This is a genomic window from Enterococcus sp. DIV2449a, from assembly GCF_051711225.1.
In the GTDB taxonomy this organism is placed as follows: Bacteria; Bacillota; Bacilli; order Lactobacillales; family Enterococcaceae; genus Enterococcus_D; species Enterococcus_D casseliflavus.
This window is the reverse complement of record NZ_JBIOME010000001.1, coordinates 3,340,344-3,455,000: the sequence shown is the minus strand read 5'-3', so window position 1 is coordinate 3,455,000 and position 114,657 is coordinate 3,340,344. Positions and strand designations below refer to the sequence as shown.

General features: G+C 43.4%; 97 protein-coding genes, 1 pseudogene and 1 riboswitch (2 of these 99 running past the window's edge). Of the genes and pseudogenes, 73 read left to right on the top strand and 25 right to left on the bottom strand.

Features of this window, described 5'->3' with window-relative positions; all coding sequences use genetic code 11:
- The 20 genes from rsgA to IGI76_RS16360 all read left to right on the top strand — a co-directional run.
- A protein-coding gene (gene rsgA / locus IGI76_RS16455; RefSeq protein ID WP_115233033.1) for a ribosome small subunit-dependent GTPase A crosses the window boundary here: on the top strand, window positions 1-390 show its 3' end. The gene continues 495 nt to the left of window position 1, outside the view; 390 of the gene's 885 nt are visible here — the last part of the coding sequence; its start codon lies beyond the left edge, outside the window; the stop codon is at window positions 388-390.
- 9 nt (window positions 391-399) lie between these two features.
- A complete protein-coding gene (rpe, locus tag IGI76_RS16450) occupies window positions 400-1,053 on the top strand; it encodes a ribulose-phosphate 3-epimerase (RefSeq protein WP_438781732.1) in 654 nt (217 codons plus the stop codon).
- Complete coding sequence (locus IGI76_RS16445; RefSeq protein WP_194185753.1) at window positions 1,054-1,686, top strand: thiamine diphosphokinase; 633 nt, start codon at window positions 1,054-1,056, stop codon at window positions 1,684-1,686.
- Window positions 1,687-1,828: 142 nt separating this feature from the next.
- Entirely contained in the window at window positions 1,829-2,686 is an 858-nt protein-coding gene (gene mreC, locus IGI76_RS16440) for a rod shape-determining protein MreC (RefSeq protein WP_010748844.1), read from the top strand.
- 2 nt (window positions 2,687-2,688) lie between these two features.
- Complete coding sequence (gene mreD, locus IGI76_RS16435; protein WP_005230239.1) at window positions 2,689-3,198, top strand: rod shape-determining protein MreD; 510 nt, start codon at window positions 2,689-2,691, stop codon at window positions 3,196-3,198.
- 185 nt (window positions 3,199-3,383) lie between these two features.
- Window positions 3,384-4,745 carry a C40 family peptidase gene (locus tag IGI76_RS16430; protein ID WP_194185752.1) on the top strand — a complete coding sequence of 454 codons (1,362 nt, stop codon included), beginning with the start codon at window positions 3,384-3,386 and terminating at the stop codon, window positions 4,743-4,745.
- 69 nt (window positions 4,746-4,814) lie between these two features.
- Entirely contained in the window at window positions 4,815-6,563 is a 1,749-nt protein-coding gene (locus tag IGI76_RS16425) for a PTS mannitol transporter subunit IICB (RefSeq protein WP_194185751.1), read from the top strand.
- Window positions 6,544-8,574, top strand: coding sequence for a BglG family transcription antiterminator (locus IGI76_RS16420; RefSeq protein ID WP_194185750.1), 2,031 nt, complete (start codon window positions 6,544-6,546; stop codon window positions 8,572-8,574). Before IGI76_RS16425 ends, IGI76_RS16420 begins: the two co-directional genes overlap by 20 nt.
- 12 nt (window positions 8,575-8,586) lie before the next feature.
- Complete coding sequence (locus IGI76_RS16415) at window positions 8,587-9,021, top strand: PTS sugar transporter subunit IIA (protein WP_005232954.1); 435 nt, start codon at window positions 8,587-8,589, stop codon at window positions 9,019-9,021.
- Between the two features lie 313 nt (window positions 9,022-9,334).
- The gene (locus tag IGI76_RS16410) at window positions 9,335-11,107 is read left to right on the top strand and encodes a PTS mannitol transporter subunit IICBA (protein WP_074536328.1); all 1,773 of its coding nucleotides are present in this window, start codon (window positions 9,335-9,337) and stop codon (window positions 11,105-11,107) included.
- A gap of 15 nt (window positions 11,108-11,122) precedes the next feature.
- Complete coding sequence (locus tag IGI76_RS16405) at window positions 11,123-11,560, top strand: PTS sugar transporter subunit IIA (RefSeq protein ID WP_015510630.1); 438 nt, start codon at window positions 11,123-11,125, stop codon at window positions 11,558-11,560.
- A 22-nt stretch (window positions 11,561-11,582) separates the two neighbouring features.
- The gene (locus IGI76_RS16400; protein WP_010748851.1) at window positions 11,583-12,731 is read left to right on the top strand and encodes a mannitol-1-phosphate 5-dehydrogenase; all 1,149 of its coding nucleotides are present in this window, start codon (window positions 11,583-11,585) and stop codon (window positions 12,729-12,731) included.
- 626 nt (window positions 12,732-13,357) lie between these two features.
- Window positions 13,358-14,803 carry a M81 family metallopeptidase gene (locus IGI76_RS16395; RefSeq protein WP_194185749.1) on the top strand — a complete coding sequence of 482 codons (1,446 nt, stop codon included), beginning with the start codon at window positions 13,358-13,360 and terminating at the stop codon, window positions 14,801-14,803.
- A 17-nt stretch (window positions 14,804-14,820) separates the two neighbouring features.
- A complete protein-coding gene (locus tag IGI76_RS16390) occupies window positions 14,821-16,194 on the top strand; it encodes a M24 family metallopeptidase (RefSeq protein ID WP_333718842.1) in 1,374 nt (457 codons plus the stop codon).
- Window positions 16,195-16,340: 146 nt separating this feature from the next.
- Window positions 16,341-17,129 carry a MurR/RpiR family transcriptional regulator gene (locus IGI76_RS16385; RefSeq protein WP_194185569.1) on the top strand — a complete coding sequence of 263 codons (789 nt, stop codon included), beginning with the start codon at window positions 16,341-16,343 and terminating at the stop codon, window positions 17,127-17,129.
- Between the two features lie 110 nt (window positions 17,130-17,239).
- A complete protein-coding gene (locus tag IGI76_RS16380; RefSeq protein WP_194185568.1) occupies window positions 17,240-18,670 on the top strand; it encodes a glycoside hydrolase family 1 protein in 1,431 nt (476 codons plus the stop codon).
- Window positions 18,671-18,750: 80 nt separating this feature from the next.
- Window positions 18,751-19,194, top strand: coding sequence for a PTS sugar transporter subunit IIA (locus IGI76_RS16375; protein ID WP_194185567.1), 444 nt, complete (start codon window positions 18,751-18,753; stop codon window positions 19,192-19,194).
- A gap of 21 nt (window positions 19,195-19,215) precedes the next feature.
- Entirely contained in the window at window positions 19,216-20,037 is an 822-nt protein-coding gene (locus tag IGI76_RS16370) for a PRD domain-containing protein (protein WP_416230193.1), read from the top strand.
- A gap of 143 nt (window positions 20,038-20,180) precedes the next feature.
- Complete coding sequence (locus IGI76_RS16365) at window positions 20,181-21,614, top strand: PTS transporter subunit EIIC (RefSeq protein WP_194185565.1); 1,434 nt, start codon at window positions 20,181-20,183, stop codon at window positions 21,612-21,614.
- A gap of 998 nt (window positions 21,615-22,612) precedes the next feature.
- On the top strand, window positions 22,613-22,912 hold the full coding sequence (locus IGI76_RS16360; RefSeq protein WP_194185564.1) for a hypothetical protein: 300 nt from the start codon (window positions 22,613-22,615) through the stop codon (window positions 22,910-22,912).
- Window positions 22,913-23,047: 135 nt separating this feature from the next.
- Here the strand turns inward: IGI76_RS16360 and IGI76_RS16355 are convergent, their stop codons facing one another.
- Window positions 23,048-23,560, bottom strand: a complete 513-nt coding sequence (locus IGI76_RS16355) for a type 1 glutamine amidotransferase domain-containing protein (protein ID WP_005230261.1) — start codon at window positions 23,558-23,560, stop codon at window positions 23,048-23,050.
- Window positions 23,561-23,684: 124 nt separating this feature from the next.
- On the opposite strand from IGI76_RS16355, the gene IGI76_RS16350 reads away from it, so the two are divergent.
- The 3 genes from IGI76_RS16350 (at window position 23,685) to IGI76_RS16340 (ending at window position 25,625) form a co-directional block, all read left to right on the top strand.
- Window positions 23,685-24,236: a hypothetical protein gene (locus tag IGI76_RS16350; RefSeq protein WP_194185563.1), complete on the top strand. Its 552-nt coding sequence runs from the start codon at window positions 23,685-23,687 to the stop codon at window positions 24,234-24,236.
- 181 nt (window positions 24,237-24,417) lie between these two features.
- Window positions 24,418-24,861 carry a hypothetical protein gene (locus tag IGI76_RS16345; protein WP_060791861.1) on the top strand — a complete coding sequence of 148 codons (444 nt, stop codon included), beginning with the start codon at window positions 24,418-24,420 and terminating at the stop codon, window positions 24,859-24,861.
- An 8-nt stretch (window positions 24,862-24,869) separates the two neighbouring features.
- Complete coding sequence (locus tag IGI76_RS16340) at window positions 24,870-25,625, top strand: DUF6681 family protein (RefSeq protein WP_005230266.1); 756 nt, start codon at window positions 24,870-24,872, stop codon at window positions 25,623-25,625.
- 56 nt (window positions 25,626-25,681) lie between these two features.
- Here the strand turns inward: IGI76_RS16340 and IGI76_RS16335 are convergent, their stop codons facing one another.
- Window positions 25,682-26,089: an Hsp20/alpha crystallin family protein gene (locus IGI76_RS16335; RefSeq protein WP_005230267.1), complete on the bottom strand. Its 408-nt coding sequence runs from the start codon at window positions 26,087-26,089 to the stop codon at window positions 25,682-25,684.
- Window positions 26,090-26,263: 174 nt separating this feature from the next.
- On the opposite strand from IGI76_RS16335, the gene ispE reads away from it, so the two are divergent.
- Window positions 26,264-27,115 carry a 4-(cytidine 5'-diphospho)-2-C-methyl-D-erythritol kinase gene (ispE, locus tag IGI76_RS16330; protein WP_034858541.1) on the top strand — a complete coding sequence of 284 codons (852 nt, stop codon included), beginning with the start codon at window positions 26,264-26,266 and terminating at the stop codon, window positions 27,113-27,115.
- A gap of 171 nt (window positions 27,116-27,286) precedes the next feature.
- Here ispE and IGI76_RS16325 read toward each other — a convergent pair whose 3' ends face one another.
- Window positions 27,287-27,466 (bottom strand): hypothetical protein, encoded by a 180-nt coding sequence (locus IGI76_RS16325; RefSeq protein ID WP_005230269.1) that lies wholly within the window; start codon window positions 27,464-27,466, stop codon window positions 27,287-27,289.
- 306 nt (window positions 27,467-27,772) lie between these two features.
- On the opposite strand from IGI76_RS16325, the gene IGI76_RS16320 reads away from it, so the two are divergent.
- The 7 genes from IGI76_RS16320 to thiT all read left to right on the top strand — a co-directional run bounded on the left by IGI76_RS16320 (window position 27,773) and on the right by thiT (window position 34,755).
- Window positions 27,773-28,732 carry a metal ABC transporter substrate-binding protein gene (locus IGI76_RS16320; RefSeq protein WP_153884023.1) on the top strand — a complete coding sequence of 320 codons (960 nt, stop codon included), beginning with the start codon at window positions 27,773-27,775 and terminating at the stop codon, window positions 28,730-28,732.
- A gap of 12 nt (window positions 28,733-28,744) precedes the next feature.
- Entirely contained in the window at window positions 28,745-29,425 is a 681-nt protein-coding gene (locus IGI76_RS16315) for a metal ABC transporter ATP-binding protein (protein WP_005232967.1), read from the top strand.
- Window positions 29,398-30,228 carry a metal ABC transporter permease gene (locus IGI76_RS16310; protein WP_005230272.1) on the top strand — a complete coding sequence of 277 codons (831 nt, stop codon included), beginning with the start codon at window positions 29,398-29,400 and terminating at the stop codon, window positions 30,226-30,228. Before IGI76_RS16315 ends, IGI76_RS16310 begins: the two co-directional genes overlap by 28 nt.
- Before the next feature lie 151 nt (window positions 30,229-30,379).
- Window positions 30,380-31,204 carry a pur operon repressor gene (gene purR, locus IGI76_RS16305; RefSeq protein ID WP_005230273.1) on the top strand — a complete coding sequence of 275 codons (825 nt, stop codon included), beginning with the start codon at window positions 30,380-30,382 and terminating at the stop codon, window positions 31,202-31,204.
- 179 nt (window positions 31,205-31,383) lie between these two features.
- Window positions 31,384-32,757, top strand: a complete 1,374-nt coding sequence (gene glmU / locus IGI76_RS16300) for a bifunctional UDP-N-acetylglucosamine diphosphorylase/glucosamine-1-phosphate N-acetyltransferase GlmU (protein ID WP_194185562.1) — start codon at window positions 31,384-31,386, stop codon at window positions 32,755-32,757.
- 115 nt (window positions 32,758-32,872) lie between these two features.
- Window positions 32,873-33,847, top strand: coding sequence for a ribose-phosphate diphosphokinase (locus tag IGI76_RS16295; RefSeq protein ID WP_005230276.1), 975 nt, complete (start codon window positions 32,873-32,875; stop codon window positions 33,845-33,847).
- 181 nt (window positions 33,848-34,028) lie between these two features.
- Window positions 34,029-34,130, top strand: a riboswitch (TPP riboswitch).
- A gap of 52 nt (window positions 34,131-34,182) precedes the next feature.
- Window positions 34,183-34,755, top strand: coding sequence for an energy-coupled thiamine transporter ThiT (gene thiT, locus IGI76_RS16290; protein WP_015510621.1), 573 nt, complete (start codon window positions 34,183-34,185; stop codon window positions 34,753-34,755).
- A 55-nt stretch (window positions 34,756-34,810) separates the two neighbouring features.
- On the opposite strand, the gene IGI76_RS16285 is transcribed toward thiT, so the two are convergent.
- Window positions 34,811-35,599, bottom strand: coding sequence for a hypothetical protein (locus IGI76_RS16285; protein ID WP_081117081.1), 789 nt, complete (start codon window positions 35,597-35,599; stop codon window positions 34,811-34,813).
- 231 nt (window positions 35,600-35,830) lie between these two features.
- Here IGI76_RS16285 and IGI76_RS16280 point away from each other — a divergent pair, with 231 nt between their 5' ends.
- The 18 genes from IGI76_RS16280 (at window position 35,831) to gor (ending at window position 55,893) form a co-directional block, all read left to right on the top strand.
- Window positions 35,831-36,547 carry a class A sortase gene (locus tag IGI76_RS16280; protein ID WP_005230283.1) on the top strand — a complete coding sequence of 239 codons (717 nt, stop codon included), beginning with the start codon at window positions 35,831-35,833 and terminating at the stop codon, window positions 36,545-36,547.
- 75 nt (window positions 36,548-36,622) lie between these two features.
- Window positions 36,623-38,287: a patatin-like phospholipase family protein gene (locus IGI76_RS16275; RefSeq protein ID WP_074536315.1), complete on the top strand. Its 1,665-nt coding sequence runs from the start codon at window positions 36,623-36,625 to the stop codon at window positions 38,285-38,287.
- Window positions 38,280-38,495: a YdbC family protein gene (locus IGI76_RS16270; protein ID WP_005230288.1), complete on the top strand. Its 216-nt coding sequence runs from the start codon at window positions 38,280-38,282 to the stop codon at window positions 38,493-38,495. The genes IGI76_RS16275 and IGI76_RS16270 overlap by 8 nt, the downstream gene beginning before the upstream one ends.
- A gap of 27 nt (window positions 38,496-38,522) precedes the next feature.
- Window positions 38,523-39,407: a YicC/YloC family endoribonuclease gene (locus IGI76_RS16265; protein ID WP_194185561.1), complete on the top strand. Its 885-nt coding sequence runs from the start codon at window positions 38,523-38,525 to the stop codon at window positions 39,405-39,407.
- Between the two features lie 13 nt (window positions 39,408-39,420).
- Window positions 39,421-39,702 (top strand): hypothetical protein, encoded by a 282-nt coding sequence (locus tag IGI76_RS16260; RefSeq protein ID WP_005230307.1) that lies wholly within the window; start codon window positions 39,421-39,423, stop codon window positions 39,700-39,702.
- 124 nt (window positions 39,703-39,826) lie between these two features.
- On the top strand, window positions 39,827-40,441 hold the full coding sequence (gene gmk, locus IGI76_RS16255; protein WP_005230308.1) for a guanylate kinase: 615 nt from the start codon (window positions 39,827-39,829) through the stop codon (window positions 40,439-40,441).
- Between the two features lie 5 nt (window positions 40,442-40,446).
- Window positions 40,447-40,752, top strand: coding sequence for a DNA-directed RNA polymerase subunit omega (gene rpoZ, locus IGI76_RS16250; protein ID WP_194185560.1), 306 nt, complete (start codon window positions 40,447-40,449; stop codon window positions 40,750-40,752).
- 128 nt (window positions 40,753-40,880) lie between these two features.
- On the top strand, window positions 40,881-43,283 hold the full coding sequence (gene priA, locus IGI76_RS16245) for a primosomal protein N' (protein ID WP_194185559.1): 2,403 nt from the start codon (window positions 40,881-40,883) through the stop codon (window positions 43,281-43,283).
- A 10-nt stretch (window positions 43,284-43,293) separates the two neighbouring features.
- Window positions 43,294-43,785 carry a peptide deformylase gene (gene def, locus IGI76_RS16240; RefSeq protein WP_005230314.1) on the top strand — a complete coding sequence of 164 codons (492 nt, stop codon included), beginning with the start codon at window positions 43,294-43,296 and terminating at the stop codon, window positions 43,783-43,785.
- Window positions 43,778-44,731: a methionyl-tRNA formyltransferase gene (gene fmt, locus IGI76_RS16235; protein WP_010748863.1), complete on the top strand. Its 954-nt coding sequence runs from the start codon at window positions 43,778-43,780 to the stop codon at window positions 44,729-44,731. Before def ends, fmt begins: the two co-directional genes overlap by 8 nt.
- The gene (gene rsmB / locus IGI76_RS16230) at window positions 44,721-46,079 is read left to right on the top strand and encodes a 16S rRNA (cytosine(967)-C(5))-methyltransferase RsmB (RefSeq protein ID WP_438781725.1); all 1,359 of its coding nucleotides are present in this window, start codon (window positions 44,721-44,723) and stop codon (window positions 46,077-46,079) included. The genes fmt and rsmB overlap by 11 nt, the downstream gene beginning before the upstream one ends.
- A gap of 14 nt (window positions 46,080-46,093) precedes the next feature.
- On the top strand, window positions 46,094-46,834 hold the full coding sequence (locus IGI76_RS16225) for a Stp1/IreP family PP2C-type Ser/Thr phosphatase (protein ID WP_005230317.1): 741 nt from the start codon (window positions 46,094-46,096) through the stop codon (window positions 46,832-46,834).
- A complete protein-coding gene (pknB, locus tag IGI76_RS16220; RefSeq protein ID WP_333718839.1) occupies window positions 46,831-48,828 on the top strand; it encodes a Stk1 family PASTA domain-containing Ser/Thr kinase in 1,998 nt (665 codons plus the stop codon). The genes IGI76_RS16225 and pknB overlap by 4 nt, the downstream gene beginning before the upstream one ends.
- Before the next feature lie 226 nt (window positions 48,829-49,054).
- The gene (locus tag IGI76_RS16215; RefSeq protein ID WP_005230319.1) at window positions 49,055-49,522 is read left to right on the top strand and encodes a CtsR family transcriptional regulator; all 468 of its coding nucleotides are present in this window, start codon (window positions 49,055-49,057) and stop codon (window positions 49,520-49,522) included.
- Between the two features lie 5 nt (window positions 49,523-49,527).
- Window positions 49,528-52,008, top strand: coding sequence for an ATP-dependent Clp protease ATP-binding subunit (locus tag IGI76_RS16210; RefSeq protein ID WP_010748867.1), 2,481 nt, complete (start codon window positions 49,528-49,530; stop codon window positions 52,006-52,008).
- Between the two features lie 269 nt (window positions 52,009-52,277).
- Window positions 52,278-53,198: a peptidase U32 family protein gene (locus tag IGI76_RS16205; RefSeq protein WP_074934236.1), complete on the top strand. Its 921-nt coding sequence runs from the start codon at window positions 52,278-52,280 to the stop codon at window positions 53,196-53,198.
- A gap of 13 nt (window positions 53,199-53,211) precedes the next feature.
- Window positions 53,212-54,453 (top strand): peptidase U32 family protein, encoded by a 1,242-nt coding sequence (locus IGI76_RS16200; RefSeq protein ID WP_008381725.1) that lies wholly within the window; start codon window positions 53,212-53,214, stop codon window positions 54,451-54,453.
- A gap of 93 nt (window positions 54,454-54,546) precedes the next feature.
- Entirely contained in the window at window positions 54,547-55,893 is a 1,347-nt protein-coding gene (gor, locus tag IGI76_RS16195; RefSeq protein WP_194185555.1) for a glutathione-disulfide reductase, read from the top strand.
- 162 nt (window positions 55,894-56,055) lie between these two features.
- On the opposite strand, the gene IGI76_RS16190 is transcribed toward gor, so the two are convergent.
- The 4 genes from IGI76_RS16190 to IGI76_RS16175 all read right to left on the bottom strand — a co-directional run bounded on the left by IGI76_RS16190 (window position 56,056) and on the right by IGI76_RS16175 (window position 60,179).
- On the bottom strand, window positions 56,056-57,042 hold the full coding sequence (locus IGI76_RS16190) for a polyprenyl synthetase family protein (RefSeq protein ID WP_081117091.1): 987 nt from the start codon (window positions 57,040-57,042) through the stop codon (window positions 56,056-56,058).
- A gap of 11 nt (window positions 57,043-57,053) precedes the next feature.
- Window positions 57,054-57,614, bottom strand: coding sequence for a Gx transporter family protein (locus tag IGI76_RS16185; protein ID WP_005232987.1), 561 nt, complete (start codon window positions 57,612-57,614; stop codon window positions 57,054-57,056).
- A 10-nt stretch (window positions 57,615-57,624) separates the two neighbouring features.
- Window positions 57,625-58,032 (bottom strand): NusG domain II-containing protein, encoded by a 408-nt coding sequence (locus IGI76_RS16180; protein ID WP_010748871.1) that lies wholly within the window; start codon window positions 58,030-58,032, stop codon window positions 57,625-57,627.
- 206 nt (window positions 58,033-58,238) lie between these two features.
- The gene (locus tag IGI76_RS16175) at window positions 58,239-60,179 is read right to left on the bottom strand and encodes an NAD(P)/FAD-dependent oxidoreductase (protein ID WP_005230327.1); all 1,941 of its coding nucleotides are present in this window, start codon (window positions 60,177-60,179) and stop codon (window positions 58,239-58,241) included.
- Between the two features lie 270 nt (window positions 60,180-60,449).
- Between IGI76_RS16175 and pplA the strand changes: the two genes are divergently transcribed.
- The 4 genes from pplA to IGI76_RS16155 all read left to right on the top strand — a co-directional run bounded on the left by pplA (window position 60,450) and on the right by IGI76_RS16155 (window position 65,395).
- A complete protein-coding gene (gene pplA, locus IGI76_RS16170) occupies window positions 60,450-61,388 on the top strand; it encodes an extracellular electron transfer flavoprotein PplA (RefSeq protein WP_016608361.1) in 939 nt (312 codons plus the stop codon).
- A 264-nt stretch (window positions 61,389-61,652) separates the two neighbouring features.
- Window positions 61,653-62,729 carry an FAD:protein FMN transferase gene (locus tag IGI76_RS16165; protein WP_005230331.1) on the top strand — a complete coding sequence of 359 codons (1,077 nt, stop codon included), beginning with the start codon at window positions 61,653-61,655 and terminating at the stop codon, window positions 62,727-62,729.
- A gap of 12 nt (window positions 62,730-62,741) precedes the next feature.
- Window positions 62,742-63,695, top strand: coding sequence for a 1,4-dihydroxy-2-naphthoate polyprenyltransferase (gene menA, locus IGI76_RS16160; protein ID WP_015510612.1), 954 nt, complete (start codon window positions 62,742-62,744; stop codon window positions 63,693-63,695).
- A 149-nt stretch (window positions 63,696-63,844) separates the two neighbouring features.
- Window positions 63,845-65,395 carry an IS1182 family transposase gene (locus IGI76_RS16155; RefSeq protein ID WP_194185553.1) on the top strand — a complete coding sequence of 517 codons (1,551 nt, stop codon included), beginning with the start codon at window positions 63,845-63,847 and terminating at the stop codon, window positions 65,393-65,395.
- Between the two features lie 395 nt (window positions 65,396-65,790).
- On the opposite strand, the gene IGI76_RS16150 is transcribed toward IGI76_RS16155, so the two are convergent.
- Window positions 65,791-66,753, bottom strand: a complete 963-nt coding sequence (locus IGI76_RS16150) for a biotin--[acetyl-CoA-carboxylase] ligase (RefSeq protein WP_081117227.1) — start codon at window positions 66,751-66,753, stop codon at window positions 65,791-65,793.
- A gap of 433 nt (window positions 66,754-67,186) precedes the next feature.
- Between IGI76_RS16150 and rpoB the strand changes: the two genes are divergently transcribed.
- Window positions 67,187-70,804 carry a DNA-directed RNA polymerase subunit beta gene (gene rpoB / locus IGI76_RS16145; RefSeq protein WP_008381746.1) on the top strand — a complete coding sequence of 1,206 codons (3,618 nt, stop codon included), beginning with the start codon at window positions 67,187-67,189 and terminating at the stop codon, window positions 70,802-70,804.
- Window positions 70,805-70,891: 87 nt separating this feature from the next.
- Window positions 70,892-74,542, top strand: coding sequence for a DNA-directed RNA polymerase subunit beta' (rpoC, locus tag IGI76_RS16140; RefSeq protein WP_015510610.1), 3,651 nt, complete (start codon window positions 70,892-70,894; stop codon window positions 74,540-74,542).
- Between the two features lie 230 nt (window positions 74,543-74,772).
- Here rpoC and IGI76_RS16135 read toward each other — a convergent pair whose 3' ends face one another.
- Entirely contained in the window at window positions 74,773-76,179 is a 1,407-nt protein-coding gene (locus IGI76_RS16135; RefSeq protein ID WP_333718837.1) for a helix-turn-helix domain-containing protein, read from the bottom strand.
- Window positions 76,180-76,477: 298 nt separating this feature from the next.
- On the opposite strand from IGI76_RS16135, the gene IGI76_RS16130 reads away from it, so the two are divergent.
- On the top strand, window positions 76,478-82,669 hold the full coding sequence (locus tag IGI76_RS16130; protein WP_438781718.1) for a Spy0128 family protein: 6,192 nt from the start codon (window positions 76,478-76,480) through the stop codon (window positions 82,667-82,669).
- An 81-nt stretch (window positions 82,670-82,750) separates the two neighbouring features.
- On the opposite strand, the gene IGI76_RS16125 is transcribed toward IGI76_RS16130, so the two are convergent.
- On the bottom strand, window positions 82,751-83,422 hold the full coding sequence (locus IGI76_RS16125) for a prepilin peptidase (protein ID WP_081117230.1): 672 nt from the start codon (window positions 83,420-83,422) through the stop codon (window positions 82,751-82,753).
- Window positions 83,423-83,547: 125 nt separating this feature from the next.
- Here IGI76_RS16125 and IGI76_RS16120 point away from each other — a divergent pair, with 125 nt between their 5' ends.
- Complete coding sequence (locus tag IGI76_RS16120) at window positions 83,548-84,036, top strand: Dps family protein (RefSeq protein WP_005230382.1); 489 nt, start codon at window positions 83,548-83,550, stop codon at window positions 84,034-84,036.
- A 41-nt stretch (window positions 84,037-84,077) separates the two neighbouring features.
- On the opposite strand, the gene argH is transcribed toward IGI76_RS16120, so the two are convergent.
- Entirely contained in the window at window positions 84,078-85,457 is a 1,380-nt protein-coding gene (gene argH / locus IGI76_RS16115; protein ID WP_081117231.1) for an argininosuccinate lyase, read from the bottom strand.
- A gap of 54 nt (window positions 85,458-85,511) precedes the next feature.
- Window positions 85,512-86,726, bottom strand: coding sequence for an argininosuccinate synthase (locus IGI76_RS16110; protein ID WP_005233014.1), 1,215 nt, complete (start codon window positions 86,724-86,726; stop codon window positions 85,512-85,514).
- A gap of 406 nt (window positions 86,727-87,132) precedes the next feature.
- Between IGI76_RS16110 and rplM the strand changes: the two genes are divergently transcribed.
- The 3 genes from rplM (at window position 87,133) to IGI76_RS16095 (ending at window position 88,584) form a co-directional block, all read left to right on the top strand.
- Complete coding sequence (gene rplM / locus IGI76_RS16105) at window positions 87,133-87,579, top strand: 50S ribosomal protein L13 (protein ID WP_301280258.1); 447 nt, start codon at window positions 87,133-87,135, stop codon at window positions 87,577-87,579.
- 15 nt (window positions 87,580-87,594) lie between these two features.
- The gene (gene rpsI, locus IGI76_RS16100) at window positions 87,595-87,987 is read left to right on the top strand and encodes a 30S ribosomal protein S9 (protein WP_003128901.1); all 393 of its coding nucleotides are present in this window, start codon (window positions 87,595-87,597) and stop codon (window positions 87,985-87,987) included.
- Between the two features lie 363 nt (window positions 87,988-88,350).
- Window positions 88,351-88,584, top strand: coding sequence for a helix-turn-helix domain-containing protein (locus IGI76_RS16095; RefSeq protein ID WP_010748885.1), 234 nt, complete (start codon window positions 88,351-88,353; stop codon window positions 88,582-88,584).
- On the opposite strand, the pseudogene IGI76_RS16090 reads toward IGI76_RS16095, so the two are convergent.
- A pseudogene (locus tag IGI76_RS16090) lies at window positions 88,567-88,695 on the bottom strand (helix-turn-helix transcriptional regulator); the annotation flags it as partial. The gene IGI76_RS16095 and the pseudogene IGI76_RS16090 sit on opposite strands and share 18 nt — an antisense overlap.
- A 610-nt stretch (window positions 88,696-89,305) precedes the next feature.
- Between IGI76_RS16090 and IGI76_RS16085 the strand changes: the two are divergent.
- The 12 genes from IGI76_RS16085 (at window position 89,306) to IGI76_RS16030 (ending at window position 104,706) form a co-directional block, all read left to right on the top strand.
- Window positions 89,306-91,264: an alpha-glucuronidase gene (locus IGI76_RS16085; protein ID WP_333718831.1), complete on the top strand. Its 1,959-nt coding sequence runs from the start codon at window positions 89,306-89,308 to the stop codon at window positions 91,262-91,264.
- A 139-nt stretch (window positions 91,265-91,403) separates the two neighbouring features.
- Window positions 91,404-92,729, top strand: coding sequence for an ABC transporter substrate-binding protein (locus IGI76_RS16080; RefSeq protein WP_010748888.1), 1,326 nt, complete (start codon window positions 91,404-91,406; stop codon window positions 92,727-92,729).
- 91 nt (window positions 92,730-92,820) lie between these two features.
- Window positions 92,821-93,705, top strand: a complete 885-nt coding sequence (locus tag IGI76_RS16075; RefSeq protein ID WP_010748889.1) for a carbohydrate ABC transporter permease — start codon at window positions 92,821-92,823, stop codon at window positions 93,703-93,705.
- A complete protein-coding gene (locus IGI76_RS16070) occupies window positions 93,706-94,581 on the top strand; it encodes a carbohydrate ABC transporter permease (RefSeq protein ID WP_010748890.1) in 876 nt (291 codons plus the stop codon).
- Window positions 94,582-94,590: 9 nt separating this feature from the next.
- The gene (locus IGI76_RS16065) at window positions 94,591-95,307 is read left to right on the top strand and encodes a hypothetical protein (protein WP_010748891.1); all 717 of its coding nucleotides are present in this window, start codon (window positions 94,591-94,593) and stop codon (window positions 95,305-95,307) included.
- Between the two features lie 27 nt (window positions 95,308-95,334).
- Window positions 95,335-96,969: a glycoside hydrolase family 43 protein gene (locus IGI76_RS16060; protein ID WP_081117106.1), complete on the top strand. Its 1,635-nt coding sequence runs from the start codon at window positions 95,335-95,337 to the stop codon at window positions 96,967-96,969.
- 613 nt (window positions 96,970-97,582) lie between these two features.
- Window positions 97,583-98,575: an ABC transporter permease gene (locus IGI76_RS16055; protein WP_081117105.1), complete on the top strand. Its 993-nt coding sequence runs from the start codon at window positions 97,583-97,585 to the stop codon at window positions 98,573-98,575.
- Window positions 98,576-98,590: 15 nt separating this feature from the next.
- Window positions 98,591-99,475: a carbohydrate ABC transporter permease gene (locus tag IGI76_RS16050; protein WP_010748894.1), complete on the top strand. Its 885-nt coding sequence runs from the start codon at window positions 98,591-98,593 to the stop codon at window positions 99,473-99,475.
- A 48-nt stretch (window positions 99,476-99,523) separates the two neighbouring features.
- Entirely contained in the window at window positions 99,524-101,131 is a 1,608-nt protein-coding gene (locus IGI76_RS16045) for an ABC transporter substrate-binding protein (RefSeq protein ID WP_002323465.1), read from the top strand.
- Window positions 101,132-102,616 carry a glycoside hydrolase family 32 protein gene (locus IGI76_RS16040; RefSeq protein ID WP_081117104.1) on the top strand — a complete coding sequence of 495 codons (1,485 nt, stop codon included), beginning with the start codon at window positions 101,132-101,134 and terminating at the stop codon, window positions 102,614-102,616.
- A 176-nt stretch (window positions 102,617-102,792) separates the two neighbouring features.
- Window positions 102,793-103,785, top strand: coding sequence for a LacI family DNA-binding transcriptional regulator (locus IGI76_RS16035; RefSeq protein WP_015510589.1), 993 nt, complete (start codon window positions 102,793-102,795; stop codon window positions 103,783-103,785).
- A gap of 51 nt (window positions 103,786-103,836) precedes the next feature.
- The gene (locus IGI76_RS16030; protein WP_010748897.1) at window positions 103,837-104,706 is read left to right on the top strand and encodes an ROK family protein; all 870 of its coding nucleotides are present in this window, start codon (window positions 103,837-103,839) and stop codon (window positions 104,704-104,706) included.
- A gap of 432 nt (window positions 104,707-105,138) precedes the next feature.
- Here IGI76_RS16030 and IGI76_RS16025 read toward each other — a convergent pair whose 3' ends face one another.
- The 11 genes from IGI76_RS16025 to IGI76_RS15975 all read right to left on the bottom strand — a co-directional run bounded on the left by IGI76_RS16025 (window position 105,139) and on the right by IGI76_RS15975 (window position 113,674).
- A complete protein-coding gene (locus IGI76_RS16025; RefSeq protein ID WP_010748898.1) occupies window positions 105,139-105,678 on the bottom strand; it encodes a DUF1697 domain-containing protein in 540 nt (179 codons plus the stop codon).
- A gap of 274 nt (window positions 105,679-105,952) precedes the next feature.
- On the bottom strand, window positions 105,953-107,344 hold the full coding sequence (locus tag IGI76_RS16020) for an oxaloacetate decarboxylase subunit alpha (protein WP_010748899.1): 1,392 nt from the start codon (window positions 107,342-107,344) through the stop codon (window positions 105,953-105,955).
- Window positions 107,341-107,895, bottom strand: a complete 555-nt coding sequence (citX, locus tag IGI76_RS16015) for a citrate lyase holo-[acyl-carrier protein] synthase (protein ID WP_026008125.1) — start codon at window positions 107,893-107,895, stop codon at window positions 107,341-107,343. The genes IGI76_RS16020 and citX overlap by 4 nt, the downstream gene beginning before the upstream one ends.
- A complete protein-coding gene (gene citF / locus IGI76_RS16010) occupies window positions 107,876-109,408 on the bottom strand; it encodes a citrate lyase subunit alpha (protein WP_010748901.1) in 1,533 nt (510 codons plus the stop codon). Before citF ends, citX begins: the two co-directional genes overlap by 20 nt.
- Before the next feature lie 2 nt (window positions 109,409-109,410).
- A complete protein-coding gene (citE, locus tag IGI76_RS16005) occupies window positions 109,411-110,298 on the bottom strand; it encodes a citrate (pro-3S)-lyase subunit beta (RefSeq protein WP_005230463.1) in 888 nt (295 codons plus the stop codon).
- A complete protein-coding gene (gene citD, locus IGI76_RS16000; protein WP_005230465.1) occupies window positions 110,286-110,594 on the bottom strand; it encodes a citrate lyase acyl carrier protein in 309 nt (102 codons plus the stop codon). Before citD ends, citE begins: the two co-directional genes overlap by 13 nt.
- A 12-nt stretch (window positions 110,595-110,606) precedes the next feature.
- Window positions 110,607-111,602, bottom strand: a complete 996-nt coding sequence (gene citC, locus IGI76_RS15995; protein ID WP_081117101.1) for a [citrate (pro-3S)-lyase] ligase — start codon at window positions 111,600-111,602, stop codon at window positions 110,607-110,609.
- Window positions 111,603-111,614: 12 nt separating this feature from the next.
- On the bottom strand, window positions 111,615-111,740 hold the full coding sequence (locus tag IGI76_RS15990; RefSeq protein ID WP_008381833.1) for an OadG-related small transporter subunit: 126 nt from the start codon (window positions 111,738-111,740) through the stop codon (window positions 111,615-111,617).
- Between the two features lie 24 nt (window positions 111,741-111,764).
- Window positions 111,765-112,880 (bottom strand): sodium ion-translocating decarboxylase subunit beta, encoded by a 1,116-nt coding sequence (locus tag IGI76_RS15985; protein WP_010748903.1) that lies wholly within the window; start codon window positions 112,878-112,880, stop codon window positions 111,765-111,767.
- Window positions 112,881-112,903: 23 nt separating this feature from the next.
- Window positions 112,904-113,317, bottom strand: a complete 414-nt coding sequence (locus tag IGI76_RS15980) for an acetyl-CoA carboxylase biotin carboxyl carrier protein subunit (protein ID WP_005230471.1) — start codon at window positions 113,315-113,317, stop codon at window positions 112,904-112,906.
- Between the two features lie 9 nt (window positions 113,318-113,326).
- A complete protein-coding gene (locus tag IGI76_RS15975; RefSeq protein ID WP_010748905.1) occupies window positions 113,327-113,674 on the bottom strand; it encodes a hypothetical protein in 348 nt (115 codons plus the stop codon).
- Window positions 113,675-114,105: 431 nt separating this feature from the next.
- On the opposite strand from IGI76_RS15975, the gene IGI76_RS15970 reads away from it, so the two are divergent.
- On the top strand, window positions 114,106-114,657 hold the 5' portion of the coding sequence (locus IGI76_RS15970) for a CitMHS family transporter (RefSeq protein ID WP_010748906.1). The gene runs 795 nt beyond the window's last position; only the first 552 of its 1,347 coding nucleotides appear in the window; it begins with the start codon at window positions 114,106-114,108; its stop codon lies off the right edge, out of view.

The window sequence follows — 114,657 nt, the reverse complement described above, 5'->3', positions numbered from 1 at the left end:
GCTGGAAAGTCGACATTGCTGAATCGGATCGTCCCAGAATTGGCATTGGAAACAGGAGTGATCTCAGAATCTCTCGGGCGGGGGAAACATACGACCCGTCATGTGGAGCTCTTGCCGATTTGTGATGGATTGGTTGCCGATACACCAGGATTTAGTTCGATCGACTTTTTGGAAATCGAAGCGGTGGAGTTACCCAAACTATTTCCTGACTTTTTAGCGGTAGCTGCCAACTGTCGTTTTAGGGAATGTATGCACCTTAATGAACCTGATTGTGCAGTTAAGCAGGGGGTTGCAGCAAATGAGATTGCCGAGACTCGTTATAAGAATTACGTGCAATTTTTAGAAGAGATTGAAAACCGACGTCCGGTTTATAAAAAGAAGAAAAGGTGAGGGAAAAGCATGATAAAACTAGCACCATCTATTTTAAGTGCCGATTTTGCAAATCTTCAAAGAGACATTGAGTTGGTAGAGCGCCATGGCGCAGATTATATTCACGTAGACGTGATGGACGGTCATTTCGTCCCTAATATTACCTTAGGCCCAAACATCGTTAAAGCGATTCGCCCAGTTACCAAACTGCCGTTGGATGTTCACCTAATGATCACCGAACCAGAAAAGTATATCCATGCCTTCGCAGAAGCTGGGGCAGATATCATTGGGATCCACGAGGAAGCAACACCTCATATCCATCGTGCGATCCAAATGATTGTGGCAGAAAATGTCAAAGCAGAAATCGTCATCAACCCAGGCACACCAGTATCAGCCATTGAACATGTTTTATCCATGTGTGATCAAGTGTTAGTCATGACGGTCAATCCAGGGTTTGGTGGGCAATCCTTTATTGAAGAATCACTAGAAAAAATTGCGGCGTTGGCTGCTTTAAAAGAAGAAAAAGGCTACCATTATGATATCGAGGTAGATGGCGGGATCGTTCCTGAGACAGCCAAACGTTGCCTGGAAGCAGGTGCAAATGTCTTCGTAGCAGGAAGCTATATTTACGATGCCGATGAACCTGCAGCACAAATCAGAGCCTTGAAAGAAGCTTTGCAATAAATGAAGATTTTGTTAGCAGCAGGGGGGCGCCCTGAAAATTGGCCACCGCTGATGACGTATGACAAATACATTGGGATTGATCGCGGGGCACTGTTTTTGCTTCAGCACCAACGGCCAGTCAATCTAGCAATCGGTGATTTCGACTCTTTGACCGCAGCCGAACTGCAAGCGGTCAAACAACAAGTCAACACAGTGATCCAAGCCCCTGCTGAAAAAGATGATACAGATACCCAATTGGCATTGGTGGAGACGTTGCGTCGCTATCCAGAAGCGCAAATCGACTTGATTGGTGTAACAGGAGGACGTCTCGACCATCTTTTAGCCAATCTATGGCTGCCTTTAGAAGATCGGTTTCGTCCATTTGCCCCAAATCTGCGTTTTTTAGATCGTCAAAATGTCGTTCAGTTCTTTTTACCAGGCACCTATCAATTAGAAAAAGAACCCGAGATGCAGTATTTGGCGTATTGCTGTTTGACGCCGGTAACAGATTTGACGTTGACAGGTAGCAAGTATTTATTAGAAAACGTCCAAGTGCCGTACCCAACTTCTTATGCCAGCAATGAATTTCTGACACAAACAGCAGGTTTTTCCTTTAGCAGCGGGATGATAGCAGTCATTCAAAGTTGTGATTAAGAGACGGAACGTCTCTTTTTTTTGTTGAAAATTTCAGAAACTTAATTACAAAAAAAACATTAAGACGGTCAACTTAGCTTTTGTTTGCAGGGTATTAATGGTAAAATTGGAACTACAGTTTGGAATTATTTGAGGTGTCTTTGTGAAAAAGTTTAATCCTAATAAAAATATTATCATCACATTGATTATTGTGATTTTAGTTGTCACCGTATTAAGCGTGACGATCGCCCGCAGAGCTGCGGGAAACTCCACCAATGTTGTGCAATCAACGGTCAATGACTCCGTTGGCTTTATCGATAAAGTGATTACGGCGCCTTTTCGTTGGATCGAAAATGGGGCGAATTCAGTCAAAAACTTGTTTGTGACGTATGAAGAAAATGAACGTTTAAAAGAGAAATTGGACAGTTTTGATGAACTGGAACAAGCGAAGGACAATGCGCAAAGAGAAATCGATGCCTTGAAAGAAGAGCTAGAGCTGAATGCGACCTTGACGAATTATGAACGGATCTCCGCCAATGTCATCAATCGGTCACCTGATACTTGGCAAGATATGCTGATCGTGGATCGAGGCTCAAGAGACGGCGTTGAGGTCAACATGGCGGTCATGTCGCAAAAAGGCTTGATTGGTCGTGTGATAGAAGTCAATGCAGCTTCTTCTAAAATTGAACTTTTGACTTCTGAAAACCAGAATTCTAACCACTATCCGGTTCGGATCAGCGGCGAAGATGGGTCAAACTTTGGGATTCTAAGTAGTTACGATCAAAAAGAACGTTCCTTGGTCATTACCCAGTTGACAGGGGACAATGAGCTGAAGGAAGGCGATGTCGTGCAGACCTCTGGATTAGGAGGAAACTCACCTGCCGACTTAGCGATCGGAACAGTGATCCGTACCACCAAAGATGAGTTTGGTCTTGATACCCAAGTGTTTGTAAAACCGTATGCCCAAATGTATGATATTCAAGCAGTAACGATTATCAAACGCTTGGCAGGTGAGGAATAGCCATGAAAAAGCATGACTACATCAAATACCTGGCAGCGGGCGTCTTCTTTTTGATGATGTTGGCAGATGGACAACTGACGCGTTTTTTGGAAAAATGGACCCAAGACAATTATATCGCCAGTGCGCATCTTTTATTGATCGCCCTTTTATGTGGCGCGAAGTATTTGCCGAAAAACTTTTTGATCACCACGGCGCTTGTGATCGGCTGCCTCTATGACGTGTATTATGTCGGTGTGATCGGCATCTACACGGTGGCGTTTCCCTTGATCGTATGGATCATGTATATTTTGAAAAATACGCTTTATCAAAATGTATTTACCATGTTTTTCGGAATGATCATCTTTGTTACAAGCTTAGAAGTTGTGACGTTGGGCGTCCAGTTGCTATTTAAGATCGCATCAGTTAGCACGTCATTCTTTGTTTCCCGCTTTTTAGCACCAACGCTTTTATTGAACATCATTTTGTTTATCCTTTTAGTCGTTCCATTCATGAAGCTATTCAAAGACGAATAGCTTCGTTTTTTTTGCGTTTGACTGTATAAAAATAACAGCGATTGAAATGTTTTTGTAATATTCCTTTTATCTCTCTGACATACGGCTGTGTTACAATCACACTATCGTGAAGGACTTTAGGTATTCTTAAGCATTTATACATAAAAAAACCATATTAGGGGAAGCAACAGCCGGAGGAATGAAGAGTGAAAAAGCGAATTTTATCTTTATTGTTAGTAAGTTCAATTGTTCTTACTTCTGCAGCAGCACCGACACTTGTCTTTGCATCAGATTTTGACAATAAAATTGAAGAAAAAAATAAAGAGATCTCTGACTTGCAAAACCAGCAAGCGAGCATCCAGTCACAAGTAGCAGCACTTGAAAGCGACGTGGCAGCAATCAATGAAAAGGCCCAAACTTTGTTGCAACAACAAGGTGATTTGCGTGCGGATTCTGAAAAGTTGAAGCAAGAAATTGCTGATTTGAAAGTCAGAATCGAAAAGCGTGAAGAAGCGATCCAAAAACAAGCCCGTGACGTTCAAGTCAATGGTCAAAGCACGAACTTTATTGATGCAGTATTAGAAGCTGACTCTTTAACAGATGCTATTGGCCGTGTGCAAGCAATGACGACGATCGTCAATGCTAACAAAGATCTTGTGGATCAACAAAAGGCAGACCAAGAAGCAGTTGAAGCGAAAAAAGCGGAAAACGACGATAAATTGGTAGAAATCGCAGCGAACCAATTTGAATTAGAAACACAATTAGGGGATCTACAAGCCAAACAAGCCGATTTAAATGTTTTACAAGCGGAATTGGCTGTTCAACAAGCATCTAAAGAAGATGAAAAAGCTGATTTAGAAAAACAAAAAGAAGAATACGAAGCAGAACAAGCACGCATCGCTGCAGAAGAAGCGGCGGCAGCAGCCGCTCGTGAACAAGCAGCACAAGAGGCAGCGGCTCAAGAAGCGGCAGCAGCTGAAGCAGCTACTCAGGAAGCAGCATCAAGCGAGTCTTCAACGTCGAATTCAACGACATCAAACTCAACAACAAATTCTAGTACGACGACTGATACTACGCAAGGCAGTTCATCACAAGGTGGCGGTTCAACAAATACGACACCATCGACTCCTGCCAACAATAACAATAGCAATAACAACCAAGGATCGAACAATAGCGGCAATGGTGCAAGCAATACTCCTGCACCCGCACAAACGGTCAACGGTTCAGCAATCGTAGCAGAAGCAATGAAATATATTGGTACTCCTTATGTATGGGGTGGTACGACACCAGACGGCTTTGACTGTTCTGGCTTTACACAATATGTATTTGCTAAAGTTGGGATCTCATTACCACGGGTAACGTACGCACAAGAATTTTCTGGTACGGTGATTTCGATCAATGAAGCAAAAGCTGGTGACTTGTTATTCTGGGGTAGCCGCGGAAGCACACACCACGTGGCGATCGCTATGGGTAACGGACAATACGTTCATGCACCAACACCAGGTCAAAATGTTTCTGTTAGCAGTTACTCTTATTACTCACCAGATTTCGCGGTACGCGTAAACTAAATCAATTGAAGCTATTTCAAAAGCTGGCGTTTTACGTCAGCTTTTTTTGATTTCTGTTTTAAAAAACGTATGCTTTTTTTGTTTTCAGTCTTGCCAGAACATCTTATAATAGAGAAGAGAAAGGAAGCGGATAAAATGAACAAGACCTCGTCTTCCAGAGAAAAAATGATAACGGTTAAGTTTTATACGAATTATCTTTCTCGCATGATGATGCCGAATTTAAGTATTTTTATTGCGTGGATGCTGATTTCATTCCTGCTGCCTTTTTTCTCAGTCGATCAACAAGTGATCCAGCAAATGGAACAAGGGGTCTTGACTGTGCTGCTGCCCCTCATGATCGCCTATACAGGTGGGCAGATGTTGGCGCCTGAACGAGGTGGGGTCGTAGGAGCAGTGGCGGTCTTAGGGGCTATTCTCGCAACGGATATTCCCCAGGTCTTTGGGGCGATGCTGCTGGGACCGCTAGCGGGCTGGCTATTGTACCGCAGTGATTCGATCGTGAGCAAAGTCAAAAGTGGCTATGAGATGCTGGTGCGCAATTTTATTGCAGGTGCGTTTGGCGGACTCCTCTTTTTAGGCAGTTACTTCCTATTGGCGCCGCTTTTTAATTGGTTCAGTCTCGGCAGCTATCAGCTCGTTGATTATTTTGTTCAGCAAAACGTTTTGCCCTTTATTCATATCATTGTAGAACCATTGAAGGTTTTGTTTTTTAATAATATTGTCAACCATGGTCTATTTACACCGCTAGGGATCGAAGCAGCGGCACTCAATGGTCAGTCGGTTTTATTTTTGATCGAGGCCAACCCCGGTCCAGGATTAGGAGTCTTAGCGGCGTATCTTTTTTTTGGTTCAAAGCGAAACCGAACGAATGCCGCAGCATCCGTTTTTGTGCAGGCTATTGGTGGGATTCATGAAGTGTATTTCCCGTTTGTTCTGCTCGATCCTTGGGTGTTGCTCGGTCCGATCGTTGGTGGTTTCAGTGGCACGCTGATCTTCCAATTTTTAGGGGTAGGCTTAAGAGCGCCTGCGTCTCCGGGCTCGATCTTAGCGATTTTACTCAATACACCGCCGTCTATGATCCTAGGTGTCTTAGCTGGGATTGTCGTCAGTACGGTCGTATCGTTTGCGATCGCTAGTGTGCTGTTAAAACGGAAGTCCAATACAGAAAATGAGGAGCGTAAGATGCCGAAAATGAAGAAAGTCACGGAGATCGTCGTGGCCTGTGACGCAGGGATGGGGTCCAGTGCGATTGGTGCCAGCATACTAAAAAAACAGTTACAAGAAGCCCAGCTAACGTTTCCTGTCCGCTATCAATCGATTTATCGTGTGATCGATGATCCCGCGCTTTTGGTGATCACCCAACGGGAATTAGCAGCTATTGCCCAAAAGCAGACACCACACGCACAGCATTATGTGTTAGATAATTTTTTGGCGGCTGATGAGTATGCCCCGCTGATCCTAGAATTACAAAGAAGAGAACAGGATCCGCAAAAATCGCTGCAAACCGAGGCAGCAAGTTCGTTAGGATTTTCAACGATCATCTTTTTGTATACTGGAAAAAAACGCGGTTCACAAACGATGGCAGTGGAGATACTAAGCAAAATGGCCCGCCAACAAGCGCTGTCTTTGACCATCAAAAAAATGGCGTATGAAGGACAAGCTCTTGACCCTACGGCAGTCTATATCCTCCCGAAAGAACTTGCAGAAAAGTGCCCGATCCCAGATGTTCCTTTGCTGGTGGTGGATGATTTATTGACGACAGATGCGTATCGTCAGTTACTGACAGAAGGAGTCGACTATGTTTTTGACCAATCGTGAAACACTTTTATTAACGGAATTGATGAATAGTACCGGTCCAGTTTCTTTAGATCGCATGATGCAAGTCTTAAAAGTCAGTAAACGAACGGTGTACCGTGAACTGGCTAATTTAGAAAAATCGCTGGAAACAGTAGGAGCTACCTTAGAGAAGGTCGGTCGTGGTCATTTCCAAATTTTTGCATCAGAAACGAGCATTCGCCAATTGCAAGAAGCCATTATGGCAGATACCGATCAAGAATTCGCGGCTAGTGAGCGACAACATCGTATTTTGCTGCAACTGACTACCGCCACGAAGCCTGTATCTAGTCATTTCTTCTTGGATCGCTACCAAATCAGCAATACGACGTTTTTTTCAGATATCAAACAGCTAGAAGAAAGTCTCGCACGGCTGCCGTTAAGGATCGTGCGCAATCAAGGGTATGAGATCGAAGGCTCCGAAAAATATCGGCGGTTGATCACAGCCAATACACTAGTGATGGAGATCAATGAGTACCAATTTTTCCATTTACTGGAAACCGATGATGAAGCCCCGTTTATTTTTCAATTTCTGTCCCGTGACCATCTATTGCTAGCCCAGCGGCTGATTCGAGAAACCATCGAGCCGCAGTTCAAGGAACTTAGTGACCGCAAATTGGCGTTTATCGTCTTGATGCTGGCGCTAGCCATGGATCGGGTAGCTTTGGGCTACACGGTGGAAGAAGAGACGTACCCGAGTCAGATCAACAAAGACTTGCTGAAGGTGGCGAAAAAGATTTTTGCTCAGATCGCCGAAAAGACGAAACTGCTTTATTCCATCAACGAAATCGTCTTTTTTGCCGTGTTACTAGGTGATTTTGCTAATTCCTTTGATCGTGATTTTTTTGATGACAATTTTGATACTGACTTGGCTTATCGTGTGAAACGCTTGATCGAATTGGTCAGTGAGCAAACGGAAGTGGCGTTTTATGAAGATACGAACTTGTATAAAATGCTGCTGACCCATATCTCAGGAGTGATGACGCGGGCGATTTTAGAAGAAGATCATTTGAACAACCCTATCCTAGAAAAAATCATGAACCAGTATGTCGAGATCGCCAGCGGGATTCGCAATCATCTGCCGCAGGTCTTTCCTCAGCAGCAGTTCTCGGAAGAAGAAATCGCCTATATGGTCCTGCATTTTGCCAATTCGTTGGAAAAAAATCCGAAAGTGTTAGAAGTCAATATTGCAGGGATCTCTCCTAGCGGATTAGCCTCCATCAGTTTATTAGAGATGCAGCTGCGGAAACATTTTCCCTTTATCAATCAAATCACCTTCTTTCGAGTGGGAGATGTCAAACGGGAAAATATCGAGGAGACCTATGACTTGGTGATCTCGACTTCCTTGCTGCCAGGGTATCAAGGAGAGTACAAACTCGTTTCACCGATCCTGCTAGAAGAAGATATTCAAGAGTTGAAGAAGGCCTTCCAAGCCATTAGTCAGAAAAAACGTTCCGCCAAAAAAGCGCCCTCTACTTTGGTCAAAGAGGAATCCTATGAAGCGGTCTTGGCTTTTATCGAAGCCATTAACCAGCTATTGGCGCTGTTTCAAGTGCAGGCCATTGATAACCCCGCGGACTTGGAAGAAACGTTGCAGCTGGTGCTGACGTCTTTTGATGAACATGTTGTTTTGGATCGTGAGAAAGTCGTTGATCGTCTCTTACGGCGCTACTTCCAAGCGCCAGTGGGCATTCCTGACACTCACTTTGCCTTGTTTCACGCGGCGAGCTCGGCGATCCTGCAACCAGTTTTTCGTATTTTCGACTTGAAACAACCTTTGCCTCTTTTAGCGATGGATAAAAAAGAAATCGCTGTTACCCGTTTATTAGTCATGCTTGCGCCGTATCCTATCAATGAAACAAGCTCTCAGATGTTAGGAAAAATCAGTGGTTCGATCATTATGAATGATCTAAATACGGAGATTTTTAATTCGGGCAATGATTCGATTATTTATCAGTTGCTCTCTTCGCTCTTGATTGAAGAAGTAAAACAATAGGAGGGATCAGCGATGTATATTCCACAGGAGCGGATTTTGTTGGATCAACACTTTACCGATGCCACAGAGGCTCTGACAAAAATTGGCGAGTACTTAGTCAACCAGGAGATCGTTTCCTTGCCCTATGTCAAAAGCCTTTTGCGTCGCCATCAAAAAACAGGTGTTTACATCGGCAACTTTGTGGCATTGCCCCATGCGGAAGAAGAAGCCCAGCAATGGATCAAGGAAGAAGGACTCTTTTTGATCCAAGTGCCTGATGGCGTCGACTTCGGCACGAAGGAGCAGCCCAAAATCGCTACGATCCTTTTCGTAGTCGTCCTAAAAGAGCAGCAATTAGCTGTTTTGCAAGAAATCGCCTTTTTTTGTTCTGATATGCAAAATGTTCGGGCGCTTAGTGATGCCGAATCGGTTGAAGAGATCCAACAGATTTTGCTGGCAGAAGAATAAGCGATCAGCAGCAGACTGGCTTGCAACAAGAGCAGCGAACGAAATACATGAATGAGCTGCCTCCGTGTACTTGCTCTTTCTACCTTGTGTAGAAGGAGCGGGTACACGTTTTTTTTTGCGTTTTGGCAAAATCCAAAAAAATGCTCCACGTGAAACATAACAAAAATAAGCGAGTGCAGGGGCTTCTCCCGTTTTTTTGTTCTATCCGTTTGGCTACAAGTTTTGGCACAGTTTTTTGTGCCAAAGTACGACTTTCGAGCTTTTTGGGAAGCGCCTACAATAAGGGTGTAAGCAGACGAGAGGAGAGAAAAAAATGGAACAGACACAAAAAGCAGCCAAATCATCAGTCAAAGCAAAAGTTCAAAAATTAGGCAGTACGTTGTCGAGTATGGTAATGCCGAATATCGGCGCATTGATTGCATGGGGTGTATTAACGGCATTATTTATTCCAGATGGGTATTTACCAAATGAAGCCTTTGCAACGATGGTCGGTCCAATGCTAACGTATTTGATCCCAATCTTGATCGGGTATACTGGCGGGAAAGTGATTGCTGGTGACCGCGGAGCCGTGGTTGGGGCGATCGCAACGATGGGGGTCATCGTCGGAACGGATATCCCAATGCTATTGGGTGCGATGATCATGGGTCCTTTAGGCGGTTGGGTCATCAAGAAATTTGACGAGATCTTCCAAGACAAAGTTCGCGCTGGCTTTGAAATGTTGGTCAACAACTTTTCATCAGGTTTGATCGGTTTTGCTTTAGCATTACTGGGCTTTGTAGCAATCGGGCCAGTTGTTAACACCTTGACAGAAGCAATGGCAGCAGGGGTCGAAGTGATCGTCAATGCCCACTTGATTCCATTAGCCAATATCTTTATTGAACCAGCAAAAATCTTATTCTTAAACAATGCTATCAACCATGGAATTTTGACACCATTAGGTACTGAGCAAGTCAGCGAATTTGGGAAATCGATCCTTTACTTATTAGAAGCCAATCCTGGACCTGGTTTAGGAGTCTTGCTAGCCTTCACTTTCTTCGGAAAAGGAGCAGCGAAATCTTCGGCACCTGGAGCGATCATCATTCACTTTATCGGTGGGATCCATGAGATCTACTTCCCATACGTCATGATGAAACCATTGATGTTCTTAGCAGTGATTGCCGGCGGTGTATCAGGAAGCTTTACCTTCCAATTGCTAGGTGCAGGCTTACGGGCACCTGCTTCACCAGGTTCGATCATTGCGATCTTAGCAATGACGCCATTCAACTCAGTGATGAGTGTCGTTTCTGTCTTAGCCGGAATTGCCGTAGGAGCAGGCGTGTCCTTTATCGTCGCTGCCGCGATCTTGAAAGCGGATGCGAAGGATACGGTGGATAATTTTGAAGAAAAAGTACAACAAACGCAAGCAGCAAAACTCAGCTCAAAAGGCTTGGCGGCTCAACCAATGACTGGCATCAATCGTATCATCTTCGCATGTGATGCAGGCATGGGCTCCAGTGCTATGGGGGCATCGATCTTACGTAAAAAAGTCAAAGAAGCGGGTCTTCCACAAAATGTCTCGAATTCCGCCATCAACAATTTGACGGACGATGCCAATACGCTGATCGTCACTCAAGAAGAATTGCAAGAACGTGCCAAACAAAAAGCGCCAAATGCGACCTTTGTCGCGGTTGAAAATTTCCTGAACTCTCCACGGTACGATGAAATCGTAGCCACATTGTCAGGGACTAAGACAGCGGGGGAGACAGCAAAAAAGTCTGAAGCAGGCAACCAGATAGATGTTCCTTCCGCCAATGACCTTAAGCAAGTCAGTGAAATCATTTTGGCCCACGATGATCGCAAAGGTTCGGCAACGATGGCTCAGAAAGTTTTCCAAGATCTTTTAGCCAAAGAAGCTCTGACGATGCCAATCAGAAAAAGCCATATCAATGATCTCCATGCCAACGCCTCTTCACTGGTGATCACAAAAGAAGCCCTAACGCCGCAAGCGCAAACGTCAGCGCCAGAAGCGATCCACCTATCTGTCAATAATTTGATGGGAACGACGAACTATCAACGGATCGTGGCATCGATCAAAGCAGCGAATTAAGAAAGGATGAGCCGAATGCAAGTATTAGAAAAAGACATGATTGAATTGAACAAACAATTTGCGACCAAAGAAGAAGCCATTCGTTACTGCGGCGAAAAATTGCTGGCGGCAGGTTGTGTGGAAAAAGAATACGTCGATGCCATGCTTGAGCGTGACGAGATGCTCTCAGTCTATATGGGGAACTTTATTGCGATTCCTCACGGCACGGATGAAGCCAAAAAATACGTCAAAAAATCTGGTATCTGTATCGTGCAAGTACCTGATGGCGTGAATTTCGGTACAGCGGACGAAGAAAAAATCGTCACCGTCCTTTTCGGCATCGCGGGCAAAGGGGAAGATCACCTGCAATTGGTCCAACAAATCGCCCTCTTTTGCAGCGATATCGATAACGTTGTCGAATTGGCGGATGCCTTAGATAAAGAAGAAATCGCCCAAAGTTTGACCGTAGCATAAGGATTTAAGGAGGAGACAAGACATGAAGGCAGTTCACTTTGGTGCAGGTAATATTGGTCGCGGCTTTATCGGCGAGATATTGGCTGCCAACAACTTTGAAATCACATTTATTGATGTCAATGAAACGATCATTGACGCCTTAAAAGCAAGACAAGGGTATACCATCGAATTAGCCGATGAGACCCAAGAACAGATCCACATTGAGCATGTGACGGGATTGAACAATGCCAAAGAACCAGAAGCGGTGATCCAAGCGATCGCCGAGGCAGACATCCTTACGACCGCCATTGGTCCCAACATTTTGCCGCATATCGCTGAGCTGATCGCCAAAGGCTTAGAAGCACGTCAGCAACACCCAGACAAGCCAGCCATTGATGTGATCGCCTGTGAGAACATGATCGGCGGATCGACCTTTTTAAAAAGCGAAGTGCAAAAATACGTTGCGGATTGGTCCGCGTTAGAAGCGACGGTTGGTTTTCCAGATGCAGCGGTGGACCGCATCGTACCGCTGCAACATCATGAAGATCCCTTATTCGTTCAAGTAGAACCTTTTTGCGAATGGGTGATCCAAGAGTCAGGGATGAAATCCTCGATCCATCTGCAAGGGGTCCATTATGTGGCGGACCTGGAACCGTACATTGAACGGAAATTATTCAGTGTCAATACGGGTCATGCTACGGTAGCGTACACAGGCGCCCTCCAAGGCTATCAGACGATCGATGAAGCGATGCAGGACCATTTAGTGGTGATCCAATTAAAATCCGTTCTCGAAGAAACTGGGCGGCTTTTAATTGAGAAGTGGGCCTTTGATCCCGAAGAACATGAACGGTATATCGAAAAAATCATCCAACGCTTTAAAAACAAGCACATTTCCGATGCTATCACACGGGTGGCACGGACACCTGTCCGCAAATTAGGAACTGAAGAACGCTTTATCCGACCAGTCCTTGAGTTAGAAAAACGCAACATGCAGCCAGATCATCTCTATGAAACGATCGGCATGATCTTCAACTACAAAGATCCGGAAGATGAGCAAAGCCAACAATTGCAAGCACTTTTGGATGAAAAATCACTACCGGAAGTCATTGCAGAAATCACTGGCTTACAAGATGAAGACATGATTGAAACGATCCGACAAAACATTGAAAAATATGCGTATGTTGCCGCATAAAAACGAGTAACACACAGAACAAGCAGATAAATTGCAGTTCCTACTCAAAAGGCTTACTTTTGGATGGATTTGTAAAAAAACTAGACAATTAGCTAAGAGAATATTTGGAATTCTTTACAACGTTTTTAAAAATTGATAACCAAAAAAGAGTATATTAATCTAGTTTCAAGGGAAGATTCAACCTATATTGACTAGTCCTCTTTAAGTCTGATTGATATCTCTGAAATGATCATTGTTGATCTACTCTCATTTTATTGTTTTATAACTAGAGCATAGGAGAAATTGTTATGATATAGTTCACGACACTCATGGATGAAAAAAAGAACGAATCGATAAATTGATTCGTTCTTTTTTGTCTTTATATCTACTTGAGTTCGAGAGGATGACCCTAAACTTAAAGTCAGAATTAAAGAAAAGAATCCACTTATTATATTTATAAGGTATACTTGAAAATCTTGATGATATCCTGTAAAAGCAAGTTCTAGCTCATTTTTAGTTGGTTACAAGGTTCCTCTCCTTTTTTGACTTCACATTATGATTCAAAAAGTGAAGCATTTTCCTCTTTTCTTTTTTGTATACTGAAGTTGCATAAGAGAAAACGATATAAAAAAGGAGAGAGAGTATAAGTGAAAATTTTTGTTTCCAAATTTGTATTAGAAGCAAACGAGAACATTCCCATTAAAAGTGATTTAAGACATATGGATATTTGTTATGACAATGAGTGCATCAAAAGAATGCAAATAGAGCATATTTGCAATGATAATGAGATTGAGGCAATTCCGGGTATTTATGCTGATGCGGCATCTACCGGTGTCATGAAAAAAGCGGCTTTTGATTATATTGCTTCCACAATGCTGACAACGCTTAAACAGCACTTACACGAAATAGATGGAATTTATTTGCATCTACATGGAGCAAGTAAAGTAGAAGGTGTAGGTTCAGGAGATCATTACTTGTTAAAAGAAATTCGTAAAATTACAGGTCCGTATTTCCCAATCGCAATTACTTGCGACCCTCATGGGAATTTGAATCATCAGTATGTTGAACAAGCGACAATAATTCGTAGTTATCGTCAATCTCCTCACACGGATATAAATGAGACGATTGAATTTGTTTTTAAAAAGTTGATAGAAATCATGACCTATCGCAGGATGATAACACCAGTTTATCGTAAGTTGCCTTTATTGCTCGGTGGGGAGCAAAGCGTATCTACTGACGAACCGGTTTGCAGTATTAATCGCTATATGGATACATTAGAAGAGGACCCAAGATTAATGAGCGTGTCTTGGCATGTCGGCTATATTCGCCATGACACCCCTAATGCAGGCTGTGGAGTTGTTGTTGTTCCTTCAGAAAATATTTATCGAGAGTATGCAGTTGAAGTGGCCGATTCTTTATCTCAGTTTATCATGGACAAAAAACATGAGTTTCATTATACCGGATTAACAGAAGCACCAGAAAAAGCATTGCGTACGGCATTACAGTTTCCAGAAAGTCCTATATTCATAACCGATTCAGGTGACAATGTTACTTCTGGGGCGATGGGTGCAAATACATTTGTGTTAAGACAAGTGTTAAATTTAGAAGATCAAAAGAAAAAAAGTTTTCTGTTTGCCGCAATTAATGATCCTAAAACTTATGGACAGCTGGAAAAACATAATGTTGGAGAACAGACTGAAATTTGTCTTGGTATAGAGTATGATTCACTTTCTGCTAAGGTTCCAATAAAAGTAATGATAAAGGCGAAAGGCAGACAAAAGGAAACACGCATTTTTGGGGAAGATGGTGACTTTGGCGGTTGTATCACCGTTTCAGTAATAGATAGGGAAATTGATATTATCGTGACGGATACCAATCACCCTTTTGTTGAAAGGCACCAATTTCAAGCTGCCAAAGCAGATTGGCAAGAGTACGATATTGTGATAGTGAAAATCGGCTACGCTTTCCCAGAACTGAAAGAATATGGAAAATTATGTATTATGTCTTTAACGGAAGGGGCAACTTTACAAAATACTGCGGCCTTGTCATTTAAACAAATTCAACGCCCAATGTTTCCCATTGATAAATTTTAATAAGAGAGGCTAAAAAAATGATTACTTTAAAACCAATACCTGCACCAGAATTAGAGAAAGATTTGATACCAATCACGCTGACAGATACAACCATTATAGAAAGAAAACAGCGATTATTGAAAAAAATGAAACAAGCGAATTACGATGCTTTAGTGATTTATGCTGATTTAGAGCATGGCAGCAATTTTGAATATCTCATGGGGTTTGTCCCCCGTTTTGAAGAAGCATTATTGGTATTACACGCAGATGGGAAGGCATATGCCGTGCTAGGCAATGAAAATTTAAATAAGGCTGAGAAAGCAAGGATTGAAGTCACGGCTGTTCATATGCCGCATCTTTCACTACCAAACCAGCCGATGGATACCCATGAAACAGTAGCTGAAATTTTAACAAAATGTCAGTTAAGCAACAAGAAAAATATTGGGATTGTTGGATGGAAAAACTTTACCAATACAGTTGATGATAATCGCACATTATTTGATATTCCTCATTTTTTACTGGAAGGTTTGAAGAACGTCAATGAGAAAAGCTTTTTAACTAATGCGACTAACTTAATGATTGGACCCGGCGGTATACGTACTATAAATAATGCTAATGAATTTGCTCATTATGAATTTGGTGCATCTTTAGCAGGAAAATGTATAATAGAAGCAATGGAAGAAGTGACTGTAGGGAAAACAGAAATGGAAATAGCTTCAAAGTTATCTTCTCAAGGGCAATATCATAGTGTAGTGACAATTATGGCAACGGGACAAAGATTCGAACAAGCTAATTTATATCCGACTGCAAAAAAAGTTGCTTTAGGTGACCCAATTTCAATGACAACTGGTTACAAAGGGGGGTTGGAAAGCCGCAGCGGCTATGCAGTGAATACATCTAAAGAACTTCCGATAGAACAACAGGATTATTTGGAAAAATTGGCCATTCCATATTTTAAGGCTTTTAAAACTTGGGTGGAAAATGTCAAAATAGATATGTTTGGTAAAGATATGTATGCCTTAATCAACGATGTTTTTCCAAAAAGCGAATATGGCTGGACTTTGAACCCCGGACATTTATGTGGAGATGAAGAATGGCTAGCTTCGCCAATTTATTCTGACTCAGAAGAAAAATTGCAGAGCGGTATGCTTTTCCAAGTAGATATAATTCCATCAGTAAAAGGATATGCTGGAGCTAGCTGTGAAGGCGGCATATTTTTAGCAGATTCTCAACTTTGCAGTCAAATTCAACAAGAGTATCCGAAGATTTGGGATCGTGTAGTCCAACGCAAAGCTTACTTACGTGATGTTATAGGTATTCAATTAAGCGAAGAAGTTTTACCTATGAGTGCTGCAACTGGTTATTTTAGGCCGTTTTTATTAAATAAAAGTATGGGATTAGCAAACAAATAAGTAAATAGCAAATAATCAGTTAAGTGATATACTTAACTGATTATTTGCTATTATTTTTTAGTAGTTATGAAACATAAGTAATTTTGCAACTAAAGACAGGTTCTTCTTTTTCTAGTATTATAATTACAAGTAGGAGGCTTAGTGCAATGAATATAAATAATCTGGGGCTATTAAACTCGCTAAGTTCTATTTTAAATGAGGGGATTAAAGATAGCGATTATGCTATTGCAGTTTATTTAGTTGAAAATATAAATCGCTCATCAGAGATATCAGTCAATGAAATTATAGATGAAACATTTACCAGTAGGTCAGCCGTTAGAAGATTTTGCAATCGGCTAGGTTATCCTAACTTTAGTGATTTGAAGGAATCCATAACCAAGCTAATCTTCCCCAGTAATTTGCAATATCGTTCCCAAGAAAATCTACTAAATCACCGCAAATTACTGAATAAATTGATTTTTCAAATGATCGAAGATATTGACATCATGTTCTCTAGTACTATAATCGAGGAATTAGTCGATTTACTTCATAAACATAAAGATGTGGTGTTACTTTGTGCAAATAATACAAGCGGAGACCTTATTCGATTTCAACAGGAGCTAATATACGGAAATAAAGAAATAAAAATTGTTTCTAAAGCCTACACTAACAATGAAAATATAAAGTCACTAACAGAGGAATCTTTAATTATCGTTGTTTCAGCATCAGGAAAATTTGCAGAGATTGTCAATGATTGGTTATCCCAACTAAAAGGGGATAAGGTTTTAATTACTGCTTTTAGAAATCAATCTTTTCTGAAGATATATCGTCAAGTTTTTTATATAAGTCAAAATAGTTTTTCAAATGATTACCTAGGAATCTACGGAAAGTATGGAATTGCTTATATCTTTGACTTACTATCTTCTAGCTATCTATCAAAATATAAAAGAGCTTAAAAAGGAAATGAGGTGGTTCAAAAGATGAACCACCTCATTTCCTTTTTACTTATATAATAATGACAGGGAGTAACGAAAGCGTTATCAATTGAAAGGAGAAATATTAAACAATGCGAAAGTTAGAAGCTGTTTTTAAAGACAAACCTTTTCTTTGGGGCTCAGCAACAGCCGCTTATCAATGCGAAGGTGCTTGGGATCAAGACGGGAAAGGCTTAGGAGAGTGGGATTTTTTTAATCATTATAGTCCTTTAAATATCAATCAGGAAGATGGTGATATTGCCAGTGATTTTTATCACCGTTATCAAGAAGACATAGATATGATGGCAGGAGGTAATCAAAATACGTATCGCTTTTCGATTGCATGGAGTCGAATTTTTCCAAATGGCTACGGCGAAATTAGTCAGGAAGGAATCAATTTTTACAATCGTGTTATTGATTATTGTTTAGAAAAAAATGTTGAGCCAAATGTAACCCTCTTCCATTATGATTTGCCTTTACAGTTAGCCAAAGAGGGTGGATGGTTAAACGTTAAAATTACTGATTATTTTGCTGAATATGCTAAAACTTGCTTTGAAAAATTTGGGGATCGGGTGAAGTTGTGGGCAACAATCAATGAGCCCAGATATTACGCCTATTGTACTAATGTTGTAGGGAATTATCCGCCTAATAGAAAGACAGATTTTCAATCTTATTTTCAATATCAATATAATCTTATGCTGGCAAGTGCAAAAGCGATTTCTATTTTTAAAGAAATGGCACTTGATGGAATTATTGGAATAGTTCATGATAATGGAAATGTCGAAGTAGATCCTACTGCCAAAGAACCTGAAGCTATTTTTGAAAAAGCAGATTTCTTTTATAATCGGTTGATTCTTTGCCCGGCTTTATTAGGTAAACTTCCCAATGAGCTGGATAAAATGATAAAGGTGTACGGGTTTACACTCTTGCGAGCTGAAAATGAAGATAATATATTTCGTGCTGGTAGAGGAGATTACCTAGGTTTAAATTTATACAACCGTCAGTATGTTACGGATTGGCATGAGGGAATTACACAAGTGTTTCATAATAATAAAGGTGCTGGGAGTAACAATAAAGAAGGAATTAGAGTGGAAGGCATTTTTGAATCTTCTTTTGATACACACATTCGTCGAAATAAGTGGGGGCGAGAAGTAAATCCGCGAGTTATGTACACTGCTTTAAAAGAGATTAAAGAAAGATACGCTGACCCCATGATTATGATTACTGAGAATGGACATGGTTGTTATGAAGAGCCAGATTCATTCGGATATGTGGTAGATGATGAACGGATTGAGGTTTTTGAACAATTTCTAGACTATATGAGAAAAGCTATGGCAGATGGTGTAAATGTCAAAGGGTACTATCATTGGTCAACTATGGATCTATATAGCTGGATTAATGGATATAAAAAGCGTTATGGGCTTGTCAGGATAGATTTTGATCATAATCTAGAACGAATTCCTAAGAAAAGTTATTACTGGTATCGCGATTACATTGCAAATTACTTTGAGGAAACTAAATAATTTAAGCTCACTGTGTTTTAAAGCAGTTTGTAAGCAAGAACTGTTTTTAAGAATTTAAAAATTTAATAAGGAGAATACAAATGATTGAGCTATTTAGTTCAGCAACTGGAAAAATAGTTGCATTAACCGAAGTAAATGATGATGTTTTTTCAAAGAAAATGCTGGGAGATGGGTTTGGAATTATCACTCAAGATCCTGTCATCTATAGTCCAGTTTCTGGAAAAATCAGTATGATATATGAAACTGGGCACGCTATCGGCATCCAATGCAAAGATGGTACAGAGATCCTTGTTCATATTGGACTTGATACTGTGGAATTAGCGGGTCCCCCCTTTGATGTACTAGTTCAAGTAGGCGAAATTGTAGATTGTAAAACAGTGTTAACAAAAGTCAACTGGAATTTGATTATTGAAAGTGGCTATGATGAAACTATTCTTGTTATCAGCTTAAATAAGCAAATGAATCACAGGATAAGACATGGAGCTATTGAAAGAGGAATGATTGTTGCTGCTCTCAGTTCATAATGGAGAAGAAACATGAGGATTATGAAGATCTATAATAACAATGCAATTATGGTGCAGGATGAAGCTGGAAATGAAGCTATTTTAGTGGGAAAAGGATTATCCTTTGGCAAACAAAAAGGAGATCAAATAAATCCTAAGCAGGCGGAAAAAAAGTTTGAATTGAAAAAAGAGATTAGTCATCGTTTCGAAGAACTAGTAACTTCGATTCCGTTAGAGTATATTTTGTTAAGTGAAGAAATCATTGCCTTTATTAAGCAAAAAATTTCTAAATCAATTGATGATACAATTTATGTAACATTGACAGATCATATTGTAATGATGATTGAAAGAATTAAAAAAGGGATTGATTTTGACTCACTTTTATTAATCAACGTTAAATTATTGTACAAAACAGAATATATGATTGCTCTGGACGTCATTGAAAAAATCGAAGGTTATCTAGGAATTGCTATTGGTTATGAGGAAGCAAACTTTATTGCTTTGCATATAGTCAATGCTGAATCGGGTTATAATATGCTGCAAAATTATACTATTATTGAGATCATTGATGTAATTCGAGAAATTGTGGATAAGCATTTTATTATTGACCAAGAAGAAAATTTGTCTTATGATCGCTTCCTTACCCATTGTCGGTTTTTTGTTCAGCAAATAGTGAATAGCGAGTACGTGAAAAATGAGGCATATTCTAGTCGTGAAATGCTCAATACTATGCGTAAGGATTATTTAACACAGTACAACTGTATCCAAGAGATCAGCAATACTATAAAAGGAAAATATGGCTACCTAATGAACCATGAAGAAAAATTCTATTTGCTTATTCATGTGATTCGCCTATCGAGCTAAATGTATGCGAACACATTTCTAGTGAAAGCTGAAAGGAGTTGAAAATAAATCGGCAGGATACTAACTGCTGTGACATATTGGATGGTGACAGTACTGCTGGCCAGACCTCTTATCAAGATAAATATTATAAGGAGGGCACCAACATGAAATTCAAAAAAATGTCAGAAGAAATCCTAAGTAATGTCGGCGGAACAAAGAACATCACTCATGTAGAGCATTGTGCAACACGTTTGCGAATTCACTACAAAAATAAACAGGTAATTAACGAGGAAGAGATTAAAAAAATTGAAAATGTTGTCGGAATCGTCAGTAAAACAGGCCAACTACAAGTAATCATCGGTCCTAGCGTACATGAAGCCTATAAGGATTTTATGGATGTTTCTCAGTTCGAAAACAAAGAAAACGAGGATTCAAGTGCTGTTTCAGCTGAAGACAGCAATGAAGAAAAAGGTTTGCTATATTATGTAAATAAATTTGGTAACTTTAGTGCCGCTATTTTTATGCCAGTCGTACCAGCACTAATTGTCGGTGGTCTTATTTTAGCTATAAAAAATTTACTAGTAAACTATTTCAACGTACCAATGGAAAGCGGAACGGCACTGTTGATGACTGCAATTTTTAGTGCAGGTTTCTCTTTTTTACCAGTTTATTTAGGATATACCACTGCAAGACGTTTAAAAATTGAACCAATTATGGGTGCTTTTCTAGGTTGTCTTTTAGTGAGTCAAAATATAAGTGGTGTTACAGACTTAGATTTTTTAGGCATTTCTATTCCAAATGTTGACTATAATGGCAGTATTTTACCGGTTATTTTAGGAGTCTTTGTTATGTTCTACGTAGATAAATTCCTTGAAAAAGGAATTCCGGAAACGATAAAGTATTTCTTGAAACCATTGCTAACAATGGTAATTGTTGTACCAATTGTTTTGATCGTTCTCGGACCTTTAGGAACAAATTTGAGTGTCTATGCCGGAAGTGCGGTAATGTTTCTAATGGATCATGTTGGTGGAATTGCTTTACCTTTTCTTTCAGCTTTGTACCCTTATATGGTAATGCTAGGATTTGATAAAGCTTTGGCTCCAGTTGGATTTGCTGCTATTGAATCGTTAGGTTATGACCCTATATACGTAGTGATGGGTTTTATTTCTAATCTTTGTATTGGGGGCACGGCACTAGCTGTTGCTAGTAGTATGAAGGACAAAGGGAAAAAAGGAATGACTTATTCTTTTGCTCTTACTGCTCTTTGCGGTGTTACGGAACCAGCGTTTTATGGAGCTTTAATTACCCGACCAAAAGTTTTGTTAGGAACAGCAGCTGGAGCAGTTTCTGCTGGTTTAGTTGCTGGTATTTTCGGATTGAAAAGCTATGTAATGGGTTTTTGTCCTGGATTATTAACGGCTTTATTTTTTGTAGCCCCAGATGGAACAGCAGGGAATATGCTCTTGGCAGGTGTAGTAGTCGTAGTAGCGGTTGCTGTCTCTTTCTTAGTAACTAAACTTATTCTCTTAAAAACAGGTGAACTATCTGATGCTGAAGAAGTGCAAGATCTCTCTTTAGAAAGCAGTCAGGCACAATAAGCAGGTTTATTTAGGCATTTCTTAGTTAGATAAATAGTCAAATAAAGAATATATTAGAATTGTCAAGAAAACAGAAAGCCCTTATCTTTTGTTAAAGAAAAGTTCATCCCATATTAATTAGTACTATTAGAGTCTGATCGATGTCTCTTGTATGAGTATCATTGATCAGCTCTTTTTTACTGGGTTTTCAAAAAGTTTAGGAAGTTATTATTATCATAAAGGCCCCCTTTTCGATTTCTATTAAAAATGGTTTCCTTTAGTTTTATTTTTCATATTAATTAAAGGCAATCCTTAGAAAAAGGAAGATCGGTCATACAGGTCTATTTAATTTAGCAAATGCGTTCGTTAACTGGAGATAGGATTAAGAAAATATAAAAAGACTAAAGAAATGGAAGATGCGCTAACTCGACAAGGACATTTAGTTCTAAGTCCTTAAGTCAGATTTTGGAGAAATTTATGGTTGTTTCTGGTCAGGGTCCCCAACTATTTGGAGAACATCATTAAAAAACAGGTTTTTCAGATAAAATTTTTGTAATAGATATTGATGAAGTGTATTGGTGATAGTGAAAAAAGAAATTGAGTAAATATTAAACCTCGGAAAAAAATAGATATTATTCTGATGTATGAGAGAGATTATTAGAGAGTTAAGGTATTTAAGAAATAAGCGTATTTGGGACAATCCTATTCATGCTCTTGATTTGGCATGCTTCCTTTTTAACCTATCGGGATAAGTTATTGATGGGCAATTTCCTTTGTAGCCTAACATATTTACAAAAAAGCTTTCTGAAGGCGCTAGTTTTACAGCGATGGTTTCAAATATTTTATCAAATAAATATATTGTCATGATCATATTTTGTTTTTAGCACTCTTTTGCTTTGTATATCAAGTACACTTAGATGTGTGCTAAGTTTCCTAAGCGCTTGTTTTGTGTTTTTTTGCTCACCGATTGACCTTTGCTGCTAACTTGACGATAATAAGAAAAGAAATGAGGGAGAGCGATGGAACGATGGTTTGAAGAAGCCCAGCTTCAAGTAATTGAGTTGCCGATCGAATGGCTGGAAAACCGCCCCGTCTATCGGGCCTTTATCCGTGAATTGCCGACGATCCAAGGGGAAGGAACTTCGCGGCAAGCTGTTTATCGGCAGTTGGCAGAAGCCTATGCGGCTTACCTTGCCCAACTTCGAGAGGCCAATGAGGCACAGGAAGAAATGACGTCTTCCTTATTATCGACGGAAGAGTTATTGCGCTATTACGATGGCGAGACTTTCGATGGTTTTGAGTTGCCCTCTGACGAGTAACGGGAAACGAGCCATTCACTGAAAAATGAAAAGCTACGCAAGAAAAAACCGCTCAGCTGCAGCTCGATCGATACGAAGGATCGAACGCTGCAACTGGCGGCTTTTTTTCTCTAAGAAACCAAGTCTTATTCGTGGTTAGTTCAATGCCTCGGTAATGGCTTGATTGAAGGCATCTAGATCATCTGGGTTTCGGCTGGTGATCAACCGATAGGTTTCGTCGATCACGACGGGCTCATCTTTGACGGTGGCACCTGCGTAGGCTAAATCTGGTCGCACAGAATCATAAGCCGTCAAGGTCAAATCTTTTGTCAGTCCTGTTTGGATAAACAGTTGTGGGCCGTGGCAAATGGCAAAGACGGGACGATCAGATGTCAAAAAGTCTTTCGTCAATGACACATAGCGCTCATCGGTCCGTAATTGGTCAGGGGAGAAACCGCCTGGGATCAACAAAGCATCAAAACTTGCAGGATCGATCGTATCAATGGCCGCATCGACGGTAAATGTTCCACCTTGTTTGCCTTCGACGGTCTCGGCGCCTTCATTACTAATAACGACTACTTCGTGTCCAGCCGCTTCCAGTGCTTCTTTTGGTGACGTCAACTCAACATCTTCAACTAGATCAGTGACAATAACAGCAACTTTACTCATTCGATCTCCTCCTTATTACTTGATGAACAATTTGTTCACCTGCTATTATTTATGCTAACGAAGATTTTCGCTGTTGACAAATCATCTGTTTGTCCGCAGCTTGAAAAAGAAAGAAGGCAACGCCATGGCAACGATCCAACTATTTATCTCTGATACCCCCCTTTGCTTTGAAAAAGCGGAATTCACTTTTATGGAAGAATCATTTGTCATCGAGAAACAGCAATTATTTGAAAAAGTTGATGCAGTGATGCATCAGGAGGTATCCTCGGCCTTGGTTTCATTGGTAGAAAAAGCCCTTTTGACGCTAGAAGCGATCGGGGAAGAAGAGGATTATTTCGACCTGCTTTATTTGACCTATGAGAATACCTGCCATTCCCTCAGCGGACAGCAATTACTCGCGCAGCCGTTTCCAGCTGTAGAAGCAGCCTTGCAGCCAGTCTTTGATGAGTTGGCAGAACCGATCGTAGAAAAGTTTTATGAGGAGCTGACCAATCAGCTAGAAGAAGTCGCTGATGATGAACTGTTTAGTTCTTATTATCTGGATGAGGAAGAAGCGGTGATCCAAATCGATGCCCCGATCCAACATGAAGAAGTGATCGCCTTGCCCGCCCTTTTACGGGATTACCATGGCACGTTGCGGCTGACCTTTGAAAAGTTTTATGAATACCTTGTGTAGCGGCGGCAACTGCCGTCGTTGTTTTTTGTGAAAACAGTTACATGTTTAGTTTTTTTTAAATCCTGCGACAGAAGCCTCTGGAATCTTGACCCTTTTGTCAGAAACGATTATAAAGGTAAGAAGAGGCTGAAGGAACCGAGGCTGCCAATGGGCAACATCGGGTAAGAAAAGGATGAGAATCATGCGAAAAGTCCCGCCTATTTTAAAACCAATTGCACTTTTAACGATATCAACGATTATTGCCACTGCCACCGGCGTGGTGAATTCAGGCAGCTACCGCCAACCAAGTCGTGCGACGGAAACGACAGAGACGACAGAAACGACCGAACAAGCACCAAGTGAAAGCACACCCTCTTCGATGACAGAAGACAGTCAAAATCAGACACCTGCTAGCACGGACTCACAACCGACGAACGATGACCAGCAGACAACACCGTCATCCAGCAGTGAACCAGCAACACCAGCAACGACTCCGTCTTCTTCGGTGCCTGCAGAAACGACGCCATCAAGCGATGCCAATGTTTCACCAGCACCATCGGAAAACAATCAGGAAACACCTTCTTCAAGTGAAGAGACCACGCCAGATCCACAAGGGATCATGGATGAGAATCAAGGAAATGAGTAGGTGAGAAAATGACGCTTATTTTAGATTTAATCAACGGCATCCATAAATTTTTGGGCTATCTCGATATCAGTCCTAAATATTTGAACCGTGCCTATACCATCCTCAGTATCATTCCAACGGCGTATATTTTGCGGATCGTCTACGGGATGTTTGCGAACCAAAACTATTTTCAAGCGATCCTTTATACGGTCGGCTTTTTGGTCTTAGTCTACTTCTGGGTACTGAATATCTTCTATTATTTCTTAAACAAAAATATGAAGTTCGATGTCACTCAGGCCTTTGTCAAAGTTTTACCAGACGAAGTCTTCAATATTGAAGGAGAAACCATCAGCACCACCGACATTGATCGTTTGACGACTGAAAAAGCGGTGATCCATTTTGAAGAAGACTATCAGCTGGTATTGGCGAATCATTTGCAGACCTTGATCGCTCAAGAAGAATTGGCGATCAAACCGTCATCCAACGGCTTTACGATCCCGAAAAACACCTTGTATCCTTACTATTTTGTCAAACAGCAAGGGGAAAATGAGTACGCATTGCAGATCGGTACTAGCTACACGGAGATGACGAAAGTCGGCACGATCCAATGGACAGGCAAACAGCCCTTAGAGCCAGTGGGCTTATTTATCACTGGCGGTGATTTTATCAAAAATGATGTGAAATACCATGAACCATACAGTTTGAAATTGTACGTCAAAAAAGAGATTTCTGAAGAAGAACCACAGACCTCAAGACAGGCGTATCGACGACAAGCACGCAAATAGGAAAAGGCAGTCCCCCCAGAGCGTTCTCTGAAGGGACTGCCTTTTTGGTATCTCGGTTATTCGATCGGGATATTTTTTGCGGGTGCATCTTTGTAGCTGGCTTTTGGTAACGTCAGGGTCAAAACGCCGTCTTCAAACACTGCTTTAATGGACTCGTCATCAATGTCTGTGATGGTGAAGGTCCGTTGATAGGCACTGCTAGAGCGTTCTTTGCGCAAATAATGTCCGAAATCCTCCTCGGTTTCCGTGGTCTCTGTTTGAGCCGCTGAAATCGTCAGCGTGTTGTTGACGTAACTGACGCGGATGTTTTCTTTCTTGATGCCGGGTAAATCTGCTTGAACGAGATACTTGTCTTCGTACTCTTTAATGTCCGTATTCATTTGCCGTTCTTGCCAAAAACTGTTCATTAATTTGCCTAATAGTTCTTCGCCGCCTGCGAAATCTCTTGGAATCAAATTTGCCATGTGGTTCCCCCGCTTTCTTTTATCTATTGAGTTGGTACTTCTATTTTACGAGGAACCAAGCCAAAGGGCAACCAAAATGGCAACAATCATAAAAACAAGAGAAATCACTCAACTATCTTATAAGAATCTGCTATGATATAACTAAATAACTATCAGATGATTGGATGAATGAAGATGGAGATTATTGAAAAAGCGCCAGCTAAGATCAACCTCGGTCTCGATGTGTTAGAGAAAAGAACAGACGGCTACCATGAGTTGGAAATGGTGATGTCTAGTGTTGATCTAGCCGACCGTCTGATAATGGAAGAGATAGCAGAAGATAAGATCATTATAGAAACCAACAAAGCCTTTTTGCCGATCGACAAACGCAATAATGTCTATCAAGCCGCCAGTATCTTAAAAAAACGCTACGGCATAAAAAAAGGCATCCGTATCCGCATCACCAAGAATATCCCGGTGGCAGCTGGGTTAGGTGGGGGAAGTACGGATTGTGCGGCAGCGCTGCGGGGGATGGTTCGCCTCTGGCATTTAGACCTTTCCATGGCAGAGCTGATCGATATTGGTATGGAAGTCGGCACCGATGTTCCCTATTGTCTTTATGGGACCACTTCCCACATTGCAGGAAAAGGGGAGCTGGTGACGCCGCTGCGGCCGATGCCGCAATGTTGGGTCATCTTGGTTAAACCTCGTTTGAGTGTTTCAACGGGGAAAATCTTTCAAGAAGTTGAGCTAGACCAACTGCACCATCCAGATATCGCGGCATTGTCGGCCGCCGTCTTAGCCGAAGATTATCCAGCAATGATCGCTGCCATGGGCAATAGCCTAGAAGCCATCACGATCCCGAAGTATCCGATCGTCCAACAGATCAAAGATCGCATGATGAAATACGGCGCAGATGTTGCCTTGATGACCGGCAGCGGACCGACTGTCTTTGCTCTTTGTCAAAAATATTCGCGGGCACAGCGGGTCTATAATGCCTTAAAAGGATTCTGCGATGAGGTTTATCTTGTACGTACATTGAAATGAATGAGTCAAGGACACAGGCTGAATTCGCCTGTGTTTTTTTGTATGCCTTCTATTTCAATAGTAAAGAAAAAGGCAGCTGAAGTGGGGAAGGAAGCATCTAGAAGCTGCCCTACAAAAAAGTCCCCGACGAAAATAAGGCGTCGGGGTCTGATTCTTTACGTAAAGCAAAGGCTATTCTTTTTGGTGCTGCTTCTTTGCGGATTTTTTCTTTTTGTCTTCTTCATACAATGGTTTGTCGATCGTTTTGCGGATTTCTTCGGTTTGCTGCGATGCAGGATCTTCTGGTAAGACGATTCGAGTCAACAAGTCGCTGTTGTTTACAGTTGGCGGCACAGTTACAAATTCGTTCATCTTCGTTTCCTCCAAGTGCTTTTAGGTTATTATCCTACATACTCTCTAATTTTTCAAGCTGGTACAGCAGGGGCGCATGGCGAATGGCGTAAAATATGGCTAAGTTCCTGAGAGAAGAATCCGCTTCAAATGAACGTTTTCTCCTATGTTTTCCGATTTATCTCGAAATAAAAGTTTTAAATCGTAAAACGTACGATTTGTCTTGACGAACCGGAAATCATTTGATAGAGTAACTTTTGCTAACAAAACGGAGTTGTTCCGTTTTAAAATAAAAAGAAGAGCCAGCAAATGGAAGGGGAAATCCCGATGAAAAAAATCTTACTTACTACAGCACTCCTTTTAGGGGGCGTGCTTCTTGGCGCTTGTGGGCAGCAAGAAGCGACAAGCCAATCGAGTGACACAGAGAAGCTGTCGATCGTCACGACGTTTTATCCAATGTACGAATTTACGAAAGAAGTCGTAGGCGATGCAGCAGAGGTCTCCTTGTTGATCCCTGCAGGAACCGAACCTCATGACTATGAGCCAAGTGCCAAAGATATGACCAAAATCATGGATGCAGATGCCTTTGTCTACAATAGTCCTGAGCTAGAAACTTGGGTCGCTAGTTTGACGGATTCCGTCGATCCTGAGCAAACAGCCGTGATCGAAGCGGCCAAAAACATTCAGTTGGTGGAAGGCACAGAGGAGGAAGATCATGACGCGCATGATCACGAAAGCGAAGACACCCATGACGGCCATGATCATACGTACGATCCTCATGTTTGGACCGACCCAGTCTTAGCGATCCAAGAAGTAGAAACGATCCGCGATGACTTGATTGCGAAGTTTCCTGAGCAAAAGGCAACTTTCACGGAAAATGCAGCTGCCTATATCGAAAAGCTTTCTGCTTTAGATGAAGCCTACCAAGCGGCGTTAAAAGATGCGACCCAACGAACCTTCGTTACGCAGCACGCAGCTTTTGGCTATTTGGCACGGCAGTATGATTTGGTCGAAGAATCGATTTCGGGCATTTCTCCCGATCAAGAACCAACGCCAAGTCGGTTGGCTGAGCTGAAAGAATATGTAGAAGAAAAACAAGTCAAAGTTATCTATTTTGAAGAAAACGCGTCATCGAAGGTGGCTGAGACCTTAGCGTCTGAAACAGGAGTGGAGCTGGCGGTCTTGAATCCATTAGAAAGCTTGACGCAAGAGCAGATGGATAACGGCGAAACATACCTGTCTGTAATGGAAGACAATTTGGCAGCATTACAAAAAAGTATTCACTAAGGAGGTGCCTGCGTGCGTTATATCGATGTAAAAGATTTGACCTTTTATTATGATGATGAGCCCGTCTTGGAAGACATTTCCTACTTTGTCGAAGACGGCGAATTCGTGATTTTGACTGGCGAAAATGGGGCGGCAAAATCTACTTTGATCAAAGCAACCCTTGGTTTGTTGAAACCTTCTAAAGGAGCAGTCACCTTGGCGACCAAAAATGCTGCTGGTGAAAAATTAAGCATCGGCTACATTCCTCAGCAGATTGCTTCCTTTAACGTCGGGTTCCCCAGCACCGTTTTGGAATTGGTCCAATCGGGCCGCTACCCAAGAGATCGCTGGTTCAAGCGCTTGACGAAACGAGACCATGAACATGTCCGCCGTGCATTAGATGCCGTCGGGATGTGGGACGTGCGTCATAAACGGATCGGCGAGTTGTCCGGTGGCCAAAAGCAGCGGATCAGCTTGGCACGGGTCTTTGCCACGGACCCTGATTTATTTATTTTAGATGAACCGACTACGGGGATGGATGAACAATCCCGCAATCTGTTTTATGAACTGCTACGGCACAATGCTCATGACCACGGCAAGTCGATTTTGATGATCACCCATGATCACGAAGATATCAAAGAATACGCGGACCGTCAGATCCGTTTAGTGCGGAAGGAGGATTCACCATGGCGTTGCTTTCATATGAATTCATGAGAAGAGCTTTTCTTGCGGCGATTTTTATTGCTGGTATCGCACCGATGCTGGGGGTCTTTCTAGTGATTCGGCGACAGTCATTGATGGCTGATACGCTGTCCCATGTCTCTTTAGCAGGGGTGGCACTAGGCTTCTTTCTAAATCTAAATCCGAGTTTGACGACGCTATTGATCGTAGTCATTGCCGCAATCATTTTGGAATACTTGCGAACACTGTACCGCAGTTATTCAGAGATCTCGATCGCCATTTTGATGTCTGGCGGCTTAGCGTTAGCCCTCGTCTTGATGAACCTTAGCGGGGGGAACTCCGCAACGAGTATCCAATCGTATTTGTTTGGGTCGATCGTTACGATCACACAAGAACAAGTCTGGATCTTAGGCTTTTTGTTTTTAGTCGTTTTTGCTTTATTCTTCTTATTCAAACGGCCCATGTACATTTTGACCTTTGATGAAGATACCGCTCATGTCGATGGCTTGCCTGTGCGAGTGATGTCGATGCTCTTTAATGTCTTGACGGGGGTGGCAATCGCCATGATGATCCCGATTGCGGGTGCATTGTTGATCTCTGCGATCATGGTTTTACCAGCTGCCATCAGTATGCGTTTAGGCAAGAGCTTCAATGCCGTGATTTTGATCAGTGTCGTGATCGGCATGATTGGGATGATGTCTGGTTTGACCAGTTCCTTTTATTTGGACACACCACCGGGAGCGACGATCACGCTGGTTTTTATCGCTCTTTTCTTAGTGATCAATTTGATCAAACGCATCGTGATCCTCGTCCAACGAAAACAACGCCTAAAATAAAGGGCTTTATGAAAAAGAAACGAAGAATTTTCGTTTCTTTTTTTTAAACTCTAATCAAAACCGAACAATATAAGCAATATTTTAGATAATGCTCGCATTTATCCCGAAAAAGCCTTATAATAAGGCGAATAAACTAAAGGAGTTGTCCGGTGTGAAAATACGTCGAAGTGAACGACTGATCGATATGACACATTACTTGTTGAATCATCCCCATGAATTGATTTCATTGTCCTTCTTTTCTAAACGATATGCCTCTGCAAAATCATCGATTAGCGAAGATTTATCTATTATCAAAAAGACCTTTAAAGAACGAGGAACAGGCATTCTTGATACCGTGCCAGGCGCTGCTGGCGGTGTTTTTTTTGTGCCTGAAATTTCTGAAGAAGAAGCGTATGCGTACGTCGAAGGGCTGGCAGAACGCTTGTCTGAGCAAGACCGTTTGTTGCCTGGCGGCTATGTTTATCTATCTGACTTATTAGGCGAACCGGAATTGCTGCGCCAAGTCGGCCGCATCATCGCTTCCAAATATTTAGGCGAACAAATCGATGCGGTGATGACCGTTGCTACTAAAGGAGTGCCGATCGCTCAGGCAGTCTCTTACTACTTGAATGTTCCCTTCGTGATCGTGCGTCGTGATTCCAAGATCACTGAAGGCTCGACCGTGAGTGTCAATTATGTCTCTGGTTCTTCAGAGCGCATCGAAAAAATGGAATTATCCAAGCGCAGCTTAAAGCGCGGCTCTAGAGTATTGGTGGTCGATGACTTTATGAAAGGCGGCGGCACGGTCAATGGGATGAAGAGCTTGATTGAAGAATTTGAAGCCGAATTAGTCGGTATTACTGTTTTTGCCGAAACGAAATTCAAAGGCAAGCGGGCCATCAGCGATTACAGTTCTCTGCTGTATGTTGAAGATGTCGATACCCAGACCAAAACGATCTCGGTAGTACCGGGAAATTACTTTGAGAAAAAAGCCTGATTTTTTGTGGCTCTTAGACTGGCGCAAGCAGCTGTTTTTTAAACGGCGGCCGCCAGTCTTTTTTTTGATTGGTCTAGGTGAGGATTCCTTAAATCGTTGAAATTTACAAGTACTTGGGCTAAACTGTTTATAGGAAATTCAATGAACAAAAATCGTTCAGATTGATAGGAGTGGAATACGTGGACGCACGTTTTGCAATAATTTTAGCGGCTGGAAAAGGCACGCGCATGAAATCGAAGTTATATAAAGTGTTACATCCTGTTTGTGGCAAACCAATGGTGGAGCACATCATGAATCGAGTGGTGGAAACAAATCCTGAAGAGATCGTGACGATCGTCGGTCACGGGGCAGAAATGGTCAAAGAGCAACTGGGGGATCGCACCAACTATGCCTTACAAGCCGAACAATTGGGTACTGGCCATGCCGTCGTTCAAGCCGAATCGTTTTTAAAAGGCAAAAAAGGGACGACCTTAGTGATCAGTGGGGATACACCGTTATTGACGACGGAAACCTTGAATAACTTGTTCGATTACCACCAAGGGAAAAATGCGTCGGCGACGATCTTAACGGCGCAAGCGGCAGACCCAACAGGCTATGGCCGAATCGTGCGGGATCGTGTCGGTATCGTGGAGAAAATCGTTGAGCAAAAAGATGCGTCGATCGAAGAAGCGCTGATCCAAGAAATCAATACAGGGACGTATTGCTTCGACAATGAATTGTTATTTGACGCCTTGGCAAAATTAGATACGGACAATGCCCAAGGGGAGTACTACTTGACTGATATCATCGAGATCTTAAAGGAAGACGGCAAAATCATCGCTGCTTATCAAACCGAAGATTTTCATGAATCATTAGGAGTCAATGACCGCATCGCCTTAGCCGAAGCCAATCGCTTGATGCGTCAGCGGATCAATCGTCAGCACATGCAAAATGGCGTGACCTTGATCGATCCGGCGACGACTTATATCGACGAAGGTGTTGTGATCGGCTCAGATACCCTGATCGAAGCCGGTGTCACCATCAAAGGGAAGACGATGATCGGAGAAGACTGTGTCATTACGGCAGCTTCTGAAATAGAAGACAGCAAGATCGGCAACCAAGTGACGATCAAGGCATCGACGATCGAGGAGAGCATCATTCATGATGGCGCCGATGTCGGTCCCAATGCCCATCTTCGTCCTAATGCGGAAATTTTGGCCCATGCCCATATCGGGAACTTTGTGGAGGTCAAAAATGCGACGATTGGTGAAGGCACCAAAGTCGGACACTTGTCTTATGTTGGCGATGCGACCTTAGGCAAAAACATCAATGTCGGTTGCGGCGTAGTCTTTGTTAATTATGACGGCAAGAGCAAATTCAAAACGACTGTCGGCGACAATTGCTTTATCGGCTCTGGCTCCAATCTAGTTGCGCCATTGACCATCGAAGAGGAAACGATGATCGCTGCTGGCTCAACGATCACCAAAGATATTCCTAAACACAGTATGGCGATTGCCCGCGCCCGTCAGGAAAATAAAGCGGATTACGCGAAAAAGTTGCCTTATCTAAATTAGAAATAGCGAAATGACTTGATTTCTTAAGGAAAAATGACTACTATTTATTAGGAAGAAGATTCTAGTAAAAGGAGTCATTTTTTTCTAGATGAACGCAAAGAAAGTGGAGGTTCTCATGTCAAATCATTATTTTGATCCAAGATTGAAGATTTTTTCTCTGAACTCAAATCGTCCTTTGGCGGAAAAAATCGCAGCTGCAGTAGGTGTTGAATTAGGTAAGTGTTCAGTCAAGCAATTTAGCGATGGTGAAATCCAAGTGAATATTGAAGAAAGTATTCGTGGTGCCCACGTCTACGTGATTCAATCAACCAGCAGCCCTGTAAACGATAACTTAATGGAATTGCTGATCATGATCGATGCTTTGAAGCGCGCCAGTGCGAAGACGATCAATGTAGTAATGCCTTATTATGGTTATGCAAGACAAGACCGCAAAGCGCGATCAAGAGAACCAATCACCGCAAAACTTGTAGCAAACATGATCGAAAAAGCCGGTGCGAACCGCATGGTTACACTGGATTTGCATGCCTCACAGATTCAAGGGTTCTTTGATATCCCAGTTGACCACTTGATGGGTGCACCATTGATCGCCAACTACTTCTTGGAAAGAGGCATTCAAGGCGATGACGTCGTCGTCGTTTCACCAGACCACGGGGGCGTGACTCGTGCCCGTAAATTAGCTGAGTTTCTTAAGTCACCAATCGCGATCATCGACAAACGTCGTCCGAAAGCCAACGTAGCAGAAGTCATGAATATCATTGGTCATGTTGAAGGCAAAACTTGTGTCTTGATCGACGATATGATCGATACTGCTGGTACCATCACATTGGCTGCGAATGCGTTGAAACAAGCAGGTGCTAAAAGTGTTTACGCCTCATGTACCCACCCTGTCTTGTCAGGACCTGCCTTGGAACGGATCGAAGATTCTGCCATTGAGCATCTAGTTGTGACAGATTCGATTCACTTGCCAGAAGACCGCAAGTCGAAAAAAATCGATGAGATCAGTGTCGGTGCCTTGATGGGCGAAGCGATCAAACGAATCCATGAGAACAAACCAGTCAGTCCACTGTTTGAATCAAAATTATCAATTTAATCGTGTCTCATCAGCATGAGAACAACAGCCAATGGTCGGTCTTTAGCCCCTCATTGGCTGTTTTTTTCTGAGGAGTTTCAGGATGTTTTTAGAAAAAACGATCGCAGTCATGTTTCTTTTCACCAATTTATGGTATTCTTGAAAGTGACTTGCGAAATGCAAGCAAAAAATAAAATAGAATCTAATCACAAAGGGGAGTCTGCAAAGGCTGAGAATGAGAGTACTCTAAACCCTTCGTACCTGTTTCGATCATGCGAACGTAGGAATTGTGACGAGTTGAAGTGTCCAACACTTCTCCTTTGTGAATTGTGATGATTCTAAAGGAGGAGTTTTTTTTGAAACGAAAAATGTCGCTGCAGGTCTGGACGGAAGGAACGATGATCGCTGCAATTGGGGTCGTCTTGTCGTATATCCCGATCCAGACAGCCAATTCCAGTATCGACTTGTCTCTAGGTCTCGTGCCCTTGGTCTTGTATTCGTATCGTCGTGGGGTGCTGCCGGGAATGACAGCTGGATTTATGTGGGGCTTGCTGAATATCTTGATTGGTAGCGCCATGCGTAACTTTATCACCGTTCCACAGATTATCTTTGAATACCCCTTTGCCTTTGCTTTTGGCGGGATGGGCGGCTTGTTTGCTAATAAAATCCAGCAAGCGATCCGTCAAAACAGCAAAACCGTTACGTGGTATGTCGTCTTAGGGGGCATCGTGGCGGTGATCAGCCGTTGGTTTTGGCATTATTGGGCTGGGGTCTTTGTCTGGGGAATGTACGCACCGCCAGGACAAAGTCCGTATCTGTATTCCTTGATCTTTAATGGATCATCGGTCATTATCAATATCGTTTATGTAGGGGTCGTCCTAGGTCTCTTAGTCAAGGCAGCCCCGAAATTATTTGTCCCGAAAGCTTAGTTTTAGAAATGGAACCATCAAAAAATGTCTTGATGCTCTTTGAGAAAGAGAAGCATCAAGACATTTTTTTGTCGATAAAGCCAAACGCTAGATCTTCTTGGTCGATTTCCAACGACCAGCTTTTTTTGCTGGCTGAATAGCGTAAAACAGCGATTTGATCCAGCTCTTTTTGATTGACCAGCGTGTTTTTTAAGCCAGCATCTTCTGACAGATAGATCGGGACCGTATAGGTTCTGTCGATCAATTGTTCTTGTGTTAGACAAAAGACGATGCCTTCTTGCATGATTCCCCGCAATTCTTTCAGCAAATTAAAATCGAGCTTTTCCACCGGTGTTGCTTTTTTAAAAAAGGAGAGGCGATCATTGATTTTTTCTAAGACGATGCGGGTGATCCGATCCGCCAAGATCCGATAATATTCATCTAAATAGCGATAATAAACGCGGGAACGTGCATCTTTTAAGTCAAAGAAAACAAAGTTATTTTGCAGTTTGTAAAAGAAAGGGGAGTGGAGGTGTGTCTTCATGTGGCCAAAATATAACAACTCGGAGATCTCTAAAGGTGTCAATTCTTTGACCATCTCGTAATCATTAAAATCGATCCACTTCATTTCTTCGGCAACACGACCTTTGTTGATCTGCTGAAAAAACAGTTGGACGTCTTCCATTCCGCGTATCACTTTTAAGCCTGTATGACCGTCGAATTCGCCGAAATCACTGGAAGGATCAAGCAAGAGCAAATTCTTGGGCTGATGGACGATGCTCTTGTTAAAATCTTGGGGGGCAAGCCCGCGGGTCAAGACGGCATTGCTGGTTGTATCAATATGTACGTAAATCGTGTTAGACATGCCGATCGATCCCTCCTATATACTAAGTTCATTCTACAACAAAGCGCTGAAAATTGCTTGTATCTTTTCGTTTAAAGTTATATTACAAAATAACAGAAAAAACAATTTTTAAGTTCCCTTTTTCGACAAAAAAAGGCAAATCTTGTCTTTTCGTAAAAAAACTGGCCAAAATTGGCGTCTTTATGAGGATTTTGGTATGATAAAAGAAGAAACTAATGGAGACGAAAACCTATGAGAAAAAAGAAACGCAGACTTTCGAATTGGCTGAGCAATCTCTTTTTGCTTTTGCTGTTATTGATTGGTTTAGCATTGATTTTTAATAATCAAATCAAAAATTATTTTATTAAGCAAACAGGTGAAGCTTACGCAGTCGGCACCATTGATCGCAGTGATGTGGAAAAAAATATGGAAGCGGAAGCGACCTTTGATTTTGATGCCGTGGAGCCGGCGAGTTCAGAAGCAGTCTTACGGGCGCAGCTGAGCAACAAAGCCTTGCCAGTGATCGGCGGCGTGGCGGTTCCTAGTGTGGGGATCAATCTGCCGATTTTTAAAGGCTTGGCCAACGAGGCCTTGCTGTATGGTGCTGGTACGTTAAGTCCCACCCAAAAAATGGGGGAAGGCAATTACGCACTAGCCAGCCATCGCGCTCAATCGCCAGAGCTTTTGTTTACGCCATTGGATGATGTCGCCATCGGAGCGGCTATCTATGTGACCGATCTGGAAAATATTTACACGTATACCGCGACTTCTTCTGTGCGGGTCGACCCGACCGATGTCTATTTGCTTGACGAAGTGGAAGGCCGTAAAATGATCACGCTGATCACCTGTGGCGAAATGGGCGGTGTCACCCGTCGTGTGATCCAAGGTGATCTGGAATCTGTAACGCCTGTCGACGAAGCAACGGATGAGATGCTGGCGGCATTCAACATGGCACAACGAACATTTTAATCAAAAGAATAGCTCGAGTGGTACGGCAGCTGGCGTGTCATTCGTCTATTCTTTTTTGCTTGAGGAGGCGTCTTGATGAAAGTGAAAAAACTGACTTCGATCGATTTTCTTGCACAAAGGGCAGGATTTCAAGAAAGCCGACTCGTCTTTTCCTTTTTTGAGTCGCATTCAAAAGCGCGACGAGCCTTTCTAGCCGATATAGCGCAGCAGGGCTGGCAGATCGACAGCCGTTACGGACGTTTTTACCTTGCTGGGCAGTTTGATTTTGACCAAAAGACACTGACTATCACCAATCTGCTGGTGGAAGCAGCCGCCGATTTTACTTGGAAACAACTGCTAGCCGTGACAGAAAGCTTTGCTCGCAGTCGTTTTGTAGCAGCTGTCTCGTGGCAACTTCCTCATCGAACCCCCTTGGCTGAGTGGTTTATCCAGCAAGGGTATCAGGTGGTCCCTCAAGGGTATCAAAGAGCGCTAGCTTATCAGACGGCGCTGGTTTTAGGCGGTGGCGGTGCTCACGGGGCGTATCAAATTGGTGTTTGGCAAGCGCTGCAAGAACGGGGCATCACCTTTGAATGGATCACGGGAACTTCCGTCGGTGCCTTGAATGGCGCCTTGATTTTAATGAACGATGTGGAAGCGGCCGTCGATTTATGGGCAAATATCTCTAACGAGCAAGTATTGCACTATCCGCTTGCTTCGGTACGTGCCCAAACACTGCGAGATTTGATGAATCAAGCCAATTCGCTGGTCCGCGAAGCGGTCAAAAGCAACGGTGCCAGTACCGAACCGTTGGCAAAGCTTTTGCAAAAGACCTTTGATCAAGAAAAATTCAGCCAAACTGCTTGTCGCTTGCTGATCTGTACGACTCGTCTGCCCGATTTCAAGGAGACGGTTTATGCCTTTGATCCATCCGCAGTAGAGGAAAATCTGCATTGGTTGTTGGCATCCGCTTCATTTTATCCAGCGATGCAGGCGCAAAAAATTAACGACGCTTATTACATCGATGGCGGCTATCGCAACAACCTGCCCATCGATGTCGCTGTCCAGCAAGGGGCAACGGAATGTATCACTGTGGATGTCCAAGGACCTGGCATCAATAAAAGGACGGTTGTGACGGAAGAAACTGCGCAGCTTTCGTTGGGGTCTCCTTGGTCCTTAGGCAGCTTTTTGGTTTTTGATGCCCAGCGTTCGCTGGATAATATGACCTTAGGCTATTTGGAAACCTTGAAAGTGTTCGGCAAATACCAAGGCCATTGGTATACCTTTGAAAGGACGGTTGATTTTCAGCCGTTATGGCGGGGCTTTTTGAAAGAGCTGCGCCAGACAGACCCGCTGCTTTATCAGGAACTAAAGAAAAAAGAATTTTGGAAAAAAATGCGTAAATTCTATCAACAGGATGTGCCATTTGAGCAGTGGGGGCGTATACTGATAGAGTGTACCGCGAAAGTATTGTATCTAGCGCCTACAGTGATTTATGAGCAGGAAACGATTCTAACGGCTTTAGCTGAAAAAATTGCGCTAAAGGCAGTGGAAGAAGCCGATGCCTGGTCGATCACCGAGTGGCTGAGCTATTATCGCGACCGTTTTTTTGTCTTGTCCGAGCAAAATCGCTTTTTCTTTTTTTATCGGACGCAGCAATTGAATCTGCCCGCCCTTCAGCAGATTCGTCGGCGTTACCCGCTGACTGCTTTAATGGCAGCGTATAGTCACTATCTTTTGAAAGGAGCAGAAAATGGATAAATTTTCGTATGAAATCGTTGAAGAGATCGCCGTGCTTTCGGAAAATCAAAGAGGCTGGCGCAAAGAATTGAATTTGGTGAGCTGGAATGGGCGTCCGCCAAAATTTGATCTGAGAGATTGGGGCCCAGAGCACGAGAAGATGGGCAAAGGCGTGACCTTATCCAATGAAGAATTCGCAGAACTAAAAAAAGCCCTGCTTTCCATGTAAGAAAGCAAAACGGTGAGGAGTGATCAAATGAAAAGTATGACTGGTTTTGGCAAAGGCAGTGCAGAAACGCCAGATGTGCAGATCGAAATTGAGATCAAAAGTGTCAATCAGCGCTTTTTGGACCTGCAGCTGCGAATGCCCAAACAATTGAATCCTCTAGAAGGTGCTTTACGGCAGTCGATCAAGCAGACCCTCCAGCGAGGACGAATCGAATTGTATGTGACGTTAAAAGAAAAAAACATAAATACGAAACAGATCGAGATCCAATGGGACTTGCTGGAACGTTTCATGCAGGAGATCGATACCGAAGCCAAAGACCGTTTTGACCTAGCAGAGCTGCCAAAAGCAGCATTGCTGGAACAATTCCTGCTCCATGAGGCCTTCCTAACGATCTCTGATCAAGAGCCAGAAGAAAGCACCTTGGCCGATGGCGTGATGGAAGCATTAGATCAAGCGCTGGCAGCGATCGATCAAAGCCGCTGGGTGGAAGGGCAAGGTATTCTGCAGATCTTGCAAGAAAACCAGCGACAGCTGCAGGAAAAGCTGACAGAACTCAAACAATTCGTGGCCCTCTATGAGGCGGACTACCAAGAACGCTTTGAAAAGAAACTGACTGCTTATTTAGGGGAAGAAGTCGATCGCGATCGTTTACTGACAGAGTTGGCGATTTTATTAGAACGCGGCGATATCCACGAAGAACTGGATCGTTTAAGTATCCATTTAACGACGATGACGGAGCTGCTGGCAGCTGAGACACCGATAGGTCGAGAGCTGGATTTCTTGATCCAAGAGATGAACCGAGAAGTCAATACGATTGGCTCAAAATCAAGTCCGATCCAAATCAAAAACAGTGTCGTCCAAATGAAGACGATCATTGAAAAAATCAGAGAACAAGTTCAAAACATCGAGTAGGAGGAATGAACCAATGAAATATTACGATATCACCTTTCACGAACTAAGCGGAAAAAATGTCATCAAGCGCAGTATTCCTTCTGACAAAGAGAATTTCTCTGCGTGGGAAGATGCTTGCGTAGCCATCGAGCCAGATTTTCTCCATCTATTAGTTGATGGCGTAGCTGTTTCTTTAAATCGTCGGTACATCGTACGTATCGATTGCCAAGAAGTGACGGATCCTACTGAAAAAGCGATCACCGCTAAAGACGAATTGGCAGGGGTCATCAATACCTTAAGCAACATGGGCTTTTAAGAAAGCGGCCGAAGTGTAGACTAGCAATTTCATGAAATTCCCATTATAATAAAGTAGTTCTTGAAAGTTGCTGAAAAAAAGTGCAAAATAGACGTTAAGCAAATGTCAGTGAAAGGACGTCATTATGTCAGAGCGAGGATTACTTATAGTTTTATCAGGACCTTCCGGAGTAGGGAAAGGGACCGTGCGCAAAGCAATTTTTGAGAGTGACGACAACGATTTTCAATATTCCGTTTCAATGACCACTCGTCAAAAACGCGAGGGGGAAGTGGAAGGGGTCGATTACTATTTCCGCACGCGTGAAGAATTTGAAGCCTTGATCGAAGCCGGTGAAATGCTGGAATACGCCGAATATGTCGGCAATTATTATGGAACCCCATTATCTTATGTCCAACAGACACTGGATCAAGGAAAAGATGTGTTTTTAGAGATCGAAGTGCAAGGGGCAAAACAAGTAAAAGACAAAGTTCCCGATGGTGTGTTTATTTTTCTGACGCCACCTGATCTGGCAGAATTACGCTCTCGTATTACAGGAAGAGGAACCGACTCTGCCGAAGTGATCGATGAACGGATGCGTGTCGCCCGTGAAGAAATCGAAATGATGGCTTTATATGATTATGCCGTTGTCAATGATGAAGTACCTAAGGCAGTCCAACGAATTCGCGAAATTATTTCGAGTGAACATTTTCGCGTTGACCGAGTGATCGGAACCTATATCAAAATGTTAGAGGAGCTGTAAGAAATATGATGTTAAAACCTTCAATCGATTCTTTGTTGGATCGTGTCAATTCAAAATATTCATTAGTGATCTTAGCAAGCAAACGGGCGCATGAACTTGATGCCGGTGCGCAAGCAACACTAGAAAACTTTGATTCAGTGAAAAGCGTGGGTCAAGCACTTGAAGAAATCGAAGCGGAATTAGTCGTTAATGATCCGCATCCAGAAATCAAGCGTGCCCGCTTGAAAATGGAACAAGAAGAGCGCAACGCGCAAAAAGACCAAGAACAAAAAGAATTAGAAGCGCGTATCCGCGACGAACAAAAGCTATAGACAAAAGCAAGCTAGAGCACGCCTGTGTTCTGGCTTTTTCTTTTGAATGATGATGGTTAAATTTTTGTAAGGGGTACAGACAAACCCCCACCCATTTAGTAAAATAGAACCTAAAAGGAGGAGAAGAAATGGCGTACATAGCAGAAGTGATCGTGGATGTTCCCACGATGCAGACCGATCAGCCTTTTACCTATCTGATCCCATCAGAATTACAAGCCGCCATTGAGACAGGGATGCGGGTCGAAGTGCCATTTGGCAAGGGCGACCGCCATATCCAAGGGTTCGTCGTCGGCCTTTTAGAAGTTGCCGAACCGCAGCAGACCTTAAAACCAATCGTTCGTTTGTTGGATTTGTCGCCTGTCGTCAATGAAGAACTTCTCCAATTAGCCGACTACATGAAGGAAACGACCTTTGCCTTTAAGATCACTTGCTTGCAGACGATGCTGCCTAGTGTGATGAAAGCCGAGTACCAAAAGCAGATCGTTTTGCTGGAAGGAAATCATCCCATCAAAGAATATTTTCCCGAAAACGGCATCCTCAGCTGGCAAGACGCCGAAAGTGCCGGGCTGTTGCCGCAGTTGAAGCCTTTGCGGGAAGCCGCAGTAGTTGAATTGCAGTATCTCGTGAAAAATAAAAACAAAGCGAAAATGACCCGTTACATTGAACGCAAGATCGATCCAGCAGAAATCCCCGCCGTCCAGCAACAGCTGCGCAAAGGGGCCAAACGCAAGCTGGAAATCTTACAGATTTTGACAGAGGAAGCCCGCTTGCCGGTTTCCTTTTTTACCGAACAAGGGATTTCCACCGCGGCTTTGAACCAAGCGCAAGAAGCTGGTTGGCTGACGTTTACGGAAGTTGAAGCCTACCGTGATCCTTACAAAGACCGTCAATTTCAAAAAACGGTCCCGCTTGAATTAAATGAAGAACAGGCAGCTGCAGTAGCGCAAATCACTGCTTGTGCGGATAACCAAGAGGCACAGACTTTTTTACTGGAAGGGATCACCGGCAGTGGAAAAACAGAAGTCTATCTGCAAGCGATCGCCCAATTGCTGAAACAAGGCAAAACCGCGATCATGCTCGTGCCAGAGATCGCGTTGACCCCGCAAATGGTCGAACGCTTTAAAAGCCGTCTCGGCGACGCAGTGGCTGTTTTACACAGCGGCTTGTCCCAAGGTGAAAAATACGATGAATGGCGTAAGATCGAACGTGGGGAGGCGCAGGTGGTGGTTGGCGCCCGCTCGGCGATTTTTGCTCCGTTGAAAAACATCGGGGTCATCATCGTCGATGAGGAGCACGAAGCCTCCTATAAGCAAGATGAAGCCCCTCGTTACCATGCGAGAGATTTAGCGATTTGGCGCAGCCAGTACCATCACTGTCCAGTGGTGTTAGGCAGTGCGACGCCGTCATTGGAATCTCGTGCTCGGGCGCAAAAAGAAGTCTACCGCTTATTGAAATTGAATCAGCGGGCAAAAACCAGTGCGCAATTACCGCAGATCGAAGTCGTGGATATGCGTACCGAATTTGCCAATAAAAAGTATCAAACCTTTTCTCGTCCGTTACAGGAAAAAATTACAGACCGCTTGGCCCGCAAAGAACAGATCGTCTTGCTGCTGAATCGGCGCGGCTACTCTTCCTTCGTGATGTGCCGCGATTGCGGGTATGTTTTGCCTTGCCCAAATTGCGACATCTCCTTGACGCTGCATATGGATACCAAAACGATGCGTTGTCATTATTGCGGACATGAAGAACACATCCCCCATCGTTGCCCCAATTGCAATGCAGACAAGATTCGTTATTACGGAACGGGTACGCAAAAAGTGGAAGAAGAGTTGAAGGAACTGTTTCCCGAAGCGCGGGTCTTACGGATGGATGTCGATACCACCCGCAAAAAAGGCGCCCATGAAAAAATCTTGACCTTGTTTGGGGAGAAAAAAGCGGATATTTTGTTAGGGACTCAAATGATCGCCAAAGGCTTGGATTTCCCTGATATCACACTGGTAGGGGTCTTGAATGCCGATACCGCCTTGAATTTGCCAGATTTTCGTTCAAGTGAACGGACGTTCCAGCTGTTGACTCAGGTCAGTGGTCGGGCAGGTCGGGCGGAAAAAACCGGCGAAGTGGTGATCCAAACATTCAACCCTGAGCACTACGCCATCCAATTGGCGCAGTCGCAAGATTACGAAGATTTCTATCAAAAAGAGATGTGGATGCGGCACCAAAGCGGCTATCCACCGTATTATTTCACCGTCAAAATCACCTGCAGTCATCCCGAAGAGCAAGTCGCAGCTCAGAAGATGTTTGCGATCGCGCGGGATCTGCAGCAGGAGCTGTCACCGCAGAGTATTTTGTTGGGGCCGGCACCCAGTGCGATTTTGCGGGTGAAAAACCGTTATTACTACCAATTGATCATTAAATACAAAAATGAACCGCAGCTACCTGCTTTGTTGACCCGTCTGTTGGATCAAAGTCAAATCGATCAGCGCAAAGGATTGTACGTGTCGATTGACCAAGAGCCGTTGAATTTTATTTAGAGGAGAAAATATGCGTTATCCTATTATTATCACCCCCGATGAACGTCTTCGTCGGCAAGCAAAACCCGTCAAAGTTATTACCGATGAGCTCGTTCAGCTACTAGACGACCTCTATGAAACGATGGTCGCCCACGACGGGATCGGTATTGCCGCACCGCAAGTTGGCAAAAACCTGCAAGTGGCGATCGTGGAAGTCGAAGAAGACGACCGCTTTGAAATGATCAACCCTGAGATCATCGCTTCTTCTGGTGAATCCCTGGATGTGGAAGGCTGCTTGAGTATTCCCCACACCTTTGGGACCGTCAAACGAGCAGACGAGATCACTGTCCGCTATTTCGACCGAGAAGGAGAGGAAATGGAAGTGGAAGCATTCGGCTACTTGGCGCGTGCGATGCAGCATGAGATCGATCATTTAAATGGCGTGCTGTTTGTCGACAAGCTCGTCGAACGCATTCCTGAAGAAGACTTAGAAAAGTATATGGAGGAACATGAAAATGACTAAAATCGTCTTTATGGGTACCCCGGCGTTTTCCGTCCCAATTTTAGAAGGCTTGCTTGAAGCTGGCTATGAAGTGGCAGCAGTCGTGACCCAGCCGGATCGTCCCGTCGGTCGCAAAAAAACCATCACTCCGACCCCCGTTAAAGAAGCGGCGATGAAGCATGGCTTGTTGGTTTTACAACCAGAAAAAATCAGTGGGTCACCAGAAATGGAGCAGATTCAAGCTTTAGCACCTGACCTGCTGATCACGGCAGCTTTCGGCCAATTTTTACCTAGTGCGTTACTAGAAGTACCAAAGCATGGCGCTATCAACGTTCATGCGTCCCTACTGCCGAAATACCGTGGCGGAGCACCTGTGCATTATGCCATTATGGAAGGGGAGCAAGAAACGGGTGTAACCATCATGGAAATGATCAAAAAAATGGATGCTGGCGGTATTTTTGCTCAAGCTCGTTTGCCGATCACGGCCCAAGATGATGTGGGGACGATGTTTGATAAGTTGAGCCTATTAGGCAAAGACTTGCTGCTGGAAACTGTGCCGAAAATCTTGTCAGGAGAGCTGCAGCCTGTCCCGCAAGAAGAAGCAAAAGTCACCTTTTCACCAAATATCAGCCGTGAACAAGAAGCCATCGACTGGCAGAAAACGGCGGTGCAAATCGATGCCCAAGTCCGAGGCATGCGACCATGGCCGATCGCCTTTACGACACAAAATGGCAACCGCTGGAAACTTTGGCAAGTAACACCGCTGGAGCAAACGACGACAGCCCAGCCAGGAACGATCATTGAACGGACGAAAAAAACGTTGCTGATCGCTTGTGGGGAAGGCACGGTATTGGCTATCGATGAATTGCAGCCAGCTGGAAAAGGCCGACAAGACATTGCTGCATTCTTAAACGGCAGTGGACAACAGATTCAAAAAGGGGATCAGGTAGGTACCTATGAAGCGTAATCTTGGAGACATACAATATACAGTGCGTTTTGTGGCACTAGAAGCGTTGTTGCGAATCGAAAAAGGCGGCGCTTATTCCAATCTACTGCTGCGGGAAATGATGAATCAAGGGCGTTTAAATGACAAAGACGGTCGCTTATTGACTGAATTGGTGTACGGCACCATCAGTCGTCAGCTTTTATTGGATTATTATTTGGATCGTTTTATTAAAAATGCCCGCAAAGTTGACCCGTGGGTCAAAACGCTGCTGCGGCTTTCCTTGTATCAGATGCTGTATCTCGATAAAGTACCCGCCCATGCCATCATTCATGAAGCCGTGGATATTGCGAAAGCCAAAGGCAATCCGGGAACTGGAAAATTCGTCAATGGCGTCCTGCGCACGATCCAACGACAAGGAGTGCCAGACTTGGCATTGATCAAAGACCCAATGGAACGTTTAGCAACGGAAATCAGTTTGCCCCTGTGGCTAACGAAGAAACTAGTCAAACAAATTGGGATCGAAGAAACCAGTGAGCTGGGCTATGCCCTATTTGAACCCAATCATGCCAGTGGTCGTATCGATCTGCAGCGCATCTCGCAAGCAGCAGCGATCGAACGGCTGCAAGAAGAAGGCATCGACGCACGACCAAGTGAGCTTTCCCCCTATGGGGTTGTGGCTGACAAAGGCTTTATGGCGGGCTCGTCCCTCTACAAAGAAGGTTTACTGACGATCCAAGATGAAAGTTCGATGCTGGTTGCCCCCGTTTTACAAGTAGCCCGAGACCATCAAGTACTGGATGCCTGCGCAGCACCAGGAGGCAAAACGACCCATATCGCTGCCTTCTTGTCTGCCGCAGAGGGCGGTAAAGTGACAGCATTGGATATCCATGCCCATAAGGTTAAGCTGATTCAGCAAAATGCCCAACGTTTAGGCGTCGAAGCAGTTGTGGAGACCCGCGTGATGGATGCGCGGGAGACGGCTCAAACCTTTGCACCCGAACAATTTGATCGCATCTTAGTGGATGCCTCTTGTTCTGGATTAGGGTTGATGCGCCGTAAGCCGGACATCAAATACAGCAAGACGGAAGCCGATTTCCAACGCTTGCCGCAGATTCAGCGAGAGATTTTGGAAAGTGCCGCCCCAACCTTGAAAAAATCGGGTATAATGGTCTACAGCACATGCACGATTCTAGCGGAAGAAAATCAACAAGTCGTGGCAGCGTTTCTCGCTGACCATCCTGAATTTGAGCAAATGCCTCTTGCGGTAGGACCGCTGGCAGCCGAAGCGGTTCAAGAGGATATGTTGACGATCTATCCGCAAGATTTTATGACAGATGGCTTTTTTATCAGTTGTCTACGCAAAAAGTAACGAGGTGAAAGAAATTGGAGATTCGTTTTCAAACAGATGTCGGCAAACGTCGCAACACAAACCAAGATTTTGCAGCAACCTATGTAAATAAAGCCAATGTGACATTGGCCTTGCTTGCCGATGGCATGGGGGGCCACCGGGCCGGAGATGTCGCTAGCCGTCAAGCAGTCAGTGAGATCGGCACCGCTTGGGAACAGACAGAGCTGACAGACAGTGAAAAAACTGCCCAATGGCTGATCCAAAAAATCCAAGCGGAAAGCCAAGTGATTTTCCAAAAAGGACAAGAACAAGAAGAACTTAGCGGCATGGGTACCACGATCATTGCTGTGGCCTTATTAGGCGACCAGTTTACGATCGCCAATGTCGGTGACAGCCGTGCCTATCTTTTACGCAATCAAGTGCTGACTCAAATCACAGAGGACCATTCACTGGTCAATGAATTGGTGAAGTCGGGACAAATCACGGCAGAAATGGCCTTGAATCATCCTCGCAAAAACGTTTTGACCCGCTCGATCGGTATGCCAAGCGAAGTCGAAGTCGATGTGGCGATCCACTTTATTGCAGACGGGGATTATTTGCTGCTGTGTTCAGATGGATTGACCAACATGGTCTCAGATGAAGAGATCACAGCAACGATCCAAGAAACCCCTGTGCTGGAAGAAGCAGTGCAATCATTGATCGATCAAGCCAACGAACGCGGCGGTGTCGACAATATCACGGTATTATTGATTAAAGTTGGAGGAGAGCGCCCATGATCGAAATTGGGAAGAAGATAAACGGCCGATACAAAATCATCGGCAATATCGGCAGCGGCGGAATGGCAAATGTGTTTTTGGCGCATGACTTGATCTTAGACCGTGAAGTGGCAATCAAAGTGCTTCGTTTTGACTTCCAAAACGACCAAAGTGCGATTCGGCGCTTTCAACGAGAAGCCTTGGCGGCGACTGAGCTGGTTCATCCAAACATCGTAACCGTTTATGATGTCGGCGAAGAAGACGGCATGCAGTTTTTGGTGATGGAATATGTCAAAGGGATGGATCTCAAGCGCTATATCCAAACGCACTATCCCGTACCTTATTTGCAGATCGTTGATATCATCCAACAAATTTTATCAGCGGTGGCATTGGCCCATCAGCACCGCATCATTCACCGGGACCTAAAGCCCCAGAATGTGCTGATCAATGAAGACGGCGTGGTGAAAATCACCGATTTTGGGATCGCGATCGCCTTATCAGAAACATCAATCACCCAAACCAACTCGATGCTAGGCTCGGTGCATTATCTTTCACCAGAACAAGCACGAGGCAGTATGGCGACCAATCAATCAGATATTTATGCGATTGGGATTATCCTCTATGAAATTTTAACGGGCAAAGTACCCTTTGATGGCGAATCAGCCGTAACGATCGCCTTGAAACATTTCCAAGATGAGATCCCTTCGATTCGGATCTATGACAAAAATGTTCCGCAATCGCTGGAAAACGTCGTATTGAAGGCGACCGCCAAAGAACCGGCGGATCGGTACAAAACTGCCGATGAAATGCGAGCGGACCTTGATACCGTGTTGTCTCCTGACCGACTCAATGAACCGAGATGGGAACCTCATGCCCTGATAGATGAAACGAGAGTGCTGACTCCTGTGGAAGCAGCCCAAGTCGAAACGCCGCCAGTAGAAGAACCCGTAGAAGATAAGGTTGCGGATCAAGCTGAAGAACCAGCGCAGCCGAAAAAGAAAAAACGCAAACGGTGGCTGCTGCTGCCTATCATTATGGTGATCGCACTGCTAGGCATAGGCAGTTACTTCCTATTCGGCGGTGGTCGGGGAGATGTGGCAATTCCTGAAGTCAGTGGTCAGACAGAAGCAGCTGCCCGTGCCGAGCTGGAAGCTGCTGGTTTGCAAGTGGCAGACGAGGTAGAAGAAATCGAAGACGATGAAGTCGAAGCAGGCAATGTCGTCAAGACCGATCCGCCAGAAGGCAATGAAGTCAAAAAGAATTCCGTCGTGACTCTTTATATCAGCAGCGGAACCAAGAAAATCACTCTTGATGATTATGAAGGTCGTTCTTTCGATGATGTCAAAAAAGAATTGGTCGATTTGGGCTTTGATGAAGACAGAATCAAAGAAGAGTTAGAGTCGTCAGATGATGTCGACGAAGGAGATATTATCAGTCAATCACCAGCGGCTGGGCGGGAAGTTTCCCCGGCAGAAGACGAAATCACCTTTAAGGTCAGCTCCGGACCAGATAGCTTCGCAATGGACAACTATTATGGCATGACAGAGGCAGATGCACGAGCAGCATTGACTTCTCGTGGGGTAAGCCTCTCACAAATCAATGTCACTTACGAATCCAGTAGCCAACCGGAAGGTACGATCATTGGTCAAGCACCAGCGAGTGGCGAGTCCGTTGTGACTTCCAGAACCATCATTACATTAACTGTCAGCAGCGGGCAAGAAATGGTCAATGTACCAAGAATCGTTGGCAAAAGCCAAGCCGATGCAGAAGCAGATTTGAATGAAGCAGGATTGCAGTATACGATAGAACAAGAATCTGATTATAACGACTCTGTGCCTGCTGGAGAAGTAGTGCGCGTTAAGCCCGGAGCAGGTACTTCTGTAGCAGTAGGAAGTTCTGTTACCGTGACGGTTTCCAGAGGTCCTCGACCACAGGATTCTTCTTCGTCAAGCAGCTCATCCTCCTCAAGCAGCAGCTCGTCAACGAGTGAAAGTAGTTCAGAAAGTACGCAATAAGACGAACGTTTATGTTAGAAGAACAAGCAGCTCGTCGGGGACCAAAGAATTTTCTTTTTGTTCCCCGATGAGTTGCTTGTTTCTTTTTGTAGCTAAAAAAGCTGAAGCGAGGGATAAGTGTCTTTAAAATTTCCTTTAGACCTTCCTTTTGTGCAAGCGTACATCTTTCCAAGGATTCAAAAATTGGGTATAATGAAGGTCAGAATTAGTCAAGGGAGGGAATGAATTGAGTCATCACAACACTTCCGATTTGATTGAAGCATATTTGAAGAAAATTCTTGAAGACAGTGAAACCATTGAGATTCGTCGCGCAGAAATGGCAAATTTGTTCAACTGCGTGCCCTCACAAATAAATTACGTGATCAATACCCGCTTTACCGTTCAAAGAGGCTATGCGGTTGAAAGTAAACGCGGCGGGGGCGGCTATATTCGGATCGAGAAAGTCAAAATTACTGACAGCCACCACTATTTAAAAGAAATGAATCAACTATTCGATGAAACCATCTCGGAAAAAGATGCGTATGCAATAATCCAGAAACTTTATGAGGAAGGAATCCTGTCCAAGCGAGAAGGCAATTTATTGTTGACCGTCATCGCGAAAGCAGTTCTAGGACGTTCTCCTTATGAAAATAGAACACGAGCTGATTTGCTCCATGCAATTCTAGAACGATTAAGTTACGAAGACAGGAAGTGAAAGAGATGGATGAATTATTCACCCAACGCGCGAAAGCCGTTTTGGCTATCGCCCAAGAAGAAGCAAAATACTTTAAGCACCAAGCGGTAGGTTCTGAACATATTCTATTGGCACTGGTCATTGAACAAAACGGGATCGCTGGCAAAACGTTACGGGAAATGAATATCACAGAAAACGATATTCGTGAAGAAATCGAACATTTAACAGGGTATGGCACCGTTCGTCAATACCCAGAAAACGCCTATCTCGCGTATTCACCACGAGCAAAACATACATTTGCTTATGCAGGGGATGAAGCCAAGCGTTTAGGGGCACCACAGATCGGTACCGAACATCTATTATTAGGCTTATTAAGAGACGAAGATATTTTGGCTTCACGAATCATGCTGAATCTCGGCTTGAGTCTCGCGAAAATGCGTCAGCTTTTGAAGAAAAAAATGGGCTTCAATGAAAGCAAAACCAACGGAAGTGCTGGTCGTCGTCGTCCAGCCCAAGCCAAAGCGCAGCAAGGAACACCGACCTTGGATTCCTTAGCCCGTGATTTGACCAAATTAGCCCGTGAAAAACGGCTAGATCCTGTTGTCGGTCGTGCCAAAGAAGTCAAACGGCTGATCCAGATCCTTAGCCGTCGGACCAAAAACAACCCTGTTCTCGTTGGGGAACCTGGTGTTGGGAAAACCGCGATCGCCGAAGGCTTAGCCCAAAAAATCATCAATGGGGAAGTCCCAGAAGACATGCAAAACAAACGGTTGATGATGCTGGACATGGGGGCTTTAGTTGCTGGAACGAAATACCGTGGAGAATTTGAGGACCGAATGAAAAAAATCATCGATGAGATCTATCAAGATGGTCAAATCATCTTATTCATTGATGAATTGCATACACTGATTGGGGCCGGCGGAGCCGAAGGGGCGATTGATGCCTCGAATATTTTGAAACCAGCCTTAGCCCGTGGAGAATTGCAAACCATCGGTGCCACGACATTAGATGAGTACCAAAAATACATTGAAAAAGATTCTGCGTTAGAACGCCGTTTTGCCCGAGTGCAAGTCGATGAACCAACACCAGAAGAAGCGGAAGAAATTTTGCGCGGCTTGCGACCTCGTTATGAAGAACATCATGGGGTGGAAATTTCTGATGATGCGTTACACGCCGCTGTGCAATTGTCCGTACGTTACATCAATTCGCGCCAATTACCAGATAAAGCCATCGATTTGATGGATGAATCAGCAGCCAAAGTGCGTCTAGACAAAACCGATGAAAGTTCGGAATTGGCAGATCTACAAAACGAGATCGCTAACTTGATCGAAGAAAAAGAAGCAGCCATTCGCCAGCAAGATTTTGAAGCAGCAGCTCGTCTGCGAATCAAGGAAAAGAAATTGACCCAACAACTGACGGAAGTGGCGTTTATGGAAGTCAAAGAAGCGTCAGGCTATGCCGATAGTGTTACTGCAGAAGATGTTGCCACGGTCGTTTCCCAATGGACTGGTGTACCTTTGCAACAGATGGAGAAAAAAGAAAGCGAACGCTTGTTGGATCTTGAAAAGATCTTGCATCAACGGGTAGTTGGCCAAGAAGAAGCGGTCAAAGCAGTCGCTCGTTCGATCCGTCGTGCCCGCAGTGGGTTGAAAGACCCCAACCGCCCAATTGGTTCCTTCATGTTCTTAGGCCCGACCGGTGTCGGGAAAACCGAGCTTGCCAAAGCCTTAGCAGAAGCGATGTTTGGTAGTGAAGATGCCTTGGTTCGTGTCGATATGTCCGAATTTATGGAAAAATACAGCACGAGCCGTTTGATCGGTTCACCGCCAGGCTATGTCGGCTATGACGAAGGTGGGCAATTGACGGAAAAAATCCGTTCAAAACCTTACTCCGTCATCTTATTGGACGAGGTGGAAAAAGCCCATCCCGATGTCTTCAATATCCTCTTGCAAGTGCTAGATGATGGACATTTGACGGATGCCAAAGGTCGGAAGGTCGATTTCCGCAACACGATTTTGATCATGACTTCTAATATCGGTGCCCAACAAATCCGCGAAGAAAAAAGCGTTGGATTCAATGTCACTGATTTAACGAAAGATCACCAAGCGATGCAAAAACGGATCTTAGAAGAGCTGAAAAAAGCCTTCCGTCCAGAGTTCTTGAACCGTGTGGATGAAACAGTGGTCTTCCAATCCTTAGGTGAAGGGGAGATCCACGAAATCGTGAAGATTATGAGCAAAGCGATCATCAAACGGTTAAGCAACCAAGACATCCAATTGAAGATCACGCCATCTGCCATCGATGTGATCGGTAAAGCTGGTTTTGATCCAGAATATGGGGCACGGCCGATTCGTCGAGCATTGCAAAAAGAAGTCGAAGACCGTTTAAGTGAAGCACTCCTATCAGGACAAATTCATTTAGGTGACAAAGTGACGATTGGTGCTTCCAAAGGATCGATCACTCTCAATGTCAAAGAGGGACAAGCACGTGTCTTGCAACAAGTTTAAGTCGAGCCAATAACGGCAGCGGCGTTTCTATGGTCGAGCAATCGGCATCCATAGAAACGTCGCTTTTTTGTCTTGCTATGTCTAGTAGTGATCAAGTGATCTCTATTAATTATGATTGATGATTCACAAAAAAATATCCTTCTAAATAGCTTTATGACAACGGTTGATTAACGGAAAAAGCGATATTCGTGAAAAAAAGAGTAACGAGACCTCTTGGAAAGAATCCTTCTGTGTGATACTATGAATGAGTTGAAAAAAGGAGGAGTATTATGGTTGAGATTATCGCCACGGTGGAATCGATCGAGCAAGCACAGCAGCTCATCCCTTATGTTGATACATTGTTTTTTGGAGAAGAGACATTCGGGCTGCGCCTACCGGCCTCTTTTTCTCGTGAAGAGCAAATCAGACTGATCGACATGGCCCACGAAGCTGGAAAGAAAGTGACGATCGCAGTCAATGGCATCATGCATCCAGAAAAAATGAAGCGGATTCCAGAATACCTAGCATTTCTGAAGACCAATCAAGCCGATCAAATCGCTCTCGGAGATCCTGGGATCATTTACCGCATGAAGCAAAATCCAGAATGTGCCGTGCCATTTATTTATGCAGGGGAAACCTTAGTAACGAGCGCTCGTCAAATCAATTTTTGGGGACAAAAAGGAGCAAAGGCAGCCGTTTTAGCGCGAGAAGTTCCTTTCGAGGAAATGAAAATCATGGCACCACAACTAAATATTCCTGTGGAAGTATTGGTTTATGGTGCTACCTGCATTCACCAATCGAAGCGTCCGCTTTTACAAAATTATTATAACTATACCCAACAATCGGAAGAAAAGAACCACGACCGTGGGTTGTTTTTATCTGAACCGAAAAAAGAAGAAACTCACTATTCCATTTATGAAGATAGCCACGGCACGCACATTTTTGCCAATAACGACATCAATCTGATGCTGCAGCTGGGGGAATTAGCCGCAACAGGCTTTCAAACCTGGAAGCTGGACGGAATCTATACACGAGGGGCTGCCTTTGTGGCAATTGCTAAGCTGTTTGCCCAAGCCAAGAGCCTTGTGGAAAGTGGGAAGTGGCAAGCAGAGCAAGCAACTGTGCTCAGTGAACAAGTTGCCCAACTTCATCCAGCAGAACGTGGGTTGGACACTGGATTTTATGCCATCGATCCTGACGATATCAAGTAAGGAGCAAGAACAAATGACCGTTAAACAAGCATTGAAACGACCAGAAGTGTTAGCACCAGCTGGTACGTTAGAAAAATTAAAAACAGCGATCCACTATGGCGCTGACGCTGTCTATATCGGCGGCAATGCCTATGGTCTACGGAGTCGCGCGGGAAACTTTACCTATGAAGAAATGGCGGAAGGGGTGGCTTTTGCCAAAGCCCACAACGCAAAAGTCTATGTAGCAGCCAACATGGTGACCCATGAGGGCAATCAAGAAGGTGCAGGGGAATTCTTTCGGGAATTGCGAGATGTCGGTATTTCGGCAGTGATCGTTTCTGATCCCGCTTTGATCCAGATCTGCGCAACAGAAGCGCCAGGTCTACCGATCCATTTGTCCACCCAAGCTAGTGCCACGAACTATGAAACATTGGAATTTTGGCGGGAAGAAGGTCTAGAACGGGTCGTTCTCGCCCGAGAAGTGTCCATGGAGGAAGTCGCTGAGATCCGCAAAAATACTAGCGTGGAGATCGAAGCCTTTATTCATGGCGCCATGTGTATTTCTTATTCTGGCCGTTGTACTTTGTCCAATCATATGTCGATGCGAGACGCCAATCGCGGCGGCTGTTCGCAATCTTGCCGCTGGAAATATGATCTGTTTGACATGCCCTTTGCAACGGAACGAAACAGTTTGACTAAAAACGGGACAGTGGAAGAAGAGTTTTCCATGAGTGCTGTGGATATGTCGATGATCGAACATATCCCGGATTTGATTGAAAACGGCGTGGATAGTTTCAAAATCGAAGGCCGCATGAAATCGATCCACTATGTTTCAACCGTGGCGAACGTTTATAAAGCAGCCGTGGACAGTTACATGGCCGATCCAGAGAACTATGTCTGCAAACAAGAATGGATCGATGAACTGTGGAAAGTTGCGCAGCGAGAGCTTGCGTCAGGCTTTTACTACGATACCCCAAGTGAAAATGAGCAGTTGTTTGGTCCGCGTCGGAAAATTCCGCAATACAAATTTATTGGGGAAGTCATGGCGTATGATCCGGCAACAAAAACAGCTACGATTCGGCAACGGAACCACTTTTCCGTTGGCGATGAAATCGAATTTTACGGTCCCGGATTCCATCACTTTCACCAAACCGTCGAAGTCATGTATAATGAAGACGGTGAATCCATCGATCGTGCACCAAATCCTATGATGCTGTTGACGATGCCGGTCAAAGAACCGGTGGAAGTCGGAGACATGATTCGGAAGAAAAAATAAGGTCGAGAGTTTCTCTCGGCTTTTTTTGTTGAATCAATCCAGCCAAAAAGGATCGATGAGAACATAGACAATTTTAAGGAGGAAACAACAAATATGGAAACATACGACTACATAGTAATTGGTGGCGGCAGTGGCGGAATCGCCTCAGCCAATCGGGCAGGGATGCACGGCGCCAAAGTATTATTGATCGAAGGCAATGAATTAGGCGGCACCTGTGTCAATGTCGGTTGTGTACCGAAAAAAGTCATGTGGCAAGCCAGTGAGATGTTAGAAATGATCAAACGGGACGCAACTAGCTACGGCATTTATCCACATGTGGATAAATTTAATTTTACTGAGCTTGTGGATAACCGTGAAAAATACATTGATTTTTTACACACAGCCTATCAAAAAGGCTTAGACAGCAACAACGTAGAAGTTATCCACGGTTATGCACAGTTTGTGGATAACCACACGGTTACCGTCAATGGGGAAAACTACCATGCAGCAAAGATTTTGATTGCCACCGGTGGAAAACCTAGCGTGATGAATATTCCCGGCGGTGAGTACGCCATTGACTCGAATGGTTTTTTTGCGTTGCGAGAAGCACCAAAGCGTATGGTCGTCTTAGGGGCAGGCTACATCGCAGCCGAAATCAGCGGTGTCAGCCAACAGCTGGGCAGCCAAGTGGCTTGGGCGTACCGCAAAGAGCGGCCATTACGAACCTTTGACAGGATGCTTGCGGATAATCTCGTGGAGATGTACCAAGAATCAGGAATCGAAACTTATGCAGGCTACGTGGCCTCTCGTATCATTAAAGAAGGTGACGAGTATATCGTTCACTTTGAAAATGGCGAAACCTTGACCGGCGATTGCGTCCTTTTTGCTGGTGGTCGTGTGCCGAATACGGATAAGTTAGGTCTGGAAAACACCGATGTCCAATTGGATGAAAAAGGGTTTATCATTGTGGACAAATATCAAAATACCACAGCTGACTCGATTTTTGCGGTGGGCGATGTCATCGGAAAACTGGATTTAACGCCGGTTGCGATCGCCGCCGGTCGTCGCTTGTCTGAACGCTTGTTCAACGGTCAAAGCGATGCGTACTTGGATTATCACTTAGTACCGACGGTCATCTTTACTCATCCACCGATTGCCACGATTGGTTTATCCGAAGAAGCAGCCTTGGCAAAATACGGCCAAGAGCAGATAAAGGTGTATCGCTCGCGCTTTACACCGATGTACTTTGCTTTAAATGAGTATCGCCAAAAATGTGAGATGAAATTGGTGTGCTTAGGAAAAGAAGAAAAAATCATCGGTCTGCACGGCATCGGGATCGGTGTCGATGAAATGCTGCAAGGCTTCGCTGTAGCCATCAAAATGGGTGCTACAAAAGCAGACTTTGATCAAACCGTTGCCATTCATCCGACAGGGTCAGAAGAATTTGTGACGATGCGTTAAAAGAAAAAAACCTCAACTGACAGATGATTTGTCAGTTGAGGCTTTTTTTGCGTATAAAATTTTATCTATCAACTAAAAAGCCCCCAAAGGTAGATCAAAAATCTAACCTTGGGGACTTATTTCAGTATGATTCCAGCTGCTAGGCTTTTGCTAGATCCTTGATCAGTTCTGACGCCCAAGGATCTGAGCAGTGATCTGGTAAAGATACGTTTTGGTTTCATCTTTGGTCTCAGGTAATTTCTGGATCGCCTGCAAAGCTTTTTTCGTATAGTCGGCTGCGAGTTTCTTGGCTTCCTCGATCCCAGCACTTTCTTGGACGATCCGATAGATTTCGTGGGTGTCGGTGTCCGTCATAGCGTCTTGTTTTTCCAACAATGGGAGCAGCTGTTGGCGGTCACTTTTCAGTGCCATTAACAGCGGCAGGGAATAGACGCCTTGCCGAACATCTTCCAATACTGGTTTCCCTAAAGCAGCCGCATCTTGGCTGTAATCCAAGACGTCATCCATGATTTGAAAGGCAAGACCAATGGCTTCACCGATCTCACGGGCTTGATTGGCAAAGCGCAAGGAGGTGCCGCTTTCGTAAGCCCCGATGAAGCAGCTTAAAGCAAACAACTCAGCGGTTTTGCCGCGAATGTTTTCTAAGTAATCCTCGACAGTGACGGACAAATCGTATCGTTTGCTCATTTGTCCTAATTCGCCGGCCAGGATTTTTTCCATACTACGGGAATTCATCTGCAAGCTTTTCATGGAGCTGGCATAATCGGCCATCAATTTAAAGCAGCAGACGAAGAGGTAATCACCAGCATAGACAGCGACATCGTTGCCAAATTCGGAACGAATGGTCGGCAGCTTGCGGCGGGTGTCCGCATGATCGACGATATCGTCGTGGATCAACGAGGCAGTGTGGAGCATTTCGATCGAGGCCGCCAATGCGACGGCTTTTTCGCGATCTTTGTCGCTGCCATAAGCAGAAAAGAGCAGCTGATAAGCAGGACGCAGCAGTTTCCCACCTGAATGGATCATGGACAGGATCGCTTGTTCGACCTCTTTGTTTTTTAGTTTTAATGATTTTTCCATCAATTGCAAGGAGGCAGATAAGTCAGCTTGCAGTGCTGGATACTCTTGCCACATGGAATGAAGTTTCATAATTAACTCCTTTATTCTGAATCCGAGCGCCATTTGACTTTGGTCTGGCGTTCATAATCAATTTGAAAACGGCGCAGTGTTTCGACACGGCGCAGCAAGTAGTTGGCGGCGATCCCGATAGCGATCCCGGACAAGATCCCAAAGAAAGACAGGACCGGCAAGTAGAGCATCACGCTCCAGGATTGAGCGATCCATGAGGCAGTGATCAACTGTCCGACGTTGTGTAAGAACCCGCCGGCCGCACTAATGCCGATGATACTGACACGCTTAGGCCCCAACTGTTTCACCAAAGACATCCCAAAGTAGCTCAGTAAGGAACCGCTCATACTATATAAGAAGGTCGAAACCGTTCCTCCTAGTAACGTCGTTAAGATCAGTCTTAGCCAAATCAAGAGAAAGCTGTCTTTTTTTGGCATGGTGAACAAAGCAATAATGGTAATTAAATTTGCCAAACCTAGTTTCGCACCAGGCGCAAAGGCAAATGGATAAGGGATCATATTTTCAACTAAACCAATCACGACCCCTTGGGCGACCAGCAGTGAGATGAAAATTATTCGTTGTAATCGACTCATAAGCAAACGATCAATAGATTAGATCGTCGGTCTCACTCCCATCTGCGGCTTGGATTTCGATCACCAATTTATGAGGCAGACAGACGATGGTTTCCCCATTTTTACTGGCCCAGCCACGGCGGACACAAATCTGGTCGCCGCAATCGGCTTCCTTGATTCGGATCCGATCCCCTTCGATCTCCAGTAAATTGGTATCGCCATCTTCATCTTCATAAAGATAGGTGTACGTTTTTTGACCTTCAACTAAGTCAAAACGCTTGATTTCTGTCCCATCGACCCGCAAGACGGCTTCTTTGTCCGCTGTTTGCGTCTGGCCAAAAATAAAAATCGGTAAAAAAGAGCTGAGGATCAAAACAAGTATGATGACGCCATCCCATGGTTTTAAATGGGCATCGCGGATAAATTCTTTTAATTTCATCAAAAAAGACTCCTGTTCTTTCATGTGATGTGTCTCATTCTAGCATAAGAAGACAAGATTCTACTAGCTGAATCCTCAATAATCCACCGATTTCTGTGCAAGGACGATCAAGAAAAAGTTCTGTACTTGGAAAGAGACCAAGACACTGATTGAAAATCAGAATGTCTTAGTCTCATGAAGTCGTACAGGTATTCTATTTTGCTGGCTTATTTATTGCCATATAAGGAGCGAGGGGTACCGTACCACCATTTTCCAAGGGTACGTTGCAACCATGGGATTACCCAACGGTCTAAACCGACTGCGCGTCCTGAACCGTTCATCAAGGCAAATGCAACTGGAATGAACCAGATGTTTACCCAGTAGAACATACCAGACATACAGAAAGTCAACACTAAAACGATAGTCGTTGCGTTTACTAACCAAGTGAAGAGACCAGCCATCAATGCAAGAGCTAAAGCAATTTCAAAGAAGACCATGAATTTTTGGAAGAACATTGCAACGTCGTTGTTTGGCATGATAAATTGCATAACTTTTGTGAACCAGTCAGGTGATTTTTCAATCACGATCATTGGTTGCTCACCGTAGGCATAGCTCAAACCGAAGTGTGCGGCTTGTGTCGCTGCATCGGCTGCTTCACCGGCACCACTAGCGGCACTTGCTGCATCGGCTGCTTCACTAGCACCACTTGCTGCATCAGCGACTGTTTGGTATTCCCAAGTCCAAGGGAAAACGCTGTTGCCTTGGAACCAAGAACCTTCACCGAACCAAGTACCAGGTTTGAAGACTTCCCCATTCGTACCCAAAATTTTCTTGAAGGCTTCAACGAACCAGACAAGACCATAGAAAATACGAAGCGGAACACTCCACAAGACGTTTCCGTAACGAGACGTATGACCACGAGCGACTGTCCGGTCATCTTTGATGTGGAAGATTTCATGCATCAAGTATTGGAACATGTAGTAACCAGAACGAATATCAAAGAAGTATTTCAAGTTAACGATATGTTTCATAATGATCGCTAAGAAACCGCTCAGGTGAATCTTATTGAATAAGTTCGCCACGCCCCATTTGGCACCGATGGAAACCATAAATCCTTGGTAGTTTCCTTTGAATTTATGTTTTTCGCCGCCTTTGATGGCTGAAACGATATTCGTTGCTGCAGTGTGCCCAGTTTGTTCAGCTGCTTGCACGATTTGTGGTGTTGGTGTGTTCGGGAATTCTTCGAAGTAAACCAAGTCACCAATAATATAGATGTTTTTGTCTTCGTAGCCTTTTGCTTCCATGTACTCATTGGCAACTAGACGGAAACCACGAGCGGTTTCTAAACCGAAATCAGCAGCATCGCTAGTTCCTTTGACGCCGGCAGTCCAGATCAATGTGTGGGTTGGGATCGTTGAACCATCTTTTAGTTTGATGTGGTCAGGTGCCACTTCAACGATTGGTGCATTCAAGACAAGATCAACATTGTTTTTCTTCAAGTAACGTTCTGCTTTGGCTGCATCGTTACGATCAAGCATGTTTAAGATCGTTGGCATTGCTTCAACGACTTTCAAGCTGATTTCACTTGGGTCCAATTTATAATCGGAAGCTAAACGATCTTTCCAATCGATCAGTTCACCGATCATTTCGATCCCAGTAAATCCAGAACCACAAACGACAAACGTCAACATTGCTTTACGTAATGCTGCATCTGGTTCGATCGCTGCTTTTGCGACAGTTTTTTCAATGTGTTCGCGAATGCGGACAGCATCGTCAAATGACCATAGAGTAAAGCCATTTTCTTTGACACCAGGTGTACCGAAGTCATTCGGTTCGCCACCCATCCCTAAGATCAAGTAATCAAATGAATAGCTGCCTAATTTTGTTTGGACGGTTTTATTTTCTTTATCGATCCCAGTTACTGTATCGGTTACTAAACGAACATTTTTCTTGCGTGAGAACAAGCGCTGCAAGTCATATTGAATTGCGGTAGGTTCTACACGTCCTCCAGCGACTTCATGCAGTTCAGTCATCATCGTATGATAAGAGTGACGGTCGATCAATGTTATCTCAACATCATTGTCTTTTTTCAATTTCTTTGCCATGTACTTCGTAGCAGAAACGCCTGCATAACCGGCACCGACAACGACAATGTTTTTCTTTGCCATTGCAAATCTCTCCTTAATAAAAATAATCTATGATAATAATTACACAATCGTTCCTATTATATAGACAAATGGTTCATTTGTCTAACGATTCTGATGAAAAAAACGCATATTTCCTGAAATTCGTGAAAACTTGCGAAAATCAAAAAATAAGTCATTTTTTATTGAAAAAGCGGAAAGGAAGCGGTTGACATCTCGTAAATTTACTTTACAATGTTAGATGTATCACAAACTTTTTTGTGGGGAAAATAAACAAGTAAAAGGTGGATAATTATGAAAGCAAAGAAATTGATTGTAGGTATGGCGGTATTTTCATTCGCAGCATTATTGTTAGGGGGATGCGGAGCAGACGACAACAATACAGGTTCTTCGTCAACTAGTGAAAGTACATCACAAACTTCTGCAAGCGATTCTGCAACTACAGAAAGCTCAGAAGCAACCGTCGTTGCAGGCGAGCCAATGCAAGATGGTACGTATCGTTTAGAAGAAAAGAACTATAAAAACGACTACCGTGTCACATTTGAGATCACAGTCAAAGACGGCAAAATCGTTGAATCAAAATATGACAACGTCAATGCGGATGGCGAATCAAAAACAGAAAACACTGAATACAATGAAACAATGAAAGAAAAAGCAGGCATCAGCCCAGAAGAATTTATTCCTAAATTCAATGAAGAGTTAGTTGCCGCACAAAGCCCTTCTTCAATCGAAGTAGTTTCTGGCGCGACTCATTCCTTTGATTCCTTCCAAAACTATGCACAACAATTGATTCAAGCGGCGCAAGCAGGCAACACGGAAACCATTGAAATCGACAATGGTGCCGACTTGAAAGACGGAACCTATACATTAGAAGAAAAGAACTACTCAAACGGTTACCGCGTAGTCTTCTCAATGACTGTAGCTGACGGCAAAATCTCTGAATCAAACTACGACTACCTAAACGAAGCAGGCGAGTCGAAAAAAGATGATGCATCATACAACGAAAACATGGAAGCAAAATCTGGTACAAGTCCAGAAGAGTTCATTCCAAACTTCAATGAAGCCTTTGTTTCTGCAGTCAATGCCGAAGACGGCTCTGTGGCAGACATGGATGTTGTTTCAGGGGCAACCCACAGCTTCCACAGCTTTGTTATCTATGCACAACAATTGTTGAATGCCGCTGAAAAAGGCGACCAAACAACAATCGAAGTGGATAACTTCGTTACTGAATAATCACAACTTCTTTCCATGAAGAGGACAGCATTCGTTTTGAGTGCTGTCCTTTTTTCGTGGGCAACAAGGTCACAAAAGCAAGTTCGTGCAAAAGGAAGCAATCTGGTGGGAAGGTTTTTTAAAAAAAGAACTGTTTTTTACAAAGAAGAAAAGGTTCGATTAAGGATTCCTAAAATACGTTGAGGAATCACGGAATGCCCCTTTTCATTCTGCCAAAAAAAGGCTATTATATGAAGGTTGAAGACAATAGAAAAGAGGAAAATCATGAAAAAGAAAGTAACGTTTTTTCTGATGTTTGTTTTTTTAGGCACAATGTTGGCAGCCTGTGGCAGTGATCAGGAAGCAACGACGCTGCGCGAAGAACCATATTTTCAAGAAGAATTTTTATTAGGCACGTATACTCGGATTCGCATTTATGATGAAGGCAAAGAGGACGCTATGAAGCCTGCCTTTGACCGCATCAGAGAGTTAGGCGATAAAATCACCATCAACCAAGCAGGGTCAGAGATCGATGAAATCAATGCGCAAGCTGGCATCAAGCCAGTGAAGGTCTCAGATGATATCTATTATTTGTTGAAAGAAGCCTATGATTATAGTGTGAAATCAGAAGGCGGCTTTAATATGGCCATCGGTGCGATCACCCAATTGTGGCGAATCGGCTTTGATGATGCCCGCAAGCCAGAACAATCTGAGATCGATGAAGCGTTGAAACATATCAATTATGAACAAGTCGAGTTTAACGACGAAGACCACACGGTGTATTTAAAAGACAAGGACATGATCCTTGACCTTGGGGCGATCGCCAAAGGCTACATCACGGATGAAGTCGTCAAAGTGCTGAAGGACAATGGCGTGACTTCCGCGATCGTCGATTTGGGCGGGAATGTCTATGTGTTAGGTCATAGCAACCGCGGTGCAGATGAGCCATGGAATGTCGGAATCCAAGATCCAAACAAATCTCGCGGCTCGATTATCGGCAGTATCAAAGAAACCAATAAAACAGTAGTTACTTCAGGGATCTACGAACGCTACTTAGAAGTAGACGGCAAAACGTATCACCATATTTTTGATTCTGAGACTGGCTATCCTTACGATAGCGATGTAGCAAGTGTGACTGTGATCACTGACAAATCCATCGATGGTGACGGGTTGACTACGGTGGCGTTTGATAAAGGAGTCAAAGAAGGCTTGGCTTATATCGAACAGCATACCGAAAAGGGAACCGATGCGATCTTTATCACAAAAGAAGATAAAGTGTACGTAACAGACGGCATCAAAGATACCTTTGAGCTTTCAGAGGAATCAGGCTACACGATGGGTGATCGTGCTGATTTAGAATAGGAGGAGTGAAAGATGTCTCTTTCAGTGTTTTTAGAAGTGGTGGAGATCCGCACCAAGGTGGCGAGTGTCTTCCCCTTCATTATGGGTGTGTTGTTCTCGTTGGTGTATTTTCATGAATTTCATCCGTTGAATACTGTGATTTTTTTTCTGGGGATGCTGCTGTTTGATTTGACGACGACGTCCATCAACAATTATATGGATTTCAAAAAAGCCAAATCAGAGACCTACAAATACCAGCACAATGTGATCGGGCGCGAAAACATCTCAGAAGCTACTGTTCGCAATCTGATTTTTGCGATGCTGGCAGGAACCTTACTGATCGGTCTTTACTTGACCTTTGTTACCGGCTGGCTGCTGCTAGTGATGGGGCTGGTGGTTTGTTTTATCGGGGTCTTTTATACCTTTGGCCCCATTCCGTTATCTCGGATGCCTTTAGGCGAGGTATTCAGCGGTGTAACGATGGGATTAGGGATTTTTGCCATCACGATCTATATCAATACCATTGATCAAAAAGTGTTTTATCTGGCACTGGATTTTGCGAACGGAACCTTTGGCTTAGTGGGGAACCTCTGGGCCGTGTGCGCCATCGTGTTGGCATCCTTGCCGTTGATTTTCACGATTGCTGACATCATGTTAGCCAATAATTTACGGGATCTGGAAGCTGATATCGAAAACCATCGCTATACGCTGGTGTACTACATCGGTCGCGAAGCAGGTATCCGTCTGTTTCAAGGCATGATGTTGGCGTCTTATGCCGCTATTTTATTGGGCCTCTTGTTTGGACTCTTTCAATGGCCGATATTGCTCGTGTTTCTGACACTGCCAAAAATCCGCCAAAACTTGAAAGAACATCAAGCCAGCCTGCCGCACCCACGTAGCTTCGGCTATTCGATTAAAAACATGATTTTATTCAACAGCAGCTATGCCTTGGGCTTGCTTTTGTGCCTGCTGTGGCAATTGCTGTAAAAGAAAAGGGACTGTGACATAAGTCCATAGAAGAAAACCGCAAGAAATGACGAGAAATCGTTCATTTCTTGCGGTTTTTTGGGTAAAATAAAAAGGAGCACCGGTTGCCGCCAATGCCCCATCATTTAATCCTGAAAGGACTAAACAAAATGTATACTAATTATAACATGAATCAACTCACTTTGGATCTATCTACTTCATTTTCTCCAAAAGAAAATCATGTCGCCGTTTTTATCCATGAACTGGTCGAAGCGCTTCAGATTAATGACCCCTATCTTTTTGGTCGACCAAGAGAATATGATTTAGGTGCCATGATGAAGTTGGTTCTTTTTGCGTATACACGAGAAACCTTTACAAGTCGCAAGATTGAACGCTTAGCTGAAGAAAACCTCTATGCTCGTTGGTTGACGCAAGAACGGGTTCCAACTTATCGAACGATCGCCCGTTTTTGTGTATCTAACGATGTGCAGGAGTTGACCAATAAAGGCTTAGATCAGTTGACAGAGTATCTGCGTGCACGGAATCTGATTGATGATGCGTTGTTTATTGACGGTACAAAAATCTTGGCAGATGCGAATAAGTACAGCTTTGTCTGGAAGAAAAACACGATCCGATTCGATCAAATGAATCGCGAAAAACTGCTTACTATGATGACGGAACTAAGAGAAGCGTATGCCCTGAAACAGATTCCCGAAGGGACGTCCTTGACAGTAGACATGATAGATGAACTGTTAACACGGATGGAACTACGTCTGGAAGAACTAGAAAAAGAAGTTGAGGCAACGAAACGTCTTTCGCCAAATCCAGCGAAACAACAACGGCGAACGTTGAAAAGCCAAGTACGCAAATTAAATACAAAACGAGAAAAACTTCTGGAACATCAAACGCAGTTTTCTACTTATGGGACAAGAAACAGTTATTCAAAAACTGATCATGATGCGACATTCATGCGCGTAAAAGAAGACCCTATGAAAAATGGCCAACTTAAGCCTGCGTATAACCTGCAGTTCGCTACTTGTAATCAATTTGTACTCGGCTACGATGTCTTTCAAAACCCAACAGACACTAAGACATTGAAACCATTACTGGAAAAGATGAAGATTGCACAAAAGTCCCCTCATTATTTGGTCGCCGATGCAGGCTATGGTTCAGAAAGCAATTACCGCTATATAGAAGATGAACTTCCCCAGCATACTGCACTGATTCCTTATGGAACGATGTTTAAAGAACAAAGCAAGAAATGGCAGACAGATGATCGGAAAGTAATGAATTGGGATTATGAGCCTAAGGAGGACTTTTACATCGACCCCAAAGGGGTACGATTTAATTTTCATGCTTACCGTCAACGAACAGATGCGGATGGCTTTGTCCGAGATTTTAAAGAATACCAAGCAGAAAAAACGGATGCGAACCAAGCGCTCATTCCTGAAGCCTTAACCCCAAAGGGGAATCGCAGAAAGATCACTGTAAATCCGTCTTGGGAATACCATAAAGAAAAACAAAAAGAGCGCTTATTAACGCCTGAAATTCAAAAAATATATGGTCGGAGAAAGATCGACGTGGAAACAGTCTTCGGATTTATGAAGGCTTGTTTGGGTTTCACTCGATACACGGTTCGGGGCTTAGAAAAAGTCAGAAAACAGACGGGTTTACTCATTACGGCAATCAATATGATGAAATTGACAAAAATTGGTACTTGAACTACCCAAAATGAATAAAAAAAACAAGGAGCATTCGAAAAATCACATGATTTTCGAGTGCTCCTTATATTTTGGAGAGCGTAACTAGTTAACTTATGTCACGCCCCCTTTTTTATGTAGGGAATGAAAGAGCGCATAAAAACTGTAGAAAAGACATGATAAAAGAACAAGCATCCTACTTAGTATGAAAAGATGAGGCTCGCTTTCTCAGCGATCCTGATTGCAACAGTAAAGTTTTGGTGACAGTGGCTAAACCCGATAGAAAGGGGAGCTGCCTAGGTTGTTCTTTTGTATGACCCCTCGGAATAAGCAGGTCTGTTTATGGAGCATTTATGCTTGACTGATTCCTTACGAAAGCAGCGAATCAGCAAGCGGATTTGCGACTTTTTGCAGCATCAATACCGTTCCAAACTGATTTCTCCAGAAGAAAGCACCTTGCGCTCCGTTGCTGTTTCCACCACTAATTCACCGGTGTTAGTAATGTCTTTGGCGATTCCTTCATAGGTCACACCTTGTTGTGTAAACTGAACGGTGCGGCCCAAAACGAAGGATTTCTGCCGATAGCGGGCCATATAATCCATGTCAGGCAGCTGCGCCAATAATTGGAAGAACCGACGCCAAATTTCTTGAATCAACGCGGCTCGAGAAAAGGTTGGATACTCTTCACCAGGAAAGAGTGAGGTCGCTTTTTCCCGAATCTCTGCTGGAAACTGCTGTTGCGGAATCGAAAAACTGATGCCGATACCGATAACAACCGAGGTAATGCGGCCTGTTTCAAAGTCACTGGTTGCTTCAGACAAAATACCGCAGATTTTTTTTCCATCTAAGTACAGATCGTTGACCCACTTAAGGGCTGTTTCCTTCATTAGAAGGGCATCGATGGCTTCTGCGACTGCCACCGCAGCCAAAACGGTATATTGCGGCAATTCTTGAAACGCTTGGTTTGGTTTTAAGAGCAAGCTCATGTAGATTCCTTGTTTTTTCGGTGAGAAAAACGGTCGTTCGAAGCGGCCATGGCCGCCTGTTTGTGTTTCGGTCAAAAAAAGGGCGGGGGTTGCCAGTCCACTGTCCAAAGCGGCGATCTTGGCTTCTTTCATGGTGGACTCAACAGCATCCTTGATTTGAATCGTGGGGATCATCGGCAAGGCGGCTGCAAGTGCTGCTTGATCGTAGCGGTCAGCGGAGACAAAGCGATAGCCGTTGGCCAAGTGTTCGAAATGATAGCCTTCTTTCTCAAGTTCTTTAATGGCTTTCCAGACTGCTGTACGAGAGATCGACAAGGCTTGGGCTAGTTTTTCTCCGGACAGTACAGTATCTTCTTTTTGTAATAAGGTCAGTATTTTTTCTTTTGTCGTCATAAGGATATCCTTCCTAATGTTTCACGTGTAACGTTTTCGTTAGCATAGCAAGAAATCGGCAAAAAGCAAAGTAGTTTCTTACGAAAAACAGTCCGCACTCGGTTCGTTTTTTTCTTTAGAAAATCTTAGGAAATGGGTGCGTCAGAAAAGCATTGTAACTTCCAATGAAAGCTTGACAGAAAAGTGCTTCGTCTGTATAATAAGGAGTTGCAAAAACTATCTGAACGAAAAAAGCAGAAACGAAATATTGTCCGTTTCGGCTTAGGAATAAGGAAACAAAAGTAGAAAATGCCCAATGCATCCGTTCTATTTTTGGTTTTTTTTTGCCTAAAAGCCGCAAAAAATGCTTTCTGTAACCTATATTTAATATTTGTTACAGTTTTGTAAATAATCGGATAGCCTTTTTGAAAGACTTTATGAAGAGGTGAAGAGCTTGGCTGGACACGTAGTAAAATACGGAAAGCATCGCGAACGTAGAAGTTTCGCACGGATCAGTGAAGTATTAGAATTACCGAATTTGATTGAAATTCAAACCGACTCTTACCAATGGTTCCTAGATGAGGGCCTAAGAGAAATGTTTGAAGATATTTTGCCAATCGAAGGATTCAACGGTAACTTGTCCCTAGAATTTGTGGATTATGAATTGAAAGAACCAAAGTATACAGTAGAAGAAGCCCGTGCCCATGATGCAAACTATTCGGCACCATTACATGTTACTTTGCGTTTGACGAACCGTGAAACTGGGGAAATCAAATCCCAAGAAGTATTCTTTGGTGATTTCCCATTAATGACTGAACAAGGAACCTTTATCATCAACGGGGCAGAACGGGTTATCGTTTCTCAGTTGGTCCGCTCTCCAGGTGTATATTTCCATGGCAAAGTCGATAAAAACGGCAAAGAAGGCTTTGGTTCAACTGTTATCCCTAACCGCGGTGCGTGGTTAGAAATGGAAACTGATGCCAAAGATATCTCTTACGTACGGATTGACCGTACCCGTAAAATTCCTTTGACGGTCTTAGTCCGTGCCCTAGGGTTTGGTTCTGATGACACGATCTTTGAAATTTTCGGCGACAGTGAATCATTGCGCAACACGATCGAAAAAGACTTGCATAAAAACGCAAGCGATTCTCGTACCGAAGAAGGATTGAAAGATGTTTACGAACGTCTTCGTCCAGGCGAGCCAAAAACAGCAGACAGCTCACGCAGCTTGCTGAACGCACGTTTCTTCGATCCAAAACGTTACGACTTAGCAAATGTTGGTCGTTACAAAGTAAACAAAAAATTAGACTTGAAAACACGTCTATTGAACTTGACCTTAGCAGAAACCTTGGTTGACCCTGAAACAGGCGAAATCATTGTTGAAAAAGGAACTGTTTTGACTCACCAAGTCATGGAAACACTAGGCGCATTTATCGATAATGGCCTAAACAGTGTAACGTACTACCCATCAGAAGATGGGGTCGTTACCGAACCAATGACCGTCCAAGTCATCAAAGTCTTTTCACCAAAAGATCCAGAACAAGAAGTCAACGTGATCGGTAATGGCTATCCAGATACTGCTACACGTACGGTTCGTCCAGCGGATATCATTGCTTCAATGAGCTACTTCTTCAACTTGATGGAAGGCATTGGCAATGTCGATGACATCGACCACTTAGGAAACCGTCGGATTCGTTCTGTTGGTGAATTATTGCAAAACCAATTCCGGATCGGGCTTGCTCGGATGGAGCGTGTCGTGCGTGAACGGATGTCGATCCAAGACACCGAAACCTTGACACCGCAACAATTGATCAACATTCGTCCGGTTGTCGCAAGTATCAAAGAATTCTTTGGTTCTTCTCAGTTGTCACAGTTCATGGACCAAACAAACCCACTGGGTGAGTTGACCCATAAACGTCGTCTATCTGCCTTAGGACCTGGTGGTTTGACCCGTGACCGTGCCGGCTATGAAGTCCGAGACGTTCACTATTCCCACTATGGCCGTATGTGTCCGATCGAAACGCCTGAGGGACCAAACATCGGGTTGATCAACAGCTTGGCCTCTTATGCCAAAGTCAACAAGTATGGCTTCATTGAAACACCATACCGTCGAGTTGACCGCGAAACAGGCCGTGTTACTGACAAGATCGATTACTTGACTGCCGATACCGAAGACCACTACGTTGTGGCCCAAGCAAACAGCTTGTTAAATGAAGACGGCTCTTTCGTAAACGACGTTGTTATGGCGCGTGCTACTTCTGAAAACTTGGAAGTTTCGATCGATAAAGTCGACTACATGGACGTATCACCAAAACAAGTAGTCGCAGTCGCAACCGCATGTATTCCTTTCTTGGAAAACGATGACTCCAACCGTGCCTTGATGGGTGCCAACATGCAGCGGCAAGCTGTACCATTGATCAATCCGAAAGCACCTTGGGTTGGTACTGGTATGGAATACAAATCAGCACATGACTCAGGAGCTGCTTTGTTATGTAAACATGATGGGATCGTAGAATACGTGGATGCAGCCGAAGTGCGCGTTCGTCGTGACAATGGCGCATTGGACGTTTATTCTGTTACCAAATTCCGTCGTTCAAACTCAGGAACCAGCTACAACCAACGTCCATTAGTAGCACTTGGTGAAAAAGTGGAAAAAGGCGACATCTTAGCAGATGGCCCATCTATGGAACAAGGCGAAATGGCACTAGGACAAAACGTCTTAGTCGCATTCATGACTTGGGAAGGGTACAACTATGAAGATGCCATCATCATGAGCCGTCGTTTGGTGAAAGATGATGTTTACACTTCTGTCCATATTGAAGAATATGAATCAGAAGCCCGCGACACAAAATTAGGACCTGAAGAAATCACTCGCGAAATCCCGAACGTTGGGGAAGACGCATTGAAAGACCTAGACGAAATGGGGATTATCCGCATTGGTGCGGAAGTCAAAGATGGCGATCTGCTTGTTGGGAAAGTTACGCCAAAAGGGGTAACGGAACTTTCAGCAGAAGAGCGTTTATTGCACGCAATCTTTGGTGAAAAAGCCCGCGAAGTGCGTGACACTTCTCTACGTGTGCCTCACGGCGGCGGCGGAATCGTCCACGATGTCAAAATCTTTACCCGCGAAGCTGGCGATGAATTGTCACCAGGTGTGAACATGCTGGTTCGCGTTTATATCGTTCAAAAACGGAAAATCCATGAAGGGGATAAAATGGCCGGACGTCACGGAAACAAAGGGGTCGTTTCTCGCATTATGCCAGAAGAAGACATGCCTTTCTTACCAGATGGCACACCAGTCGATATCATGCTGAACCCATTAGGGGTACCTTCTCGGATGAACATTGGACAAGTATTAGAGTTACACTTAGGAATGGCTGCGCGTCAATTAGGCATTCACGTGGCAACACCAGTCTTTGATGGAGCCAGCGATGAAGATGTTTGGGCAACCGTTGCTGAAGCAGGAATGGCCAGCGATGCCAAAACAGTGCTTTACGATGGACGTACCGGCGAACCATTTGATGGCCGCATCTCCGTTGGTGTCATGTACATGATCAAATTGGCCCACATGGTCGATGATAAATTGCATGCCCGTTCCATTGGACCTTACTCATTGGTTACTCAACAACCATTGGGAGGAAAAGCCCAATTTGGTGGACAACGTTTCGGAGAGATGGAAGTTTGGGCACTGGAAGCATACGGTGCTGCTTACACCTTGCAAGAAATCTTGACCTACAAATCAGATGACGTGGTTGGTCGTGTGAAAACATACGAAGCAATCGTCAAAGGGGAACCAATTCCAAAACCAGGTGTACCAGAATCATTCCGCGTATTAGTAAAAGAATTGCAATCACTGGGTCTAGACATGCGTGTACTAGATATCGATGATGCAGAGATCGAACTACGTGATATGGATGATGACGATGATGATTTGATCACCGTTGATGCCTTAACAAAATTTGCGGAGCAACAAACAGCCCGCGAATTAGAACAAAAAGCACAAACAGAAGCTAAAAATGCCGCCGACGCGTTGAACCAACAAATCGAGACAGCAGAAGATCGCTTGCAATAATAGACGGCCCTCGCTATTTCCGCCACCAGCGGAAATAGCCCCCGTTCTATCGGATATGTCCATGAAATGAAATGGAGGGAACCTTTTTTGATCGATGTAAATAAATTCGAAAGTATGCAAATCGGTTTGGCTTCTCCTGAAAAAATCAGAAGCTGGTCTTATGGTGAAGTAAAAAAACCAGAAACCATTAACTACCGTACGTTAAAACCTGAACGCGAAGGGTTGTTTGACGAGCGTATTTTCGGTCCAACCAAAGACTGGGAATGTGCTTGCGGCAAATACAAACGGATCCGCTATAAAGGCATCGTTTGTGACCGTTGCGGCGTGGAAGTAACACGTTCAAAAGTGCGTCGTGAACGCATGGGACACATTGAATTAGCAGCACCAGTATCACACATTTGGTACTTCAAAGGCATTCCTTCACGGATGGGTCTTGTTTTAGACATGAGCCCACGTGCATTGGAAGAAATCATCTACTTTGCTTCTTACGTAGTGATTGAACCAGGAAACACCAGCCTTGAGAAAAAACAACTATTGACTGAACGGGAATACCGTGAAAAACGTGACCAATACGGTCAAGAATTTTCAGCAGCGATGGGTGCCGAAGCCATCAAACAATTATTAGATGGCGTTGATCTTGAAGGCGAAGTTGCTGAATTGAAAGAAGAATTGAAAAACGCAACTGGTCAAAAACGGACCCGTGCGATCCGCCGTTTGGATATCTTAGAAGCATTCCGTGCTTCAGGAAACAAACCAAGCTGGATGGTCATGGACGTTATCCCAGTTATCCCGCCTGATTTGCGCCCAATGGTGCAATTAGAAGGTGGACGTTTTGCCACAAGTGACTTGAACGACTTGTATCGTCGTGTAATCAACCGTAACAACCGTTTGAAACGCTTGTTAGACTTGAATGCACCAAACATCATCGTTCAAAATGAAAAACGGATGTTGCAAGAAGCAGTCGATGCCTTGATCGATAACGGTCGTCGCGGCCGTCCAGTTGCAGGACCAGGGAACCGCCCATTGAAATCTCTTTCTCACATGTTGAAAGGGAAACAAGGTCGTTTCCGTCAAAACTTGCTAGGAAAACGGGTCGACTACTCAGGTCGTTCAGTTATCGTCGTTGGTCCATTCCTTAAAATGTACCAATGTGGTCTGCCAAAAGAAATGGCGATCGAATTGTTCAAACCATTCGTGATGCGGGAGCTTGTTTCTCGTGAAATCGCGTCAAACATCAAAAATGCCAAACGCAAAATCGAACGTCAAGAAGACGAAGTTTGGGATGTCTTAGAAGATGTCATCAAAGAACATCCAGTGCTATTGAACCGGGCACCTACGCTTCACAGATTAGGTATCCAAGCATTTGAACCAGTCTTAGTTGAAGGTCGTGCCATTCGTTTGCACCCACTTGTTTGTGAAGCCTACAATGCCGATTTCGATGGAGACCAAATGGCCGTTCACGTACCATTGAACGAAGAAGCGCAAGCAGAAGCACGTATGCTGATGTTAGCAGCCCAAAACATTTTGAATCCAAAAGACGGAAAACCAGTTGTAACACCATCTCAGGATATGGTCCTAGGGAACTACTACTTGACGATGGAAGAAGAAGGCCGTGAAGGGGAAGGCATGATCTTCCGTGACATGGACGAAGCAGTTACGGCATGGCGCAATGGCTACGTGCATTTACACACACGGATCGCCATCAATCCAAACACTTTAGGGGACAAACCATTCACGTCTGAACAAAAACAACGCTTGATGGTAACAACGGTAGGTAAAGTGATCTTCAACTCGATCATGCCGCCAGAATTCCCATTCTTGAACGAACCGACTGACTACAACTTGACGGTTCAAACACCAGACAAGTACTTTATTGAAGCTGGTACAGATGTGCCTGCCTTCATCAAAGAACAAGAGCTTGTTGGCCCATTCAAGAAGAAAAACTTAGGAAACATCATTTCAGAAGTCTTCAAACGTTTCCGCATCACTGAAACGTCACGCATGCTTGACCGCATGAAAGACTTAGGATACAGCCATTCAACAATGGCAGGTATCACCGTTGGTATCGCTGATATCATGAACTTGCACGAAAAACATGACATCATCGACAATGCCCACAAACAAGTAGAAACGATCACGAAACAATTCCGTCGTGGGTTGATTACCGATGACGAGCGTTATGAACGAGTTATTGGTGTTTGGAATGCAGCCAAAGATGAAATCCAGTTAAAACTGATGGAATCATTAGAAGCGAAAAACCCAATCTTCATGATGTCTGATTCCGGTGCCCGTGGTAACATCTCCAACTTTACTCAGCTTGCTGGGATGCGTGGATTGATGGCCGCGCCTAACGGACGAATCATGGAATTGCCGATCATCTCAAACTTCCGTGAAGGTCTATCTGTCTTGGAAATGTTTATCTCGACCCATGGTGCCCGTAAAGGGATGACCGATACCGCCTTGAAAACAGCCGATTCCGGTTACTTGACACGTCGTTTAGTTGACGTTGCCCAAGATGTCATCATCCGTGAAGACGATTGTGGTACTGACCGTGGTTTAGACATTCAAGCAATTCGCGAAGGAAACGAAATCATCGAATCCTTAGAAGAACGTTTGATTGGACGTTACACACGTAAATCAGTGATCCATCCTGAAACTGGCGAAGTCCTTCTAGGGGTCAATGAATTGATCACTGAAGATTTAGCTAAAGCCATCGTGGACGCTGGCATCGAAACAGTATCCATTCGCTCTGTCTTCACATGTAACACCAAACATGGTGTATGTAAACATTGTTATGGCCGCAACTTAGCCACTGGTTCTGAAGTTGAAGTTGGGGAAGCAGTCGGTACCATCGCTGCCCAATCAATCGGTGAACCTGGTACTCAGTTGACCATGCGTACCTTCCATACCGGCGGGGTTGCCGGAGACGATATCACGCAAGGTCTCCCTCGTGTCCAAGAAATCTTTGAAGCCCGTAATCCGAAAGGACAAGCGGTCATTACCGAAGTTACCGGAGAAGTCATCGATATCTCAGAAGACCCTTCAACTCGGACCAAAGAAGTGACCATCAAAGGGGAAACCGATACGCGTACGTATACCGTTCCTTATACTGCTCGGATGAAAGTAGCAGAAGGCGACTTTATCCATCGTGGTGCGCCATTGACGGAAGGATCGATCGATCCAAAACAACTGTTACAAGTTCGCGATGTCTTGTCTGTTGAAAACTACCTATTACGGGAAGTTCAACGCGTTTACCGGATGCAAGGGGTAGAAATCGGCGACAAACATATCGAAGTAATGGTTCGTCAAATGCTGCGTAAAGTCCGCGTCATGGATCCAGGTGATTCAGGCATCTTGCCAGGAACATTGTTGGATATCGCCGACTTTAAAGACCGCAACTACGACACATTGGTAGCCGGCGGCGTTCCTGCAACTAGCCGTCCAGTCCTATTAGGGATCACGAAAGCATCCTTGGAAACCAACAGCTTCTTGTCTGCTGCGTCCTTCCAAGAAACCACTCGTGTGTTGACCGATGCAGCGATCCGCGGCAAGAAAGATCCTCTTCTTGGATTGAAAGAAAATGTAATCATCGGTAAGATCATCCCAGCTGGTACTGGTATGCCTCGTTACCGTGAAATGGAACCAAAAGAAGTAACAGTTGCCAGCGAAAATGTCTACAGCATCTCAGACATCGAAGCACAAATGGCTGCTGAAGACGCATTGAACAGCCAAAACTAATCAATGCCCAGCACCTGATTGACTCAGTGTGACGGAAAAGCTTGTCATTCTTCGGAATGGCAAGCTTTTTTTGTAGTTATATAGGATCAAATGTTGAACGCTCTTGGCATACTAAAAAGCCCCGCCAAAAGTGAAACGAAGCTTGTATCCTCAGAAGTTGCTCTAACTTCTGAAGGGATAGCACTTCAATAGCTCCTTTTGAGGGGCTTTTTTGTTTTTCATCGGTCTTCCTACCGTTTTTGTAAATTGGCGATCCCTTTTTCCTGAATCTGCTGCGCAATAAAAGCCAAGTCATTTGAAGTCAGATTGATATCCGCATAATGAAACAGATTTTTTCTACTGGAAGGTGTCAGATTGCCGATGATCAGATCATAGGTCTCATCCAGCATAGTCAGAGAAAACGAATCGAGGGGATTTAAGATCGTGATCGTTAGCTGATAGGGAATAAACTGCTGGATCTTTGTTTGGATAAATTCCGTATGATAACTATTCGTATCATAAAACAAGGCTAAGCGAAAGCCAGCATTGGCGTCGATGATTTCTTTGGCAAAATTGGGAAAAGAAGTATGAAAAATATAAATCAGGTAATTGATCGTACTTGGTCGAATGATCGGTAAACTCGAATGGGTCAAAAGCTGAACGATGTCTTGGTTGACTGCTTGCTGAACAAAATCACAATTAGCAACAAAGCGGGCGAAGCGATCATCCAAAATGCAGTAAAGAACCTGCAGATTGATCCCAAGAAAATAGGAAAAGACGACGGCATCCAGCTTTTCTTCAAAATTGCTTTCGCGGTAGTTGTATTTTCGAAACAATTGCTTCGTCAAATGATAAAATTCTTGTTTGGTTTTGCGAAAGACAGCGGGGTCTTGCCCAATGTGCGTCGTGACATAGCCAACCATTTTTTCTACATAGGCACGGGTATAGCCAGTAAATTCACTCAAGTCGATTTTTTCTAAAAAATACTCGATATGATTCGCATTGGTTTCAGAGGCAGCAAAACGGTCACGCTTCGTATTGATATAGATGACAAAAGCGATCTTTTTGATATCGGAAAAATAGAGATTTAAGGGCGTCGCTGCTGCCATAATATGGGCGATTTTCAAAAATTCCTGTTCTTGATTGATGTTGGCGTCGATAAATTCATATTGGTATTTCTCCAAGAAGAAAATCAGAAAAAATTGGCGAATATTCTTTTCATTGCCTTTTAACTGGATAGGTTTGGTTGCGATAAAGAAATCAAAAGGAGGTAGGATCAAGTTGATCCTCTTAATTAAACGAATAATCGATGATTTGCTTAAATTTAATTCCAGCGCCAGCATATCATAACTGGTAAAACTGGAAGAAAACAATAATTCCAGTAATTGAAACGCAGAAGAACGGTTCAAAAAGTGGCTGTAAATATCCAAACGAGTAGCAAAGGGATGTAAGTGCAAGCGAACCGCTGAAAAATCATCAAATTGTAAGTCCAGAAACGAAAATTCATTGTCAATTTCTGCGATATAGGTTTTTGCTGAGGACATGGAGATAGAAAATTTCAGTGCTAAATCGTGAAGACTGGTCCCTTGATCGTCCAATAAATACTCAATCAGCTGTAGTTTCTTTTGTGAAGTGGATGATAACAATTTCCGTAACATATTTTCCTCCAAGCCTCCTTTTGACTAAATAGTATCACGTTTTTACATGTATTCAAAAAAATTACCTGTTGAATTTTTTTTGAATACATCACCACGTGATAATTTGGGAAAATAGAAGTGTGGGATAGTAGTAACACGTTTGATGCAAGTAGCAAAGACCTAAATCGTAGAATCATGGGGAGGGGGAAAAAAGCAGTTGTTTGTTGGGATATCTTGCTCACTGTTGAACAATTTTATTCGTGGAGCACTTCCGAAATCAATTGAATAAAAAAACTTTATACAAAAGGAATGAATAATCATGAAAAAGCCATTTTCTATCTATATATGTTTGCTGGTGTTGCTTGGTTCAATTATTTGTGAACCAACGATCATATTAGCAGAAGCACTTAACGCAACCGATAGCACGCAACGGACGACAGAAACGCTAGCAAGTAGCGAAGCAGAGAGCGAAACGATCGATTCGGAAAAAGCACCGACGGACTCATCTGGGACAGAGGAAACACAACCTACGACTACTCAATCTACAGAAGCACCAACTACCGTCCCTAGCGAGAGTCAAGAAACCCAAGCATCTTCGACATTGAATCAAAACAGTATTCAACCGCGAGCACCAGATGCTGAGGCGGAAACGGAAGCTTCGGCTACCGCGGAGAATCTTAGTGCCAACCTAAATGAACGGGGCGTGCAGCTATTTGATAATGTTCGGATCACTGACTTAAACGATCAACCCTTCACTGCCGAAAATCCACCGATGTATAACGGCAACATCAAAATCCATTTTGACTGGTCGTTAGCAGACACGGTAGAAATTCGCGCAGGCGATTATTATACGTATCAATTGCCAGACTATTTTGCCATTCATAATACCGTTAGCGGCGAATTGACTCGTTCTGGCGGACAATCGATCGGAACCTTTACCTTGGATCATGATGGTACATTGACTGTCACGTTTAATGAGGCCGCACAGACATTATCCAATCGTTCGGGAACCATTGATCTGATCACGGAATTAAGTGTGAGTACTGTTACTGAAGAAGTGACGATTCATACTGGGATCTACGATGAAGATGGTCATGAGATCATCATTACATTGCCGATTTATGAAGTCGATATCATTAAGACTGGTAATGTGACTTCCAGCGGTTCAGTGGTCTGGGAAATTATTTTTAACCAAACCAGTCGTGAATTGCACGATGTGGTGATCACCGATAAGATGCCCCAAGGCTTATCTTATAGTACCTCGACGGGCTACTTGTACGATGAAGCTACCAAGGAGTGGGTTCGTACCGATGGCTTATATACCTTTAACAGCGTCAACAACACGTTTACCTTCAATCAAACCGTCAATCAACCGGTCCGCATCGTCATCAATAGTGCAGTCACCGATCCAACGGCTTCTTCTTTCAAAAACACGGCAACAATCAACGGTAGCGATTTTACAGAAAAAACCGCAGAAGCAACGGTGACCTATGATGAACAATCAGAATACAAACGGTTTAAAGGGTATGATCAAGAAACGAAACGTGCGTCATGGGAAATTTCCGTCACATTGGACAAAGACCAAGCCAAAGTTTTGGATCAGACCTATTCAGGAACGGATCCTGAAAAAGCCCTGCACTTTTTTGTGCCAGAAACTTTGGTGATCACAGACAAAGATGGCAACTCGATTCCAGCAGAAGATTGGTCCTTTGATGGGACGTACCAGCTGGACAAAGAGGGGGAAATCGTACGCTTTGGTATTACGTTTGCCAAAGCTGGTTACTACAAGATTCAATACGATACCCAGCTGTATGAATCGGTTTTAGCCGATACCCGTATTTACAACTACGCTTCGGTCCGCGACAATCAAAATACCTCGTTGACGGGCAGTGGGATCGTGACGCCAACCAAAACGATCGGTGTCGTGAAAACAGCTGGCACCAAAGATTATGAGACAAAGACTGTCGTATGGAAGATTGATGCCAATACGAATCAGCAAACAGTTAGCGACCTGATCATCGAAGACCGCTATCAATTGATTTCTGGCGCAAACAGCAGCGCACTGGCCTTGTTGGCGGATACGCTGGTAGTGACGGCGAGCGGCGTGACCGAGCCTTTGGTTCTTGATACCGACTATACGCTGGAGCTGATCAAAGAAACGAAAACACTGACGGACGGCACAACGAAGGAACTTGAGACGGGTTTTCGCATCAAGTTGCAAGGGGCGTACCAAACGACCTCGGCAACGATCACTATTAATTTTAAAACCAGCTTCGATGTTTCACAGCAGATCGCATTAGGAAGTTCTAGCAGCCGGTTTAGTAATGCAGCGTTTGTCCATTATAAAGACGAAGCTGGCAATACGTTCACGGAAGCTTCTGAAACCAATACATGGATGGACACCAGTTGGTTAAAAAATGCCTTGAAATACGGCCTATTTATTGGTGAAGGGGAAGATGTCGCTAAAGCGATTACCGCCGTATTAGGTCGGAATCTAGGAACTATTTTTGATGAGCAGACCGCTTCGAGCGATCAAGTCTATTGGATGGGGCTATTCAATACGTACAAAGAAAAAATCAACAAAGATGCAGTCATCACTGACCAGCTGCAAGAAGGCCAAACCTTGAAAGACTTGGCGCTTTACACGGTCACAGTAACTGGGTATACGACGCAAGTCAGAGCGCTGAAAGAACAATTGGTGGAGAACGAGGATTACATCTACACCTATGATCCTGATACGAAGAAAGTTACGATCACCTTGCTGAAAGAAACGTCTGAAACACTGGCGGTCTTCTTGGCAACCGAAGCAGCTGAAGAGGTATTTACCTACAAAAATACCATCACATTGACGGACAATGACACAACCTTGACTGCCGATGGCCAAGTCGACAAGTCCGCAAAAACGGACTGGTTGATGAAAAACGGCAGCCAGAATGCCGACAACAATCGATTGATTGATTGGGAAATCATGATCAACGCTGACAGTCGCAAAATCCACAATGCGGTAGTCACCGATACCATCAACTACAATCAGCACACCTTTTTACGCGATGCCAACGATGCCGTGATCGTAGAGGTGTATGAAGCGGTCTTAAACAATGGCACTTGGGAAAAAGGAGAAAAAGTCACCTTCACCAACGAGGACAATCCGAAAATCACCTCGGATGTGGTAGCAGGGACGCAATCGTTAGTGATCGCTTTTGAAGAAATGATTGATAAACCGTACTTTATCGTTTATCAAACACAGCTTGATCCTGGGATTTTGAACAATGAACGGGTGGCCAATAGTGTCAATTTAACGGGTAGTGAGATCGAGATTCACACAGTGACCAAAGAAATCACCATCAAATCGACAGACGGCAGCGGAACCTCTTCTGGTACGAACGGCTCCTTGACGATCGTGAAATACGATGCAGATGGCACCAAAGAACGAGGGATCGATGAAGAAGCAGTTTTCCAATTAAGCCGCAAAAATGCGCAAAATACCTATGAAGTCATCTTGTCGAATCTGGTGGTCAAAAACAATCAGATCATGGAAAACGGCAACGCCATTGATCGGATCGACAATCTGCGTTACGGCGATTATATGATCCAAGAAATCACCGCACCAGAAGGATACGAACGAGATGCGACTCAGTACACCTTCACTATCTCTGATAAAGAAGTCAATTATGTCTTTGAGCTAGCCAACAAGCGAGAAATCAAAGAAACGACCCATGCTTTGAATGTCCAGAAGCTGCTTCATGGACGCGAGCTGAAAGACGGCGAATTTACTTTCTACCTGGTGGATGAAACTGGCTCTGTGATTCTAACCCAAACCAATGACGGTAACGGTCAAGTCACTTTTGACGACATCACTTACAACGAGCCTGGCGATTACCATTACACGATTCGGGAAAAAGCCGGCGATGATCCAACCATCACCTATACTGACAAAGAACTAAAGGTAACTGTGACGGTGACAGAAGAAGACAGTCAGTTGATTGCGACAGCAGTCTATGAAGGCAATCAAGTCTTTGAAAATGACTATACACCAAAAGCTGGCAGTGTCGTTTTGAATGCTGAGAAAATTTTGACGGGTCGAAGCTTGCAGGCAGAAGAATTTGACTTTGAACTAGTTGATGAAGCAGGAACTGTGCTTCAGACAAAAGCCAATGATGCCATGGGCAAGATCTACTTTGACGCTATTCCTTACGATAAAGCAGGTGAATACCGCTACACCATCCGTGAGAAAGCCGGAACTGACGACACCATCACCTACGATGCAAAAGAACTTGCGGTAGTTGTGACCGTCACGGATGAAGACGGGCAGTTGACTGCAGTAGCGGAATATGAAGGCAATCAAGTCTTCGAAAACAGCTATCAACCAAAAGCTGGTAGTGTCGTACTAAGTGCCGAGAAAGTCTTAACTGGTCGTACCTTACAAGCAAATGAATTCGATTTTGAACTAGTCGATGAAGCAGGCAACGTACTTCAGACAAAAGCCAATGATGCCACTGGCAAGATCTACTTTGACGCGCTCCCTTACGAGGAAACAGGTGAGTATCACTACACCATTCGTGAGAAAGCAGGAACTGACGGCACCATCACTTACGATGCAAAAGAACTTGCGGTATTTGTGACCGTCACTGATGAAGACGGACAGCTCACGGCAGTTACCGAATACGAAGGCAATCAAGTCTTTGAAAATGACTATACGCCAAAAGCTGGCGGTGTGGTCTTGAATGTAGAGAAAGTGTTGACGGGACGCGCGTTAGAAGCCAACGAGTTTGCCTTTGAACTAGTCGATGAAGCAGGTGATGTAGTACAGACGAAAAGCAATGACGCAATTGGTCAAATCTATTTCGATGAATTGACATATGACGAAATCGGCGAATACCGCTATACGATTCGGGAAAAAGCTGGTGCAGATAGTACCGTTACCTATGATACGAAAGAAATTGGTGTTGTTGTGAGAGTCACCGATGAAGACGGGCAACTGGTGGCAACAGCAACGTATGAGGGCAATCAAGTCTTTGAAAACGACTATACGCCACAAGCAGGCAGTGTCGTACTAAGTGCCGAGAAAGTCTTGATAGGTCGTACCTTACAAGCAGATGAGTTCGCATTTGAACTAGTGGATGAAGAAGGGAACGTTCTTCAAACAAAAGCCAACGACGCCACTGGCAAGATCTACTTCGATGCTCTTGCATATGTCGAAGCGGGCGAATACCGCTATACTATCCGTGAACAAGCTGGCAACAATAGTACGATCACGTATGATGCAAAAGAACTTGCGGTAGTTGTGACCGTAACGGATGAAGATGGACAGCTCACGGCAGTTGCCGAATACGAAGGCAACCAAGTCTTTGAAAACAGCTATCAACCACAAGCAGGCAGCGTCGTACTAAGTGCTGAGAAAGTATTGATGGGCCGTACCTTGCAAGCAAATGAATTCGATTTTGAACTGGTGGATGAAGACGGAACTGTTCTTCAAACAAAAGCCAACGATGCCACGGGCAAGATCTACTTTGACGCGCTCCCTTACGAGGAAACAGGTGAGTACCACTATACCATCCGTGAGAAAGCAGGAATCGATGGCACGATTACGTACGATAGGAAAGAACTGGCGGTAGTTGTCACTGTAACGGATGAAGACGGACAGCTCACGGCAGTTGCGGAATACGAAGGCAATCAAGTCTTTGAAAACAGCTATCAACCACAAGCTGGCAGTGTCGTACTAAGTGCCGAGAAAGTCTTAACTGGTCGTACACTACAAGCAAATGAATTCGCCTTTGAACTAGTCAATGAAGAAGGCAACGTACTTCAAACAAAAGCCAATGACGCAACCGGCAAGATCTACTTCGATGCTCTCGCATATGATGAAGCAGGCGAATACCACTACACCATCCGTGAGAAAATAGACAGCGATGGCACCATCACCTACGATACAAAAGAGCTGGCGGTAGTTGTGACCGTGACGGATGAAGCTGGACAGCTCACGGCAGTTGCCGAATACGAAGGCGATCAAGTCTTCGAAAACAGCTACCAACCACAAGCAGGCAGTGTCGTACTAAGTGCGAAGAAAGTCTTGACGGGTAGAGACTTGCAAGCCAACGAATTCGCATTTGAATTAGTGGATGAAGCTGGAAAGGTTCTGCAAACCAAACACAATGACGCAAATGGAACGATTACCTTTGATGCATTGACGTATGACGATGCTGGGGAACATCGTTACACGATTCGTGAAAAAGCTGGCAACGACGCCACGATCATCTATGATGAAACCACCTATCAAGTAACGGTCACCGTCAAAGATCAAGCAGGAAAATTGGTGGCTGAAGCGGAGCAAACGGCAGAGATGGTATTCAACAATCGTGTCAAAGAAGGCAAAACACCGAAGCCGGGAACTGACAACTTACCGAAAACCAATGACACCACGACCGCTGGTTGGGTCGTCTTGGGACTGTTGTTAGTAGTAATCGCAGTAGGCATCTACCTTGATCGCAAAAAACGGACGCCGTTATCATAGGCAGGGGAAGCAACAGAGCAGAAAGAGAAAGCGGGATGAGGCCAACTTGTCCCGCTTTTTCCTGTCCCGTTTTTCTTCACTTCAAAGAAAAAAACCGTCAAAAGTATGAAACGCTAGGAAGCGAACAGTCAGCAAACCCAGACTCAAGAAGGGGACGAAGGGCAACTGCGCCAATCGTTTCTTCCAGATGCCTTGATAGCTAAAAAAAGCGAGGAGACCGAGACTGCTGGCTACTAGTAAGAGGGCCAAAAGTGTCTTTGGCGCTAGCCAAGTGCCCCAGCCTGCCAGCACTAAGAGATCGCCGCCGCCCATTTTTTCCTGCCAGACAAAAAAGACCAGTGGAACCAGCAAGCCTAAAGACAGCCATTGAAAAGAAGCGCCGCTTCTAAGCTGTGCCAGCGCTAGCAGTAGGTGGGCGGGGTACAGCAGTTGCGGGTAGACGCTATAGTCTATCAAGTCGGTCAAGCTGAGTAAAAAGGCACTGGTCAGCCAGACAAAAGCCAGGAAGCTTTCTGAAGCATGAAAGGCAACCCCGCAAAGTCCGCCATAGCATATGCAAGCGAAGACCCAATAAAGCGGGGATGAAAGCCATCTTGTAGGAAGGAGAAGAAACCAATGGTTATCCGAAACTTTGTTCACTTTCTGGTAGTGAGAACGAGAATCACTTTTTGGTAGATTCCAAAACAGGGTTTGTAAGAGCAAAAGCCAAAAGAAGCCGAGTAAAGCGCCTAAAAAAAACACGAAAATCGTCATTTTTCGTACCCCCTCATAAAGAAATACGTAAGAGAGTGAGAAATTTTCTCAAATAGATGATTTTGTTGTACTTTTTATTTGTTTCGTATTATCCTTAAAATAGATAATTTAGAGGAGGAATCGTTATGAAATTTGAACAAACAAAAGAAGTATTAAACCAACTTGTTGCTGATTTAAGCCAAATGGCTATGGTCGTTCACCAAACACACTGGTACATGCGTGGACCTGGCTTTTTGACATTGCATCCAATGATGGACGAATTCATGGATGATCTAAATGAGCAATTGGATGAAGTTTCTGAACGCTTGATTACATTAGACGGTTCACCATATTCAACTTTGCGTGAAATGGCAGAACACACTCAAATCCCTGATGAAGTCGGCAACTGGGACCGCACGATTCCAGAACGCTTAGCTACATTGGTGGAAGGCTACCGTTACTTAGCGGACTTATACCAAAAAGGGATCGAAGTATCTGGTGAAGAAGGCGACGATCCAACCCAAGATATCTTCATCGGCTTCAAAACAGCCATCGAAAAACGTATTTGGATGATCCAAGCGCACTTAGGCGAAGCGCCATTGATCGATCCAGCGAAATCTCGCGTACGTCATTAATCAACAAAAAAACCAGCGAAGAATTTTCTTCGCTGGTTTTTTTACTTGCTTGTTAATAACGTTTTGGCGGCTTCAATTTGCTGTGCCACTTGATTAAAACCGGTGCCGCCATAGGAATGACGATTTTTGACGGCGGTGTAGGAGTCAAGTTTTTCAAAAATATCGCTGTCGATGGCAGGATGGATCGCTTGGTAGTCTTCCAAGGAAACATCTTGCAGATAGATGCCTTTGGTCAAGCACTCGCTGACGAGTTTGCCGACAATCTCATGTGCTTGTCTGAAAGGCACGCCTTTGCCAGCTAAGTAATCCGCTAATTCTGTTGCGTTGGAAAAATCCTTTTCAGTGGATTCTTGCATCCGTGCTTGATTGACCTTCATCGTTGCGATCATGCCCGTCATGATCTGCAAGCTTTTCGTGATGGTTTCGGCACTGTCAAACATACCTTCTTTGTCTTCTTGGAAATCTTTGTTGTACGCCAGCGGCAAGCCCTTCATGACCGTCAAAAGACCAAAGAGGTTCCCATAGACACGTCCTGTTTTTCCACGGATCAGCTCCGCCATGTCAGGGTTTTTCTTTTGAGGCATGATGGAACTGCCAGTGGAGAAGGTATCGGTCAGTTCCACGAATTGGTACTCGTGGCTGCACCAAAGAATCAGCTCTTCACAAAAACGAGACAGATGCATCATCAATAAAGAGGCGTTGCTTAAAAATTCCAAGATAAAATCACGATCGCTGACCGCATCTAGGCTGTTGCTGTAAATATTGCTGAACCCTAACTCTTGAGCAGTGAAGGCGCGATCGATAGGGAAGGTAGTTCCTGCCAAAGCAGCACTGCCTAAAGGCATCACATCGATGCGGCTCAAACTCTCACTGAAACGCTCTTGGTCACGCGTCAGCATACTGTAATAGGCTAAGAGGTGATGGGCAAAAGAAATCGGCTGTGCATGCTGCAGATGGGTATAACCGGGCATGATGGTGTAGATGTTGGCTTCGGCTTGTAAAACCAGCGCTTCTCGCAACTCAGCGATCAAAGTGATCACCTCTTGCACGACTTCTTTCAAATACAAATGCATATCGGTCGCCACTTGGTCATTACGACTACGGGCAGTATGCAATTTGCCTGCCACTGGTCCAATCAATTCATGCAAGAATGTCTCGATGTTTAAATGGATGTCTTCATTTTCAATCGTGAAGGTCAATTCGCCAGCGGCTAATTGCTGTTGAATCGTGGTCAAGCCGCCAATGATCGCTTCGCCATCGGTTTGACTGATGATGCCCGTATGGACCAGCATTTTGACATGGGCCAAACTGCCAAGAATGTCTTGCTTTGCTAACTTTTGATCAAACGTGATGGAAGCCCCAAAAGCATCGATCCATGCTTCATTTTTCCCATCGAAACGTCCGCCCCATAATTTTGCCATATTCTCACCTCAAAAAAAGATTACGGCTGAAGCGGCAGCTTCAGCCGTGCATACTTAAATCAATGTTTCTGTTAGTTGCTGTTGTGCTTGGATCTCAGCGTGCACTTTGCTTGGCAGTCCCCATAATTTGATGAAGCCGATGGCCGCATGCTGATCAAAGGTATCTGCAGAAGTATACGTTGCTAAGTTTTCATCGTACAAGCTGTTTTCAGATTTCCGTCCTTCACAAATGACATTGCCTTTGAACAATTTCAAACGCACGATCCCGTTGACGTAGACTTGCGTGCTTTTCAGGAAGGTAATCAAGGCTTCCGTCAATGGATTGAACCAAAGACCATCATAGATGACTTGGGCTAATTGCTGCTCGATGATTGGTTTGAAATGCGCCAATTCCCGTACAAAGACCAAATCTTCCAATTCTTTATGAGCCGTCATCAAAGCGATCGCTCCTGGACATTCATAAACTTCCCGTGATTTGATTCCCACCAGACGATTTTCGATATGGTCGATCCGACCAACGCCATGCTCGCCAGCCATTCGGTTTAGTTTCATGATCAATTCTGCTAGATTCATCGTTTCGCCATCAATGGCGGTCGGTACCCCTTGATCAAAAGTGATCTCAACGATCGTTGGTACGTCAGGAGTATCTTCTAATTCTTGCGTGATGGCGTAGGCTCCTTTTGGCGGTGTTGCCCAAGGATCTTCTAAGACGCCGCACTCACAGGCACGTCCCCACAAGTTTTGGTCGATGGAATATGGATTGTCCAAGTCAGCGGGAATCGGCACTCCTTTTTCCGCTGCATAGGCAATTTCTTCTTCTCGGGACCATTTCCATTCCCGAACCGGTGCGATGACTTTCAAGTGAGGCGCTAAAGCAGCGATCGCCACTTCAAACCGAACTTGGTCGTTGCCTTTACCAGTACAGCCGTGGGCGACGGTCGTTGCGCCAGTCGCTAATGCCAACTCCACCAATTTCTTGGCAATCAATGGACGAGACAAAGCGGAAACAAGAGGATAAGAATTTTCATAAAAAGTATTGCCTTGTAAAGCGATCAAAGCAAAATCTTGGGCGAATTCTTCGCGGGCATCGATGGCATAAGATTCAATCGCGCCAACTGCCAAAGCTTTGTCTTTAATGGATTGGGTGTCGCGACCTTCACCGATGTCTAGGCAGCAAGCCACCACATCATATCCTTGGTCCGTTAACCATTTAATTGAAACGGAGGTATCTAATCCTCCAGAATAGGCCAATATTACTTTTTCTTTCATACTTATTAACTCCTTTTCCGCGTGTTTTCAAGTGATTGAAGCTATCTTATCAGAATAAAAATAATAAATCAAGGGTAAAATTAAATATTTATACATAAAAGTGGTGATTATCAGGTTTTTATACTATTATCGATGGTTAAGGAAAAGAAGTGGATGCTCACTTTGTTAATGAAAGTTTATACATAATATTCATTATGGTATTCAGTTTTAGAAACCTGCAACAACAAGTTTCGTTTTTCAGAGAAAATGGCAGAAAACGAATGGAGAAAATTTTCAAAAAGAGGCGGAATTACGTTGACATTAGGCTTTATAGAAGGTATTATGTTATATGGTATTGTTTGCCCCACAAGAGCCCCGGAAACTCAAGTGTATGTCAAACATTCGTGAAATTGAATTGGAGGAAAAAATTGTGCGTACAACATATATGGCCAAACCAGGCGAAGTAGAACGTAAATGGTACGTAGTAGATGCAACAGATGTTCCTATGGGTCGTCTTTCAGCAGTAGTAGCATCTGTCTTACGTGGTAAAAATAAACCAACATTCACACCTCATGTGGATACAGGCGATTTCGTAATCGTCATTAATGCAGAAAAAATCAAATTAACAGGTAACAAAGCAAGCGATAAAATTTATTACCGTCACTCAAACTTCCCAGGAGGATTGAAATCAGTCTCTGCTGGAGAATTACGTGCTAAAAATTCTCGTCGTTTGATCGAAACTTCTGTAAAAGGCATGCTTCCTAAAAACACTTTAGGCCGTAAACAAGGAATGAAACTTCATGTTTATGCTGGCGCTGAACACCCACATGCTGCACAACAACCAGAAGTATTGGACATCACAAACTTAATCTAATAGGAGGGAATTTCATTGGCACAAGCTCAATATATCGGCACTGGCCGTCGTAAAAATGCAGTAGCCCGCGTACGTTTAGTACCAGGTACTGGTAAAATTACTGTTAACAAAAAAGATGTTGAAGAATACATCCCACACGCAGACTTGCGTGAAGTAATCAACCAACCATTCGGCGTTACAGAAACTAAAGGTTCATACGATGTTTTTGTAAACGTAAATGGTGGTGGATACGCTGGACAATCAGGTGCAATCCGTCACGGTATCGCACGCGCATTGTTACAAGTTGATCCTGATTTCCGTTTAGCTCTTAAACGTGCTGGCTTACTTACTCGTGACGCACGTATGGTTGAACGTAAAAAACCAGGTCTTAAGAAAGCTCGTAAAGCTTCTCAATTTTCAAAACGTTAATCTTTTTATCGAAGATTCGAGACACTCTCTTTTTGGAGAGTGTCTTTTTTCGTATCAAATGGTAAGTTTGAGTAATTTTTCATTATTAATCGGTCCTTTTTACAACCAAATAATTTGATTAATACCTCTAGCATCGATGACCATGATCGAAATTGCTCAGGTGTTATTTATAGCGCATTAATATCTTGTTGAGTAATGGTTTTAATCGGTTGATTCTTCTTTGTCAGGAATTCTTTATTTTCATTTTTCGATGTTATAAGGGTACCTTCTTCTATATTTATAAACTTCATGTCTATACGAACAACAATCTAAAATTATTGTACTATACCATGTTTATATAGACAACACGAGGAGGAAATATAAATGAACGAAAATGAAGGTGATAGAAAAGTGAAAGTGCTAATCAACGATTTATTAGCAGAACGTCAGATGTCTTTAAGAGAACTCGCAAGGTTGTCGGGAATTGAGCCATCAAATTTAAGCAATTTGGCAAATGGAAAAAGACAAAAAATTTATTTAGAACACATTGAAAGGATTGCAGATGCGTTGGACATTGATGATATCTCGAGGATATTAAAGTTGAGTAGGAATGTCTAATTTCCCTGACTCATAGCGGGAGTAAGTGGTTTGGCTGATATTCAGTAGTTTAGCAAGTTGTTCTTGATTCAAGTCTTTGTCTTCGCGTAAGTCGCGAATTCTATGATACACAAAATCACCTCATATGATAATATTAATACGGTCAAAGAGATTACAGCATAATAACAAATTGTACACATCGATTACTTTATCCATCAAAAAAACATAAATCATTTCTGTTATTAAATCATTTCCCTCAGATTTGGTCTTGCTTTCCAAAACGGGTTTCTATACAATAGAGGGGAATAGAAACCGAATAAAAAAAGGCACCCCGTATCAGAGTTGGCGCTCCAATACGAGGCCTTGAAAAGTCACGCGAACTGACTAATCAAGTTGCCATAGTCAATACCCTAAGGTATCGACCTGTTTATTGTACCTAATATTCTGTTCTTTTTCTAGTAGGAAAAGCAGATTTTCTGGGATTTTATGCAGGATGCCTTATGCTTATTTCGCTATGTCAAAAGGATTGGACAGTCGTCCAATCCTTTTTTTGTGTTTCAAATGGGGAAGTTAAAATAACAGGAGATTGACGCATTCCAATTCTAAAACAGAGTGTCGGCAAGCCTCGGTTTCTATTCGTCTATCAAATAATCAAAAAGTTCTGAGGAGGGATTCACATAGAAAGTGAAGTTGCTTGGAAACTGCCGGAAGGGATTTTTTAGATAAAAGAGGGGATGAAGCAATGAGAAAGAAAGACGAGTGTTGGCTAAAAAAGCGTGTAGCAACTGATGTAGTTTCGACATATAGTTTCGAGCAGTCGGACCAATTGACGGATACGATCAAACGAGAGATGCAGTTATTATTTCCAATGTGCCGCTGTGTGGAAGAGACAAATGCAGAGTTATATTTCAAAAAGGCAACGGATGCGCTGCTTGAGGATGAAGGATTTGAGATCAGTCATGAGCACAATCAGACAGTCGTTTATGCGAACACTAGTAAAGGCTGGTTATATGGCTTCTTTGAACTTTATAAGCATGTGATTCGAACCACTGAGTTGCCAGAAAATCTAAGGTCGATTCCCAATCAAGCCATTCGTATGGTCAATCATTGGGATAATTTTGATGGGACGATCGAACGTGGCTACGCTGGAGAATCGATTTTCTATTCAAACAATCAGTTTCGGCAAGACCATGAAACGGTACGCGACTATGCGCGTTTCTTAGCTTCCATCGGAATGAATGCGGTTTCTATCAATAACGTGAATGTTCGCGGAGATGCCAAATGGTTTATTACGGAACCGTATTTGATTGAGATTAAAAAGATCGCAGATACATTCGCTGCCTATGGGATTCGGACGTTTTTAAGTATCAACTTTGCGGCACCTATATCCGTTGGAGGACTAACGACCGCCGACCCGTTAGCTGAGGAAGTTATTGCATTTTGGCAAAAAACAGCAGATACAATCTATCAGGTGATGCCGGATTTTGGTGGGTTTGTAGTCAAAGCTGATTCTGAAGGGGAACCGGGACCGTTTGTTTACGGGCGTGACCATAATGATGGTGCCAATATGCTGGCACGAGCGTTGCAACCCTACGGAGGGCTACTGATATGGCGCTGCTTTGTTTATGACTGTTTACAGGATTGGCGAGATCGTTCAATTGATCGTGCCAAAGCTGCCTACGACCACTTTATGAAATTAGACGGTACGTTTGAGGAAAATGTTATTTTACAGATCAAAAATGGACCGATTGATTTTCAAGTACGAGAACCCGTGATGCCGCTTTTTGGCGCGTTAAAATACACCAATCAAATGTTGGAATTCCAAGTAACGCAAGAGTATACCGGACAACAAAAGCACATTTGCTGCTTACTACCGATGTGGAAAGATGTGCTAGATTTTGATACGAAGCATCCACTTGAACACGCCACAGTAAAGAAGATTCTACCAGAGCAAAGTCCAAATCCTAAATACTCTGGCGTGGCAGCAGTCATCAATGTCGGCATGGATGATAATTGGACCGGACACAAGCTAGCGCAAGCGAACCTTTTTAGCTATGGCAGATTGATTTGGAACAATGAATTAAGCACAGAAGCTATCCTTTGCGAATGGATCGATTTGTCCTTTGAGTTAGATGATTCTGCAAAAAAAAGACTACTTGCAATCCTCGCTACGTCCTATCAGACCTATGAAAATTATACTGCCCCGCTAGGTATCGGTTTTATGGTTCGTCCCAATCATCACTATGGGCCTGATGTCGATGGCTACGAATATGATAGATGGGGGACGTATCACTTTGCGGATAGAAAGGGCATTGGCGTCAATCGAACGTTAAAAGACGGCACCGGCTATGTAAGGCAGTATGCGGATGCTTGGTGTGAAACATACGAAAATGTAGAAACTTGCCCAGATGAACTTGTCTTATTTTTCCACCATCTGCCATACGACCATGTCTTACAAAGCGGCAAAACGATCATTCAACACATTTATGACACGCATTTCGAAGGCTATGAAAAAGTAGAGGAATATGTTACCGAGTGGGCTTCCTTACAGGGACAAATCGATGAAGAAAGTTATCAAAACGTCGCCGAACGATTGCAAGAACAAGTTCGTTCTGCTAGAGATTGGCGGGATCAAATCAACACGTATTTTTATCGTAAAAGCGGCATTCCAGATGCACATGGACGTCAAATTTATGCGTAGAAAGAGAATCAAGTGCTAGATTTAAAAGAAGTAATAGCACGTTTAGATCACTAAGAAAAAAGATTTCAATCAGAGGTAAAATTTTTTGTAATATAAGTTAGTTTATCCAACTTACTAAAAAGAATCAGGAGGAAGAGTGATGAAAAAATGGAAAAAACAATTGATAGTGGTAGGTTCTTTGCTTTCGATATCTTTGGTGTTGGCTGGATGCAATGCTGGGAGAAAAAAGACTGAGACAACGGGGAGTGGTGATCGAGTAGAAATCAGCTTTAGTTGGTGGGGAAATGACGATCGCCACCAGGCAACCCAAGAGATGATCGCTCATTTTGAAAAGGAGCATCCTGAAATTGCAGTCAAAGGAGAGCCGAGCGGCTTTGGCGATTTGGATCAAGCCTTCACGACGAGGTATGCTGGCAATACTTTGGCGGATATCACGACTTTACTCTACAATTGGGTGCCGCAATTCGGACAAAATGACGGGTTTTATGATCTTAATACAATCGATAGTTTGGATCTGTCCACCTATGAACCTGATTTTTTGGCATTCGGACAAGTTGATGGAAAGCAGGTTGCCGTTCCTTATGGGGAAAATACTTTAGTTATGTATTTAAACAAATCCGAATATGAAAGACATGGTATTGATGTCACTACGTTGAAGACGTGGGACGATTATGTGGAAGCCGCTAAGAAGTTACCAGAAGGGACCTTTTGTGTCGTATCCCCAACTTGGCGTTTTCCAGTAACCATTTGGTTGCAACAAAAGACTGGAACGTCTGAGTTTGATGAACAAGGAAATATGAATTGGACAGAACAAGACTATTTAGAAGCGATGACTTGGTATAAGGAAATGGCAGATGCTGGGGTCTTCGTTTCAAGACAAGATTATTTAGAAAATGTCGGCTCAGAACCGGTATCCTTAGCCACCAACAAAAAGTGGATTGAAGGACAATATGCGGGCGGTATCGATTGGAATGCCAGTATGTCTTCTAATTATGAAGCATTGAAAGAAGTAGGGGATGAAATGGTCGTCGTTGACTACCCAATCGCAGAAGGCGGCACCGAGGTGAATTTAATGTCAAAACCTTCACTCCTTTTTGCCGTTCGGAAAAATGTTGAACATCCAGAGGAAGTAGGCACATTTCTAAATGAATTTTTAAATGGCGAGGAAGCAAATAAAATTTTGGGTCTTTCCAGAGGGATTCCTGCTTCAAGCAAAGCGATCGAAACGTTGATGGAAGATGGACAATTATCAGGTGTGATGAAAGAAGGATTTGAGTACGCCCAAAGTGTCGCAAAAATCAACCAAACACCGTTCTATGAAGATGGTACCTTAACGACTATTTACACTGCAGAAATGGAAGCTGTCGAATTAGGACGAACGGATTTAGAAACAGCTGCTCGCAACGTCTACACGAAAACAAAAGAACAAGCCGAAAAGCTTGCGAAAGACTATAAATTGCAATAGGCAACTATCCGCATGCTTTATGGGAGTGAATGGCTTTTGTTTGCTTCCATGAAGTATCGTGAATCGTTGTCAAAAAGATTGGAGGGATTTTATGAAAAAGGAAAAAGTGGGCTTGATCTATGTAACCCCTTGGCTGATTGGCTTTTTACTGTTGACCGCTTGGCCGATCTTGTCCTCATTTTATTACTCACTGACCGATTATTCTTTGGCTCGTGTCGGACAGACACCTACATTTTTAGGCATTCAAAATTATGTGAATCTCTTTAAGGATCAAACGTTTCTTGATTCGATGCGGGCGACACTGATTTATACGGTGTTTACTGTGCCTTTTCAACTAGGGTTTGCATTGTTCGTTGCGTTTATTCTGAATTTCAAATTAAAAGCCATCAATTTCTATCGGACGGCGTATTATATTCCCTCGATTCTAGGGGGAAATGTGGCCGTTGGTGTGCTTTGGCGATCAATGTTTCAACCAGAAGGTTTGGTGAATATTTTTCTAGGAACCGTTGGCATCGAGCCAATCAACTGGTTATCGACACCTACAGGCGCAATGGTCGTCTTGATTCTCTTGAAAGTGTGGCAATTTGGTTCCTCAATGTTGATTTTCTTAGCTGCATTGAAGGAAATCCCCCAGGATTTGTATGAGTCCTCGAGTTTGGACGGTGCATCAAGGGTGACCCAGTTTTTCAAAATTACGATTCCTTTGATCACACCAACCATTTTTTTCAACTTAGTGATGCAACTGAACAATGCCTTTCAAGAATTTAACGGTCCTTTTATTGTCACCGGTCGTGGTCCCCTCAATGCCACGTATCTGTCCTCAATGTTTATTTATGATAAAGCATTTAAAGAATTTGATATGGGCTACGCAAGTGCGGCAAGTTGGGTGTTGTTTGCGTTGATTGTTTGTTCAACGGTTCTTCTTTTCACGAGCCAAAAACGATGGGTCTATTATTCTGATGGAGGTGGGAAATAAATGGAGGCAACCCCTGTAGCATCTGCAAAAAAGAAGCACTCGAATAAGCATGGTCAAGCACTGATTCGCTATGTTTTGTTGACGGTCGTTGCACTGATTATGCTGTATCCAATTATTTGGATGGTTGGAGCGTCCTTCAAAACGAACACAGAGATTTTCACATCAATCGGCTTCATTCCTTCAACGATTGATTTCCAAGCATATATTGATGGTTGGAACACCAAGGGCGATTATACGTTCACCTTGTATTTTATCAATACCTTTAAATACGTCATTCCAAAGATTCTTTTTACCGTTGTCTCGGCGACTCTTACAGCCTATGGATTTGCTCGGTTTGACTTTCCATTCAAGAAAATCATGTTCTCGTTGTTAATGGCAACGATGTTTTTACCTCAAGTCGTAACCAGAATCCCCTTGTATCTCTTCTGGAATCGCTTGGATCTATTAGATACGTATGTTCCGTTACTGGCCAATTCATTTTTAGGACAAGAACCCTTCTTCGTGTTCATGATGATCCAGTTTATGCGTTCAATTCCACGGGATCTCGATGAAGCAGCGATCGTTGACGGTTGTTCTTCTTTCGGTGTTCTCTGGCGTGTCCTGATTCCGTCATTAAAACCTGCACTGATTTCTTGTGTGATTTTTCAATTCGTTTGGAGTTTCAGTGATTTCTTAGGTCCATTGATTTATATCACTTCACAAGACAAATTCCCAGTATCTCTTGCGTTGCGGCTCAACGTTGATCCATCTACTAATACCCCATGGAATCAAGTGTTTGCAATGTCGGTGATCTCATTGTTGCCAGCCATCATCTTATTCTTCAGCGCGCAAAAGTATTTTGTCGAAGGTGTCACAAGTTCGGGTATCAAAGGATAGGAGGTAAGTATGAATCCTTTCTTTCACGCTATTTCTGAGTGGACCGTTGCCATTGTCCACTCAGCCTATCGGCTTTTGGTTTATCAACTGTATTTCATCCTGTCGAATAGTTTACTCCTGATGCACTTGTTTTTTCTTCGATTGACTCTGAATAATATTGTCTTCTTTTGGGTACCCCTAGTATTTTTTATTGCAAGTCTGTCCGCTCAATTCGGCTTATTTAACAACCCAGAGCATTTATCGAATAGAAAGAACTATTCTCAGTACTATCGAGAATGCTTGAAGAAAAACTGGGGATTATATTTCTTGTATTCTCTGATTATTCTCTTGATTCTCTTTGGACTGAAAATACTGATATTATATCAACGATCTGTTATGTTTTTGCCATTTGTCCTTACGAGCTGTTTTTTATTAAGCAGTATGCTCTTTGTCTTACTGATCTCAAGCGATTCCCGCGTCACTCAAATCCCATTTAAGAAGAAAATAGAATGGTCATTGCTGATAAGCTACCGTTTGCCTTCAGTCACTGTTTATAATAGTGCATTTATTGGACTGTCGATCTTTTTGATGCAGTATTTTTCTTTGGCGTATCTTTGTTTTCTTAGTGGTGCAATCAATTACGGCGTGTATCGTAATTTGATTCGACGATTTTCACTTGATTTGTTTTTTGAGGAGTGGGGCAACAAGAGCGAACGGCTTGAAATGAATACTAATCAAAAACTGTAGCTTAATTTTAAAAAAAGAGGTGTTTCTATGAAAATAAAAAATCCTGTCTTATCCGGCTTTCACCCTGATCCGTCCATCATCCGAGTAGGAGATACGTACTATCTAGCTAATTCAACGTTCGAATGGTTCCCTGGGATTCGTTTGCACGAATCAAAAGACTTGGTCCATTGGAAACTGCTGGATGCTCCTCTCGATTCAGTAGAGATGCTAGACATGAAGGGAAATCCGTCGTCTGGTGGAATATGGGCACCAGACTTATCATATGCAGACAACAAATTTTGGTTGGTGTTTACCGACGTCAAAGTTGTGGATGGGGCATTTAAGGACATGACCAACTATTTGACTACCGCAACGAACATCCATGGACCGTGGACTACACCGATTCGATTGAATGGCGTTGGCTTTGATCCCTCTCTGTTTCATGATGAGGATGGCAGAAAATACCTCGTGCAACAGACGTGGGATCATCGAGAGTATAAAAATCCTTTCAATGGCATTACACTGACCGAATTTGATGTAGAAACCATGCAGTTGAAACCAGAAACTGCTCGAATGATTTATGAAGGAACGAATGTAGGATTAGTTGAAGGGCCGCATCTATACAAAATAAATGGGCGTTACTATTTATTTGTGGCAGAAGGTGGAACTGTCTTTACCCATCAAGAAGTCGTAGCTAGATCCTCTTCACTGGAAGCTGATTCGTTCGAAACCGATCCTCATGGTCCGTTTCTAACCAATTACGATACGCCTCATTCATACTTGCAAAAGCAAGGACATGGGGCACTTGTGTCTACTCCGTCAGGCGAATGGTACTATGCATCGCTATGTGCAAGACCCTTACATCGAGAAAACGAGTCGGTGACAAATCCTCGCGGATGGTCAACTTTAGGACGTGAGACCGCCATTCAAAAAGTTGAATGGGATTCTGAAGACTGGCCAAGAATCGTTGGTGGACATGGGGGACAAACAAGCGTGGAGGCACCTAAAGATGCAGTACCTACCGAAGTTTTGAGTAGCCGCTCTCATTATGATGACTTTAGTGAGAAGCAGCTAAATAAAAACTGGCAGACCCTTCGTGTACCAATTTCAGCAGAAATGGGCAATGTAGGCGATGGGAAACTAGAACTAATTGGAAAAGGAAGCTTAACAAATCGCCATGATCTTTCAATGATCGCACGCCGTTGGCAAACCTTTTATTTTGATACAATAACAAAAGTAAAATTTGATCCATTTTCTTACCAACAAATGGCAGGACTAACCAATTATTATAATGACCAACACTGGTCCTTCATTTTTATCACTTGGAATGAAGAAAATGGAAAAGTAATTGAAGTAGCTGAAAACAATCAAGGAACCTATACGTCCTACTTAAGAGAAAATGCGATTGCCATTCCAGATGATGTGGATTTTGTCTGGTTCAAAACAAAAGTCCGCAAGCAGACCTATAGATATGCCTACTCCTTTGATGGAGAAACATGGCAAGATTTACCAATCGAATTTGATTCTGCTATTCTCTCGGATGATTATGTATTACAAACTTGCGGCGGCTTCTTCACCGGAGCATTTGTCGGACTAGCAGCGGTTGATTATGCAGGCTATGACACAAAAGCTGTGTTTTGTGAATTTGATTATCGAGAGATGGATGAGGAAGGGCGCAGTTAATTATTATATTGATCTAGAGTAAACTCATTTTTTGTGAGTTTACTCTTTTTCGCTAATTTCTTTCAGTTGGCAGATGAAAAAGTGAATACCCTTAGGTGCTACACTTTTTTTTAATTTTGATTGGCGACCTTAGTTTTCCGATATTCCCCTAAAAAGCTCATCTAACAGCTCCTAACCTTATATACATTTACATATCTAACTCTTATCTTTTCGCTTTTAGTTAGTTAAAAAGCAAAAAATAAATGTGAATCCGAGCTATTTTTAAATAATTAACCAGATAATCTTCCGATTGGAACGATTAAATAGTGAATGATTGGTAGAAAAGAGATTAGAGGATGCGAGTTGTGATAAGTAAACTCATAAAAGAAGAATGCTAGAAAAGTAGAGAAAAAATAGGATTAATGAAATAATCGAGATCCTTATTTTATAACAATTTTCGAAAACCATAAATGAATTGAAGGAAGCTTAGTGTGGGTGAAAGAATAATTACAAAAAAATATTGACTTAAAAAAATGGCTATGGTAATCTATAAACGAAAATAGTGGGAACGTTTCCAAAAAAGTGACTTCGTTAAATTTTTGTTTTTTTAAACAAAAATGGAAACGTTTCTAAAATGTATTGGGAGGAGATTGAATTGGAAAAGACATTGGGACCAGGTGGTGAGATAAGGGCGGTACAACGGGATAACAAAAATATCTCGAAGTGGAAAAAATTAAAGAAACAGTTGCGGCGTGATAAGTGGATGTACTTTTTGCTCTTACCCGGTATCATCATGACGTTTATCTTTAAGTATGTGCCAATGTACGGTGCTGTGATTGCATTTAAAGACTATAATCCTATGCTAGGAATTTTGGAAAGTCCTTGGGTAGGACTAGATCACTTTAGGGAATTTATCAGTTCACCAAATTTTACACTTTTGCTGAGCAACACATTAAAAATTAGCATTTATGGTTTATTGTTAGGTTTTTTTCCACCAATTATTTTAGCACTGAGCTTGAATCAAATTATCAATAAAAAAATAAAACAGAAAATCCAGTTGATTCTATATGCGCCGAATTTTATCTCAGTAGTTATTATCGTGGGGATGCTGTTTTTGTTCCTATCCGCAAATGGACCTATTAATGGGTTAGTAGAAAAGGTTACGGGGCAACCAATTATGTTCATGTCTAATCCAGCTTATTTCAGAACGATTTATATTTTATCTGGAATTTGGCAAGGAATCGGCTGGTCATCCATTCTTTACACCGCAACACTGGCGGGAGTCAGTACCGATTTATATGAGGCAGCAAATATCGATGGGGCAAATATTTTACAAAAGATTTGGCATATCGATTTGCCTGCATTGAGGCCTGTGATGGTGATCAGCTTCATCTTGGCCGCCGGCGGTATTATGAATGTAGGATATGAAAAAGCCTACTTGATGCAAACTTCAATGAACATCCCTGCCTCAGAAATCATTTCCACTTATGTATACAAAGTCGGCTTGCAATCAGGTGATTATGCCTACTCTGCTGCTGTTGGTCTGTTCAATATGATTATTAATGTCGTTTTATTACTGATTGTCAACAATATAACCAAGCGGCTAAACGATGGTCAAGGCTTGTAATGAAAGGAGAAAATTATGAATAGTGCTTTATCAAAAATCGACCGTCAAATCTTATGGTTGAATCGAGTGATTGTAACTTTTTTAGTCGTCATTACCATTGTTCCGCTGATTTATGTACTGGTAGCTTCTTTTATGGACCCAGCTACTTTGATCAATAAAGGTATAAGCTTCAATCCGAAAGATTGGACAATACAAGGATATCAACGGGTATTTGCAGATGATTCCATTTTACGCGGTTTCGTAAATTCGTTGTTTTACTCTTTTAGCTTCAGCTTATTGACTGTATTTATTACGATGATCACTGCGTATCCTTTATCTCGACCTAACTTGGCTGGGAAAAAGATTATTATGACTTTTTTTGTCATTACAATGTTCGTTGGTGGCGGCTTGATACCTACCTATTTATTGGTAAAGAACTTGGGCATGTTAGATAGTGTATGGGCGATTATCATACCAGGTGCTATAAATGTGTGGAATATTATCTTAGCGCGTACCTATTTTAGTGCTTTACCAAAAGAACTTTCTGAAGCTGCTACTATCGATGGCGCCAATGACTTGCAAATACTGTTCAAAGTCATGCTTCCATTAGCTAAACCAATTATGTTCGTATTGTTTTTATATGCCTTTGTTGGGCAATGGAACTCATATTTTGATGCCATGATCTATATCAAAGATCCCGACTTACAGCCGTTGCAACTCGTATTAAGAAATATTTTGATCCAAAACCAACCCTCACAAGACATGGTGGGAGCCAATACAGCCATGGCAGAAATGAAACAAATTGCTGAGTTGATCAAATACGCAACGATCGTCATTTCTAGTCTGCCATTAATCATAATGTATCCTTTCTTCCAAAAATATTTTGATAAAGGTGTTTTAGTTGGTTCTGTTAAAGGATAAGTATTGTTCACTATTTGTATGAATAAAAATTATAAAGGAGATTTTAAGATGAAAGCAAAATGGATGCTGCCAATCGTTTTTACTTCCGTACTAATTTTGGGGGCTTGTGGAGGCTCAAAAGAAAAGAGTACATCAAGCCCTGATTATGAACTAGAAAATGTCTCTTTTCCATTGAAAGAAAAAGTATCTTTAAAAATGATGTCTCAAAGTGCCCCTTTGGCTCCCAATGATCCTAATGACAAATTGATTTTCCAACGATTAGAAGAAGAGACCAATCTCCATATTGATTGGACAAACTACAGTAGTGATTTTGCCGAAAAAAGAAATTTGGATATCGCTAGTGGTGATTTACCAGATGCCATCTTCAACGCCGCTGCAGGTGACTATGATTTATTAAACTGGGCGGAAAGTGGTGTTATTGTACCGATTGAAGATTTGATCGAAGATTATATGCCAAATCTGAAGAAAATTTTTGATGAAAACCCCGAATACCGACAAATGTCTACTGCACCTGATGGTCACATTTACTCTATGCCTTGGATTGAAGAATTAGGCGAAGGAAAAGAGTCGATTCATACAGTAAATGGGATGGCTTGGATCAACAAGGAGTGGTTGGATAATTTAGGTCTTGAAATGCCGCAAACCACTGATCAGTTGATGACTGTGTTGGAGGCTTTCAAGACGCAAGATCCAAATGGTAATGGTGAAGCAGATGAAATTCCTTTTAGCTTTATTAACAATGGAGGAAACGAAGACTTAAAATTTTTAATGGGGGCATTCGGTCTAGGTGATAATGATGACCACTTAGTCGTTGATAACGATGGCCAGGTACAATTTACTGCTAACAAAGAAGGGTATAAAGAAGCCATCAAATATTTCAATGAAATGAATAATAAAGGTCTTATTGATAAAGAGGCTTTCGAACAAGATTGGAATACGTATGTTGCCAAAGGGAAAGAACATAAGTATGGCGTGTACTTTACTTGGGATAAAGCAAATATCACGGGTGCAGATGATAGTTATGACGTCTTGCCAGTCTTAGCGGGACCAGATGGAACGAAACACGTTACTCGTACGAATGGCATGGGTTTCTCAAGAGATCGTTTCGTAATTACTAGTGCGAATAAAAACTTGGAACTTACAGCTAGGTGGATAGATAAAATGTATGAACCGTTACAGTCTGTCCAAAATAACTGGGGAACCTACGGTGATGAAGCACAGGCGAATATTTTTGAATTAAAGGATGGTATGTTAAAACATTTGCCTTTAGAGGGGACAGCACCGGGGGAACTAAGACAAAAAACCGAAGCTGGAGGACCATTAGCAGTTCTTGATTCTTATTACGGCACAGTCACGACTATGCCAGATGATGCGAAGTGGCGTTTAGATTTGATGCATGACACGTATTTGCCATATATTACAGAAGACAATATCTATCCACGTGTCTTTTTAGAAAAAGAAGAAACAGATCGATTAGCAAAAATCGAAACGGATATGTGGGATTACATCTATCGCAAAAGAGCAGAGTGGATCACCGGCGGTAAAATCGATGAAGAATGGGAAGAATACCTTGCTGAATTGGAACGTGTAGGTTTGGAAGAATGGATTCAAATAAAACAAACTGGCTATGATAATTTTTTGAAGGGAGCACAATAAGTGTTAGTAGAAGAAACGGCGATTTTGGATAAAGCAAATCGATTTATTGAAATGATGCGAGGAAAAGTTAACCCTCAGTATCGACAAAACTATCATTTTTCCGCACCCATCGGGTGGATAAATGACCCCAATGGGTTTATATATTACAAAGGGCATTACCATCTCTTCTATCAATACTATCCTTACGATAGTCGATGGGGGCCCATGCATTGGGGACATGCGCGCAGTAGTGATTTGGTCCATTGGGAAGATCTACCAGTAGCGTTAGCCCCAGATCAACCTTATGACAGCGGCGGGTGTTTTTCAGGAAGTGCAATTGAAAGAGACGGAAAACTATATTTATTTTATACAGGCTGTCAAGAAATTGATGGTATTAGCCATCAGCATCAATGTTTGGCGGTCTCTGAAGATGGTATTCATTTTAGCAAATACAGTGGTAATCCTGTGGTAGCAGATAAACAATTAGGTGAAAATGGGTTGATACAAGAATTTCGTGACCCTAAAGTAATTGTTCACAACGATGCTTACTATATGGTAGTAGCTACTAAATCTGCACAGTCTACTGGTAGAATAGTGATGTTTCAATCATCAGACTTGTATACTTGGCACTTTTACTCTGTGTTACTAGAAGGGACTTCAGAGCAAGGAATAATGTGGGAATGTCCTGATTTATTCCATTTAGACGGACGAGATGTCTTAATCATGTCACCGATACAAATCAAGAAGAACGGACTGGAATATCATAATATCAGTTCTACCATGGCTTGTATTGGTGAGGTAGACTGGGAAACAGGTCAGATGATAGTTGATAATTTCCATGAAATGGATTTTGGAATGGATTTTTATGCACCACAAACAACAACAGATCCTAATGGCGGACGGGTGATGATTGCTTGGATGCAGATGTGGGATCGTACATTGCCTACACATGAGTTAGGCCATCTTTGGGCAGGCTCTATGAGTTTGCCCCGAGAGTTAAGAGTGAAAAAAAATCGATTGGTACAAAAACCCATCTCAACTGTATATAGTCATTTAGTTTATCAACAAGGCAGTGAAAATATCGCAGTGACTGACACATCAGTCGTATTTCGAAACGCACTGTCGGATTCTTCATATTTACATCTAGTCGCAGATTTGGAGAAAGCAGAAGTTTTTACAATTGAATTACTGCGGTCTAAGACGGATTGTCTCAAACTAGCCTATGACACTGCTACACAGGTTTTTGAATTGGATCGTCAGAAACTAGGAAGAGAGCTTACAGGGGCGGAAGAAGACCCTCTGAATGTCCGAAAAGTTGAAGTACCTTTGATTGATAATCAGCTCGTTCTTGAGATTTTTAGAGATACCTCATCAGTTGAAGTCTTTATTAATGGGTTAGAAGTTATGACGGCTACTTTCTATGAGCTGGAAAAAGCTCGAGATATCTTGTTTCATTCGATTGGAGAAAGTCGTATTCAAGCTTTTGAAACAGCGAGTGTGAAATAAATGTTTGATTGCTTAGGCGATGTATCAATTATTTAATAGGTTTTGAAGGATAATGTTTTTAGAAAAGAACAGATAGCTAGATTTCCCATGGTTTTGCTATTAGTATTTTGAAAAAATTAGTAATTTATGACAAAATTCATTATACTAAACTTGTGCAGAAATGTGAGGGATCAACTATGAAAGCAACAATGAAAGATGTCGCAAAATTAGCAGGTGTCGGAGTAGGAACTGTTTCCCGGGTATTGAATAACGGTTCTGTTAAAGCTTCTACTAGAGAAAAAGTTGAAGCAGCAATGACAGAGTTAAACTATCAACCAGATTTTTATGCCCGGGGGTTAAAGATGAAGCATACGAACACGGTTGCTTTGATTCTACCCACTGTATGGCATCCATTTTTTGGCGAATTTGCCTACCATGTAGAAACAGCATTAGAAAGACAAAACTACAAGCTTTATTTGTGTAACTCCAGTGGGAATAGTGAAAAAGAACAAGAATATATCCAGATGGTCAGTCAAAATAAAGTAGACGGCATCATTGGAATTACTTATTCAGATATCGATGAATACATTTCGAGTAATCTGCCTTTTGTTAGTATTGACCGTTATTTCACTGAAGAGGTGATTTATGTGACCGCTGACAATGCGGCCGGTGGACGTTTGGCTGCAAATGAACTTTATCGCCGAGGATGTCAGAATGTAGCATATATCGGTGGGTACCAAGAAACACCGAATGAAACGAAGAGTCGTCGAAAATATTTTGAGATTGAGTGCCGTCAATTGGGGATTTCCTATAAAGCGTTAGATATGTTAGAACCTTTAGACCATCTCTCAGAACGTGTAACAAATTTTTTGTTAGAGAATCCCGATATCGATGGTATTTTTACGATCAACGATCCAATGGCATTAGCTGTCATTGATATGCTTGAAAAAATAGGGAAAAACGTACCAGAGGATGTCCAAGTTATCGGATTTGATGGTCAAAAGATGACAGAAGGAGATCCTTATCTAGTCTCAACGATTGCCCAACCTACAAAGCAAATGGCGGAAGTGGCAGTGGCAAAATTAATTGCTGTCATTAATGGAGAGACAGTAGAAAAACGTACCGTATTGCCGATTGAATTTGGCGAAGGTGGCACAACGAAACCTTTAGTGAGAAACGATTTTGCTTAGTGCAAATACGTTTCTTTTTTTGAAAATGAGTGAATGAAAGGTGTAGATAAAATGTTATATGGTGGAATAGAAGCTGGTGGAACAAAGTTTGTCTGTGGGATTGGTAATGAACAATTACAAGTGATAGAACGGAAAAGCTTTCCAACCACAACACCAGAAGAAACGATGAAGCAAGTGTTTGATTTCTTTGATAAGTACAAAGGAAATATCGCATCAATTGGTGTAGGAGCATTTGGGCCTATTGATATTCAAATCGAATCAAGAACTTACGGATATATCACCAACACTCCGAAGGTAGCTTGGCAAAATTATCATTTTGTAGGAGCTTTGGAAAACGCCTTGTCGGTTCCCATCTATTGGACTACCGATGTAAATGCTGCTTGTTATGGAGAATATATGGCAGGTTATGGAAAAGGTAAAAATAGTGTTCTGTATTACACCGTTGGTACTGGTGTTGGTGGTGGTGCTGTAGTCGATGGAAAAATAGTCGCAGGTTTCAGTCATCCTGAAATGGGACATATGCTCTTACAACGTCATAATGAAGATCAATTTGAAGGGATCTGTCCTTTTCATCATGATTGTTTGGAAGGGTTAGCCTCAGGACCCGCGATTGAAAAACGCTTTGGAAGAAAAGCCCAAACCATTTCATTTGATCATCCTTATTGGGCGATTGAGGCAGATTATCTTGCTCAGTGTGTGTATAACACAACTTTACTATATGCACCGGAAGTAATAATTTTAGGTGGGGGTGTAATGAAACAGCCACAACTACTCGAGTTGATTCGCCAAGCGTTTAAAGAAAAAATGGGTTCCTATGTGGATACCCCTACTCTCGAAGAATACCTACTAACTCCAATGCTTGCTGACGATGCAGGTTTGATCGGCTGCTTAGCTTTAGCAATAAAGAAGTTGGAACAATAGCAGCATGTTAAAGAACGTGTGAGAGAGTTTTTATAGCAGTTAGGATAGATAAAAAGGTTAACTAAAATGTGAGCTAGAAAAAAGGATGGCTAATAATAGATGTTCATATGTATCTTTTTCGTAATCGAATGTTGCGAATAAGAATTTTTTCTTTCGTTCTATACTATTGTCTAGTTGCCTCAAATTGCTTCTTAATGCTTGGGTTTTGTTTTATCATAGATATTCAGTATAGAAATACACGATGTGAAAATCTATTATTCTTCTCGGTAGTTTATTGCTTCTAGTTGGGATGATTGCGTAGAAACTTAACGTCAGTTAAAGCGCGTCACGAATAGTAGTAACGAGAACTAATGAGACATTAGAATGTTATAAGAAACCCGTCAGAAGAGTCTGCCTGACGGGTTTTATAATTATTAGAAGGCTTGCTATTCCTCACAGCTCCGCAATCTTCCGTACGGTATTGATGGTCCGAATCGTAATCTGTTTACCGACGCTGGTGCCGGCTGTTTTTTTCCACCAATTGGTTTTTTGATAGTCTTTGCGGATGTAGGACCAGAAGACGACGTCTTTGTAAGGGAAAACCTGTTCAAGGTCGGCATTTGGAGCCCCGAGTTTTTCAGATAACACCTCGTAGGTCAGTGAAGGCATCAAAAAGATCAGGTTGTCATAGATGGTTTTATCTTCCGTTCCTGACCAGTCAGGTATATGGGTCAAGCGTTCCTGCAGCTCTGTTTGGCGAATGATATAAATAGCGATATCAAAGGAAAAGTCGTGTTTGACCATTGCTTTAATCATTTCGGCAAGGGCTTGTGGATCATACCCTTCACTGGAAAAAATCACATTGCCGCTATTCAAATAAGTGACCACATCTCTAAACCCTAGTTCTTCAAAACCGGCTTTCAATTCTTTCATAGAAATTTTGTTCTTTCCACCGACATTGATGCCTCTTAATAAAGCGATGTATCGTTGCATGGCTAGACCCTCCTTTAAAACGCTTCTTTTAGCTGATTATAGAATGGATGGAGCGGAAGCACAATCCTGGCTTCTCAGCTACCCAAAATACGTGAGCGAGAAGCGATTAATGCAAGCTTATTGGTGGAGTGGCTGTGGCGTACGTATTTTTGCACTGCTGATTAGTAAAAACGAAGAAACAGCCTATAGATGGTAATACCCCTCACAAATTTGCTAAAGCAAGCGAATTTGTGAGGGGCACTTTAAGTTGTTTTCTCTATTTCTGGTTTCATTGTTAATCCACCGCAATCTTCACAGACACTGTCTGTACGGGGACATCATAAAAGGGATCTTCTCGTCGGCCTAAAAAGTCTTGGGCTTGCTGAGGGAAGAGGGCGTACATCAGCACGTCTTCTTCGCTTTTGGCATACTCAGCGATTTCTTCCTTGAAGGCTGGCAATTGCGGTGCCAGTAGATCAGCTGGTCTGACAGTGATCACTTCAGCATCTCCGATAATTGTTTCTTTGATTTCGTCGCTGATGGGTGCTGGCGATTGTCCATAAAGTCCTTTGACGTAATCTTTGATCTCACTTGGGACAAGTTTGTAGCGTTCTCCTGAAATCACATTCATCAAGGCTTGAGTGCCGACCATTTGCGACAATGGGGTCACTAGCGGTGGATAGCCCAAGTCCGCTCTGACTTTTGGTACTTCTGCTAGGACTTCTTCATACTTGTCTTGCAATCCTTGTTCCGTCAATTGGCTGAGTAGGTTCGACAACATGCCGCCAGGTACTTGATAGATCAAGGTTTTGGGTTCGATGTCTTTGACTTTTGGATTCAGCAGCCCTTCTTCACGGAAACGATCACGAACGGGATTGAAATGTTCTGCAATCTCAGCGACTTTCTGCAAATCAAGTCCAGTAGCAAAGCCGCAATCTTCTAAGGCGATCGCCACAGATTCGGTCGCTGGCTGACTGGTGCCGCCAGCAAAAGAGGAGATGGCAGTATCAATGATGTCTGCGCCAGCTTCCGCAACTTTCAAGTAAGTCATCTCAGCAATGCCGCTGGTGGCATGGGTATGGACTTCCAGCGGCAGATCGACCGCGTCTTTGATTCGGCTGACCAACTCGTAGCCGGTTTGCGGCGTCAAAACGCCTGCCATATCTTTGATACAGATAGAATCTGCGCCGAGGTCTGCCATTTTGTTGGCAAGGTCAACGAAGTAATCCACGGTATGGATCTGGCTAGTAGTATAAGAGATCGCCGTTTGACAGTGTCCACCGGCTGCTTTTGTGGCACGGATGGCAGTTTCCAAATTGCGGACATCATTTAAAGCATCAAACAAACGAAGAATGTCGATGCCGTTTTCGACCGATTTGGTCACAAAGTCAGCAACGACGTCATCGGCATAGTTTTTGTAGCCTAAGAGATTTTGTCCCCGTAAGAGCATTTGCAGTTTGGTCTTTTTCACTTCTTTGCGGATTGCGCGCAATCTTTCCCATGGGTCTTCATTTAAAAAACGCAGGCAAGCATCGAAGGTCGCGCCGCCCCACATTTCAAGGGCATGATAGCCTGCTTGATCCATGGTTTTTAAAATCGGCAGCATATCGCTGGTAGGCATTCGCGTGGCGATCAGACTTTGTTGGCCGTCCCGCAAGACGGTTTCGGTAAATTGGATTTTTTTCATTCTTTCACTCTTTCCTGAATGATTTTACGGATCTGCTGCTGCATGTCTGCTACGCTATGGGTTCTAGAACGGCCACAAACTTTGGCGTCTTGTTCACAGATGTAGCAGCTTCTTGCAGGCAGTCCAATTTCGGTGCGGCTGATAGGTAAAAGCTGGTCTTGGGTTTTGGTTAAGACATCCAGATCCACCAACCGGCCGTAAGGATGATTGGTCTCAATCTGAACCATCATTCGTTTTAGTTCATAAGGATCTGTGGGCAGTACGAGATAATATTCTGGTCCGGTCTCCAAACTGCGGTAGAGGTTTGCCAGTGGAATTAGTTCCTTGACGACCTCTTCGATTTCCGTAATGAGTTCTTCAAAAACTGCGGTCAATGGGGCAGAATTTTTCACGGGACCAGGAATATTCATGGTGGCAACAAGTAATGCCGCTTTTTCATCTGCAGCGAGAAGCTCCCGTTGAAGGGAGCTTCTATTTTCTCGCGCCTGCAGCATGTCGGTTAGCGTCACAGGGGTTCCTGAAAATAGGGCATCAGACATTTTTGACCACATCAATGATCGTGCCATCGCGGTATTCGATCAAAGCGACGGTTTTTTCCCCGTACTTGATTGGTTCGGGTTGACCCACGATACTGTAGGCTTTTTCTTTTAGCTCTTCAATGGTGTATTGGGGAATATCCAATGCTTCAAAATGGCTGATCAGGTCTTTGCGAGCAGGATTGATGGCGATCCCGATTTCTGTGACAACGACATCAATGCTGGCGCCTGGCGTGACGATCGTGTTGACGGTATCGACGATCGTTGGGATCCGTCCCCGCACGAGAGGAGCGATCACTAAGCTCATTTTGCACGCCATACTGGTATCTGAGTGGCCGCCAGAAGCACCGCGGATCACACCGTCAGAACCGGTGATGACATTGATGTTGAAATTCGTGTCGACTTCCAATGCGGAAAGAATGGCGGTATCCAATTGATTGATAAACGCCCCTTTGCTTAACGGTGAGGCATACATATTGGCATCGATCTCGTAATGATTGGCGTTTTTCCCTAGCGATTGTGCGGAAGGATGATCGAAGTCTTGGACATCGATCAGTTTTTCCACTAATCCTTCTTCTAACAGTTCCACCATGGCATTGGTAATGCCGCCAAGGGCAAAGCTAGCTTTGATCTCATCTTTGATCATTGCTTCGCGTAAAAAACGAGAAACAGCTAATGCGGCACCACCTGTTCCAGTTTGGAAGGAGAAGCCTTGTTGGTAATAAGGCGAGCTGGTGATGACCTTGGCTGCATACTCAGCAATCAGCAATTCTTTTGGATTTTTGGTAAAGCGGGTCGCGCCTTTTGCGATCCCTGCAGGATCACCGATGGCGTCGACTTCCACGACATAATCGACATCCGTTTGGGGAATGCTGATTGGGGTATTTGGAAACGGCACAAGGGTGTCGGTGATGATCACGACTTGGTCGGCGTATTTTGCATCGACCATCGCATAGCCCAATGAGCCGCAGGTTGCTTTTCCGACAGTACCATTAGCATTGCCATACGCATCTGAGCTAGGCGCTCCTAAGAAAGCGACATCGATGTGGATATCGCCGGCGGCAATCGCACGAGCCCGACCGCCATGAGAACGGATAATGACTGGGGCATCCATAATGCCTTCGGAGATTGCGGCACCGACTTTGTCCCGCAGACCGCTGGAGGTGATATTGGTCACGACCCCAGATTTGATATGTCCGATCAATGGTTCATGGACATTGGCGATGGAACTAGGGGCAATCGCAAGATTCTTGATGCCCATTTTTGCGATCTCGTCCAAAACGAGATTCATGATAAAGTCCCCTTCGCGAAAATGATGGTGGAAGGAGATCGTCATGCCGTCCGTTAGCCCTGTTTTTTCAATGGCTTCACGAATACTGCCCACGACCTTGCTCTTGCCTGGCAGGACTGGCTCGATCTTGCGACTCGCTTCTTTGTAGGCATGGATATTGGCTGTTTCATTTTCAAAGACCCCGTATTGGTTGGCATAGCATTCAGGGATGTCTTTTCCTGCTTTGTTTAACACCATAATTACACTTCCTCCTCGGTAATCAATTTCGCTGCTTTGGCAAGGGCGATCACGCGTTCCGCTCGCTCAACGATTGGTTTATCGACCATTTTGCCATTCAAGGAGATCACACCAGAGCCTTTGCTTTCGGCTTCGCGAATGGCCCAGATCACTTCTTTGGCCTGTTGGATCTCGGCTTTTGAAGGCGCATAGATCCCATTGACTAGGGGAATCTGCCGTGGATTGATCACTGATTTTCCGTCAAAACCAAGTTGCTTGATGCGAGTCGTTTCAGCAATAAAGCCATCTGTGTCATTGATATCAGAAAAGACGGTATCGATAGCGGCGATCCCCGCAGCTCTAGCTGCATGCAAGATCATACTGCGGGCAAACAACAATTCTTGCCCATCTGGGTAGCGACGGGTTTTCATATTGGTGACATAATCTTCTGCCCCTAAAGCGATCCCGATCAAACGATCGGAAGCTGTAGCGATGTCTCGGGCATTTAAAACGCCTTCGGCAGACTCGATGGCAGCCATCATTTTGGTGGTTCCTACAGGCAGATCGTTTTCTTCTTCTACTTGTGTGATCACAGCGGCAACGTCAATGATGTCTTGGGCGGTTTCGGTTTTCGGTAGACGAATGACGTTGACCCCCGCTAGGACCATCGCTTCGATATCAAGGGCACCCACCGTGTCGAGGCCGTTGATGCGTACGACGGTTTCGATGGCAGAATAGTCAAAGGTTTTTAAGGCAAAATGCACCAGTGTCCGAGCGGAGTCTTTTTCATTCAAGGAGACCGCATCTTCTAAATCAAACATAACGGAATCGGCGCCATACAATGGTGCATCCCGTAGCATGGCAGCATTGGCTCCTGGTACAAACATCATCGTTCTTCTTAAACGTTCCATGTGTCGATCTCCTTCCAAGCATACTGTTCTTGTTCGGCGGCCCGATGAACGGCGGTCAGAGTTCGGGCTTTGATGGTACAGTCCAATGCGCCTTTATCGGTGGCAGTGATTTTGGCCTGTGTCACGCCTAGATGGTTCAGCGTCTCAAGGATGACGGCGCGAATTTGTTTGCCGAATTGTTTTTCGACACTGCTATCGAGGGTCAGCTCGATGGTTTGGGTTGTGGTAGGCTCGATCGCGATTAAGATATCACTGGATTCAACAGAGCCAGCAACCGCACTTTTTTTGATTTCCACTTATTATCACCTCTAAATATAGTTATGCTGCATTAAAAATGAGAACGTTGTTTCTGGTAAAAATTGCTGCAAGGAAAGTAAATCTTTTTCTGCAATCGCTTTCCGGACTTTTGTAGCCGAAACGGTTGATTGGTTGATCTTCAGACGGTCGATCACGATCAGTTCAAGCTCGGGTGAAAAAACGGCAGCCATTGCCTCGTTGTAGAGTTGGGTCACGGGCGAGTAAGGCTCTGAGCCTACAAAACGCGTAGTGATCGTCAACAGCGGGGCAATTTTTTCTTTGAAGAGGGTTGCATCAAAGGCGGCTTGTTTTTTGGCGATCGCCTCAGGTGCTTGCTCTTTCAAGAAATAACTGGGAAAGACCGCCGAAGAGACGAGATAGTTGTTGGTCGTCAGCACCGTTACATTTGGCAGATGAGCCACACCATCCGTCACCATCTGCAGCCGTTCGCTGGCAGAAAATTGCGAGCGGTCTTCTGATAAAACGAACACATAAACCTGTTCTTTTTGACTCGCAGCCGTTTCGACTAAGTACAAATGTCCTTTAGTAAAAGGATTAGCGTTCATGACGATCGCGCCGTTGTTTTGTCCAATTCGCTGCCGTTGCAGCTGTTGGGCATAGCTTTCAAAAGAAGGAACGCCTTGTTCCATGAACAAGATGTCTTGTGCTGCCAGCACTTCACGAAACCCGAGGGATTCAAAAAACAGGCGGTTTTTCGGTGCTGTATAGACGAAGGACTTGGTGAAGCCTTCGTCTTTGATATGATCGCTAAGGTGCGAAATCAATTGCGTCAACAGCTGTTCGGAGCGTCTTTTTTCACAGACCACTACATACTTGATGATATTGGCATAGCAAGAAGCAGTAGCAATCAAGGTTTGCTGGTCAAAAATGCCAACGGTATAGGCTACCTCTTCACCGACGGCTAAGCCAGCACGGGTGATCAATTTTTGCCATTGCAAAAAGACTTCTGGATCTTTTTGCAGCCAGATTCTTTTCAGGGTATACATACAATGCCTTCTTTATTTTTTTACTGGGAAGAGCTTCGACAAAAGCAAGGATGCGAAGTAGATGATCAGGATCACGACAAAGACGCCGCCCCAACCGAATAACAACAATTCAAATGAAGTCAGTAAATCTTGACTCATAGTTTTCCTCTCCTTTCTAGTGACCTAAGCAATCAGTGCCAGCAGTAAGCCACCGGCGATGACCGAAGCAATCTGTCCTGAAACGTTGGCACCGGCTGCATGCATCAAAATAAAGTTTTGCGGATCTTCATCTGTCGCCATTTTTTGGATGACCCGACTAGACATTGGAAACGCAGAGATACCAGCGGCACCGATCATTGGATTGATTTTTTCTTTACGGAACAAGTTCAGCACTTTCGCAAACAACACGCCGCCGACCGAGTCCATCACGAAGGCAACCAGCCCTAAACCAATAACCATCAATGTATCGACTTGTAAGAATTCTTCATATTGCATTTTCACAGAAATTGATAAACCTAGGAGGATACTAATGATATTCACTAGTTCATTTTGAGCAGTGATGGACAAGCGATCCAAGACACCACATTCCCGCAAGAGATTCCCGAACATCAAAAATCCAACCAGTGGCAATGAAACAGGCGCAATCAACCCTGCTACGATCGAGATCACGATCGGGAACAAAATTTTGGCCGTTTGCGAAACTTCGCCGGCACGATACGACATACGAATTTTTCGTTCATGCTTGGTCGTCACTGCTTTGATGGCAACCGGTTGAATGATCGGTACTAGCGCCATGTAAGAGTAAGCTGCTACCATGATCGCACCCATATATTTCGAGTTCAGCGTATTTGCGACAAAAATCGAAGTCGGACCGTCAGCAGCGCCGATGATCCCGATGGAAGCTGCGTCGTTTAAATCAAAACCAAGCAACACGGCAACGATGATCGTAAAGAAGATCCCGAATTGCGCAGCAGCGCCAAACAACAAAAGAAATGGATTTTGCAGCAAGGGACCAAAATCGATCATCGCGCCAATCCCGATAAACAAAAGCAAGGGGAACAATTCAGTTGAGATCCCCATATCAAACAATACTTGGAACGGGCCAGCTTCTCCGCCAGCACTTAACACACCTGAGTTCGGGAAGTTCACTAACAACGTGCCCAATCCCATGGGTACTAATAAGGTCGGTTCATATTCTTTCTTGATCCCCAAATACATTAATAGACCACCGATGAACATCATAACGATCCGTCCCGGCTCCGATCCTAACCCGACTACACCTTCAATTAACGTTTCCACTACGTCACTTCCTTTTCAATAAATTAGCCGATCGTAATCAGCAGTTCTCCTGGGTTGACCATGTCGCCCGCATTGACTGCAATCGCAACCACGGTTCCTGCTTTTGGTGCCACGATCTCATTTTCCATCTTCATGGCTTCTAAAATCATCAACGACTGATTTTCTTGTACAGTATCACCTACATTGACCAAGAGACGTAAAATCGTTCCCGGCATCGGAGAATGAATCGGCTCGCCATCAGCAGGAAGCGTAGCTGGCGCTGGCTGCGGTGCTACTTCTGGTTCTGGTGTGCTGACTGCCTCTGGTTGAGCAGGTACCGCTGCGGGAGCCGGTGTTGGCACTGCTGGGGCAGGAGCGGTAGGTTGCGGCGCACCGATTTCTTCCATTTCGACAAGGTATTCTTGCCCATCGATCGCTATTTTAAATTTACGTAACATGTTTTTCCCTCACTTGTTTTCATTTTTTTTGGCTATTTTTTTGATTGTGAACTGAGAATCAGGCAGCTCTCCTGCGGCAATACTGGCAGCAATCAGGGCGACTCGCCTAAAATCAGGATTACGCTTCTCAATTCTTCGAATGACAAACTGACTTTCAGGGTAACATTCAGCCCCTAGTGCGGCGGCTATCAGACTGACTAATGGATAATCTTCTGCAGGCGCTGGCTGATAGCTCGACACTTCTTGCCAATCAGACGCGGGTGGATCCGTTATCATTTCCTGTGGCTTCAAAGGGGAGCTGACAGCCGCATCAGGTTCATCATGCGTTTTTTTGAACAATCTTTTAATAAGATTCATGGGTTTCTCCTTTCTCAATGATTCGTTCCCTTTCATTATAGAAACTCCCGTTCAATCAGCGAGATTTATTTCGGCTAAAAATTGTTTTTTCAGTGTTCCTTTTTTTAAAAAAGAGCGAAAAACCGAGATAAACGTTGATTTATCAAGGTTTTTATTGCGTTAATATTCTGTTAAGAACTTTTTAAACGAAAAATAAGATTTGAAAAGAGAAATTGTTTTTTTGCTGTTCTTTTTTTAAACGGGTCTTTTTTTCTATTTCTTGATTGTTTATTCTTAGACGTGTAAAGCATTCAATAACATTATTTCCTTTAATAAAAGAAAAAGATTCACAAACTAGTGACGCTTGTCGCTAACAAATTACGGGCCTGTAATTTTTTTAAAATGTTTTTTGATAACGCTTACACATTTCGATGCATGAAAGGAAGAAGAAAATGTTCTTAACGATTTTATCCTATGCTATGATTATTGTCTTCATGTTCGTCATCATGAAGAAAAAAATGTCACCCTTTACATCCTTAGTAATTATCCCATTACTATTTACCCTCGTTGCGATGGTTGCTGGTGTTTCAGAAAAAGGCAATATCGGTGATTTTGTCCTTGAGGGAATCTCCACCACAGCCAACACAGGGATCATGTTGCTGTTTGCGATTTTGTACTTTTCGATTATGTTGGATGCGGGATTGTTTGATCCAATCACGAAAAAAATGATTTATTTTGCTAAAGGCGATCCGATGAAAGTCTTGATGGCAACGGCAGTCGTTGCCGCTGCAGTCTCTTTGAACGGTGATGGAACGACCACGACCTTGATCTGTTGTTCTGCGTTTATTCCCATCTATAAGAAGTTGAATATGAAAATGATGAACCTTGGTGTCTTGATCATTTTGCAAAATACCATCATGAACTTGTTGCCATGGGGCGGACCAACTGCTCGGGCAATGGCCGTGCTGGAAGTCGATGCGGATATTCTTTCTTATCTGCTGCCA

Excerpts from the sequence above, each read along its gene's own strand:
- rpe (WP_438781732.1), top strand. The coding sequence starts at position 400 with ATGATAAAACTAGCACCATCTATTTTAAGTGCCGATTTTGCAAATCTT.
- IGI76_RS16445 (WP_194185753.1), top strand. The coding sequence starts at position 1,054 with ATGAAGATTTTGTTAGCAGCAGGGGGGCGCCCTGAAAATTGGCCACCG.
- mreD (WP_005230239.1), top strand. The coding sequence starts at position 2,689 with ATGAAAAAGCATGACTACATCAAATACCTGGCAGCGGGCGTCTTCTTT.
- IGI76_RS16425 (WP_194185751.1), top strand. The coding sequence starts at position 4,815 with ATGCTTTTTTTGTTTTCAGTCTTGCCAGAACATCTTATAATAGAGAAG.
- IGI76_RS16420 (WP_194185750.1), top strand. The coding sequence starts at position 6,544 with ATGTTTTTGACCAATCGTGAAACACTTTTATTAACGGAATTGATGAAT.
- IGI76_RS16415 (WP_005232954.1), top strand. The coding sequence starts at position 8,587 with ATGTATATTCCACAGGAGCGGATTTTGTTGGATCAACACTTTACCGAT.
- IGI76_RS16410 (WP_074536328.1), top strand. The coding sequence starts at position 9,335 with ATGGAACAGACACAAAAAGCAGCCAAATCATCAGTCAAAGCAAAAGTT.
- IGI76_RS16405 (WP_015510630.1), top strand. The coding sequence starts at position 11,123 with ATGCAAGTATTAGAAAAAGACATGATTGAATTGAACAAACAATTTGCG.
- IGI76_RS16400 (WP_010748851.1), top strand. The coding sequence starts at position 11,583 with ATGAAGGCAGTTCACTTTGGTGCAGGTAATATTGGTCGCGGCTTTATC.
- IGI76_RS16390 (WP_333718842.1), top strand. The coding sequence starts at position 14,821 with ATGATTACTTTAAAACCAATACCTGCACCAGAATTAGAGAAAGATTTG.
- IGI76_RS16385 (WP_194185569.1), top strand. The coding sequence starts at position 16,341 with ATGAATATAAATAATCTGGGGCTATTAAACTCGCTAAGTTCTATTTTA.
- IGI76_RS16380 (WP_194185568.1), top strand. The coding sequence starts at position 17,240 with ATGCGAAAGTTAGAAGCTGTTTTTAAAGACAAACCTTTTCTTTGGGGC.
- IGI76_RS16375 (WP_194185567.1), top strand. The coding sequence starts at position 18,751 with ATGATTGAGCTATTTAGTTCAGCAACTGGAAAAATAGTTGCATTAACC.
- IGI76_RS16370 (WP_416230193.1), top strand. The coding sequence starts at position 19,216 with ATGAAGATCTATAATAACAATGCAATTATGGTGCAGGATGAAGCTGGA.
- IGI76_RS16365 (WP_194185565.1), top strand. The coding sequence starts at position 20,181 with ATGAAATTCAAAAAAATGTCAGAAGAAATCCTAAGTAATGTCGGCGGA.
- IGI76_RS16360 (WP_194185564.1), top strand. The coding sequence starts at position 22,613 with ATGGAACGATGGTTTGAAGAAGCCCAGCTTCAAGTAATTGAGTTGCCG.
- IGI76_RS16355 (WP_005230261.1), bottom strand. The coding sequence starts at position 23,560 with ATGAGTAAAGTTGCTGTTATTGTCACTGATCTAGTTGAAGATGTTGAG.
- IGI76_RS16350 (WP_194185563.1), top strand. The coding sequence starts at position 23,685 with ATGGCAACGATCCAACTATTTATCTCTGATACCCCCCTTTGCTTTGAA.
- IGI76_RS16345 (WP_060791861.1), top strand. The coding sequence starts at position 24,418 with ATGCGAAAAGTCCCGCCTATTTTAAAACCAATTGCACTTTTAACGATA.
- IGI76_RS16340 (WP_005230266.1), top strand. The coding sequence starts at position 24,870 with ATGACGCTTATTTTAGATTTAATCAACGGCATCCATAAATTTTTGGGC.
- IGI76_RS16335 (WP_005230267.1), bottom strand. The coding sequence starts at position 26,089 with ATGGCAAATTTGATTCCAAGAGATTTCGCAGGCGGCGAAGAACTATTA.
- ispE (WP_034858541.1), top strand. The coding sequence starts at position 26,264 with ATGGAGATTATTGAAAAAGCGCCAGCTAAGATCAACCTCGGTCTCGAT.
- IGI76_RS16325 (WP_005230269.1), bottom strand. The coding sequence starts at position 27,466 with ATGAACGAATTTGTAACTGTGCCGCCAACTGTAAACAACAGCGACTTG.
- IGI76_RS16320 (WP_153884023.1), top strand. The coding sequence starts at position 27,773 with ATGAAAAAAATCTTACTTACTACAGCACTCCTTTTAGGGGGCGTGCTT.
- IGI76_RS16310 (WP_005230272.1), top strand. The coding sequence starts at position 29,398 with ATGGCGTTGCTTTCATATGAATTCATGAGAAGAGCTTTTCTTGCGGCG.
- IGI76_RS16295 (WP_005230276.1), top strand. The coding sequence starts at position 32,873 with ATGTCAAATCATTATTTTGATCCAAGATTGAAGATTTTTTCTCTGAAC.
- IGI76_RS16285 (WP_081117081.1), bottom strand. The coding sequence starts at position 35,599 with ATGTCTAACACGATTTACGTACATATTGATACAACCAGCAATGCCGTC.
- IGI76_RS16280 (WP_005230283.1), top strand. The coding sequence starts at position 35,831 with ATGAGAAAAAAGAAACGCAGACTTTCGAATTGGCTGAGCAATCTCTTT.
- IGI76_RS16275 (WP_074536315.1), top strand. The coding sequence starts at position 36,623 with ATGAAAGTGAAAAAACTGACTTCGATCGATTTTCTTGCACAAAGGGCA.
- IGI76_RS16270 (WP_005230288.1), top strand. The coding sequence starts at position 38,280 with ATGGATAAATTTTCGTATGAAATCGTTGAAGAGATCGCCGTGCTTTCG.
- IGI76_RS16265 (WP_194185561.1), top strand. The coding sequence starts at position 38,523 with ATGAAAAGTATGACTGGTTTTGGCAAAGGCAGTGCAGAAACGCCAGAT.
- IGI76_RS16260 (WP_005230307.1), top strand. The coding sequence starts at position 39,421 with ATGAAATATTACGATATCACCTTTCACGAACTAAGCGGAAAAAATGTC.
- gmk (WP_005230308.1), top strand. The coding sequence starts at position 39,827 with ATGTCAGAGCGAGGATTACTTATAGTTTTATCAGGACCTTCCGGAGTA.
- rpoZ (WP_194185560.1), top strand. The coding sequence starts at position 40,447 with ATGATGTTAAAACCTTCAATCGATTCTTTGTTGGATCGTGTCAATTCA.
- priA (WP_194185559.1), top strand. The coding sequence starts at position 40,881 with ATGGCGTACATAGCAGAAGTGATCGTGGATGTTCCCACGATGCAGACC.
- def (WP_005230314.1), top strand. The coding sequence starts at position 43,294 with ATGCGTTATCCTATTATTATCACCCCCGATGAACGTCTTCGTCGGCAA.
- fmt (WP_010748863.1), top strand. The coding sequence starts at position 43,778 with ATGACTAAAATCGTCTTTATGGGTACCCCGGCGTTTTCCGTCCCAATT.
- rsmB (WP_438781725.1), top strand. The coding sequence starts at position 44,721 with ATGAAGCGTAATCTTGGAGACATACAATATACAGTGCGTTTTGTGGCA.
- pknB (WP_333718839.1), top strand. The coding sequence starts at position 46,831 with ATGATCGAAATTGGGAAGAAGATAAACGGCCGATACAAAATCATCGGC.
- IGI76_RS16210 (WP_010748867.1), top strand. The coding sequence starts at position 49,528 with ATGGATGAATTATTCACCCAACGCGCGAAAGCCGTTTTGGCTATCGCC.
- IGI76_RS16205 (WP_074934236.1), top strand. The coding sequence starts at position 52,278 with ATGGTTGAGATTATCGCCACGGTGGAATCGATCGAGCAAGCACAGCAG.
- IGI76_RS16200 (WP_008381725.1), top strand. The coding sequence starts at position 53,212 with ATGACCGTTAAACAAGCATTGAAACGACCAGAAGTGTTAGCACCAGCT.
- gor (WP_194185555.1), top strand. The coding sequence starts at position 54,547 with ATGGAAACATACGACTACATAGTAATTGGTGGCGGCAGTGGCGGAATC.
- IGI76_RS16190 (WP_081117091.1), bottom strand. The coding sequence starts at position 57,042 with ATGAAACTTCATTCCATGTGGCAAGAGTATCCAGCACTGCAAGCTGAC.
- IGI76_RS16185 (WP_005232987.1), bottom strand. The coding sequence starts at position 57,614 with ATGAGTCGATTACAACGAATAATTTTCATCTCACTGCTGGTCGCCCAA.
- IGI76_RS16180 (WP_010748871.1), bottom strand. The coding sequence starts at position 58,032 with ATGAAATTAAAAGAATTTATCCGCGATGCCCATTTAAAACCATGGGAT.
- IGI76_RS16175 (WP_005230327.1), bottom strand. The coding sequence starts at position 60,179 with ATGGCAAAGAAAAACATTGTCGTTGTCGGTGCCGGTTATGCAGGCGTT.
- pplA (WP_016608361.1), top strand. The coding sequence starts at position 60,450 with ATGAAAGCAAAGAAATTGATTGTAGGTATGGCGGTATTTTCATTCGCA.
- IGI76_RS16165 (WP_005230331.1), top strand. The coding sequence starts at position 61,653 with ATGAAAAAGAAAGTAACGTTTTTTCTGATGTTTGTTTTTTTAGGCACA.
- menA (WP_015510612.1), top strand. The coding sequence starts at position 62,742 with ATGTCTCTTTCAGTGTTTTTAGAAGTGGTGGAGATCCGCACCAAGGTG.
- IGI76_RS16155 (WP_194185553.1), top strand. The coding sequence starts at position 63,845 with ATGTATACTAATTATAACATGAATCAACTCACTTTGGATCTATCTACT.
- IGI76_RS16150 (WP_081117227.1), bottom strand. The coding sequence starts at position 66,753 with ATGACGACAAAAGAAAAAATACTGACCTTATTACAAAAAGAAGATACT.
- IGI76_RS16135 (WP_333718837.1), bottom strand. The coding sequence starts at position 76,179 with ATGTTACGGAAATTGTTATCATCCACTTCACAAAAGAAACTACAGCTG.
- IGI76_RS16130 (WP_438781718.1), top strand. The coding sequence starts at position 76,478 with ATGAAAAAGCCATTTTCTATCTATATATGTTTGCTGGTGTTGCTTGGT.
- IGI76_RS16125 (WP_081117230.1), bottom strand. The coding sequence starts at position 83,422 with ATGACGATTTTCGTGTTTTTTTTAGGCGCTTTACTCGGCTTCTTTTGG.
- IGI76_RS16120 (WP_005230382.1), top strand. The coding sequence starts at position 83,548 with ATGAAATTTGAACAAACAAAAGAAGTATTAAACCAACTTGTTGCTGAT.
- argH (WP_081117231.1), bottom strand. The coding sequence starts at position 85,457 with ATGGCAAAATTATGGGGCGGACGTTTCGATGGGAAAAATGAAGCATGG.
- IGI76_RS16110 (WP_005233014.1), bottom strand. The coding sequence starts at position 86,726 with ATGAAAGAAAAAGTAATATTGGCCTATTCTGGAGGATTAGATACCTCC.
- IGI76_RS16095 (WP_010748885.1), top strand. The coding sequence starts at position 88,351 with ATGAACGAAAATGAAGGTGATAGAAAAGTGAAAGTGCTAATCAACGAT.
- IGI76_RS16085 (WP_333718831.1), top strand. The coding sequence starts at position 89,306 with ATGAGAAAGAAAGACGAGTGTTGGCTAAAAAAGCGTGTAGCAACTGAT.
- IGI76_RS16080 (WP_010748888.1), top strand. The coding sequence starts at position 91,404 with ATGAAAAAATGGAAAAAACAATTGATAGTGGTAGGTTCTTTGCTTTCG.
- IGI76_RS16075 (WP_010748889.1), top strand. The coding sequence starts at position 92,821 with ATGAAAAAGGAAAAAGTGGGCTTGATCTATGTAACCCCTTGGCTGATT.
- IGI76_RS16070 (WP_010748890.1), top strand. The coding sequence starts at position 93,706 with ATGGAGGCAACCCCTGTAGCATCTGCAAAAAAGAAGCACTCGAATAAG.
- IGI76_RS16065 (WP_010748891.1), top strand. The coding sequence starts at position 94,591 with ATGAATCCTTTCTTTCACGCTATTTCTGAGTGGACCGTTGCCATTGTC.
- IGI76_RS16060 (WP_081117106.1), top strand. The coding sequence starts at position 95,335 with ATGAAAATAAAAAATCCTGTCTTATCCGGCTTTCACCCTGATCCGTCC.
- IGI76_RS16055 (WP_081117105.1), top strand. The coding sequence starts at position 97,583 with ATGTATTGGGAGGAGATTGAATTGGAAAAGACATTGGGACCAGGTGGT.
- IGI76_RS16050 (WP_010748894.1), top strand. The coding sequence starts at position 98,591 with ATGAATAGTGCTTTATCAAAAATCGACCGTCAAATCTTATGGTTGAAT.
- IGI76_RS16045 (WP_002323465.1), top strand. The coding sequence starts at position 99,524 with ATGAAAGCAAAATGGATGCTGCCAATCGTTTTTACTTCCGTACTAATT.
- IGI76_RS16035 (WP_015510589.1), top strand. The coding sequence starts at position 102,793 with ATGAAAGCAACAATGAAAGATGTCGCAAAATTAGCAGGTGTCGGAGTA.
- IGI76_RS16030 (WP_010748897.1), top strand. The coding sequence starts at position 103,837 with ATGTTATATGGTGGAATAGAAGCTGGTGGAACAAAGTTTGTCTGTGGG.
- IGI76_RS16025 (WP_010748898.1), bottom strand. The coding sequence starts at position 105,678 with ATGCAACGATACATCGCTTTATTAAGAGGCATCAATGTCGGTGGAAAG.
- IGI76_RS16020 (WP_010748899.1), bottom strand. The coding sequence starts at position 107,344 with ATGAAAAAAATCCAATTTACCGAAACCGTCTTGCGGGACGGCCAACAA.
- citX (WP_026008125.1), bottom strand. The coding sequence starts at position 107,895 with ATGTGGTCAAAAATGTCTGATGCCCTATTTTCAGGAACCCCTGTGACG.
- citF (WP_010748901.1), bottom strand. The coding sequence starts at position 109,408 with ATGGTGTTAAACAAAGCAGGAAAAGACATCCCTGAATGCTATGCCAAC.
- citE (WP_005230463.1), bottom strand. The coding sequence starts at position 110,298 with ATGGAACGTTTAAGAAGAACGATGATGTTTGTACCAGGAGCCAATGCT.
- citC (WP_081117101.1), bottom strand. The coding sequence starts at position 111,602 with ATGTATACCCTGAAAAGAATCTGGCTGCAAAAAGATCCAGAAGTCTTT.
- IGI76_RS15990 (WP_008381833.1), bottom strand. The coding sequence starts at position 111,740 with ATGAGTCAAGATTTACTGACTTCATTTGAATTGTTGTTATTCGGTTGG.
- IGI76_RS15980 (WP_005230471.1), bottom strand. The coding sequence starts at position 113,317 with ATGTTACGTAAATTTAAAATAGCGATCGATGGGCAAGAATACCTTGTC.
- IGI76_RS15975 (WP_010748905.1), bottom strand. The coding sequence starts at position 113,674 with ATGAATCTTATTAAAAGATTGTTCAAAAAAACGCATGATGAACCTGAT.